Genomic DNA, 112282 nt, shown 5'->3' with positions numbered 1-112282 from the left:
CGACGGCAAGCACATCAAGGTCGTCGCCTGGTACGACAACGAGTGGGGCTTCTCGAACCGCGTGATCGACTCGCTGCAGCTGCTCGCGGCCTGACCGCGAACGACTGAGTCCGGTCGGTCCGGGGAGCCGGTCCCCGGACCGATCGGCCCCGACATCGCGTCGGCGGGGGAGTGGAGCCCTCGCCGGCGCGATCGCGTTCCGGCCGCGGACGGGCGGATCGCTATCGGGGAGCGCGCGAGTACCGGGAGCCGGGTGGCAGCTTGTCGACCGCGGCGCGGAGCGTGGGGCGCGGCATCCGCTCGGCCTCGGCGTCGAGGAACGCCACGAGGCGGTCGGGGTCGATGCCGCCGAGGTGCCGCAGCGCGATGCCGACGGGATTCGCGACGACGGGGTCGTGATCCTGCATGAGCCGGGCGGCCAGCCGGAGCAGGTCGTCGCGCGCGGCGGCGTCGCCGCGGCGGAGGAAGCCGAGCGGCGCGGTCATCGCGGTGCGGCGGCGCAGCGGGTCGGATGACTCGGCCAGGGCGAACAGCGGGTCGCGCGAGCGCGTCAGCAGGTACTCGCCGATCACGCGCGGCGCCGCGCGGTCGACCATGTCCCACGTGTCGATGCGGTCGTGGCGGCGCAGGTAGAGCTCGTACCGGTCGCGCCGAACGGCGTCGTCGCGCCCGCCGGGGCCGCGCACGGCGAAGTCCATGACGCAGAACGCGGCGAGGCGCGGCTCGTACTCGGGTTCGTCGAGCAGCCGCTCGATCTCGTCGATCGGCATGGCGGCATAGCGCTTCGTGATCTCGAACAGCACGCCCATCCGCACGCCGAGCACCGCGGCACCGCCGTGGTAGTGCTTCTGCGGGTACTCGTCGGGTCGCGCGGCGGCCCGCAGCTCGGCGAGCAGGGCCGATGCGGATGCGGAGGCGGTCGCGTCCATGCGGTCAGGCTAGCGCGGGCCCGGCGCCGCGCCGGAAGACGAGCGTGTCGAGCAGCGTCTCGAGCGAGCGCTGCATGCGCTCGTCGGTCCAGGCCTCGGGGTCCTCGATCGACTTGACCTCGGAACCGCGGCAGTACAGGTACAGGATGTCGGCGATGCGCGCCGCCTCCTCGCGATCGACGGGTGCGTCCGAGCCGTCGGTGCGCCGCACCTCGCCGGCGCCCGCGAGGAACTTCTCGTAGGTGGCATCCGTCACCGACCGCACGACCTCGTAGGCGCGGCGGTTCGCGCCGTGCACGTCGGCGATCACCTCCACCCACAGGCTGCGCAGCACCTGTTCCTCGGCCGAGGTGCCGCACATCCAGCGCGCGAGCTCGGCGAGGCGTTCGACGCCGACGAGGTCGCCGAGGTGCGCGGCGCGGTCCTCGTCCCACCGGGCCCGGGCATGCTCGAGCGCGTTGGCCATGAGATGGGCGCGGGACGGCACGAAGTTCGTGATGTAGGCGGTCGAGCGGCCGAGGCGCTCGGCGACCGCGCGGAGCGTGACGGCCTGCGTGCCGCGCTCCTGGGCCACCTCGATCGTGGCGCGAGCGATGTCGGCGAGGCGCTCGCCGCGGACGACCTCGATGGGCATGTTGACAGCCTGCCACGCGCGCGGCTACGTTTCCAACCACTGTTGTAAAACGGTGCTTTCTCTTGCGGGTCGTGTCGTGGTGAAGCCGCGCGGAGGCCTCGAGACCGACAAGGAGTCCCATGACCGCGAACGGCGGCGTCTCGTTCTGGTGGCAGCAGCTCGGCGTGCCCGACCCGCGGCCGAGTCTGCCGGGCGACCGCGACGTCGACGTCGCGATCGTCGGCGGCGGCTACACCGGCCTCTGGACGGCCTACGCGCTCAAGCGCGAGCAGCCCGACCTGCGTATCGCCGTCCTCGAGCAGCGCTTCGCCGGCTTCGGCGCGTCGGGGCGCAACGGCGGATGGCTCACCAACTCGGTCACGGGCGGGCGCGAGCAGTACGTGAAGCGCCACGGCCGCAACGCCGCGATCGCCCAACAGCGCGCGCTCAACGAGACCGTCGACGAGGTGATCGAGGTCGCCGCGCGCGAGGGCATCGACGCCGACATCCACAAGGGCGGCGAGCTCGAGGTCGCGTACGCGCCCGCGCATCTCGCCCGACTGCGGGCGTTCGCCGAGTCCGAGCGGTCGTGGCCCGTGACGGATGTCGTCGAGCTCGATGCGCGCGAGACGGCCGAGCGGATCGCCGTGGCGGGCGTGCTCGGCGGGGTGTGGCATCCGCACTGCGCCCGCGTGCACCCGGCGAAGCTCGCGCGCGGCCTCGCGGCGGCCGTGGAGCGGCTCGGCGTCGACGTGTTCGAAGGCACGACGGTCACCGAGATCCGGCCCGGCGAGGCGCGCACCGACCGCGGGACCGTGCGCGCCGAGTTCGTCATCCGCGCGACCGAGGGCTTCACGCCCGACCTGCGCGGCGAGCACCGGACCTGGCTGCCGATGAACTCGTCGATGATCGTGACCGAGCCGCTCGCGGCATCCGTCTGGGATGCGATCGGATGGCACGGCCGCGAGACCCTCGGCGACTTCGCGCACGTCTACATGTACGCGCAGCGCACCGCCGACGACCGGATCGCGTTCGGAGGACGCGGGGTGCCGTACCGCTACGGCTCCCGCGTCGACGACGACGGCGTGACGCAGGCCCGCACGATCGAGAGCCTGACCGCGCTGCTGCGCCGGTTCTTCCCCGCGGCGGCCGGCGCTGCGATCGAGCACGCGTGGGCGGGCGTGCTCGGCGTGCCGCGCGACTGGTCGGCGACGGTCGGGCTCGACCGTGCGAGCGGTCTCGGTTGGGCCGGCGGCTACGTCGGCACCGGCGTGACCGCGACGAACCTCGCCGGGCGCACGCTCGCCGACCTCGTGCTCGGCCGCGAGACCGAGCTCACGCGGCTGCCGTGGGTCGGGCACCGCGTGCGCAGGTGGGAGCCCGAACCGCTGCGCTGGCTCGCCGTGCAGGCGATCTACGGGGCGTACCACGCGGCCGACCGCGCCGAGCTGCGGGGTCGGCCGACGACCTCGCCGGTCGCGCACGTCGCCGACCTCGTCGCGGGGCGCTGATCCGGGCGCTGAGCCGGGTGCCGAGTGCGCCCGACCTGGCGGTTCCGAGTCCCGATTCGGCAGTCCGAGCCGTCGCGCCGTGTCGGAGGCACCCGCCAGACTGAGCGGGTGACTCGACGCGGACTCTTCCTCTTCGCGGCGCTCGGCATCGCCTGGGGCATCCCGTACCTGTTCATCAAGGTGGCGGTGAGCGAGCTCGAACCGGCGATGGTCGTGCTGGGCCGGTCGGCGCTGGCCGCGCTGCTGCTGATGCCGCTCGCGTTCTTCCGCCGCGAGGTGTGGCAGGTGGTGCGGCGGTGGAAGCCGATGCTCGCCTACACGGTCGTCGAGATCATCCTGCCGTGGTACTTCCTCAGCTCGGCCGAGCAGCGGCTGCCCAGTTCGACGGCGGGGCTGCTCCTGGCCACGGTGCCGCTCGTCGGCGTGGCGATCGCGTTCATCATGGGCCGGCCCGAGCGGCTCACGCGCCTGAACTGGCTCGGCATCGCGTTCGGCATGCTGGGCGTGGCCGCGCTCGTCGGGCTCGACATCGCGGGTTCCGACCTGATCGCGGTCGCCGAGATGGCGGTCGTCGTGGTCGGCTACGCGCTCGGCCCGGCGATCCTCGCGCGCTGGATGCCCGACCTGCCCGGCGTCGGCGTGGTCGCGGTATCGCTCGCCGCCACCGCGATCGTGTACGTGCCGTTCGTGCTCGTCACCGGTGCCTGGCCCTCGGCCTGGCCTTCGACCGCCGTCATCGTGTCCATCGTCGTGCTCGCCGTGATCTGCAGCGCGCTCGCGTTCCTGCTCATGGTCGCCCTCATCGGCGAGATCGGGCCGGTCAAGGCGACGGCGATCACCTATGTCAACCCGGCGGTCGCGATCCTCGCCGGCGCGCTCATCCTCGGCGAGCGGGTCACGGTGTGGACCATCGTCGGATTCGCGCTGGTCCTCCTCGGCTCCTTCCTCGTGACGCGGAAGCGGAAGGAGCTGGTCGCCGCCGAAGGCGTCGAGGAGGCCTGCGCCGAGCAGGCGGCCGAGCCGGGCGCGCCGTCGTCGGCCGGCGCCGTCGACACCGCCGTCGAACGACCACGTCGATGATTCCCGGGGGCCGTGTCGATCGCGCGGCATCCCGTTCGACGTCCAGAGTGAGGGCGGATGGACCGCCCGCACCGACCCGCACAGGAGACCGACATGCGCACCCTCATCGTCACCGAGTTCATCACCCTCGACGGCATCGTCGACTCGCCCGGCGGCGGCGACCACCCGCGCGCCGGCTGGACCTTCAAGGAGGTCCCGTTCGTCGAGGAGGCCTACGAGATCAAGGGCCGCGAGCAGCAGGAGGCCGCCGCGATGCTCATCGGCCGCGTCAGCTACGAGGAGTTCGCACCCGTCTGGCCGAGCATGGAGGAGGAGTTCGCCGAGTACAACGCGATGCCGAAGTACGTCGTCTCCTCGACGCTCACCGACCCCGAGTGGAACAACACGACCGTGCTGCGCTCGCTCGACGAGGTGGCTGAGCTGAAGCAGGGTGACGGCGGCCCGATCATCGTGCACGGGAGCGCGACGCTCGCACAGGGCCTGGCCGAGGCGGGCCTGGTCGACCGGTACCACCTGCTCGTCTTCCCCGTCACGCTCGGCGAGGGCAAGCGCCTCTTCGACGGCCGCGCGCAGGGCACGCTGAAGCTCGTCGAGCACGAGGCCTACTCGAACGGCGTAGTGAAGAACGTCTTCGACGTGGTGCGCTGAGGCGGGGCGGGGCGGAGCGGGGCGACGGCTGGGCGGATGGCGCGGCTCGCGCCATCCGCTCAGGACTGCTCGCCCGGCACGCCCGCGAGGAGCTCGGCGAACACGTCGCGCGCATCGTCGTGCACCGCGAGCCGCGCCGACTGCCCCATCCACAGCGACAGCAGGTCGCCCTTGCCGAGGCGCGCGGCCACGTTCCGGAACCCGCTCGTGAGCCAGTTCTGGATGGGGAACGGCGCGATCGCGCCATCCGCCTCGATCTCGCGGATGGCGCGATTCGGGGCGCCGCGCGCGAGGCGTCCGCTCATCGCGCGAGTGAGCACGGTGTCCTCGGCGGGCGTCGACTCGATCGCGCGCCGGTACGCGTCGATCGCCGCCGACTGCCGGGTGTGCAGGAACGCGGTGCCGACCTGCACGCCCCCGGCGCCGAGCGCGAGGGCCGCCGCGACGCCGCGCCGGTCGGCGATGCCGCCCGCAGCGATCACGGGCACGTCGACCGCGTCGACGACCTGCGGGATCAGCGAGATCGACCCGACGAGCGAGTCCTCGGGGGCGCGGAGGAACGCGACCCGGTGGCCGGCTGCCTCGAGCCCGGTCGCGACGATCGCATCCACGCCGCCCGCGGCCAGCGCGACCGCCTCGGCGACCGTGGTGGCGGTGCCGACCAGCTTCATGCCGCGTTCGCGGGCGCGCTCCACCACGTGCGCCGGCGGCACGCCGTACACGAAGCTCACGACCGCTGGCCGAACCTCGAGCACCGCGTCCCACTGCTCCTTGAACGGCGGCATGTACCGTTCGGGCGGCGCGGTCGGCACGGGCGTGTCGACCCGGTTGTAGAGGGGGCGGACGGCCTCGACGGCACGCTCGAACGCGCCCGGCGGCGGCGGGCCATCCGTCGACAGCGGCAGCCACAGGTTGAGCGCGAACGGCGCGCTCGTCGCGGCCCGGAGTTCGGCGCCCGTGCGGACGATGCGCTCGGCGTCGTACCCGTAGAGGCCGTACGAGCCGAGCCCGCCGAGTTCGCTCACGGTCGCGGTCAGCTCGACCGACGACAGCCCGCCGAACGGCCCGAGCACGATCGGATGGCGGACGCCGAGCAGTTCGACCAGGCGGGAGGTCGCGTGCGTCGCATCCGTCATGTCGTCCTCCGCTCTCGCGTCTCCGGCCGCGCGGCGGGGCCGGACGGAGCGCCCCGGTGTGGTCACTCCGAGCGACGGGTTCCGCAGCTCCAGCACGTGCCTCCCTCGACGAGTGCCCCGCACTCGTCGCAGGTCGCCGCGAGCCAGCAGACGTCGCCGCTGACTCCATCCTGCTCCCGATCGGGTCGGGGGCGAGTGCCGAATGACCCGTCGCGATCGTCCACGCCGCAATTGTGACGCGTGAGCGTGCCGTTGTGTTACTCCGGAGGACACCCTCCGCCGCTCCGGCGCGAGGATCGAGGCATGCCCAGCTTCCGCCGCACGATGCTCAAGTCGAAGATCCACCGCGCGACCGTCACCCATGCCGACCTGCACTACGTGGGCTCGCTCACGGTCGACCTCGACCTGCTCGACGCGGCCGACCTGCTGCCGGGCGAGCTCGTCTCGGTCGTGAACATCAACACCGGGGCGCGCTTCGAGACGTACGTGATCGCGGGCGAGCGCGGCTCGGGCGTGATCGGCGTGAACGGCGCCGCCGCGCGGCTCGCGGCCGCCGGCGACCTCGTGATCGTCATCTCGTGGGCCTCGGTCGAGTCGACGGATGCCGCGGCGTTCGCGCCGCGCGTCGTGCACGTCGATGCGGCGAACCGCATCGCCCTGCTGGGAACGGATGCCGCGGCCGCCGTCGTCGACGGCGTGATGGTGCCGCCGCACGTGTACGTGGGGTAGCCACCGACACGAAAAGCCCCCGAAACGCGCCGGGTGCATACTGATCCCGAGCCGCCGCCCGCGATCCGCACGCGACCCAGCCGGCGGGTGAGGAGACCCGGATGAACCGTGCCGTCCGCTTCGACGACATCCGAGCCCTCCTCGTCTCGCACATCGACAACGCGGGCATCTCGCGCGTGAAGGTGCTGCCGCACCGCCGCCTGCTATCGGCGAGCACGCACGGCGTCACGATCTCGAACAGCGCCGGCTTCCTGTTCTCGGTCGACGACCACCTCAACTCGACCCCCGAGCTCGACCCCGTCGTGGGCGACCTGCGCGGCATCGCCGACATCTCGTCGATGGCGCTGCTCGACGCCGCGTCGGGGCTCGCGTGGGCGCCCGCCGACCTGTACGCGCTCGACGGCACCGTGCACCCGGCGTGCACGCGGTCGGCGCTGCGCCGCGTGGTCGACGACGCGCACGACGCCCGCCTGACGTTCTCGGTCGGGTTCGAGCTCGAGTGCAGCGTGTTCCGCGGCACACCGCACGACCTGGTCACCGCGACATCCGGCCCCGCCTACTCGACGCGCGCCGTGCTCGAGGTCGAGGCATTCGCGCTGGCCGCGCTCGCCGCGCTCGACTTCGCGGGCGTGCCCGTCGAGCAGATGCATCCGGAGTTCGGCAACGGCCAGCTCGAGTTCGCGTTCGCGCCGCGCGACCCGCTCGCGGCGGTCGACGACCTGGCGCTCGCGCGCGTCGTGCTCACGCGCGTCGCGCAGGCGCACGGGCTGCTGGTCTCCTTCGCACCCGTGCCGATCGTGGGCGGGGCGACGAACGGATGCCACGTGCACCTGTCGGCGACGCGCGAGGGTCGCAACCTCTTCGCCGATCCGGCCGCGCCCCACGGGGTCTCGGAGGACGGCGGCCGCATGATCGCGGGCATCCTCGACCGGCTCGAGGAGGGCGTCGCGCTGCTCGGCGGCAGCGTGCTCTCGTTCGCCCGGCTGCGCCCGCACACGTGGGCCGGCGCCGACGTGTGCTGGGGCCCGGCGAACCGCGAGGCGGCGATCCGGTTCGTGCGCGGCCAGGCGGGCATGGGCGCCGAGCAGTCCAACATCGAGGTCAAGCCCGTGGATGGCGCCGCCAACCCCTACCTCGCCGTGGCCGCGATCCTCGCGGCCGCACTCGACGGGGTCGCGCGGGGCGCGCGGCTACCCGAGCCCGTGCACGTCGACCCGAGCACGCTGACCGCCGAGGAGCGTCGTGCGGCCGGCATCCGGCCCTTGCCCGCCGACCTCGGCTCGGCGCTGCACCGGCTCGAGTCGAGCCGGTTCTACCGCGGCGTGTTCGGCGACGTGCTGCTCGACGCCTACGTCGCGACGCGTCAGCACGAGTGGGAGGCGTACGGCGAGATGCGGCCCGAGGCGGTCGCCGAAGTGGTGCGCTGGCGGTACTGAGCAGGAGCGCCTCGCGGCGTTCGCGGCGGCGAGCCGCCAGGCACATCCCATGAACTGAGGGGTTGTCAGTTCCCGTCGACGCGAGTACGACTGGCCTGAGGAGCACTCGGGAGCACTCGGGAGGTCGCCATGATCACGGGAATCGAGCGGATCAGCCTCGTTCCGGACGAGATCCTGCTCATCGGCTCGGCGGTCGTGATCGAGACCGCCGAGCCCATCGACGAGGACGGGCTGGAACGCTCCGTCGGCGCGCGAGGGGTGCAGGGCCGGCTCACGCTCGGCGACGACCGCCGCCGGCTCACGTGGACGCCGTCGAAGCACGCGACACCCGGATGGTACGACTTCTCGGTCGACGAGCTGGCCAGCCGCGGGCGGCGCACCTCGGCGGGTGGGAGCATCCGCTTCGCGCTCGTCCGGTCGTCGGCGAAGGTGCCCGACGGCGTCGCGATCGAGGCCATGTCGCGGCTCCGTATCGACGCGTGGATGGTCGATCGCCTGCCGCTGTTCGAGGACCCCGGCGACGACCACTTCGTCGAGCTCATGAAGGCGACCGACCGTGAGTCGGGAGCGCCCGCGCGGCTGGCGTTCGACTCGCGCGGACGGGCGATCGACCCCGACGAGGTGGTCGCCGAGGTGCTCGCCGCCCGCATGAAGCGGTTCGGCAAGCTCGACGAGGACCTCGACCGGGTGCTGCGCAGCGCGGCCGGCGACGAGCGGATCCCGGTCGCGATCTGGGCGCGCGTCGAGGGCGACCTGCTCGATCCGGGCGACAAGTCGGCCGAGGGCTCAGGTGACCGGTCGGCCGAGGGGTCGGGGGAGGAGCCGGCGGAGGAGCCGGCGGCGGCGCGCGTCGACGAACGCCTGGCGGGCGCCATCCGCTCGGCCGTCGACCCGCTGCGGGAGGAGCTCGCGACGGTCGGCGTCGAGGCCGTACCCGACGGCCTCGCGCCCCTGGTCTACGCCGACCTCACGCCCGACGCCATCCGCCGCATCGAGGACCTGCCGCGCGTCGGCGCGATCTTCCGCTTCGACGCGCGCGGCTTCGAGGACCTCGACGACTCGATCGCGGTCGCGAACAGCGACGACGTGCACGCGCTCGGCGCGCGCGGTCGCGGCATCCGCGTGGCCGTGTGGGAGCGCGGCCCCGACTCGACCGCCGACCTCGCGATCGCGGGCACCTTCGACGCGTCGGGCGACACGTCGATCCATTCGCGGCTCGTGCACGGCGTCATCCGCAACACCGAGGCGAACCTGCCGAACGGGCACGCGCCCGACTGCCGCCTGTTCTCGGCGAACTCGTACGACCTCGCGGCGCTGCGGTGGGCCGTCGCCGACCGGCGCTGCACGGTGGTGAACCAGAGCTTCCATCGCGACGACGAGCAGACCTCGAGCGGCATGTCGTTCGACGACGTCTACAAGGACTGGCTGATCCTGCGCCCGCCCTACCCGACGATCGTGCAGGCTGCGGGCAACGGCGGCGACGACGAGTACGTCAATCACAAGGGCTTCAACTCGATCGCGGTCGCGAACCACAACGACGACGCGTCGGCGCTCTCGAGCACGTCGGTGTTCCGCAACCCGGCCTCGGCGCACGACGATCGCGAGCTGCCCGAGATCGCCGCGAACGGCACCGGGGTCTCGGCGGTGGGCACGAGCGACAGCGGCACGAGCTTCGCGTCGCCCGCGGTCGCCGGCATCGCGGCCCAGCTGCAGGCCGAGGACGGCGTGCTGCGGTCGTGGCCCGAGGGATGTCGCGCCATCCTGCTCGCCGGCGCGGGCCGTAACATCTCGGACTCGACCTGGTGGCAGGATGTCGCGTCGTCGGTCGACGGCTCGGACGGGTCGGGTGCCGCCAACGCGCTCGAGTCGCACCGCATCGTGCAGCAGCGCCGGTCACGCAACGCCGCCGCGACCCGCCGCGGCTGGGACGTCGGCGTGTTCGCCGACGCAGACGTCGACCGCAACGGCGACGCGGAGTTCGTCTACCGCGTCGTGGTGCCCGAGTGGCCGCTCGGTCCGCGTCACGTCAAGGTCGCGCTCGCGTGGGACAGCGAGGTCGTCGAGTTCTCGTTCCTCGGCATCCGCATCCCGATCAGCTCGACGCTCCGGCAGGACCTCGACCTGCGCATCTTCGATTCGAGCGGATGGCTCGTGGCCCACAGCCAGTCCTGGGACAACAGCTACGAGATCGCCGAGTTCGACGCGCGCCGCGGCGAGGAGTACACGATCCGGATCCGGCGCTGGTCGGGCACCGGATGGACGTGGTATGGCATCGCGTGGACCGTCACGGGCGGACTCCGCGACCTGCTCGACCTGACCGACCTAGCCTTCGAGCGCCCGATCGCGGGGTTCTTCGACATCTGAGCGGGGTGGATGGCGGGCGGCGTGTGCCGCCGACGCTCCTATGGATGTCAAGCGGGGTGTTCGAGGAGTCGGTAGAGGTCGCGGGCGATGTAGCGCTTGAGGCAGCGGATGATCTCGCGTCGAGTCCGGCCTTCGCGGGTGCGGCGGTCGGCGTAGGTGCGGGTTCGGTCGTCGTATCGGAGCCGTGAGAGGACGATGTTGTGCAGTGCGCGGTTCAGCTGGCGATCGCCATAACGGTTGAGGCGGTGCCGGTTCACGACTTGACTGCTGGTCGCGGGGATCGGGGCGACGCCGCCGAGCATCGCGAACGCGGCCTCGGAGTGAATACGGCCGGGGTGTGACCAGGCGCAGAGGATCACGGCGGCGTTGATGGGGCCGATGCCCTTCTGCTCGAGTAGGTCGGCGCGCATGGACCGGACGATGCGGAGGATCTCCTTCTCGTGCCCGGCGGCCTCCTCCGTCAGATCGAGGGCGCGCCGGGCGATGGTGCGCAGCACGGTGACCGTTGTCGTGGTTTCCAGATCCCACGATGAGTGCAGGCGCATCTTCGCGGCGGCTCGGAGCATGGCGGGCAGCTTCAACCCGCGCAGCTTGACCCGAATCGGTTCCGGGGCGGCGATGACAAGGCTGAACACCTGCCGTTGCGCGTCGGTGCACGCGCCGACAGCGGACCTGCGGGCAGCCAGCAACACAGACAGCGCCTGCCGGTCACCAGCGGTCCGCGGGGTACCCAACCGGCTGCGCGACAAGGCTTCTCGAGCAGCGCGGATCGCATCCAGCGAGTCGGACTTCGCGCCGTTGCGACGGTGCGCCCGCTCCGGTCGATCGAGTTCGATGACCAGCTCACCCCGCCCTTCGAGGTGGCGGGTGAGCCCTGCGCCGTGTCCTCCGGTTCCCTCGATCGCCCACGCCCGCAGGCCCGCGTGACCGTCAGCGAACTCGACCAACTCGGCGTAGCCGGCCCCGGTCGCATCGATGGTGAGCTGGGCCAGGACACCACCCGTTCCTGCATCGACCACAGCAGCGGTGTGGGTCAAGACGTGCGTGTCGACACCGATGACGACCTCGACCAGATCGGTCAAACTGTTCATGCGTTCTTCTCCTTGCCAGGACGGGACGTGGATCCCGGTCCGGGTCGGAGAATCGGCAGGACTGTGACGGGACACGACGAACGCCGCTAACGTTCGCCGGTCAAGCTCCTGATCAGGCCAGTCACTCCACTCGGGCCGGGGCCGGCAACCCCGAGTGGACAAGTCGCGGGAAAGGCACGAAGCCAGTCAGAGCAAGGGTCACACTCGAAGCCACCGACCACAGCCCACCAGCATCAGGCTGCAAACGCCATCCTCACAGTCAGCGCACCATGCTTCCCCTCGCGGCGGCGGGAGAAAGGTATACCGGGGATACTCGGCTACCGGGTGCACCGGCGGGTTGGTGCTTGGCAGCGAGGCGCGGGACCGGTATCTTCGCCTCCACCGGTTGACGACGATGTCACGATCAGTCAGTCGACGCATTGGGGGAGTACGTGATCTACGACGACCGGAATCGACTCACACGCGCCTTGCGCGAAACCACGGCGGGCGCCGAGCGCGAACTCGAGCTCGATGAGGCCGCGCGCGAGTGTGCCGAGGCGCTCCTCACGGGCGATCTCGACGGCGCGCAGTCGCACGCGGAGCGCTACTTCGAACTGAAGGGCGAGCGCCCCGAGGCCGCCTGACGCGGCGTGCCCCGCTCTTCGCCTCGCGGCCCCTGTCGGTTCACAGGAATCCCGGCGAGGTACAGACGCCGCCGATGGGTGCGGTCCTGTATGTCGTCGCTTCTCCTGTGATCACGCGGCCGCGCGATCAGAACGTGAAGGCGTCCCACAGGTCGCGGAGCCGGAATCGCGGCTTGGGCGGCCGGTTCGCGTCGAACGCGTCCTCGACGATGAACATCGCGTCGAGCCGCCAGCGCGGCGGGACCCGCCGCAGGGCGGCCTCGAGCCCGGCGACGTCCCGGACCGATGCCCAGGGGACGCGCTGCAGCTCGACCGCGGGGATGGCGCGATACCGGTAGTCGGGTTCCTCGGCCAGCCCTCCGGCGACGAGCCCGCGCGCGTAGTCTCGGAGGTTCTCGAGCTCCTCGTCCATCCAGTCGGAGAAGCGTTCGCGCGCGTCATCCGGCAGGCGCTCGACCATCGCCTGGACTGCGGCGGCGACGGGCGTCTCGCGCCAGTTCACGGGCTCCTCGTGCAGCTCGCCGGCCGCATCGGTCCACATCGCCGCTCATCCTCCTGCTTGCCGAACGTACCGGCTCGATCCTCGCAGCGGAGCGGAAGCGGACGGGAGTCCCCGAATGCGGGGTGAAACGACGCACCGCCGAAGTTGCGCCGTGCCGAGGGTCGCGTTCCGCGCGCGCGCGGCGAAGTCGTAGCATCGCTGGTGCGCGGGTCCCCAGCCCGCCGTACCCGCAACGAAGCCCGACGACCGTCCGACCCACGGCCCGCCGACACGACGGACCGGCCGCCCCCAGGAGTTCGGTTGACCCCCACCGACGACGACCCAATGCCCCCGGGCATGCGGGCGGGCGCGCACGCGCACCCCGTCGAGGTGGCCGCGGTGCCGGTTGCGCGGCATCCGCTCGCCGATCGCCGACGGTACTTCCTCAGCAGTCTTGAGCCCAGCGGCGAGTTCGACGCGGTCGTCGTGGCGGTGACGGATGGCGCGCGGCGGCGGTACTTCACGACCCGCGACGGTTCGCGCCTCGACGAGGTCGACGAGGCGTCGTTCGAGCGACGCAGCGAGGACGGCGCCCGGTCGCTGCTCGAGCTCGACGAGCGCGAGCTCGGCGAACTGGAGGCCGAGTTGCAGTTCGTGCGTCCGGTGCGCGGGCGCGATCCGATCGCCGAGGCGGAGGTCGCGGCGGACGGCGCGTACGGGCGCGAGCCCGCGGACGCAGGACCGGCCGGACTCGCCGTGCCGGCCGGACTCGCCGTGCCGGCCATGCCCGTCGAGGCGGGACCCGAGGAGGAGGTGACGCAGTTGGAGGACGAGTCCTATCCCACCGCGGAGGAGGTGGACCCGGTGACCGAGGAGTTCGAGGCGATGGTGCTCGAGTCCAGGCGCGCGACGTTCGTGCAGGCCGAGCCGGCGGCATCCGAGCCCGCGACATCCGGCCCCGCGACATCCGACCCGGCCCTCGCCGTCGAGGAGGCCGAGCCGCTATCGCAAGCCGCGCCGGAACCGCGCCCGCATCCCGCGCCCATCGCGGCGGCCGACGCCCTCGAGCAGGTCGCCCTCGCGAAGGGCATCGCGTTCATGGCGCATCGCGGCAAGCTCGACCGGAGCGGCATGCCCTACATCGACCACCCGGGACGCATCGCCGAGCGCTTCGACCCCACGGCCGAGCCCGTCGCGGCGGCCGCCGCGTGGCTGCACGACGTGCTCGAGGACACCGACGTCACCGCGCAGGAGCTCTTCGAGGCGGGGGTACTGCCCGAGGTCGTCGAGGTCGTCGAACTGCTCACGCGCACTCCGGAGGTCCCGGCCGACGAGTACTACGCACGGATCCGTCGCGACCCGACGGCGCGCCGGGTGAAGCTCGCCGACATCGACGACAACACCGCGCGCTGGCGCCTGCGCCGCCTCGACTACGACGTGCAGCTGCGTCTCATCGAGAAGTACCGCATCGCGCGCCGCGCGCTCGGCTCGCACTGAGGCGCCGCAGACGGCGCGCTCACCCGCGAAGCGACGCCGACGCCGACGCCGACGCTCACCCCGCCGCGTGCCGCTTGACCACCTCGGCGGCGTAGTCGGGCACCGAGTTCGTCCATGTCCGCGGCGGCCGTTCGTACGCCCCGGCCGGCGGTCGCGGCGGGATCTCGATCGGCTCGTACTCGACGGGCTCCCACGGCACCTTCGACAGCAGGTGCGCGATCATGTTGATCCGCGAGGTCCGCTTGTCGTCGCTCTCGACCTCGTACCAGGGCGCCTCGGCGATGTCGGTGTGGAGGATCATGTTGTCCTTCGCGCGCGAGTACTCCTCCCATTTCGTGATCGAGAGCACGTCGTTCGGGCTGAGCTTCCACCGCCGCATCGGATCGTCGGCCCGCGACCGGAACCGCTCCTCCTGCACGACATCCGACACGCTGAACCAGTACTTGAGCAGGATGATGCCGTCGTCGACGAGCATCCGCTCGAAGATCGGCGCCTGGTGCAGGAAGCGCTGGTACTCCTCGTTCGTGCAGTACCCCATGACCCGTTCGACGCCGGCCCGGTTGTACCAGGACCGGTCCATGAGCACGATCTCGCCGCCCGCGGGCAGGTGCGGCACGTACCGCTGGAAGTACCAGCGCGTCTTGTCGCGCGCGCTCGGCGTGGGCAGCGCGACGATGCGCGTGACGCGCGGGTTCATGTACTCGGTCACGCGCTTGATCGTGGAGCCCTTGCCCGCGGCATCCCGCCCCTCGAAGATCACCACGATCCGGGCGCCCGAATGCTGCACCCACGCCTGCATGTCCACGAGCTGCGCCTGCAGGTTCCGCAGTTCCCGCTCGTACAGCGCCTTCGGCATCCGTCTGGTCATCGGCACCCCTGAGATGAAGCCTAGAGCGGATGGCGCGGCGCGACGCGGCGCGACCGGCAGCAGCCGTCGAGGCGGTTCCGGTCATCGTTCGTCGAATTCCGGCTGATCTCTTGGCTGCGGCATCCGGCCGACCGTCCGATGCCGCAGTCTTGGACGCGTGACGCTCGACCCGCAGGCCCCCGCCACGCGCCCCCGCCGCATCCATCCCGCATGGATCGTCGCCGCCGTCGCGTTCCTCGCGCTCGTCGGCGCCGCCGGGTTCCGCGCCGCGCCGAGCGTGCTCATGCTGCCGCTCGAGGAGGAGTTCGGCTGGTCGCGCACCGAGCTCTCGGTCGCCGTGACCGTCAACCTGCTGCTGTTCGGCCTGACCGCGCCGTTCGCCGCGGCGCTCATGGCGAAGTTCGGCCTGCGCCGCGTGACGACGGCCGCGCTGCTGCTCGTCGCCGCGGGCGCCGGGCTCAGCGTGATCGCGACCGCGCCGTGGATGCTCGTGCTCACCTGGGGCCTGATGATCGGGCTCGGCACGGGCTCGATGGCGCTCGTGTTCGCCGCCACCGTCGCCGACCAGTGGTTCGTGCAGCGGCGCGGCCTCGTCGTCGGCGTCCTCACCGCGGGCAGCGCGACGGGGCAGCTGGCGTTCCTGCCGTTCATCGCGATCCTGGTCGAGCAGAGCGGATGGCGCGCCGCCTCGCTCCTCGTCGCGGCCGGTGCGCTCGCCGTGGTGCCGCTCGTGCTCATCTGGCTGCGCAACAGCCCGGCCGACATCGGGATGACGCCCTACGGTGCGCCATCCGGATACCGCCACGAGGCGCCGCCGCAGGGCAACCCGGTGCGCACGGCCCTGTCGACCCTGCGCCGCGCCTCGCGCGAGCGCACGTTCTGGGCGCTCGTGGCCGGCTTCGCGATCTGCGGCGCGACGACGAACGGGCTCGTCGGCACGCACTTCATCCCGAGCGCGCACGACCACGGCATGGCGGAGACGACCGCGGCGGGCCTGCTCGCGCTGGTCGGCATCTTCGACATCGTCGGCACGATCGCCTCCGGATGGCTCACCGACCGGGTGAACCCCCGGCTGCTGCTCGCCGTCTACTACGCGGGTCGCGGCCTCGGCCTGCTCGCGCTGCCGTTCCTGCTGTCGGATGCGGTGCACCCGCCGATGATCCTCTTCGTCGTGATCTACGGGCTCGACTGGGTCGCCACCGTGCCGCCCACGGTCGTGCTGTGCCGCGAGCTCTTCGGGGCCGACGGGCCCGTGGTGTTCGGCTGGGTGTTCGCCGCGCATCAGGTCGGCGCCGCGATCGCGGCGACCGCGGCCGGTGCGGTGCGCGATGTCAGCGGCGAGTACACGCTCGCGTGGTTCGGTGCGGCCGGGCTGTGCGTGGTCGCGGCGGTCGTGAGCTTCTCGATCCGGAGGGCACCGCGGCGGATGGCGCCGGAGCCGGCGCTCGACGAGGTGGGGTAGGCGCGGCATCCGCCGTCGCGTCAGTCGAACTGCACCGTGCGGATGTCGGTGTGCACGAAGCGTCCCACGCGTGCTGTACCGCCACCAGGGTGATGCCGCCCGGACGGAACCACCGTGAATCGGTCGACGGAGTCTCCCACATCCGACGAGGTGAGCGGAGTGTCGATCCCCACCCGTCCCGTTCGACGCATCAGTAGGGAGACCCGCCGCCCCGCGGCATCCGCTCTCGAAGGCCTCGATCACGGAGAAGATCATGTCGACACCCCGGGCACTCCGCCCCGTCCGCACTCCCGCCTACCGCTGGCTCGCCGCCGCGCTCGTGTCGTCGCTGGTCGGCGCCGGCATCTGGATGGTCGCGCTGGTCTGGCAGATCGTCGCGATCGGCGGCGGGGCGGCTGAGCTCTCGCTCGTCGCGGGCGCGTCGGCGGTCGGCATGCTGCTGACGACGCTGCTCGGTGGGGCGCTGGCCGATCGGATGTCGCAGCGGCGCATCCTGCTCGTCGTCGAGGTCGGGCGCGCCGCGAGTGTCGGGGTCGTCGCGCTGCTCTCGCTCGCCGGCGGGCTCGCGGTGTGGCAGCTCGCGGCGGTCGCGTTGGTCGGCGGCGTGCTGGCCGGCCTCTACTACCCGGCGTACTCGGCGCTGCTGCCGAGCGTCGTGCCCGAGGACCAGCTGCTCGCGGCGAACGGTTTCGAGGGGATGGCGCGGCCCGTGCTCATGCAGGCCGGCGGCCCGGCGCTCGCGAGCGCGCTCATCGCGGTGTCGTCGCCCGGGGCGGCGCTGGCCGTGACCGCGCTGACCGGCGTCGCGGCGGCGGCGTGCCTGTGGAGGGTGCCCGAGGCGACGGCGCGCGACGCCGAGCAGGGCGAGCCCGAACGGGTCGACCCCGAGCACCCCGAGCGGATGGCGCAGGCCGCCGCCCCGCGGCATCCGGTCCTGGCACTGCTCGCCGATGTGCGCGACGGATTCGTCTACATGGCCCGCACGCCGTGGCTGCTGGGCACGCTGGGGTTCGCGTCGCTGCTGATCCTGCTGATCATGGGCCCGTTCGAGGTGCTCGTGCCGTTCGTGATCAAGGACGTCGCCGGCGGCGGACCCGAGGAGCACGCGCTGGTGCTCGCCGCGTTCGGCATCGGCGGCGCGGTCGGGTCGGCGGTCATCGCGTCGCTCCGGATGCCGCGGCGCTACCTGACCGTGATGAACCTGCTGTGGGCGGTCGGCTGCGTGCCGCTCGCGGTGTTCGGCCTGACCGACCAGGTGTGGGTGATGGTGATCGCGGCGTTCCTCGTCGGTGCGGCGTTCAACGGCGGCGTCGTGATCTGGGGCACGCTGCTGCAGCGCCGGGTGCCGGCAGAGATGCTCGGCCGGGTTTCGAGCCTCGACTTCTTCGTCTCGCTCGCGTTCATGCCGGTGTCGATGGCGTTCGCCGGGCCGGCGGGGGAGTCGCTCGGGCTGCCGGTGGTGTTCCTGATCGCGGGCGTCGCGCCGCTGATGATCGGGGTGGTCGCGATCGTCGCGGCGCGGATGACGCGGGACGAGATCGCGAACCCGCTCGAGTCGGCCGAAGCCGAGTCCGAGGCCGGGGCGTCGGCGTCGCCCACGGCGGAACGCGCGGCGATCGCGGTGTGACGGTCGACGCGAGCGGATGGCGCGGGCGCGAGCTCGCGCCATCCGTCGTCATCGTCGTCATCGGTCCCGGCGCGCGCCGGCGTGCATCGACGCGCGACCTCAGAACCGCTCGGGGAACTGCGCGATCAGGCCGGCGCTGAGCAGGTCGGCCATCTCGGCCATGTGCGCCTGCGCCTCGTCGAACTTCGCGATGCCGGACTCGTAGTCGCCCGCGAGCACGTCGGCCGCGTAGGCGGTGGTCTGCGTGATGTGGGTCTCCATCATGCTGCGCAGGTCGCGCTTGGACCATTCCTTGTTCGCGGCGGCGAGGAAGTCGGCGATGTCGCGCGCGTTGGCGTACCAGTCGTCGAGCGCGGCGTCGAAGGCCTTGGTGTCGCCGGCCTCCGCGGCACCGAGTACCGGGACCGCCAGCGTGATGTGGGTCTGCAGCAGCTCGGTGAGCTCGGCCGCCGCCTCCTCGCCGTAGAACGGCGCGATGGCGTCGCCGATGTCGGCCTGGTTGGCGAGCAGGCGCGCGACCGTGGGGTCGAGCGCGGGCGAGTCCTCGGCGAACGCGACGACGGTGGACCACGTCCAGGCCATGTGCTGGTCCCAGAGCGTGCGCATGGCGGCGTACAGGCTCGCCTCGGCCGACGCGTCGGGAAGCTCGTGCGACATGCCGGGATGGGTCTGCGTCGTCGCGGAGGCCCGGTCGGCGACGGCGACCGCGCCGGCGCTGGGGCTGCAGGCGGTGAGCAGGCCGCCGGTGAGCGCGAACGCGGCGATCAGCGAGACGGTGGACGCACGAAGCGCGGCCGTGGATCGAGTGCGCATGATGGTTCCTTCCTGGTCGGAGCCCGTGCGCCGATCGAGCGCGTGCATCGTGATGCGCGAACGCGACGGCGCCGGTGTCTCGCAGTGTTGGTGCGGGTTCGGTGGGCGGTCTTACCGGCCGGATGGAGTCGTGCACATCTCGGTAAGATGTGGCGCGTTCGCGACACTCACTTCATATGACCAGTTCCGACGCGATCCGCGGGATGCCGCCACCGGAGCGTTCCCAGCCTCGTGGGCGCGCACTGCGGTGGCGCCGCGAGCAGCTCATCGCCGCGGGGCTCGACGAGGTCACGGCGCAGCGCCTCGCCTCGGACGAGACGGTCGACGTGCACGCGATCATCGTCGCGCGCGAGCTCGCCCGCGCCGCGGGCGCCGAGGTGGAGCCGGACGGGCGGCCACGAGGTGAGTGAGCTGGGCGACCTCGACCGTGCGATGGTCGGCACGGGACATCCGGATGCCGCGTACCGCCGCATCGAACATGGGCGAGCGGATGGCACGCCCGGCGACCCGGACTGGGTCGCCCGCCTCTCGGCGACCGGACACGTGCGCGACGCGGCGGTGGGCGACCTGCACCGGCTGATGCTGCGTGCGGCCCGGCACCAGGTCGGGCGGATGCCCGAGGCGGTCGGCCTCGGAGCGGCTCGGCGCGACGAGGTCGTGCATTCGGCGGCCGACGAGGCGACCGTGTCGGTGCTGTCGCGGCTGGCCACCTTCGAGGGGCGCAGCCGGTTCACGACGTGGGCCTTCAAGTTCGCCATCCTGCAGGCCGGTGTCGAGGTGCGGCGCGCCGCGTGGCACGACCGGGAGATCGAGCTCACCGACCTGCCCGATCGCCGCGACGCCGTCCTGCCATCGCCCGAGGCGCATGCGGAGTTGCGCGAGCTCGGCCGGGCGGTGCGCAACGGACTCGCGGTGGCGGTCACACCGCACCAGCGACGGATCATGCTCGCGGTGCTCGTCGACGGCGTGCCCATCGACGTGCTGGCCGAGCGGCTGGGCACGAATCGCGGGGCGTTGTACAAGACCCTGCATGATGGGCGGCAACGGTTGCGCGCGTTCCTCGCGGAGCGCGGGTTCCTGAGGGAGCACGGCTCGAAGGAGGTGGACCGATGACCGGAGACGGGAGGTTGAGCGCCGAGGCGATCGCGCGCCTGACGGCCGACACCGAACCGTGGCTCTCGTGCGACGACTGCTTCGACCAGGTCGATGCCGCCGTCGAGGGCCTCCTCGGTTCGACCGGGCCGCTGACCGAACCTCTGCGCGTGCACCTGCGCGGGTGCGGCGCCTGCCTCGAGGAGGCGCGATCGCTGGCCGCGCTGATCGCCGAGGAGTATCGCCTCTCGGCCGCCGAGGCGGTCACCCGGCTGGATGGCGCACTCGGCCGGTGAGCGGAGCCGTGCTGGGGTCGTGCGTGGGCCGTGCACGATCGTCGGTCGAGAACCCGGAACGGCGTCCTGGCCGGGTCGCTCGCCCGTGCGTGCCCAGCGGACCGGGTGCAGCGTGTCGGCGCGCTGCGCACGCCGGGCAGCAGGGCGGGAGTACGCTGCTCGCGCAGCGACAGGCGGCGCACCCCGGCGCAGCGCAGCGAGAGGCGGCCTCGGCCGCGGCGAGGAGGCGGAGATGGTTCCCGAGATCAACTACTGGGCGGTGCTGCTGGCGACGGCGTCGAGCATGGTGGTCGGCTCGATCTGGTACACGCCGAAGGTGTTCGGCACGCGCTGGGCGAAGCTCGCGAAGGTCGACATGGATCGTCCGGCCGCGAGCGCCGTGATGCCGATCGTGGTGACGGTGATCGTCAGCTTCATCACGGCCTGGGTGCTTGCGGGCGCCTCGACGATCTCGTGGCACTTCTACGGCGGCGGCTACCTGATGGCGGCGCTGTTCACGGCGCTGATCCTGTGGGCGGGGTTCACGGCGGCGCGGTTCATCACGCACGACGCGTTCGAGGGCCGCCCGTCGACGCTGACCATCATCAACATCGCGCACGAGCTCGTGACGCTCGTCGTCATGGGCCTGATCATCGGGGTGTGGCCGCCGGCCGGTACGGTCTGAGCTGCGGAGGCCCGGGGTCTCGCCCACGCCGACGCCCACGCCGACGTGGGGTGCTCGATCAACCGAGCATCGCGAGGAACCGTCGCATCCGCCCGGCCATCTCCTCGGGCGCCTCGGCCGCGGCGAAGTGCCCGCCCTCGTCGAGCCGGTCGAACCAGCGCAGGTCGCGGTAGAACGACCGGGCGAGCGATTCGGGATACGTGCCCTCGTGCCGCTGGATCCACACCGCCGCCGGCACCGACACGGGCGGAATCGGATCGACGGCGTCGGCGCCCTCGTAGTACGGGCGGAACGACGACTGGATCGACTGGGTGACCCAGTAGATCATCGCCTCGGTGAGGATGCGGTCGCGCGAGATGCGGCGCTCGACGGCGGCCGGATCGCCGGGCGGGGTGTCGCTCCACTCGACGAGCTTCTCGGCGAGCCAGGCGAGCAGGCCCGCGGGGGAGTCGTTCAGGGCGACTGCGAGCGTGTCGGGCCTGGTCGACTGCACGTGGCCGTAGGCGCCATCCGTTTCGTGCTTCTCGGCGAGGGCTGCGAAGAAGGCGTGCTCGTCGGGATCGGTGAGCGCCTCGCGCTCGGCGTAGGTCGGGAAGTGCGCGTGCGTCGCGACGATGCCGGCGACGTGCTCGGGGAAGCTCGCGGCGATGAGGTCGCTGACGTTCGCCGTGACATCCTCGCCGTAGGTGACGTATCCCGTGTAGCCGAGCACGTCGGTCATGAGGCGGTGCATGGTGTCAGCCATCCGGCGTTCGGTCATCGGGCCGTCGGCGTACGGCGACGAGAACCCGAACCCGGGCAGGCTGGCGACCACTACGTGCACGTCGGGCAGCAGGTCGGCGAAGTCGAGCTGCAGCGCGAAGGTGTGCGGCCACCCGTGCATCACGAGCAGCGCGGGCGCATCGGGTCGTTCGGACCGCAGGTGCACGAAGTGCGCGCGGGCGTCGTCGATCTGCACGGTGAACTGCGGATGGCGATTGAGCCAGGTCTCTCGGGCGCGCCAGTCCCAGTTCCGCCACGCGTCGACGAGCTCGCGCAGGTACACCGCACTCATGCCGGAGGGCGGCTTCCGCGGCGAGTCGTCGAGGATGCGGGTGCGATTCAACCGGGCGTGCACGTCGTTGAGGACGTCGTCGGGCACGCGGATGGTGAAGGGTTCGGGCGCCGTCATGGTCTGAACGTAGGCGGTACCGCTGACACGGACGCGGCACGGGTGACGACTACGGCGTGCCATCGTCGTCGGTGTACTCGTCGACGACCCGCCTGGTGAATTCGTCGGCCATGCGACGTGTCTGCTCGCTCTTCGCGGCCGCGTCTTCGGGCGTCGCGGTCGTCGCCCAGAGATCGGCGATGCGGTCCTCGAGGTCGCGGACCTGCGCTCGCATCGCCTCATCAGTGCGCAGGCGCGCCTGCTCGGCGGCGTCGTGCACGGCCCGGACGGCGGTGTCCACGATCCGGCGCTCGAGGAGCACCACGATCCCGACGAGCAGCAGCGTGGTGCCGACCCCGCCGAGCACGCCGGCGAGATACGTCGGCCGATCGCCGACCGGTGCGACGAGGAGTCCCACGAGGATGCTGGCGAGACCGAGCACGATGCATCCGACGAACCAGCCCCAGCGGATGCGAAGGCGCGACGGCATGCTCGGTTCGGTCATGCCGTCAGCGTAGGGGTGGGCGTCGCGCGATCCGGATGGCGCCACGCGGCACCGTCGCTGCGACGGCGACGAGCGGGGTCGGGACCTCGGGTTGCCCCCACCGCGCCCGGACGCCGACTCGGCATCGTCGCCGACGCGGTCGGGCCGCACCATGTTCACGCGTGCGGGCGCGCGTACGCGACCGCGCTCACGTCGCCGACTCGACCATGTCCGCCGTCGCCGTCGGGCCGCACCGCCTTCACGGATGGGGACGCGAGTACGCGGCCGCGCTCACGCCGCCGCCTCGGTTCGCGGCAGCGCGAAGCGCGCGCGGCCGCCGAGCCGGGGTGTCTGCGTGACATCCACATGGGGCGGTGGGATGAACCACACCTCGCTTCGGCTCGCGCGGATGCTCCATCCTTCGCGATGGATCCGGTGGTGGCAGAAGACGCAGAGCATGACGCCGTTGCTCAGGTCGGTCGGGCCGGCGTCGCGCTCCCACCACCGTATGTGGTGGGCGTCGACGTAGGCGACGTCTTGGCCGCAGGAGGCGCAACCGCCGTCGCGCTCGGCGAGCGCGAGGCGCTGCGACCGGCTGAACAGGCGAGCCGTGCGCCCGAGGTCGAGGGGAACGCTCTCGCCGCCGAGCACCGCAGGGATGAGCTGCGCGTCGGCGGACATGCGACGGGCGGTGGCCGCCGAGATCGGGTGGACGATGCCGTCGATGCGCGCATGCCCGAGCCCGTCGACGAGGCTCTCGAGCGCCATGCGCACGACGACGGTCGTCTTCGCGAGCGGCGCGAGCGTCTCGGTGCAACCCAGCGCGTGCCGCGCGATCGCGGCGAGCGCGTCGGCCTGGATCTGCGGGATCGAACGGTGGTCGTCGACGACCGGACCGGCGTCGACGTCTGTGTCGCCGGCTCGGGGGCTCCGGCGGCGCAGCACGTCGCTCACGAGTGCCTCGATTGCGGCCTTGACCGGGGCCGCACTCTCGGGGTCGAGGCGTGCGTGCAGGTGCAGCATGCCCGCACCGTCTTCGCGCAGGGTGAGCGACCTTCCGCTGCGCAGCTCCTCCTCGCGGGGCTCGATTCCGTCGCGGTCGAGCCTGGCTTCGGCCTCGCGGATGCCGCGCATCAGCAGCTCGAGCGGCACCTTCGCCGCGAGATCGACCAGCACCGCCTCGGTCGTCTCGGCCAGCCGCGGGTCGGCGCGAAGCCGCACCCGGTCGAGCATCGTGGTGATCGCGGACGCCGCGTCGACGCCGATGCGGGCGGAATCGAGTGCCGCGGCGACATGCGGATGCTTCGACGGGAGCCGCTCGCCGCCGAAGGACCGTCGCTCGGCGGTCGCGGCGCCGACGGCGATCAGCTTCGCCGCATCGCCCCGCGAGGCCCCGGTCGATGCGGCGAGCAGCCGCACGGGGTTGGCGAAGCCGTGCACCCTCGCAAGACTTGACTCGCGCGCCTCGCGGTTCGAACGCGCCGACACCTCTGCGGCGACGCGAGCCAGGAGTACCTCGGCGTCGCGCCGCACGGCGGCGAGCGCATCGGTCACGCGGACCAACCCGGCGTCGCTCATCTGCTCGACCTCGACTTGGGTCGCGCCCGCAACAGCGCCGAACGCCGGCAGCGCCTCGGCCCACGCCGCACGCAGCACCTCGACGTCTCGGTCGAGGGGGCCCAGCGGCTGGTTCATGGCTCCATCCTGCCCGAGGCCACCGACATTCGAAGGAGCAGGAAACCAACCCTGATCGGGCCAATCACCTGTGGATAAGTCCGACCGCGGCGCCCCTGTGGAGGACAAGTCGCCACCCCGACCAGCCCGGCGCCGCGATGCACGGGCGACGAAGACTCCCACTCAGCAACGCAGCCGTCGAGCACGGCGGCCCGGCGCCGCCATCCGTTCTCGCCCGCCCTCCAGCGCGCTCACAGCCCCGACCATAGGATCGACTCATGGCCGGGTTCTGGGGCAAGCGCAAGCGCGAGGAACAGCAGGAGCTCGACGCCGCCGACGCCGATCTGGCGAAGCGGGCGGGAGCGGCGCTCGTCGCGGCCGACGAGCGCATCCGCGTCACGACCGACGAGCTCGACTTCGCCGAGGCCGAGCTCGGGCGCGACGCGACCCGCGGACTGCGCGAGGCGCTCGCCGCGGTGCGCGTGCACATGGGCGAGGCGTTCCGGCTGAACCAGCTCAACTACGACCACATCCCCGACACCGCCGACGAGCTGCGCGCGCGCAACGCGCGCATCATCCAGCTGTGCGAGTGGGCCGAGGACCTGCTCGACCAGCACACGTCCGCCCTCGCCGACAAGATCGCGCGGGCAAGGCGGGCTCCCGAGATCATCGCCGGCGTGCGGGGCGACATCGAGCTGCTGCGCGCCCGCATCCCGCACGGTCGCGATACGGTCGACCGGCTCGCCGCCCGCTACGCCCCGGAGGCCCTCGCCCAGGTGCAGGCCAACCCCGCCGAGGCGGAGCAGCTGCTCGGGTTCGCCGAGCACAGCGTGGGCGTGGCCGAGCGTCGCCGCGAGGCCGGGCAGCGCGAGCAGGCGAACCTCGCACTCGAGGCGGCGACCGAGGCGGTGCGCCGCGCCGCGGCCCTGCTCGACGCGGTCGAGACGTTCGAGGTCGAGGCGCTGCGGGCCGAGTCGACGCTCGCGGCGATCGTCGAGGACTCCCGCGGCGATCTCGTCGTCGCGGCCAAGGAGCCCCCGTCGCCGGCCGTGACCCAGGCGATGGCCGAGCTCCAGTCCGCGCTCGCCGCCCTGCCGGCCGCCGGCGTCAACGCCGACCCCTTCGGCCAGCTGAACCGGCTGCGCGAGGCGAACGGCGGGCTGGATGCCGCGATCGCCGCCGCCCGTGCGCGCGCGGCGCGCCCCATCCCGCCGCTCGAGCACGTGCACCACGCCATCGACGACGCCGACCGCCAGCTCGCCGTCGCCCGCGACCTCATCGCCGGGTACCGCGGCTGGATCGGCGCCGACGCCCGCACCCGCCTCGCCGAGGCCGAGCGCATCCGCCTCGACCTCGACCAGTTCCTCGGCGGGCCCGCGGCGACGGTCACCATGATCGACGAGGACCACCGCGAGCACGCGATGGCGATGGCCCGCCGCATCGCGTACCTCGCCGCCGAGGCCCTGAACTACGCGCGTCGCGACATCGACTCGTCGCGTCCGCAGGATCCCGGGCAGTGGGGCGGCCCCGGCGGCCCGGGCTGGGGCGGCGGCGGCCGGCGCGGCGGCGGGTCCGACGTGATGGGCGGCATCCTCGGCGGGCTCGTCATCGGCAGCATCCTCGACGGCATCTTCGACTGAGGGCGGGCGAGCGGATGGCGCGGGCCGGATGTCGCGGCCTCGGCCCTCCGCGCCCGGCGGCTTCGAGCGGCGATCGCACGATCGAGCACGGGCGAGCGGATGTCGCTGCGCCGATCCTCCGCACCATGGCGTGCTCCGAGCGGCGATCGTACGATGGAGCATGGCCGGGTTCTGGGTCAGGCGCCACCGCGGCGCGCAGGAACCTGAGGTCCACGGCGCCGACCTGGCGAAGCGGGCCGGCTCGGCGCTGCTCGCCGCCGACGAGCGCATCCGCCTCGCGGTCGACGAGTTCGGGTTCGCCGAGGCGGAACTCGGCTCCGACGCGACCGCCGACGCGGCCGAGGCACTCGTCGCCGCGCGCCGGTCTCTCGGCGACGCGTTCCGGCTGAACCGTCTCGCTCGCGACGCGATGCCCGGCACCGCGGATGACGTGCGGGCCCGCTACCTGGAGGTCCTCCAGGTGTGCGAATCGATCGACGCCGCGCTCGATGCGCAGTCGTCCACGCTCGCCGACCGGATGGCACGGGCGCGTCGAGCACCCGAGATCATCGCCGGCGTGCGGGGCGACGTCGAACTGCTCCGCGCGCACGTGCCAGGTGCCCGCGGGACCGTCGAACGCCTCGCCGCGCGCTATGCGCGGGACGCGCTCGCCGAGGTCGAGGCCAACCCCGCGGAGGCCGAGCAGCTGCTCGGATTCGCCGAGCACAGCGTGGGTGTTGCCGAGCGGCGGCGCGAGGCCGGCCGGCGCGACCAGGCGAGCGTCGCGCTCGAGGCGTCCGTCGCGGCGGTGCGCCGGGCCGCGACGCTGCTCGAGGCCGTGGAGTCCTTCGAGGTCGAGGCGCTGCAGGCGGAGTCCGCGCTGGGTGCGGTGGCCGAGGAGTCCCGTCGGGATCTCGCCGCAGCCCTCGCGCTCGCGCCGCCTCGCTCCCCGGCCGTCGCGACGGCGATCGCCGAACTGCAGTCCGCGCTCGGCGCGCTCCCACGGGCCGGCGTCGACACCGATCCGGTCGGCCACCTCGCCCGAATGCGGGCGGCGCATGCGGCGCTGGATGTCGCGACCGCGGCGTCCCGCGAGCGCGCGACCCGTCCGGCCCCGCGCTCGACCCTGCCCAGGCATCCCGTCCACGATGCGCCCGACCTGCACGACGGTCACCCCGTGTACCCGTCGCGCCCGCTCCGCGCCGAACACGACCTCCACCCAGTGCGCCACGCCCTCCGTTCCGCGGACCGCCAGCTCGACGTCGCCCGCGACGCCATCGCCGCCCACCCGGGCTGGATCGGCGGCGAGGCGCTGGCGAGGCTGGCCGAGTCCGAGCGCATCCGGATCGACCTCGGCCACCTCCTCGGCGGCGCCGCGGCGACGTTCACAGTGACCGACGACGTCCACCGAGAGCGGATCGTCGTCCTGGCCCGCCGGGCCGCGTCCCTCGCGAGCGAATCCGTTCAACTCGCGCGCCGCGACATCGACGCGTTCCGTTCGCAGGCCGTCGAGCGCCAGGGCGGCCGGGCTGCGACCGCGTGAGCTCGCGCGGCTCATCCGCGCTGAGGATGTCGCGGACCGGCGACCGAGTGCGTCGGCCCTACGCGAGGTACTACGCATGGCATCCGACCTGCGCCGTCCACGAGTCCCCGGCCAGCCGCGATGGTTTCCTTCGCCTAGCCGGGAGAAAGGTATCCTCGGTCTCCCTTTCTCCCGAGTTGGCGGAGGCGTGCGTCACGAGCAGAGCGTGACGGTGCAGCGCAGGCCGGGGGCCCGCGCGAGCCGGGCGTCGCGCGTGATCAGCGTGGCAGTGGCCTGCGAGTCGCCGCGTGCTCTGGAGTCGTCGAAGCACGTTCGCGATCTCGTACGGGAGCATGCTGGGTCCCAGCAGCCGGGCGCCAGGCTCGGCAGCGATGGAATGCTCCTCCGCCTCGGGGTCGAGCAACAGCGCCAGCGATGGACGACGCCGAGGCGTCGGTGCGCGCCGAGATGCTCGACTTGCTCCGCGCACGCCATGCCTGGCTCGACCTCGGGGCCGTGGCCGACGAGATGATCCGATCGGATGACGCCTTCGACGCCGTCATCGCGGCGCTGGTCGCCCGGGCTCACGCGGTCGGCCGCACCCACGGCGTCCCCCCGGCCGAGCGCGCCCGGGCGGATCGCGAGGGGTGGATCGCGCTTCCGTCGGCCGAGCTCGACGCCCTCCTCGACTCGCCCTGACGATCGCGATCGGGACGCAGCATCCGTTCGGCGAAAAAAATCTCGACGACTGCATCCGATCCTGCCCCGCCCAGGGAAGTACAGGTATCGGGTGAATACGCACCCGCCGACAGAAGGGGAAGTCCAATGAAGCGCATTCTCGCCACCGGATTCATCGCCGCGTTCGCCACGTTCGGCGCCGTCGGCGTTGCCGGGGCCGCCAACGCTGCGCCCGCCGACGCTGCCTGCTTCGGCCAGGTGCACAAGACCATCAACACCGTCGGCGCCCTCGGATTCACGAACGTCGGCGACGTCGTCACCGCCGTCGGCGGCCAGATGAAGAACGAGATCGCCCGGGGCATCTGCGACTGAGCGGTTCTGGCGCTGCTCAGTACCGTCGTCGGCGGCTCGGAAACTGGTGTCCGAGCCGCCGACCTCGTCTCCGCGCGTCGGGCGCCCGGCCCGGCACGGTCGCCTGCACGCGCAGGCATTCGGCGATGGCGGATGTCGCGGGGCGGCGCGCATTCAAATTGTGCGCAGCGGAGTCAGTTGTCATTGCTGCGGGCGGCGTTCAAGAATGTGAACACCGCCCGCCGCGCTCAGACCTTTTGCCAATGAGTAATCGCCGCCGACGCGACCAGGTTCTTTCGCTGGATGACGATCTTGGTGACGTTTGTACCCACGTAATAGATTCGGTCGGCCTGATCCGCCGCGCTCCACAATAGTCGGCCAGCACTGTCATAGAACTTCACCGAATAGAGGGTGCTTCCCGAATTCCAGTTCGTCTTGGTCACCCAGATTCGAAGATTGAAGCTGCTGTGCGGCGTGGAGTACTGCAGCGTCGTTGAGGTTGTCAGCGAGTCCTGGCCGGAGTATGAGTTGCTGAAGGTACTAGCATGCGCCACCGAGGGGCCTGCGAACACGAGAGCGATTGCGGTCGCGGACACGATTACGAACTTTCGTAGCCAACCCCAATGGGTCGATGGTTCTCGTACCTCAGCAGGCGACTGGTGCTCGGCGATAGGATTCATTTCGACTCTCCCCCAGAGTTCTTATCTATCGTCGTCGACGCTGCGCGCCGACAGCTACCTGCTCATGTATATCGGCGGACCCAGGATGCGGCAATAGAAGCGCGCATATGAAGAGACCCACCGCTGAGCGCGCTTTGGAGATTAGGAAGTCTGGTGGCGGGAAAATGGCCGATGGACGAAGGAATCGCACGTTTTCGGTGTCCTCGCAATGCGCGAGATGGCCCTCCAAGTGGGGTGACCTCTCCAATTCGGACTTTCATCCAGGGACACACCGCGAACTTGGCGACCGTACGTTCGGACCGATGTGGAGTTCGCGCAAGACGGCAACCCAGCCGCCAGTCTTCCTCGCCTTGAGATCGCACCGTCCGCACGCGCCGCCGTCTCGCCGCGACCCTCCGGCTCGACCCGGGCATCGCCGACCGACGCGCGCAGCAGCGTGAAGCGGCGTCGTTCGTGCGACGGTCCCGACTTCACGCGGCCGACCGGTGTCCGGGCAGCGCGAAGCGGGCGCGCCCGCCGAGCCGGGGTGTCTGTGCGGGGTCGACGTGCGGCGGTGGCACGAACCACACCTCGGTTCGGGACGCACGGATGCCCCAACCCTCGCGGTGGATGCGGTGGTGGCAGAAGGTGCAGAGCATGACGCCGTTCGAGAGGTCGGTCGGGCCGGCGTCGCGTTCCCACCATCTGATGTGGTGGGCGTCGACGTAGGCGATGTTCTGGCCGCAGAGGCGCATCCGCCGTCGCGCTCGGCGAGCGCGAGTCGCTGGGCCCTGCTGAAGAGCCGTGCCGAGCGGCCCAGATCGAGCGGGACGCCTTCGCCGCCGAGGACCGCGGGGATGAGTTCGGCGTCGGCCGACATCCGCCGGGCCGTGGTTGCCGAGATCGGTTGACCGAGGCCGTCGATGCGCGCGTGTCCGAGACCTGCGACGAGGGTCTCGTGGTCGAGACGCACCACGATGGTGGCCTTCGCGAGCGGGGCGAGTGTCTGTTCGCACCCCAGGGAGTGGCGCGCGATCGCGGCGAGTGCGTCGGCCTGGATCTGCGGAATCGAGCGCGGGTCGTCGACGACCGGACCTGAGCCTGACGCCATCGGTTCGCGACGGCGCAGGGCGTCGCTCACGATCGCCTCGATCGCGGTCTTGATCGGCGCTGCGCTCTCGGGGTCGAGGCGGGCATGCACGTGCACCATGCCTGCGGCGTCTTCGCGAATGGTGAGCGACCGCTCGCCGCGGAGCTGCTCTTCACGCGGTTCGACCCCGTCGCGGTCGAGCCGGGCCTCGGCATCCCGGACGCCGCGCATGAGCAGGTCGAGCGACGCCCGACCGGCGAGATCGACCAGGGCCGCTTCGGCGATGTCGACCAGCTCGGGATCGGCCCGCAACCGCACGCGGTCGAGCATCGAGGTGATCGCGGATGCCGCGTCGACGCCGATGCGGCCGGACCCGAGCGCCGCGGCGACGTGCGGATGCCGCGACGGCAGCAGATCACCGCCGAACGTCTGCCGCTCGGCGGTCGCGGTGCCGACCGCGATGAGTTTCGCCGCGTCGCTGCGGGACGCCCCGGTCGAGGCGGCGATCAGCCGCACCGGGTTGTGGAACCCCTGCGCCCGGGCGAGGCTCGACTGGCCCCGCTCGGCGCTCGACCGCTTCGCCACCTCGGCGGCCACGCGCGCGAGGAGCGCCTCGGTGTCTCGCCGCACCTGCGCGAGCGCGTCGGTCACGCGCACCAGCCCGGCATCGCTCATCTGCGCGACCTCGACCGGGATCGCGCCCTCGACGTGCGCCGCGCCCCCGACCCGAGTCGCGCCGCTGATCGCCCCGCCCGACGGCGGCATCGCGCCGTTCCACACGGCACGCAACGCGTCGACATCGCGTTCGAGTGCCTGCAGCGGTTCCATGGCTCCATCCTGCACGGACCCACCCACATTCGGGTCGCGGCGAAATCACACCCTGGTCAGGAAAATTCCCTGTGGAAAACTTGGGCAGAGAGTCGCCTGTGGAGGACAAGTCGAATCGATCGGCCATGCCGCGGCGAACGACCGGGCGCGCCGAGTCGGCGCGCTTCACGCTCGCGCCGTTCGCTCACGTCCCGGCTCCACGATCTCGCGGCATCCATCGGGCTCGCGGCGGGCTCGGGCTCAGCAACACGACGGCGGAAGGCGCGTGGGCGGCGGAGATTCCTACCCGATGCCGGTCGCGTCGGTCGACGGGCGGCTGACCGTGGTGGCGGATGTCGCGGGAGCGAGGCTGCCCGGCCCGCTGACGGTGGCGGCGGATGTCGCGCGAGCGAGGCTGCCCGGCCCGCCCGCGGTGGTCGAACTCGCCGTCGACGACCGACGACTCAGCGAGCGGCGTGTGCGCCGTCAGCGCACGCCGAGCATCGCGCGCGAACGCGCGACCCTCGGGCGTCGGCGTCCGGTCGCGGTGGCTGAGCGTGGCGGCGGATGTCGCGGGGCAGCCGGGCGGCTTGGGCCGGATGCCGGACTCGCGGCCGATGCCTGAGCAGCACGCGCTCTGGCCGGGGCTCAAGCGTCAGCGGTGACCGCGCAGGCGCTCGACCGCAGCGGCGAGGCGCGGGATGTCGCTTCGCGCTGTCGCCATGACGATGGCGTGCGTTGTGTCGAAGTATCGGTGCGTCAGCACGTCTCGCATTCGAGCGATGTCGGCCCAGGGGATTCCGGGTTCCGTCGCGAGCGCACCCGGGTCGAGGTCCTTCACCGCTTCACCGATCTCGACCAGCCGAATGCGGATGGCATCGAACACGAGGTCCCCGTCGGTGTCGTCTCGGTCGACATAGTCGGCGATGGCTGCACAGGCCACGGCGATATCGAGCAGCCGCTCGAGCTCGCCGCGCGTCACAACGGCACCGCTTCCCGCATCACCCGATCCACGGTGTCGGGCTTGAGGCCCGAGGCAGGCACGATGTCGACCGGCCGACCGAGAGTCGCCTCGGCGGCCGACTGCATCTCCAGCACCGCGAAGAGGCCGACACCCTCGGCAAGGTCCACGAGCAGATCGATATCACTCGTCGTCGTCTCCTCTCCTCGGGCGACGCTGCCGAAGACACGGATGTCGACGGCTCCGAGTGGCGTGAGCTTGTCGCGCAGCTCGGCCGCATGGGCCCGAACCGCATCGAGGAGTCGGCCGCCTTTTGCCGGCGCGACGGTGGCCTCGAGCGTGCATCCGGCCGCCGCGACGAGCCGTCGGAGGGTGCTGAACGCGGGCTCACGCCTGCCGTTCTCGTACGCGCTGACGACGCTCTGCGTGATGCCGGCACGCTCGGCGAACTGCGCCTGGGTGAGGCCCGCAGCCGTGCGTGCTTCGCGGATCAACTCCGCGGCCGTGACCGATCTCATGGAGAGAGTATAGCGAATAGTACGTACAGCGTATTGGCGATATTTCCGGTCATGCCAGCGTGATCGCCGTCGGTCCGACACGCCCGCTTAACCCGTATCGAGTGGGCTCGCAATGGGTCATCCCCGAGCAGGCCTGAGCTGTCGCGAAACCGTCATCACGGCCGATGTCCGCCGCCAATGCCAGGAGCTTCCTGGCTGCCCTCTCCGGTTGCGAGGTCGACGTGCCCGATCCGGTCGTCCGCCGGAGGATCGTGAAGAAGGTCGGCCAGGTCCGCGCAGGCGACGTCGATGTGCAGCGAATCTGGAGCTGGGTCCGTGCGCGATCACCGCGCCTGGCCTTGAGTGCGAGCCCAGCCGATGTATCCGACCTGCTCGACGACCCTCGCCTGGTGCGATCAGGGGTTTCGGACCCGCGCGCGGGGGTGGCGGCATCCGGTGTCGCCGAGGGATATGTCTCCCCGTCTGCCATCGACGAGGTGGTTCGTGAGTACCTCCTCGTCGAGAGCGACCGCCCGAACGTCTGGCTTCATGTCGCTGACGTCGCGCGCGATGATTCGGGCCGCATCCCGATCGGCTTCGTCATCGCCGATCTCCTCGATCACGACGATCCCCGGGAGATCGGCCAGGCCGAGTCGCTGCTCGCGGAACTCAGCCGATGAGTGACGAGTCGCCGCTCGTCACCCTGCCGGCGTTCGGCGGCCCACGCCGAAGGACCGCCAGAGACTTCGATCCATGCTGGTGAAGCCCGAGGAACACCCGGAACTCGTGGCCGGCATCGAGGGCGCGTCGGACGGGCTCCGCCGAATCGCGCTCGCTGTCGGCGAGTAGGGATCCGCAGTCGCCAAGAACGTTCCTTCGACGAAGTGCATCCGAACCCCCTCTCCGAACGGAAGTACAGGTGAAGCACAGGTATCGGGTGATTCCGCACCCGCCGACAGAAGGGGAAGTCCAATGAAGCGCATTCTCGCCACCGGGTTCATCGTCGGTCTGGCCACGTTCGGCTTCGCCGGCGCCGCCCACGCCGCGCCCGCCGACGCCGCCTGCTTCGGCCAGGTGCACAAGACCATCAACACCGAAGGCGCCCTCGGCTTCACGGGTGTCGGCGAGGTCGTCAAGGCCGTCGGCGGCCAGACCAAGAACGAGGTCGCCCGCGGGATCTGCGGCGGCTGAGCCGTCCTGACGCATCTCAGCACCCGCATCGGCGGCTTGGAACCCACGTTTCCGAGCCGCCGACTCGTGCTTCGCGGCATCCGGCCCGCCCGGCGCGATGGTCAGCCGGTGGTCGCAGCGATCGCGCCGATCGCGATAGAGGACGTGGCCCACGCGCCGACCGGGAGCGCGGCGGCAGATCGTGAACGTGAAGGGCGACTGACCTGCGGTCCCAGCGGGTGACGGATGTCGCGGCTCGCGGCCGGCTTCGGCCGGCGCGGCGGTCGACGCGCGGATCCCCGGCGGAACATCCCGCCGGGGATCCGTGATGCGAAACCTGCGAGGTTACTGCTGGGTCTGCGGGTTCAACTGCGTCTTGTGCTTGCCGTCGCCCCGGGCCTCCGGGATGAAGTAGCTGTCGAAGCCCCGGTACAGGCCGTTGCTGTACACGTACCCGTTGTAGGGGTAGGCGGCCCACAGTCCGGCCTCGCCCTCGACCTGCTGCGCGGGGTCGTAGAACGCGACCTCCTCGGGCTGGGTCGGGTCGCTGAAGTCGACGACCGTCACGCCGCCGTTGTACCAGGACGAGACCAGCTTGTTGCCGCCCTGCAGCGGGTAGAACAGGTGCGCCGAGCAGTAGGCCCCGTCCTGGTCGCGTGGGATCTGGAAGCTGCTGTACTTCGCGCCCGTCATGCGGTTGTAGAACCACAGCTGACCCGAGCCGCTGCCGTCGTCACACGTCTGGTTGATCGACTCGTCGCCGAAGACCACGGTGTCCGCCTTGTTGCTGAACATGGCGGAGTGGTAGAACTCGACCTCCGGCTCGTCGACCTCCCAGATGGGATTGAGGGTGTCGGGGTTCTCCGGATCGGAGATGTCCCACAGTTGGCCGACGCTGGAGCACGCGGCACCGGCGAGGTCGTACTTCGGATACACCTGGATGTCGTGGCAGCCCTGCATCGGGTTGAACGCCGGTGGCGGCAGCAGGTCCCAGGTCGGCACGTCGATCGGCACCGTCTTGAGCAGGCTGGTGCCGGCGAGGTCGCCGAGCGGGAGCTCGACGATCGAGATGACCTTGTGGAGCGGGTCCTTGCCGGCCGGGTTGTCGGGGCCGCAGCTCGGACCGCCTCGCAGCGGGTAGGACGACACGTACAGCAGCACGCGGTCGCCGTCGGGGATGCCGGTGTGCGTGTGGGAGCCGCAGTCCGTGTAGACGTTGGACTCGGCCTCCAGCCGGGTGAAGCCGTCGGAGTCGGTCGGCTCGGCGAGCACCTTCGCGAGGCTGAAGACCCGCACGCCCTCCCAGCCGGTCGCGAACGGTGCCGGCACGGCCGTCGAGCTGCAGGTGTCGTCGCTTCGGACCGAGTCGACCGAGAGGACGATCGCGTCGCCCCACACCGAGATGTCGTTCTGTGCGCCGGGGCACCAGACATCCTTCACGAGCTCGGGGTGCGCCGGGTCGCCGATGTCGAAGATCCGGAAGCCGTTGTAGTTGCCGGCGAACGCGTAGTCGCCCTGGAACGCGAGGTCGGACTGCGTGGCCGCGCTGGAGCGCGGGGCGTTGAAGAGGTGGTTGGCGCCCTCACTGTACGTGTCGGGAGCCGGGTTCGAGATCGGGTGCTCGTGGGTCTCCTCCTCGTCACCCGGTGGATGTGCCATGGCCGGGCTCGCGATCGCCGTGGCGACCAGGAGGGCGGCGGTTCCTGCTACTGAGATCAATCGAAGGGACTTCATCGTGTGGCCTCCGCGTCGTTGCAGAATGTCGGCCGCGGGCGCGACCGAGAGCTCCGCCCAGTGCGATGTGGAGCGCGCAAGGCGCAAGCGCGCCCATCCTCTCGACGGCGGATGTCGCGCGTCAAGCCCTTCCGGAATTCCTTCGATTCCCGGTCGGGATGGCGCGACCGCGCGTCCCCCGGTCGGAGGCTTCAGGCGCGCGCGATCGGGGCGAGCGCCTCGCGGGCGCGTGCGGCGTGGGTCGCCGCAGATCGTGGATTCCGGGTCTCGACCCGATCGGGCGAATACGCTCACGTTTCGATGGAGCGGACGCTCGGCGAGCCTGACAAACCTGCCCGTCAAACCGTCGACGGATACCGCGAGCACCTGCAGCGACTCTTCGTCCTCGATCCCGTGCCGGCGGCTCACCCGAGGTCCGAAGCATCACCTCGTCGATCCCGCCCTGGCTGCCCCGCTGCGGGAGGGGTGACGGATGCCGCGGCTCGCGCCCGCTCGGCAACGAGCTGGCGCGCTTCGCGGCATCCGGTCCGGCGCGATGGTCAGCCGGCGATCGCGCTGATCGCGGCAGAATAGGCGGCCCACGCGCCGACCGGGAGCGCGGCGAGCAGGGCCCCGGCCCAGAGCATGCGGCGGCGGCTCGCTCTTCCGATGTCGCGGTGCAGCCGCTCGAACGCGGCGTGATCGACGGCGTCGGTCTCCGCCATCCGCGTCCATGCCGCCGGCTGCGCCGCGACGGCGGCGACGTGCTGCACCTGCTCGGGGGTGAGGGTGACCGGATGTCGCTGCAGCCAGCGCACCAGCTCGTGCTCGCGCAGCGCGACCACGTTGGTCGGGCGCTCGCGCAGCGTCATCCGCTTGGCCCCGACGATCGCGACGATCGGCGTGACGTCGACGGGCAGGCGTGCGGCGACCGAGAGCAGCTTCGACGTTCGCGTCGCCTCGTACGTCGCGTTGCGCAGGTGGTCGGTGGGCTGCCCGTTCACGAGGATGCGCTTCGCGCCCACCCACACGTTCTGTCCGCGGTGGTGCTTGGTGTTGATCGTGAACACCCCGCCCGGCCCGATCACGACATGGTCGAGATCGCTCGACCCGGTCCCGACCGGTACCGAGTGCAGCACGACCCACCCCGGCCCGAGCCCGTCGAGCCGCCGCCCGACCTCGAGTTCGCCGAGCGCGCCGAGGTACCAGGGCTCGGCCTCGCGCCCGAGCGGCGAGACGCCGAAGAACCGCTGCACGGCGTTGTTCGGCGGCGCGGTCGCCTGCACGCGCAGGCACTCGGCGATGACGGATGTCGCGGGGCGGCGGTTGCCCAGAGAACCGCCGACGCTTACGCCAGCAGGGTGCAGGTCAGGCGATGGCGTCATCGATGGGCTTTCGGGTCGGTGGTAGGTCGCTCGATCGTTCCAGCGCGGAGCAAACGGAGGGAATCCCCCGAAAAGGGGTGGCTGGTCAGCTCAGCGAAGGCGTTATCCGAGGCCCCGCGCCACTAGCGTCAGAGAGTGGCGGAAGACCAGGTGCGGATTCTCGGCGAATCGCCTCCCGCCGTGTCGTCCATCGCTCCTTCTCAATCGCCGGACGCGCTTCGCAGGCTCCGACGCTGGCACAGGATGAAGCCCGATCTGGTCTTCTCCGAGGAACACCTCGACCACCTCCGCGATCAGCTCGGGTTCATCGACGCGAGCTGCGACCGCTTCGATGCCGGCGTGCACGCGGAGGCGAAGCGACTCGCGATCGCGGTGCGGGTCCTCGCCTACGACACCACCGTCAGCACCGGGTTGCTCACCCGCATGGGCGCAACCCAGATCCTGCCCTGGGCGGACGGCACGATTCCGAGCGGACCACGGGTCGTGCGGTTGGCGAAGGAGCTCGGCGTCGCGCCGGTCGGCTCGCTTCTCACGGTCATCCCAAGCGAGGCGGATGGGACGTGGGCGCCGGCTTTCTCCCAAGTGCCGTTGGGTCCGCACCGAGTCGGCTTCACATACTGGTGGCAGATCCCGAGGATCTTCGACAATCAGGGCACCGAGGCGTCCCGCCGCGATGTCGTCCTGTGGCTTGCACACCACGACGGCGGCGCCCACGTCGACACTCTCCCGGACGCGTATCGGGCGATCGCCCGCGGCAGCAGCGTCGGTGACTTCTTCAGCCGACTGGGCCGGTCGGCGAAGGACGACTCGCCCGTACCGGCGGCCATGCGCCAGATCGCGGAAGAGATGCGGTTCACGCTGCGGTCGGCTCTGAACGAACTGCTGGGCTGAGCTCGATCAGAGCTCCCACAGCGCCGGCACAGGGACCGCCCAGAGGCGGTCGCCGAACGGGACCACGCGTTGAGCGGTGTTCAGCACGATGCCGGCGGTGAAGCGTTCGCCGAGACGGTCGCGCAGCCCCCTCAGGCCGGTGAAGTGCTCCGACTTCGCAGTCGCTCCGGACTTGACCTCGATCGCGATCACCCGACCGTCGTCGAGTTCGGCGACCACATCGACCTCGAGGCCGGCACGGTCGCGGAAGTGGAACAACTCGAACGGATGACTCGCCCAACGGGATTGCTTCTGGAGTTCGGCCACGACGAATCCCTCGAGCTGCCCGCCGAGATGCGGTGCGCCGGTCGGCTGGGCAAGCGCGTCCGCCGTCAGCCGTGCGAGTCGCGCCGCGAGCGCCGAGTCGGTGACGAACGCCTTCGGTCGCGCGACCTCGCGGCTGGTGAGGTTCGGTGTCCAGGGGCGCAGCAGCCCGATGAGGAACAGCGCCTGCAGGAGATCCAGGCCGACCGTTGCGGCGGTCTCCGGCATCGCCGCATCCCGCGCAAGGCGAGACTTGACGAGCTCGCCCGCCTGTCCGGCCCCGACCAGGCGGAGCAGCGCGGCGAGTCGGCCCGGATCGGATGCACGAGTGAGGTCCCGCGAGTCCCGCGTGAGAAGCCGATCAGAATAGGCATCCAGCCACGCATCACGCATCCGCGGGGACAGCGCCTGGAGTTCGGGGTACCCGCCGACGACGATCCGATCGACCACGCCACGTCGGTCGACGTCGGTTCCGAATCCCGACAGGCTGTTCGGGTCGACAGACACCCGGGAGACGAAGTCGTCGATTCGGCCGGCGATCTCACCCTGGCTGAAACCGTCGAGTCTCACGGTAACCGCGCGACCGGCGAGGCTCTCGGGCGCCCCTGGCATCCGAAGCAGGTCGCTCGATCCGGTGAGGAGGAAGCGGCCGGCGCGTCGGTCGCGATCGATCGCCGCCTTGATGGCGAGCAGCAGCCCGGGAGCTCGTTGCACCTCGTCGATCGCGAGCAGCCCAGACCCGGCCTGGGCGACGAACGTCGCGGGGTCGCCGACCGCGGCGGCGCGCACATCATCGTCATCCAAGGTGACGATCGTCGCCGGCTTCGCCCTCGCGAGTTCGCCGGCGAGCGTGCTCTTCCCAACTTGGCGCGCGCCTTCGATCACGACGGCCGGGAACGTGTCCAGCGCCTCGGCGGCGAACCCGCCGACGTGACGCTTCCGCAGTTCGACCATGGCGCGATGCTAGCCCAGGAGTCACGGATTCGCAGCGTCAAACTCACGGATTCGCATCTCAAAAGTCACGGATTCGCAGTTCTAGACTCACGGTCTCGCTGTCGCTGACGTCGCGGATGCCGTGAAGCCGTCAGATCGTGAATGCGAATGGCGAGTGTGCTGCGGTAGGCGGGCATCGCACCCGGCGCGCTGGTCAGTCAGCCGGTGATCGCGCCGATCGCGGCAGAGTAGGCGCCCCACGCGCCGACCGAAACCGCGGCGAGCAGTGCCCCGGCCCAGAGCATGCGGCGGCGGCGCGCTCGCCCGATGTCGCGGTGCAGCCGCTCGAACGCGGCGTGATCGGCGCTGTCGGTCTCCGCCATCCGCTTCCATGCTGCCGGCTGCGCCGCGACGGCGGCGACGTGCTGCACCTGCTCGGGCGTGAGGGTGACCGGATGTCGCTGCAGCCAGCGCACCAGCTCGTGCTCGCGCAGCACGACCACGTCGGTCGGGCGCTCGCGCAGCGTCATCCGCTTGGCCCCGACGATCGCGACGATGGGCGTCGCGTCGACGAGCATGCGCGCGGCGACCGAGAGCAGCTTCGACGTGCGCGTCGCCTCGTACGTCGCGTTGCGCAGGTGGTCGGTGCGCTGCCCGTTCACGAGGATGCGCTTCGCGGCCACCCACACGTTCTGCCCGCGGTGGTGCTTGGTGTTGATCGTGAACACCCCGCCCGGCCCGATCACGACATGGTCGAGATCGCTCGACCCGGTACCGATCGGTACCGAGTGCAGCACGACCCATCCCGGTCCGAGCCCGGCGAGCCGCTGCCCGACCTCGAGCTCGCCGAGCGCTCCGAGGTACCAGGGTTCGGCCTCGCGCCCGAGCGGCGAGATGCCGAAGAACCGCTGCACGGCGGTGTTCGGCGGCACGGTCGCCTGCACGCGCAGGCATTCGGCGATGACGGATGTCGCGGGGCGGCGGTGCCTGAGAGAATCAGTGGTCACGTTGCGTCGCTTGGGTCGGCGGTAGGGCCGCTCGATCACCCCGCGTCGACGGGCACGATCATCTTGGTGAGCCTCCGGGCGAACGGGCGGGAGCAATCAGCCCTGCGCAGCCCGGGACCGGTTGGTCGCCTCGCGGAGCAGGCCGGCGAGACCGATAGCATCAGCGATCTCATAGAGCTCGGCCTCATCCGGGTGCGATGGCACTACGGAATCCCATGCAGCCAGTGGTTCTGGATGCCTCAGCGAAGCTGCCCGGCGTGCGGATCCATCGAGCAAGCTTTCTCCGCGCGGCGCTGAAGCGATATTGCTCCGAAGAACAGATCGAACGTGCAGTCGCTGAGACCCCCGCCGCGGCCGGAGTCCCTTTCGAGGTGATCACCGAGATCGCGAACTCCTCCATCACATTCGAAACCAGCAAGGTGACGGGAATCTCCACACTTGCCGGCATACCAGGTGGGTTCGCAATGATCGGCACGGTGCCGGCAGACCTTGTGCAATATTTCGGCCATGTACTTCGGATCGCCCAGAAGCTCGCCTACATCTACGGCTGGCCCGACCTGTTCGCCGACGACGGCGATGAAGTCGATGAGGCAACCGAGAGCATTCTCACCCTCTTCGTGGGCGTGATGTTCGGCGTCCAGATGGCACAAGCCGGAGTGTCGAGAGTGTCGGCTATGATCGCCGGGCAAGTACTCAAGAAGCTGCCGCAGCAGGCCCTTACCAAGGGGACCATCTACCCCGTTGTCAAGAAGGTCGCGTCATACCTCGGCATCCGGCTGACAAAGCAGCTCTTTGCTGGCGGCGTCGCAAAGCTCGTTCCCGTCGTAGGAGCCGTGCTCTCCGGTGGAATCACCCTCGCGACCTTCCTGCCGATGTCGAAGCGGTTGCAGAAGCACCTGGCGAGTCTGGAGCTTACGAAGCCGGGACACCGATTGGTCGACGACGGCCTCGTGGACGCGGAAGTCGTCGAGGACGTCGCATAGGCATCGGCAGTGACCCGAGCTCCTTCCCACCGAATGTTCCGGCCCACGACTGCCGCATGGTCTACCCGGCCGCCGAGGGCACTGGCCGGAGAGGGCATGGGGCCTCGAAAATCTACTCGTCGGGCGTTTCGTCCAGTGCGGATTCCTCCCCGTCGGTGGCCGCGAGGTAAGCGGCACGGAGATCGTCGATTGTCCGCTTCTGCTGAGGATCCACCAGCCGAAACCACCAGCCGGCTTCCGACTGGGAGCCAGTGACGGCCTTGGCGGCTGCGCTCGGGGTAGAGAATGGCGTCCCGTCTACTCAGAGACTGCCGTCCTCGCTGACCTCCGCGGTGCGACCAGCCACCGCTTTGGACCGAGCCCATAGCATCGCGCCAGGTTGGATCAGTCCCGCTCGTACTAGATCGGCCATCTCGACCCGATACTGCATTCGATCGGTTGCATCCGGTGACGAGACACGATGGTCGGCATCGGCGTCCTGCTTCTGCTGGAGTCTTCATCCGGTGGATCATCGGCCGTCGACACTGCGCTCGCAGGTGCGGAGTGCAAACCGCGCGATCATGGCGACGCCGTACTGAGATCGTGAGCGGAACTCTAGCTCACTCGCTATCGTCAACACATGACCAATCCTGACCTGACCGGTGTTGGTTGGCTCGTCGCATCCAATTCCGCAACTTTCAAGGCGGACGCCGCCTTCGCTCAGCTCGGGGAGATCGACTGGAGCGAGACGAAGTCCGCGGGAATCGAGATCGGTGACCACATCTACCTGTACGGGACGGCGCCAATCAGCGCCCTGACGCATGAATGCGTCGTCGTGGACCGCGGCATCCCCTTCGGGAGCGTGATCGATGATCGTGAGTTCTGGGGTAACCCAGCGGCTTTCGAGGAACGACGGAATAGAACATGGATGCGGCTCCGGCTACACCGCGCATTCTCGGCCCTGGAACGTGAAGCGCTTTCGCTCCGCGCGCTGATGCAGCATGGACTGCGTTCAGCACCACAGGGCCGAATGCGCGTTCCCGACGACACGGCCGCATACATTGGGACAGTGCTCACTTCCGAGGGTGAGCCGAACGATGCATTGGCCGAGAACGCGCCTGTCGACGCCGACCAAGTCGTGGCGTTCAGTCGAGCGATTCGAGACGGCCAGTTCTCTGTGCCAGATCGATACATATCGGCGAAGACTCGAGGCAGTGCGCAGCGAGCTTTCGCTGAGGTCGTAAAGCGCAACTACGGCTATCGTTGCGCTATAACTGGAATCACCAGCCGTGAGTTCTTGGTGGCCTCTCATATCGTTCCTTGGTCGAGCGACGAGGAGATTCGGCTCGACCCATGCAACGGAATCTGCCTTTCAACTCTCGTGGATCGCGCCTTCGACCTGGGATTCATCGCCATCACACGGGATAGTCGAGTGCAGGTCATCCATGACCGGCTTGCCCGCGATAGCGCCCTGGCGGCGATCCTGCTGCCCCTCGATGGCAGTCGCCTTGAGCTTCCCTCGAACGATCCGCCCAAGGCGGAGTATCTCGAGCGTCGACTCAGCCTCTGAGACACGTCTGCTGCCTTGCGCCTTCGGCCAGTCAGGTCTCCGGCGCGAGTGGGATGGAGCCTTGACCTCTGCGACGTAAAGCTCGCTAGCGCACGGACTTGCCATTGACCGCACCAGACGGGAAAGGAACGCGGAGAAGCTCGCCGCACCGCTCGTCTGGTGGGCGAGCCTGATCGACGAGAATACCGTCGAGCAGGCCCGCACGTCGTCGAGGATGCCGTTCACCGACCCGCACGTCGCGCTGATGCCCGACGCGCACCTGGGCCTCGGCGCCACGGTGGGCTCGGTCATCCCGACGCGCGGCGTGATCATACCGGCCGCGGTCGGGGTCGACATCGGCCGCGGCATGATCGCCGTGAAGAGGCATTTCGCGGCATCCGACCTGCCCTCCGACCGGAAGGCGGTGCGCGAGCAGATCGAGCGGGCCATCCCGCTGTCGGTCACGCCGACCGAAAGGTCGTAGCGATCGCCGAGCCTCGCATCGCCGAGCTCGAGTCGCTCGCCGAGGCGAAGGGGTTCGATCCGGGCCGATACGCCGGAAACTGGCGGCTGCAGCTCGGGTCGCTCGGCAGCGGCAATCACTTCATCGAGATCTCGCTCGACGAGACGGATGCTCTGCACAGTGGAGCAGTGCAGGTCACTCCCTACGTGTCGGCCGCGTCGACCGGTGGCCGACACAATGGTCATGTGGACGAGTGCATGCATGGGATGGAAATGGAATGGTGCGATATCTGCACGACGCGAGCCGAGAGCGCCGCAAGCGTTCGAAACGGTGCGTATGGCTTCCACGGCGGTGAGACAAAACAGGACGTTCTGAACGACGTCTGTGACTTGCTTGGGGTGCAGCGGATGTCAGTGTCAGTCGGTTCTAGTCTTCCGAGCGAGGTGTTCATGGTGGCTGCTAGGCGCACGGGTTTGCCGGGCGGAAGCATGCCGGAGATCTGCGAGGCGCTCATTCGAAAGGCGGGGCACCGGTGGTCGCCCGCGTACGACTCGCGAGGTAGCACCTCCGGAGGCGGCTCGACCGTCACACTCGAAGGCATGCAGGCAATGAGGAAGGCACTCGCGAGTCTTCTACCTTAGTAGCCGATCAGGAGCACGCCATCGAAGGGCAGCTTGAGGCGCTGCGAGGCATAAATAGCGTCGAACAGGTCGCGACTGCTGGAGTATGCCGACTTTGTGACCTTGCCGGTTCGGTAATTCAGGGGCTGCATGAGGACCATGTGCCGCGCGTCAAGCAATAGTGAGGCTCTGATAATGTCGCGATAGTCGGCGTTGCCGAACGCACCGCGGCCCGCCTCAACTTCGACAGCGATCCCATGCTCGTCATGAAATGCGTCGATTTCGTATGTTATTGATGCAGTTCCATTCTCTCCGAAAAGCACTGGGCGCTTGATCCTCTGATCAGACTTCTTGCCTGACTCGACTGTGTACCCGAGGTCCTCGAGGCTCGATCGAAGGTGGCTCAGAACCACGTCACTTGTTAGTCGGTCTGCATCCTGGGCGAGTACCGGCTCGGTGTCGATCTGGGCGCGCATGGCAGCGACCGCTGCCGTAAGGTCGGACGCCCAAGCAGGCGGACGTTGATTCCTGGGGTAGTAAGTCCAGCGTGGATATGCCATGAGATCAGCCATCACCATGATCTCTGTGCTACCTGCACGATTGGTCGCGCTGTGTCGAGTCTCATGTGAAACTTGTCGCGTCGTGCGGCGCCGGACTGCTGGCGTCCCTGCGGAGTAGCCTTGAGTGCTCCACGGAGTATCGCCGCGTCGAGGGCCGGCGCGTTTGGAATCCAGAACGCCTCGATTACGAGCGGGGCGAACGAGGCCTTTCGCATACGGGACTTGCCGCTCAGGCTCGCCACGCTCGGCCGCCGCTTGAATCCGTCGTGCCATGTCTTGAAAGCGCCGTCTTCGTCAACGATGCCTCGGCCGCTTAGGATCAGGAAACCGAGGCCCTGCTCGTTGATACAGGCACGCACAGCCTCCGCATCATTGAGTTGCACCTCGTGATCCGGTCCTTGGCTCGTGCGTGAGATGGGCAGGTATTTCTCGGATGTGTGTGATTTCAGATCCCAGACGTGGTTAAGTGAGTAGTCGAAAACGGTGTTCCCGTACTTGACTCTTGGCGGAAACGGATTCGGGCGGAACGAACTGTTTAGAATGGCGCGGCCACGGTACTCGAAATAGAAGCCCGCCCATTCCATCTGATTCTCCTGACGAGTTCCCTGATCCCTAAGCCAGGTCGTCTTTTCACGAGCATCCCAGGCAATCTCATCTTTGCGAAGCAGCTTCTGCCTAAGCGCATCGACGAGGGCGGCCCCTTCGTCCTCGGGCGTGAGGCCTTCTGCATACGAATCTCCGAGTCGCCCCAGCCGCCGTTCCGCACCCGCGAGGATTGTATTCAGTCCGGTGAGCCGGATGGTTTCGCCCGTGGAGATGAATTCGTCGCCCCAAGGGACTCCGAGCTCGCGGGCTATGGCTTCACCGAGCTGGGTTTTACTCAGGCCCCCCTGATCAAGTTCGGGGAGCAGGTTCTTGGCGAGATTGATGAGGACGCTCTTGTGTTCCTTGCTGCCCGGGCCGAGCCACTCGGGACCGGAATTCGTGAGCGCCGAAATCCGTGTGACCGCTTCAATCTTGGATACCGCCGGTCGGAAGTCTGCCCACTCTGGACCGCGGAGACCCTCCGGCGCATTCACCGCGAGAGCCTTGAGCGAGCCTTCCTGATAGGCAATGTACGCGCCGTGAAGAAGCGCATTCACTCCGTCAAGCGTGACCATTGTCTTGTCGACGTAGTCCCGCGGTTGCCACTCTATGCCCAGGGCGTCAGCGAGCCTGGCGCCCAAGACAGCATTGGTTTCCACGGTGGGAATGTCGAGCTCGAGAGCGTCGCGCAGCGCCATCAGGGCTCGCTTCTCCCCTCTCGTTCGTTCCGGCGTTGCACCGGTCAAAGCACCAATGCGGGTGACCGCTTCCGAAAGGGTGGCCGCCGGTATGAACTCTGGTTCGAATTGCTGTTCCACTGTTTCCCTAGTCCTCTAGAAATGCGGCTGCCTCGGCGTGGGCGTTTGGAATGCATAGTTGAATTGCTCGGACAGTGCAGGAGCGCGACAACCATGCTAAGCCCGCGTGGGCGACGGGCATGCTTCGCACTGACTACCCACCGCCCCCGTGCTGGACAGCCGTCTCCGAGTCGGGTGGCACACGCGCCGGTGCGCCGTCCAAGCGCACGCCGACGAGCTCCGCTCAGACGCCGACCGACTGCGCGGAGCGTGATCACGTTGCGTATGGACGAGCACATCTGGAGCCGTCACGTCGTGAGGCCGACCGGGCCGTCATCACGGTGGTCGACCAGACCCGCGACACCGAACGGGTCCCCGCGAAGAGGCTTGACGTCCTAGTTTGTCGATCTCGCACCGCGTACGTGGGATGGCTTCGGCAGACGCCGCCCTGGATTCGCCCCGGCCACACAGCATTCCGCGGTGGATCTAGATGGGCACGGGAAAGCGACCCCGGATGGTTGCCCGACGCGGTCGCGGGTCCTAAAGGCGTTCCACGTAGTCCGGCTCGGCATGAACGTGCTCGATCGCCGGCGATGTTGCCTTTCACGTCGCATTCATTGCGACGCCGGTGCCCTACGCAGAGCAGACCCTCCGGCACTCGGGTGGACGGGAGCAAGTTCAGCGGCGGACGGCGACTGGGGCGCGCTCACGGAGAGGCCCGCCGTTCAGCCACCATGGCAAGGTGCCCTGCGACTCGCTGTAGGCGGGTCGCGCCCGCATCCACTGAAGAGGCGGCGCCGGGCGCCGTGTTCAAGAAAGTGTCGTGATGTCCGACCACGTATCGGACATCACGACACAGAAGATCCTACAGTGTGCTGGCTACAGGTCCCGCCAATGCTGGACCACCCGCTCAAACCGCGCGGCGCAACTGCGCATCCAGCGTCGCGTGAGACGGGGCTCACGCCGGCGGCGCGTGTCCGTGGTGAAGTGAGTGCTCGCCCGTCGGGTTGCATCCGTAGCCACCTCTGCGCGACGGAGAATCGTGGGAGCCCGCCGCCGTCGACCGCCGAGCTTTCGTGCGGTGGCGTGGCCCAGTCCGTGGCGCCGCTTCGGTCTGAAGAGCATGCACTTTCGAGCCACCCTGCCGACCCTTCGCTCGGCCGCTACACCCGCCAGTGACATCCGCACATCGAACTACTGGCATCCCGCGCGGCTCATAGCCGACGTCAGCGCCCGCCGGCAGAATCTTGGTGTCCACTTCCGTAGGGAGAGCAATGACCTTCGTGCCGTCAAAGACAAAGAAGGACGCCCTGAAGCGCCTTAGCCAGACGCTCGGCTTCGACTTCCCCTTGTATGTTGGGAGCTCCGTTCCCAAGGAGCTCTTTACCGCCGCCACCCAGCGAGCTGGCGTGTCGGACGATGGCCAGATGCCCGAACGCGCCGAGCGTGTGGTCCTCAAAGCCGGGCTCACCTGGGATGACAAGTGCGACTCGAGGCACACGCCATCGGGCGGCGGGGCGACAGTCACGCTCACGGGCCTGAACCGATTGCTTGAGGCGATCGAGCGCCTGTCCGGCTTCACCGTGCCACAACCGGATGCACCCGAAGAGCTCGGTGTGCCGTATGAGCCCAGGACCAGCGTCATCACCGCTGAGCCGATTGAGCTCGTCCAGAACTGGGACAAACTCGACGAATCGACTCGCGCACACCAGGGCCTGGAGGAGGCTCTGGCACGGTACGTAAGATCCCTCGGCGTTGACCCGCGTTCCCCCAAGGCCTCCGAACCCGCGTTTGACCTAGCGTGGGAGTTCAACGAGACAATTGTGGTCGTAGAAGTCAAGAGCGCAAATGAGACCAACCGCCGTCAGCAAGCCCGCCTCGGAATTGGGCAAGTGCTGGAGTATGTCGGTATTCATCGTGACAATGCACCGGATGCTGGGGACTACCGCGCTGTGCTACTGCTCGGCCTTGAACCCGACAACATCGATTATCTGCTGGCGGCGGAGTCCAGTGTTCTCATTATCGGCCCGGACCAGTTCAACGAACTTGGGCTCGAGAACCTCCTGCCCGGCGCCGAATGGTTGTAACTAGTCCGAGCTGGCCGCAAACATGTCTGAGGCATAGACGGCCTCGAAGTCATACTCCAGATGGCCTAGGAGCATGACGTTGATGCTGTGCACCAGGTCGCGCGGACGCCGGACGTTCTCGTTTTGCCGACCGGCGTTGAGTTTCGTCACGACGTGCACCTCTTCCGACTCCTCCAGCGTCTTGACCAGCGCCCTCGTTGTCTTGAGGGAGTTTGGAACCGGTGTCGAAAGCAGGGTGCGCAACGGCAATGTTATTCCACCGTCGATACAGCGCCACCACCAGTACGGCAGAGAACTGTTCAGCAAGACGTAGGCCTTCTCCATGTCCGCCTTGGTCTCGAAGTACAGGACGTGCTTGGAGCCCCGGTCCAGATCTCGCTTAGTCGCCGAGACGTAGTAGCGCGGCGTTGATGCGACGTGGAGCTGGTAGACCGTTCGTGTGCGCGTCACCAGATCCTTGAGCCGAGTTTCGCTTCCTGCCAATGTGTCCCAGACCTGCTCGGTGCCAGGCATTACTTTCGCCCACTCGCCGGCGGGGCCCCGACGGAGGGTCATCAGCATCTTGCGAGCATCTGCCCACATGCGCTTACGTGAGCGTGCCGCCCAGCGCAGGATCGGAGTCACCGACCAGCCCTCGTCGCCAGGAGCAGAAACCGTGATTGCCGCCCGGACGAAGTTGGTCTTAGAACTGTTCGTCGAGCCGTACTTGTAGCCACGGAAGCACGTGTCCGGGACGTTGTCAAAGACCAGTACGTCGCCACCCGTGAGGCCCTCGAGAATCTGGCGCAGGGATGCATACTTCGCACCACCCAAGTGCGCGGCAGGAGTGATGGCAATGAACCCCTTGGACTCGTTGGCCACACGCTCCAGAAAGTAAACATAGAGTTCGCAAGAGTCTGCGGTGTCGAATCGTGCGATGCGGGCGGTTCGTGCGTACGGAGGGTTGACGATCGCATAGTCGTGCGCGGGCAAATCTCCCGGACTGAGGAAGTCGCGGACCTGCGATCGTGACACTAGAGCGGGAAGCGCATTGATGTCCTCGTGGGCTGCGAAGTTGGCGATCAACAATGCGATCGCCGTTTTGAGCGCGACCGGATCGAGATCTACGAGCGTCAGATGCTCCGCCACAAACCGGCCCGCGTCCTCCATAGCGTTGGCGAGGTGGAAGGAGAGGTTCCCGACGCCGCAGCAGGGGTCGAGCCACGTGCCCTGCTGGAACCGGCTGGCCTGAGATGCCATGAAGGCGGCGACGTCATCGGGAGTGAAGTACTGGCCCTTCTCGCGTCTGCTCCGGTGATCCGACAGCGCCACGAGGGCCTCATAGACGACGCCGATCTCGCCGATGCTCATCCCGCTGAGCGGGCTAGTCTCGGCCGCTTCGACACCGAGATGCTCTGCGAGTTGAACCGACAAGTCAGGACGCATGTCTGAGACCAGGCGAGCCACCGCACCTAGCCAGTTGCGCTGCATCCTAGACCTGCCCGGAGCGTTGAGCGACTTGATCGCCGCAGTGACGCGTCCCGTAATCACGCCAGAACCACCGGCTGGGATACGCCCGGTCGTGGTGGTGTGCTCGGCGTCGGTGGGGCGGTCAAGCAGGGTGCTCATTGGCCTCGCTCCTTCTCGGCCCGAACACACACCTGCACCGATCCAAGTCGATTGATTCAGGTGCCGTCTGGGCTCACTCCATCGCTACGGTCCATTCTGGCCCCTCGCCGGCGCCGAGACGCCGAGGCACGCGTGCCTTGGGGGCGATGGATCGAACATATCTTCGACCTCCGACAAATGAACTCACAGTACGGTCGGCCGGCATCCGGGTCGAGCACGTCGACCGTCCTCGGTTACCCTCTTCTTCGTCGATGTCGACGATGATGCTCTACTGCGTCGTCGCAGGTATGGGAACTCAGCACCGTCCCCGGTTTCGTTCCACGCTTCAGGTCCCGAGGTGGGTGGCGTCCCCTGGGGTGGTGGGGTTTCCGGCGGGGTCGCCGGCGTCGTAGACGTGGGTGAGCCATCGTGCGATGGTCAGTGAGAACTGTCTAGGAATCTCACGAAGGACACAACGCACGATGGCTCTTGACCAGTCTGCCCTCCTCGAGCTGCTCGGGGAACTCAAGCTCACCGATGTCTCGGATCGGATCCGGGTCGCGACCGAAACGTTGTACCAGGAGTTGATCGACGCGGAAGCGGCCGCGTTCATCGGCGCCGCCCCGTACGAACGCACCGACACCCGCACCACGCAACGCAATGGCTCCCGGCCCAGGGAGTTGACCACCACCGCGGGCGAGTTGGAGCTGCGGGTGCCGAAGCTGCGGACCGGGTCGTTCTTCCCGTCGCTGTTGGAGCGACGTCGCCGGGTGGATCAGGCGTTGTTCGCGGTCGTGATGGAGGCGTACGTGCACGGCGTCAGCACCCGGAAGGTCGATGACCTGGTCAAGGCGCTCGGCGCGGACACCGGGATCAGCAAGTCCGAGGTGTCCCGGATCTGCGCCAACCTGGACGAGGACGTCGCCGCGTTCCGGGACCGGCCGCTGGCCGACACCAGCTACCCGTACGTGTTCCTCGACGCGACGTACTGCAAGGCGCGGGTCGGCCGGCGGGTGGTGTCCCAGGCGGTGGTCGTCGCAGTCGGGGTCGCCGCGGACGGGCGGCGTGAGGTGCTCGGCTTCGAGGTCGGCGACACCGAGTCGCAACCGTTCTGGACCACGTTCCTGCGATCCCTCAAGGCGCGCGGGCTGGGTGGCGTGCAGCTGGTGATCAGCGACGCGCACACCGGCCTGATCGCCGCGATCCAGACCGTGCTACAGGGCGCGGCCTGGCAGCGGTGCCGGGTGCACTTCATGCGCAACGTGCTCGCCAACGTGCCCAAGACCGCCGGTCCGATGGTGGCGTCGATCATCCGCACGATCTTCGCCCAACCCGACGCCGCCCACGTCCACCAGCAGTTCGACGAGGTCGTGCGGATGCTGACCCGATCGCACCCGAAGGTCGCCAGCATGCTCGAGGACGCCCGCGAGGACCTGCTCGCGTTCACCGGGTTCCCGCAGCAGCATTGGCGGCAGATCTGGTCCACGAACGCACTGGAGCGGGTCAACAAGGAGGTCAAGCGCCGCACCGACGTCGTCGGCACGTTCCCGAACCCCGCCGCGCTGCTGCGCCTGGCCGGGCACGTCCTGATCGAGCAGCACGACGAATGGGACGGCGCCGACCGCCGCTACTTCAGCGAACACTCCATGAAGCTCCTGAACACTACCCCGGAGGAGGTGGCCATCCCGGAACTGACCGCGGCATAATCAACCAAGCTGACCCGCACGGTGTCGAGAAACTCCACCACACAGCGGGACGCCACCCCCGAGGTGCCGCGCGGGCGGCGAGGTTCGGAGTGGGTGCGCAGCGCCATCCGGCCCGCACAGTCGAGGTGCGCAAATCGCGGCCACGCCTCGCTCCACGGCATCCGCATGTCGGTGCACACTGTGATCGGCAGGCATTGCTCCGCGTTCTCGACGTCCAGGTGGTTGTCGAGCCGTCCGCGCACATCGCACGATCCGAACAGCCACCCGACGATGCGCGGTGAGTACCCGACGAACACGGCGGCGTCCGCGCCATCCGTCGGCCGCGCACTGAACCACAGCTCGTTGCGCCCGCTGAACACCCGATCGGCGGAGGCGCCGGGCGCCGGCTCGAAGCGGTCGAGCGCGCCGGCCTCGGCGCAGTTTGCTGCGACGATTGGGCCGCCCGGCACGTTGACCGCGACATCCGCGATCTGCTGCACGTATCGGGCCAGCCGACGGTGTCGCGCGCGACCTGGTTGATCGCGGGCAGGGGAGTGACGCCGACGACGTCGACGGGCACGAGCGGCAGTGCGATCACGGCCGAGATCACGCCGTTCACCGAGACGGCCGCCCAGACGACGGCGCGCCGCGCGCGGGTGCGCATCCATTCGGCGACGGGCATGCAGCCGAGCGCGAGGAGCACCTGCATCACCCCGAGCGCATAGGTGAACTGCGAGCAGCCCACGAACGTGAACACGAGCGCGACGATGAAGGCACCGACCAGCCAAGGAGTGGGGTCAGTTGTTGCGGCTACGCGACCCGCCGACACTCCGCTAGTTGAACCCGAATTCTTCGGAGACGGCCCGAGCGTTCCGCAGCCCCGCGTGCACGAGCAGCCGCCCCACGACGTGGCCTCGCCGACGAGGTCGAAGAACGCGCCATCCAGCACCGCCCGCAGCTCACCCGTCGCGTCGATCGAAGCGGGGTACCGCAGCGCCGGCCGATCCGGCCAGTCCGGTGCCCACACCGCGAGCGACGCGACACCGCCCGTCAACGGCCCCACGGCCCCATCGCTCGACGTGTACACCCGGGCCGTCACGATCTCGCCGCCGTTCCACGCGACATCCTCGAACCACACCCGACCCCCGGCGGTGAACGACAACCCCGCACCGAAGCGCTCGTGCGGGGTCGGGCACTCGCTTTCGGCGGGCGGCTCCAGCCACGACGTGAGCGCCACCTCGGCCGGCACCTCGATGAGGGGGATCTCGGGCCGTTCGATCAGGGGGCCGAGTTCCGGGTCGCCGGCGACCGACTCGTAGGCCAGCGGGATGGCGGCCGAGCCGCCCGGGGGGAGGGCGAGCCAGGCGTGGCCGACGTAGATGCGGAACAGGTTCCGGGTCTGGCGGATGCCGAAGAAGTGCGTCGTCTCGCGCTCGAGCGTGTTGTCGAAGCCCATCACCGTGCGGATGCGGTCCGACGGGGAGCCGTTCGCGACCGACTCGGTCGTGAAGTTCGACTGGGCCCAGTTGTCGACCACGACGAGCTCGTCCTCGCCCGGGTTCAGCGGGTTGCGGAAGCGGTCGATGCGGGCGTTCACGCAGAAGTGCTCGACCTCCACGTCGTTCAGCTTCAGCGAGGCCGGCGGCGTCCACGGCAACGTCGATCGTCACCTGGCTCTTCGCCGCGATGACGGGGATCCTCGGCGGGTCGGGCAGCGGGTTCCACGCGCCCGGCGCGGTCGTGAACGGCAGCCACTGCACGTGGGTCGCGACATCCGTCGCCGCGAGGGTGCCCTTGTTGTGGATGGTGAGCCGGATGGTGTGCGGCGAGCCCTTGACGACGAACTCCTCGCCGAAGGGGTTGCGCAGCCTGATGTCGGGGCTCTTGTAGTTCGTGCCGCCGGGCGCGGGCCGCAACTGCAGCTGCGGACGGTGCGCGCTGACGAAGTGCACCGTCACGCGCGCGCGGTTCGGGTCGGCCGCGTCGATCGAGTCGAGCGAGACGCGGAAGTCCCACATGCGCATCGGATCGGTCACGTCGTTGTCCTCGAAGTCCTCGCCCGCGACATCCAGCACCGGGCCCTCGCCATCGCCGTCGACCGGCAGCAGCAGGATCGGCGGCCGCTTCGGGATCTCGGTCGAGGGCGTGACATCCGTGCCCAGCACCAGCGCCAGCCCCGGCTCGTCGGTCAGCTCGTCGAGCTCCTTGTCGCCGACCGACGTGGCCGCCTGCGGCCGGTACTCGAAGACGTAGCATCGCTGGTCGTCGATCGGCACCTCAGAAGGCGGTCAGTCGACGGCCGCGATCGACTGCGGCAGGTCGCGATCGCCCGAGGTGGCCGTGATGTGCCTCGTCACGAACACCTTTTGACGGGTCGGGTACGCTCGCCGGGTCGTTCGGGCGGAGAAGTTCCGCTCGAGATCGAAGTCCAAGGGCTTCGGAGCGGCGAGCTCGACGTCCTGGATCTCGCCCTCCAAACGCACGCGGAGCGCGTCGACGAGGGCCTCCACCGTCTCGAGCACCGCGTGAACGAGCCGCCCGAACTCATCAGTCACGTCGGGTGGCAGCCATTGGCTGATCGTCGGATCCCAGATGCGGCGACGGCCGGGTTCTTCGGGAGTGGTCACGACCAACGGCCACGTCGTCGAGAGTTCACTCTGCGAATGCGCGACGGTCGTATTCCGGTAGGCCCTGATCCGCTCGTGGATATCCACGAATGCGGTCGGGATCTCGATGTGGCGATCGAGCGTCGAACGCACCTTGGATGGCACGAACGCACGGCAGTAGGCCACGACGGCCGCATCGACCAGGAAACCCGCCATGTCGAGGTCGTCCGCGTCGCGACAACGCTCGGCGAACTCGAGCGCAGTGGCGGCGGGAGAAAGGTCACCGCCGGCGAAGTGCATCAGTTCGAGGTATCGTCGCGTGTCCGGTGTGTCGGGCAGGAGCGAGAACTGCAGGGACTGCGCCCGATCGTGTTCCTCCGCTGTGCTCACGGGACGAGCCTATGGTGACGCGGTCGTGAGGTCGCGTGTGCCGTCATGCGGGCGGCTTGCCGATCCGCGACCTGATCAGTGCGGTCAGCACGTCGGGAGGGACGCGTGCAACTTCCATCGACGGATTCCGGCGGGCCGAGTCGGCGATCCGACGCAGCGTGCGCTGAGCATCTCCGCGAGCGCCGGACGGACCGACCAATCGCCTCGCGGCGTACCAGGATCGAGTGGCCGCGGAGGCGACCCTCGAGCCGATGGTCGGGCGCGACGAGCAGGAACGGCTCGGACGGGGCCGGCGGGCCGGTTCGACGGGCATGCGGCGATCACGGTGCGGGACGAGGCATCCGAGCGGATGGCGCGGGGCCGGCGCGTCCGGGCCCTGGGGCTCCGGCCGGTGGTCGGCGGTCAGTCGCGGACGCGATCGACGAGCTCTGCGAGCTCGGCGAAGCTGCGCGATACGGTGACCCACAGCGCGTCGGCGTCGACGCGGTCGTAGTGATGGACGACGAAGTCGCGGTTGCGCGCGGCCTGCGACCAGAGCGGGTCGCTGAAGCGCGACGGATCGGCGGCGACGAGGCGCTTCGCGAGGTCGCCGACCCGATTCGACAACGCCTCGAAGGCCAAGGGGAGTGCGGGGTCGCGGTCGAAGTCGTCGCGACCGCGGGCGACGAGTGCCGAGGCGGTCTTCAGAGTCGCCGTGAGGTCGTCGAGCCAGCGTTCGATGCGGTCGGCGGGCATCACAGGTCGACGGCCTCGGTCAGCACAGCGTGATCGCGCTTCGGGTCGAGCGAACGACGCGACACGACGCCGACCGGGCGGTCGAGGAGCGACTCCAGGTCGAGTTCGAACTGGGCGAGGTCGAACAGCGACGCGTCGGGCTCGGGGTCGACGAGGAGATCGATGTCGCTCTCGGCGGTCTCGTCGCCGCGGGCGACCGAGCCGAACACCTGCACCGACCGGATGCGATTCGCGCGGGCGAGGCGTTCGATGAGTGGCTTCCGGTGATGGAGGAGGTCGAGTACGGGCGCCGCCGCGCGCTCGATGGAGGACCCGAGGCCGCTGAGCGCCGCGTACGGCATGAGTACGGCCTCAGGTTTGCGGTGCGATCCGATGACCACCGGGCGCGCATCCGCCCCGCGAGTTCGGAACTCGCGGAGCAGGCCGGAGAGACCGGCGCGCGCGTCGGCGACGGGCATGACTCGTGTGCCTGCGAGGTCGTCGAGCGCATCGAATCTCACGAGGCGATTCTACCGCGAATATGTACGGAAAGATGTACATATTTGGAATGACTGCTTCGCCTTCGGAGGCGCGAGAAGTGCTGCTCGACGTCGGCCCCGCCGGCTCGATCGACTCGCTGCACACGCACAAGCCCGCGGTCATCACGTGGACGGCCGGCTCGAGCACTCCTACACGGCGGTCGCGCTGCAGGAGGAGCCCGTCGCGGTCGGCGGGTACGCGCAGAACGAGATGCGGGGGATCGTCCGGGCGACGAACCGGGCCTGAGCGCGCTGCGCGAGCCGGCGTCACTCGACGTGCCGGTTGCGCCGGGGTGCGCGGGGGCGGGTCCGGCAGAAGCGGCAACTCGATGCGGGGGACGGGCGCGGGAGCGCCCGCTCGCCTGTGGCCTCGTCCTCGCACGCCGTGGCGACTCCATGCTGATGCGGCGGGCGCGTCAAGCCACGCGAGGTCAGGTCCGGTCCCGCCCGTACGCGGCGAGCACTGCGAGGATGATGACTCCGTAGATGAGGTTCTGCATCGTCGCGCCGAGGTTGAACACGGCGACGAGGGTCGCGACCTGTCCGAGCACGAGTGCGCCGACGAAGGTGCCGACCATCGAACCGCGACCGCCGAACATCGAGGCGCCGCCGACGATCACTGCGGCGACCGAGCCGAGGAGGTAGGGGTTGCCCATCGTGGTCTCGGCCTGCGAATAGTAGCCCACGATGACGATGCCGGCGAACGCGGCGAGCAGGCCCGAGACGGCGTAGCCCGAGATCCGGATGCGGGCGACGGGCTGGCCGGCGAGCCGGGCGGCATCCTCCCGCGAACCGACGAGAAAGAGCGAACGACCCCACCCGGTGTAGCTGAGGATCGCCTGCAGCACGAGCATGAGCACGAGCGCCAGCGGCAGCACCGCGGCGATCGACAGGCCCAGGAACTCGATCTGGTTCGCGGTGATCGCCTTCACCAGGTCGGGCACGACCGTGAGTTCGGACAGCGGGAAGTTGAGCAGCAGCAGCCCGAACAGCAGGCCGTTCATGGCGATCGTGGTCACGATCGGGGTGAGGCCGACCTTCGCGACGATCACGCCGTTGAGGATCCCGATGACCAACCCGCTTCCCAGCGCGAGGAGGAGGGCGACGACGGGCCCGAAGGCGGAGTTCCAGGTGAGGAACCCGAGCGCCGCGAAGGCGATCGTGTTCGGCACCGAGAGGTCGATGCCGCCCTGGATCACCGCGACGGTCTGGCCGTACGACGCCACGGCGAGGATCGCCGCGAAGGTCGCCGTGCTGATCAGTCCCGGCATGCTGAAGAGCGACGGTCTGAGGAGCCCGCCGATCACGAAGAGGGCGAGGAAGATCAGGATGCCCCATCCGGCCCGCGGCATCCGGGACAGGACGCGGGAGTACGCGCTCTGCCTCGTGCCGGGGGCCTCGGAGACATCCGACTGCTCATCGACGACGGTCTGCGTGTCACTCATGGTGGCCCCTTCGCAATGCGGATTGCCGGATGACGAACTGGATGATGCGGGGGATCACGACGACGGCGAGGATGATCAGGGCGCTGATCACGTACTGCCAGTACGAGTTGATTCCCGCGAAGAACAGCAGGTTGCCCACCATGCCGAGGACCGCGGCGGCGATGATCGTGCCCAGGATGCTGCCGCGCCCGCCGGCGAAGGCGGCGCCCGAGAGCGCCACGACCGCGATGGAATTGAGCAGGTACGGGTCGCCGCTGCGGGGGTCGCCCGTCATCGTGGAGCCCGAGAGCAGCACCGCGCCGAGCGACACCACGGCGCCCGACACCATGAACGTGACGAGGATCGTCAGCCGTGGCTTGAGCCCGGCCGACTGCACGGCCGCCCGGCCCGACCCGACGCCGTAGACCTGGCGCCCGAATGCCGTGCGCTGCAGGAAGAACCACAGGCCGACGGCGACGAGAGCGAGCCAGACGAGGGCGATCGGGACGTACGGCATGAGCTCGCCGCTCGTGGCGAGGTAGATGTCGGCGCTCAGCGCGCCGCCCGGGCGATCGAGGATCTGCCTGGCGAGCGCCGCGTAGATGAACGCGGTCGCGAGGGTGACCGCGATCGCCGGCAGGTTCGCGTACGCGACGAGCGCCCCGTTGACCGCTCCGCAGAGGATGCCCGTCACGATGCACAGCACCAGCGCGCCAGGCGCCGACAGGCCGGCGATCTGCGTCGCGAAGACCACGTTGCACAGGCTCGTGATGGCGCCGATCGAGATGTCGATGCCGCCGATGAGCACGATCAGCAGCTGGCCGAGCGCGATGAGCGCGAGCGGGGCGATGAGGTTGGCCGCGGACTGCAGCTGGAAGCGCGTGAGCAGGCCCGGGTTGATGACGACGTAGACGCCGAAGAACACGACGAACGCGAGTACGGGCGCGAGGGCGCCGTCGTACCGGAGCCGCCGGACCCCGGTGCCCAGGCGGCCGGGGGCGGGTGCCGCGGTGGCGATGGTGGTGGTCGTGGGGCTCATGCGGTGCCCACCGCCGCTCCGACGATCGCATCCGGCGTGATCTGGTCGCCGTCGAGCACGCGGGCGACGCGCCCCCGGTACAGCACGGCGACGCGGTGGCACAGGTGCACGAGCTCCTCCACTTCGGTCGAGAACCAGATGATCGCGACGCCCGATTCCGCGAGCTCGAGCATGGCCGCGTACAGTTCCTGCTTCGCTCGCACGTCGATGCCGCGGGTGGGATCGTGCAGCAGCAGCACGGAGCGGTTCCGGTCGATCCAGCGACCGAACACCACCTTCTGCTGGTTGCCGCCCGACAGGGCGCCGACCGCCTCGTTCGGCCCGCGCGTGCGCACGCTCAGGCTGCCGAGCACGCGGTCGACCCAGCTCCGCTCGCGACGGAGCTGCACGGGTCCGCCGGGCGCGATCGGTCGCAGCCACGGGGCGAGGAGGTTCTCTCCGACGCTCAGCGTCAGTGCGAGCCCCTCGGTCTTCCGATCCTCGGGCACGAAGCCGACGCCGCGGCGCACGGCGCGCGTGGGCGTGAGGTGCCGGGCCGGTCGGCCGCCGATCGCCCACACCTCGGCCAGTGCCGGGGTGGCGCCGAACAGGCAGCGCAGCAACTCGGTCTGCCCCTGGCCCTGGAGACCGCCGATCCCGACGATCTCGCCGCGGTGCGCGGTGAGGTCGACGCCCGCCAGGGCCTCGGAGCGGAGACCGCGCACCTCGAGCGCCAGCGGTGCATCCGCGGCGGGCGCGTCGGGCCGGTCGGGGAAGTGGCGGCGCGCGGTCCGCCCCGCCATCTGCGAGACGAGGTCATCCTCGGACCACGACCCTCTCGTGAACTCGCCCACCGAGGCGCCGTCGCGCAGGACCGTTCCGCGATCGGCGATCTCGGAGATCTCGCCGAGGCGGTGGGACACGTAGATGACGCCCACCCCCTGCGCCGTGAGCTCGCGGATCCGAGCGAACAGCCAGGCGACGCCGGTGGGGCTCAGGGCCGAGGATGCCTCGTCGAGGATCAGCAGCCTCGGATCGGCCGCGATCGCGCGGACGATCTCGATCACCTGGCGGTCGGCCAGGCGCAGGTCGCCGACGACCGACGATGGATCCAGGTGCGTCACGTCGAGACGGGCGAGGAGTTCCTCCGCCTGCTCGCGTGCCTTCCGCTGCGAGAACAGGCCACGCCCGCGTCGCTCGGGCAGCATCAGGTTCTCGGCGACGGTCCAGTCCGGCACGAGCGCGAGCTCCTGGAAGGCGCACGCGACGCCGCGTTCGCGGGCCTCGGCGATCGACGTGACGTCGAACGGCTCGCCGCCGAGCGTGATCGCGCCCGACGTCGCCGCGGTCGCTCCGGCGAGGATGCGGGACACGGTGCTCTTGCCCGCGCCGTTCTCGCCGACGAGGGCGAGCACCTCGCCGGGCATGCAGCTGAAGCTCGCCCCGTCGAGCGCGCGGACGGCGCCGTATCGCTTGGTGAGGTCGGATGCCACGAGCAGTGGCTCCGTCCGGAGCACCGCGTCGGGCGCGGTGCTCCGGAGGGTCTGGTGGTCCACAGCGTCTCCCTCGATCGTCGGGCCGCGACTACTTCTGGTAGAACGCGAGCACTTCGTCGACGGTCAGGTCCAGGCCCGGGAAGTCGTAGCCGAGCTGGAAGTTGTCGGGCTGGTCCGGGAGGCAGAAGTCCTCGGCGTTCTCGTTCGTGATCTCCAGCGGCGGGAAGAACTGCTCCTTCTCGATGTCCTCGCCGTCGAGCAGCGCGACGGCCTGCTCGAGCCCCTTCGCGTAGATCGCCGGCTGGCCGAACACCATGTTGCCGACCAGTCCCTCGTCGGCGTGCTCGACGAGCGTGCACGCCTCGCCGTTGTAGCCGGAGCCGCCCACGACGGGCACGAAGTCGATCCCCGCATCCGCGAACGCCGTCGGGATACCCTGGCCGCCGGTGAGGAAGGAGTAGACGCCGCCGACGTCGGGGTTGGACTGCAGGATCTGCGCCATCGCCTTCTGCGCGTCGGCCTCGTTCCATCCGTTCGTGCCGCGAGCGACGATCGTCGCCCCACCCTCGGTGAGCACGTCCTCGACACCGGGCATCGAGCCGTCGTTGAGCGGGACGCCGGCGAGGCCCTCGAGCACCGCGACATCCGTATTGTCGCCGAGCTGGTCGACGAGCCACTCGGCGCCGACGGTTCCGGCGCTCGCCCAGTCGGTCGACACCGTGTACACGTAGTCGTTGTCGTATGGGCCGCCGTTGGCGAACACCGGGATGCCGGCGGCCTCGGCCTGTGCGATGGCCGCGTCGGCACCGGTCGCCGAAGCCGGGTCGAACAGGATCGCGTCGACGCCCTCGGCGATGAGGTTCTGGATGGCCGCGTTCTGCTGGGCCGCGTCGTTGTCGTTCGTTCGCACGATCTTGACCTCGACGCGGTCCGCGTACTCGGGCCGCGCGGCGAGGGCCTGCAGGGACGCGAGTCCCATCTCGCGCCACGCCTGGCCGCCGAGCGGCTGCTGGAAGCCGATGACGAACTTCTCGGAGCCGTCGGCGGCGGGGGCGGCGCCCTCGGCCGGGGCCGACGTGCAGCCGGCGAGGACGGTGGTGAGGGCGACGGCCGTGGCCGCCGCTGCGGTGACGATGGCGCGCTTCTGGGTGCGTGAGGACTGCATTGCTTCTCCTTTGAACATGCATGGGGGCGGCCTCGTGGGGCCGTGTCACCGCCGAGCTCGGCGGCTCCGGAACACTCGTCGCACGCTGTGTTGACGAATGCTGCGGGGGACATTACCGTAACTTTGACAGCGCTGCCAGTAGCGCTATCAGAATCCCGAACGAGGCGTCGCAGAACGCGTCGCGCTGCCGGGATGACCGCGCCGGGACGACCGGCGAATCGCAACGACGCGAGGAGAGGAACCCCCATCACCATGACTTCACTGGAAGCGCCGACGTTCGCCCCCGACGTCGAGGTCCGCGAGTCCGGGCTGCGGATCGGCGCCATCGGCGCGGGCATGATCATGGCCGACGTGCATCTCGAGGCCTACCGGCAAGCGGGCTTCGAGGTCGTCGCGATCGCCTCGCGCACCGAGTCCAAGGCGGGCGCGCTCGCCGAGCGCTACGGCATCCCGACGGTGCATTCGACGCCGCTGGAGCTCATCGCCGATCCACGCATCGACATCGTCGACATCGCCTTTCCGCCCGACCAGCAGCCCGCCCTGATCCGCGCTGCACTCGCGCAGGAGCACGTCAAGGGCATCCTCGCCCAGAAGCCGCTCGCGCTGACCCTCGACGAGGCGGTGGCCCTTCGCGACGAGGCGGCGGCGGCCGGCAAGGTGCTCTCCGTCAACCAGAACATGCGCTTCGACCAGTCGATCCGCGTGCTCAGGCAGATCCTGGACGGCGGCGAGCTGGGCGAGGTCGTCTTCGCGACCATCACCATGCACGCGATCCCGCACTGGCAGGGCTTCCTCGAGGAGTACGACCGCCTGACCCTGGCCAACATGAGCGTGCACCACCTCGACGTGCTGCGGTTCCTCTTCGGCGACCCGGAGGAGATCTTCACGGCCACGCGCACGGATCCGCGCACGCAGTTCCCGCATGAGGACGGCATCGTCGTCTCCACCCTGCGATTCCCCTCGGGAGTGCTCGCCGTGTCGATCGAGGACGTGTGGTCGGGTCCCCGCGAGGAGGGCTACGACTCCGACGCGTCGATCACCTGGCGCGTCGAGGGGACCAAGGGCGTGGCCAAGGGAACGATCGGCTGGCCGACCGGCGAGCCGTCGACCCTCACCTACTCATCGACGCTGACGACGGGCGGCCGGTGGGTGAGCCCGGAATGGGACACGCACTGGTTCCCGCACGCCTTCATCGGCGTGATGGAGCAGCTGCAGTACGCGCTCGCGACGGGCACCGAACCCGAACTCACCGTCGCCGACAACGTCCGCACGATCGCGCTGATCGAAGCCGGATACCGATCGATTCTCGAGAACCGCCCCGTGCGGATCGACGAGATCCCGGCCTGACCGACCACGAACCGACACCCACTGCAAAGGAGCACCCACCATGATTCAAGTCGGCATCTTCTCGGGATACTTCCCGTACGACCTCGAGACCACGGCGCGCAAGATCCGCGACCTCGGGTTCAACACCGTGCAGCTCGACCTGCACTTCACCGACATCGACCTGAGCGCCGGGCAGATCACCGACGAGAAGGCCAAGCGCGTGCGCGACACCTTCCGTGCGAACGACCTGCCGATCTGCGCCATCTCGGGCTACACGAACATCGTGCACCCCGACCTGGACGAGCGGAAGCGTCGCGTCGACTATCTCAAGGAGATCATCCGCAACGCCCGCAAGTTCGGCACGCCCTACGTCATCTCCGAGTCGGGCACCTTCAACAGCGAAAGCGACTGGGTGCACGACGACAAGAACAAGACGGCCGAGGGGTACGACACCGCGCTCGAGGTGCTGCAGGACCTCGCCCAGACCGCGCACGATCACGGTGCGACGTTCCTCCTCGAGACCTACGTCAACAACGTCATCGGCTCCCTCGAGGAGACGCAGCGCGTGTTCGACGAGATCGACCGCCCGGGCATCGAGCTGCTCATGGACCCGACGAACTACTTCGAGACGCACAACATCGACAACCAGCGTGAAGTGCTCGGCGCCGTCTTCGACGACCTCGGCCACCGGGTGCGGATCGCCCACGCCAAGGACGTCAAGCGCTCGGGCGACGACAAGACCGAAAAGCACGCCGACATCGGCGATGAGAACGCCCTCGAGTCGCACACCTTCCGCGGCGTCGGCGAGATCGAGCTGCCGGCGGCAGGCCTCGGCGAGCTCGACTACGAGTTCTACGTCCAGCGACTCGCCGAGAAGAGCCCCAACGTGCCGCTCATCATCGAGCACCTCGACGAGAGCGACGTGCCTCGTGCCAAGCGGTTCGTCGACGAGGTCCTGACGAAGGTGGGTGTCTGACGATGACGGCGAACCCGTCGGCCCACCGCGGCTCCGCCCTCGTCACGGGGGCGGGGGGCGCGCTCGGTCGAGCGATCGCCCTGCGCCTGGGTGCCGACGGGTTCGCCATCGGCGTGCTCGGCCGTGAGAGCGATCTCCTCCGCGAGACCGCGAGCCTGCTGGAGGAGGAGTCCATTCCTCACCGCGTCCTGCCGGTCGACCTCAGGGATGCCGCGTCCATCGATTCCGCGCTGACCGAGGTGGAATCAGAGCTGGCGCCGCTCGCGGCCGTCGTGAACAATGCGGCCATCTACCCGGCGACCCCGGTCCTCGAGATCACGCAGGACGAGTACGAAGACGTCGTGCGGGTCAACCAGACCGCCTACTTCCTCACGGCGCAGGGCGCGGCCCGCCGCATGGTGGACCGCGGCTCTGGCGCGATCGTCAACATCGGCTCCATCACGTTCCACGGTGGTTGGGCCAACCTGGCGAGCTATGTCTCGACCAAGGGAGCGTCGGTGGGGCTCACGCGAGCCCTGGCGCGCGAACTCGGGCCCTCGGGTATCCGGGTCAACGGGGTCTCACCCGGCGCATTCCCGACCAAGGCCGAGGAGATCCACGAGAACCCCGCGGAGTACAACCGGTTCGTGATCGACCGTCAGTCGATCAAGCGTCGGGGCACCGACGCCGAGCTCGCCGCGGTCGTCTCGTTCCTCGTCGGTCCGGATTCCGCATTCCTCACCGGGCAGACGATCAACGTCGACGGCGGATGGATCATGGAGTGAAGCCGATGGCCACGAAGCACACGCCGCCCACCGCCGAACTGCGCCGTCGCACCGGCGATCTCGCCGCCTTCGCCGGCATCCAGGAGGTCGTCCTCAAGAACGGCCGAGAAGAGGGAGTGCGCGCGCTCCTGATGCGCAACGCCGTCGGGCTCGAGGTCGAGGTGCTCATCGACCGCGCGTTCGACCTCGGGTCGGCTCGATTCCGCGGCACGCCGTTCGGCTGGCGCAGCGGCAACGGGTTCCGGCACCCGGGGCTTCACGAGGCGGACGCCGAGGACGGGCTGTCCTGGTTGCGGGCGCTCGACGGGCTGCTCGTCACGGGCGGCCTCGACCACGCGCTGTTCGGGGGCGAGTACGACGCCGGCCACTACGCATACCCGCCCAAGCAGACCGTGCGCCACGGCCTGCACGGCCGACTGACCGCGATCCCCGCCCGACTCCTCCGCGTCGAGGAGGATTGGCGAGAGGAGGGCGGAGCCCTGCGGGTCGTCGGCGAAGTCATCCAGGCGACCTCGTTCGGCGAGCACCTCCGCCTCACCCGAACGATCGAGCTGGACCTGTTCGGCACGTCCGTCCGCGTCCACGACGTGGTCGACAACCTCGGATTCGAGCCGACGCCGCACATGTTCCTGTACCACCTCAACATCGGCCATCCGTACGTCGACGAGGGGACGCAGTTCGTCGCGGCGATCACCCGTCACGAATGGGCCTCGGATTCCACCTCGCAGCAGGGTGTCGCGTACGACACGCTGTCCGCCCCGATCGACGGGTTCGTCGAGCAGGTGTGGGAGCACGCGCTCGTCGCCGGGGGCGACGGGCGCCACCGCGTCGCGTTGCATGCGGCCGACGGCGCCCGTGGGGTGGAGGTGTCGTGGGATGCCGCGACCCAGCCGTTCTTCTTCGAGTGGCAGAACCTCCGGTCGGGCCAGTACGGCATCGGGCTGGAGCCGTCGAGCAACCACGTCGCCGGAGAAGCCGCGGCCCGAGACGACGGCACCCTCACCTGGCTCGCACACGGCGAGCGCCGTGAGTACGACCTGACGATCCGCATCCTCGACGGCGCCGACGAGGTACGCGACTCGCACACCGCCATCCGAGCCCTCGGCGACCAGCCCGCCGGCTCCTGACCACCCCTGCGATTCCCGAACAGAAGGCAGAAGATGACTGACACCCGCCCCGCCGACCCGGGCATCCTCAGCGGCTATCGCGTCCTGGACTGCTCCATCGCGATGGCCGGGCCGTTCGCCGGCCAGCGCCTGGGCGACCTCGGTGCCGACGTCATCAAGGTCGAGCCGACCACGGGGGAGTGGCAGCGCCACGCCGCCGCCGGTGGGGCGAAGGGCAACCGGATCAATGTCTCGTTCCTTTCGCTGAACCGCAACAAGCGATCCCTGGCCGTCGACCTGAAGGCGCCCGAGGGGCGCGACGTGCTGTACCGGCTCGTGGCCGAGTCCGACGTGTTCCTGCAGAACTACAGGCCCGGGGTCGCGGCTCGCCTCGGGGTCGATTACGCGACCCTTCGGGAGATCAACCCATCGCTCGTCTACGTGTCGATCTCGGGCTACGGCGAGGACGGTCCCTACCGGGACCGGCCCGGCCAGGATCTGTTGCTGCAGGCGCTGAGCGGCGCCATGCTCTCAGCCGGTGCCGCCGGTTCGCCACCCCAGCCCGCCGGCCAGTACCTCGTCGACGCGGTCACCGCATCGACGGCGTTCGAGGCCGTGCTGGCGGCGCTCCTGCATCGGGAGCGCACCGGCGAGGGCCAACAGGTCACGGTGAACATGCTCGACGTCATCACGACCCTCCAGATGCAGGAGATCTCCGTGTTCACGATGGGCGGCGTGCCGCAGGAGCGGAGCGCGCAACCGCACGCGCACGTGTACATCCGTTCCCCGTACGGCGCCTTCGCTACGGCCGACGGATTCCTCGCCCTCGCCATGCCGCACCTGCCGACGCTCGGCGAGCTGATCGGCGAGCCGTCGTTCGCCGACTACGACGGGGAGGTCGACGGCTGGACCCGGCGCGACGAGATCTACGAGAAGGTCGCCGATCGGCTGCGGACCCGCACGACGCAGGAATGGTTCGACCTCCTCTCGGCGGCCGGCGTCTGGGTGGCACCCGTCAACTCCTATGCCGACGTCGTCGACGACGTGCAGATCGCCCACAACGGCACGTTCGTCGAATACGACCACCCCACCGAGGGTCGCGTGAAGACGCCCGGATTCCCCTACCGGTTCTCACGGACGCCGGCGCGCATCGAGCGAGGCGCGCCGCTCGCGGGCGAGCACACCCGGGAGATCCTCACCGACCTCGGCATGACGGGCGACGACATCGACCGCCTGTTGGCCGGCGGTGTCGTCGCGAGTGACCGGACGTGAGCGGCGTGGCGCAGTACGTGGGTCTCACCTGGGACCACCCTCGGGGACGGGCGGCGCTCGAGGCCGCCGTCCCGATCGCGGCGGAGGGCGGGGTCGACCTCCGATGGGAGGTGCACCCGCTCGAGGGCTTCGAGTCGGCTCCTCTGGAACAGCTCGCCGAGCGCTACGACCTCATCGTGCTGGACCATCCGCATCTCGGTGATGCGGTCGCGAGCGGATGCCTCCAGCCGATGGAGTCCGTCATGGGCACCGCGTACGTCGCTGATCTCTCGGCGCGCGCGGTCGGGCCCTCGCTGGACGCCTACCGGCTCGGCGGGAGCACGTGGGCGCTGCCGCTCGATGCCGCGACGCAGGTGAGCGCGCGCCGCGCCGACCTCGTCGACGTCGATCCCCGTACCTGGGACGACGTCGTGGAGCTCTCCCGTCGCGCGCCCGTCGCCCTGTCGCTGTCGGGACCGCACGCCTACCTCACGTTCGCCTCGGTGTGCCGGAGCCTCGGCGCTCCCCTCGCCGATGGCGCCGCGTCGGAAGTGGTCGACCTCGTGACCGCCGAACGGGCGCTCGACCTGCTGGCCGGACTCGCCGGTCGCGCCCCGCGCGCCACCGATGCGCAGAATCCGATCGCACTCCTGGAACGCATGACCTCGGCCGACGACATCGCCTACATCCCCCTCGTCTACGGTTACGTCGGGTACGCCGACCGGCGACTCGAGCGCCCCGTGACGTTCGGCCCGAGTCCCGTGGGCCCGAGCGGGACGATCGGTTCGACGATCGGCGGCACCGGGATCGCCGTGACGCGACGCGCCGACGTGACCGACGCCCTCCGGAGCCACCTGGCGTGGCTGCTGTCCGACGAGGTGCAGGCGGACTTCATCCCCCTGCACGCCGGGCAGCCGGCGATGCGCACCGCTTGGGAGAGCGACGCCGTCAACGCCCCCGTCGGCGACTTCTACCGTCGGACTCGATCGACGATCGAGGCGGCATGGACTCGACCTCGCTTCGCCGGGTTCACGCCCGTGCAATCGGCGATGTCGCGCGTCGTCCGCGACGCGCTCCGGGAACATCGAGCGGCCGCGGAGGTCGTCGCGACGCTCACCCACCTACAGAATGCGGCCGCGGACGCCGTCGCACGAGAGGAGCTCCGCTCATGATCACCGGTCAGCTCGACGAGGTGGCGGTCGACGTCGACGGCAACGTCGTCGTGATCACGCTCAACCGTCCCGAGAAGCTCAACGCCGTCACACCCGCCATGTCGAAAGAGCTCACCAGGCTCGCCCACGCCTGCAACGACGACGACACCGTCCGCGCCGTCGTGATCACCGGCGCGGGCGAGCGGGCGTTCTGCGCCGGATCCGACATCCGTACGCTCGACGACTACGCGACGCCGTGGGAGTTCCGCAACCGCGTCGACTACTGCGACGCGCTCCGCGAACTGCGCAAGCCGATCATCGCGGCGATCAACGGCTACGCGTTCGGCGGCGGCGTCGAGACGGCGATGATCTGCGACATCCGCCTCGCCGCGGACACGGCGCAGCTCGCGGCGTCCGAGATCAAGCTCGGGTGGATCGGCGGGGGCGGGATGAGTGCGTTCCTCGCCCATTCCGCCGGTCCCAGCAACGCCGCCATGATGCTGCTCACCGGCGACCCGATCGACGCGGCGACGGCGAAGGCATGGGGTCTCGTTTCCGAGGTGCATCCGCCGGCCGCCCTGCTCGATCGCGCCCGCGAGCTCGCCGAGGTCATCGCATCGCGCCCGCCGATCGCGGCGCAGACCGCCAAAGCCAACCTGCGAGCTGCGTTCACGATGCCCTTCGACGACGCGATGCGCTATGAACGCGACCTGCAGACGATCTGCTTCGCGACCGAGGATGCGGCGGAGGGTCGCGCCGCGTTCGCCGAGAAGCGCGCCGGCCGATTCACCGGCCGCTGAGAAAGAGGGCTTCCATGAACTCGACGATGTCCTGGTTCCCGCCGCTGCGCGACAGCCTCCCGGTCGATGCGGCCGACGCACTGCTCATCGGGCGCGTCTGGCAGCCGAGGGTCTGCGGCCCGACGCCCATCCTCGTGGACGGCGAGGTGCTGCGATCACTCACCGGGGGGTACGCGACCGTGAGCGAACTCCTCGAGGAAGCCGACCCCGCCGCAGCCGCTCGCGCAGTGGCAGGCGAGGTCGTCGGCACACTCGAGGAGGTCTACGCGAACACGGCCTTCGATCAGCGTGACCTCCGTCGGCCGTGGCTGCTCGCCCCACACGACCTGCAGGCGGTCAAGGCCGCCGGAGTGACCTTCGCCGTGTCGATGATCGAGCGCGTGATCGAGGAACGGGCGCGCGGCGACCTCATGGCGGCATCCGACCTTCGCGAACTGATCGCCTCGCGGATCGGCGGCGACCTGCGCGGCGTCGTTCCGGGGTCCGAGCGAGCGGCGGAGCTCAAGCAGTTCTTCATCGATGAAGGCCTGTGGTCGCAGTACCTCGAGGTCGGGATCGGGCCCGACGCCGAGATCTTCACCAAGGCGATGCCGCTCTCGGCGCTCGGAACGGGGGAGCAGATCGGCGTGCTCTCCACGTCGACGTGGAACAACCCCGAGCCGGAGGTCGCCCTCGTGCTGTCCTCGGCGGGCTCCGTCGTCGGTGCCATGCTCGCGAACGACGTCAACCTCCGCGATATCGAGGGGCGCAGCGCACTGCTGCTGCCCAAGGCGAAGGACAACAACGCGTCATGCGCGACCGGCCCGTTCATCCGCCTGTTCGACGAGGGGTTCGGCATCGACGACGTGCGGACGATGGCCGTCAGCGTCGACGTGCGTGGGGCGGATGGGTTCGCGATGCATGCCGAATCGGACATGCGCCAGATCAGTCGGGACCCCCTCGAACTCGCGCGTCAGCTCATCGGGCGCCACCACCAGTATCCCGACGGGGCCGTCCTGATGCTCGGCACGCTCTTCGCGCCGATCGACGACCGCGACGAGCCCGGCATGGGCTTCACGCATAGGGTGGATGACGTCGTCGTGATCCGTTCGGCGCGGCTCGGCGCACTGGTGAACGTCGTCCGTCACAGCGAGGAGTGCGAGCCGTGGACATTCGGAGTCACCGCGCTCATGAGGAACCTGGCAGTGAGGAACCTCGTGTGATCGACGCCGAGGTGCAGCAGCATCCGAAGGTCACCCGCCGTGCCACCGGCACCGTGACGCTCGACGAGGTCGCCGCCCTCGCGGGCGTGTCGCCGTCGACCGTGTCGCGTGCCATCCGCAGTCCCGACCAGGTCTCCGTGGCCGCGTACGACGCGGTCATGCGAGCGGTCCGCGCCACCAACTACGTGCCCAATCGTGCGGCGAGCAACCTGGCGTCGAACCGCAGCGGCACTGTTGCGGCCGTGATGCCGGCGATGTCGTACTCGGTCTTCGCCGACACCGTGCACGGACTCGAGGCGGTGCTCTCCGCTGCCGGCATCCAGCTGTTCCTCGGCACCACCGGGTACGACGAAGGCCGCGAGGAGGAGGTGCTCCGCGCGTTCCTCGGCCGGCGACCCGACGGCATCGTGCTGGTGGGCGCCTCGCACACCGCCGGCACTCGCGAACTGCTGCAGCGTTCCAACATCCCGATCGTCGAGACCTGGGACTGGACCGACGACCCCATCGATTCGCTGGTCGGCTTCTCGAACCGCGACGCGTTCGCCGCCATGACGGAGTACGTCGTCGGCGCCGGATACCGGCACCCGACCTTCGCCGGATGGCTGACCGGTGCGGACTCGCGCGCCCATGCTCGCCGCGACGGCTTCCGCGACACGATCACGCGCCTGCTGCCCGACGAACCCGTCCGGATCCTCGACACGGGAGCCCGCGGGATCAGCGTCGAGGCCGGCGGCTGGCTGCTCGAGCAGGCCCGGGAGCAGCACCCGGAGACCGACGTGCTGGTGTGCGCGAGCGACATCTTCGCAACCGGGGCGCTGCTGGCCGCTCACCGCCGAGGGATTCACGTCCCCACGGAGATCGCCGTCACCGGCTTCGGCGACTTCGAGATGAGCAGGCACCTGCCGCCGCCGCTCACGACCATCCAGACCCCCAACGAGAGCATCGGTCGGCGAGCCGGCGAGCTCATCCTCGAGCGAATCATGGATCCGCACGCAGAGTCCGTCTCCATCGACCTCGGGTTCACGTTGATGGTGCGCGAGAGCGCCTGAACCCGCGACTCCGCAACCCCGAACTCCACCCGCGCCCTCCCCATCGCGCGGCGTCACCGCCGCCGACGACACCACAAGAACTGCGAGGACCCATGTCGACCACGCTCTCCACCACCGACCCGCGGACCGGCGTCCGCTCCGACACCGGCATCGAAGCCACGAGCGACGAGGCGGTCGACGCGATCGTCGAACAGGCGCTCGGCGCCGCCGAGCAGCTCGAGCGGCGCGACCGCGCCTGGCGTGCCGACCTGCTGGACGCGTTGGCCGATGCGATCGAGGAACGGCGCGCCGAGCTCGTCGCGACCGCCGAAGCCGAGACCGGGCTGACCCCGGTGCGGCTGAACGGCGAACTCACCCGCACCGTGTTCCAGTTCCGGCTCTTCGGCCAGGCCGTGCGCGAGGGCGGGTACCTCGAGGCCGCGATCGATCACGCCGGCGAAACGCCGATGGGGCCGCAGCCCGACGTGCGCCGGATGCTGGTGCCGATCGGTCCGGTCGCGGTCTTCGGCTCGAGCAACTTCCCGTTCGCCTTCTCGGTGCCGGGTGGCGACACCGCATCCGCGCTCGCGGCGGGCAATCCCGTCATCGCCAAGGCGCACAGCGCGCACCCGCTGACGTCGAAGGCGTCCTACGAGGCGTTGCGCGAGGGAGTCGCCCGCGCGGGTGGACCCGACGGAACCATCGGCATCGTGTTCGGGCAGGCGGCGGGGTCGCGACTCGTCGCGCACGAGGGCGTCGCCGCCGTCGGCTTCACGGGCTCGTTGGGTGCTGCCGAGCATCTTCGCGCCATCATCGAGCGTCGCCCGCGACCGATCCCGTTCTACGGCGAGTTGCAGAGCGTCAACCCGCTCATCATCACCGAGGAGGCGCTTCGCGCTCGCAGCGAGGCGATCGCCACCGGGCTCGCGGGATCCATCACGGGTTCGGCCGGGCAGCTGTGCACCAAGCCCGGCCTCGCGTTCGTGCCCGCGGGAGAGCACGCCGCTCGATTCGCGACCCAGCTCGTCTCAGCGGTCGGCGCGGCCGCGCCGGGAGTGCTGCTCAACGATCGCGTGGTCGAATCGTTCCGGGCCGCTGAGCGCGAACTCGAGCAGGCCGGTTCGGTCGAGTCGCTGCTCGGAACCGGCAGCGACGGGGCCGAGACCGCCGAGGGGTTCGCCGTGGACGCGCGAGTGCTGCGGGTGCATGCCGCCGATCTCTCTCCCGAGCACACCGTCGAGGCGTTCGGACCGCTCGTGCTCGTCGTCGAGTACGACGACACCGACCAGCTGCTGGCCGCGCTGCGAACGGTTCCGGATTCCCTCACTGCGACACTGCACCTCGAGGACGCCGATCAGTCGGCGGTCGCGGGCATGCTGCCGCAGCTCGCCGCCGCAGCCGGCCGCATCGTCTTCAACGGATATCCCACCGGCGTGAGGGTGTCGTGGGCGCAGCACCACGGTGGTCCGTGGCCGGCGACGAACTCCTTCCACACCTCGGTCGGCATCACGGCGATCCGCCGCTTCCTCCGTCCGCTCGCGTGGCAGAACGCGCCGACCGCGCTCCTGCCCACGGAGCTGCGCGACGAGTACCGGGGGATTCCGCGGCGAGTCGACGGGGTGCTGGAGACGGCATCGGCGGAGTGAGGTGACGACCGTCCCGCGGTTCACCGCCGGCCCGTGACGCGATCCCCGCTCGAGTGGCCGTCATTCGCCTCGGCGGAACCGGCGAATGAGAGCGCCCTACCGGCGCGGGTTCGGCGGGCGCCGGCGCTCCCAGGCGTCAGCGATGTGGGACCGCATGGACTGCTCGGCGCCATCGGCGTCGCCGGCCTCGATGGCGGCGAATACGCGTTCGTGTTCCTCGAGCGTCGTCTCGAGCCGGCTGTGCAGGTGGAAGCGGGCGCTCTCGCGGGCCTGTCCGAACAGGATCTTCACCAGGTTCACGGCCAGCCGGTTGGTGCTCATCTCGCCGACCGTCGTGTGGAAGACGACATCGGCTCCATTGAAGGCGGGCTCGTCGTCGATCGTGTCGCGCATGAGCTGAAGTGCCTCGCGGAGCCGTTCGAGCTGCTCCGGCGACCTGTCGATCGCCGCATCGCGCGCGATGAGGCCCTCGAGCGAAGCGCGCACACTGCTGAGGTCGTCGAGGATTCCAAGTGTGGCGTCGTTGGCCACGAGCGCCGACAGCACCGTGGCGTCCACCATGTTCCATGATTCCGCGCCGAGCACCTGCGTACCGCGGCCCTGGGCGACGGTGACGAGTCCCTTCTCCTCGAGGCGCTTGACCGATTCGCGGATCACGGTCCGGCTCACGCCGAACTGTTCGCAGAGCACCGCCTCGGGCGGGAGCGACGTGCCGGGCGCGAGATCGCCGCGCACGATGGCGTCGACGAGGTCGGCCACCACCGTCACGCCGAGCCGCGGCGTCCGCGCGCGGGCGGCGATGGTCGGGTAGGCGGCCTGCTCGACCCCGGCGGCACGTTCGATGGACATGCGGACAGCATAACCGTCAAAAGTGATCACACCTATTACCTTTCCTTGCGTGTTAGTAAGACGTATGATGTAATCGCTCTGAGCCCACTCGGGCGCCCCAGTCGTCATCGACGCCGACCAGAACAGGAATGCGCGACATGTCCCAGCACTCGTCCTTCCGACGCCGAGCCACTCGGCTGATCACCGCCGGGGCCGTCGCGGCCACCGGCCTCCTCGTCCTCAGCGGGTGCTCCACCGGCGCCGAGGGTGGGGGTGACGACACCTACGGCTTCGCCGCGCCGGAGCAGGTGGCCGACAGTCCCATCACCGTGTGGGTCGACGCCTCACGCGAGCCCGCCGTGACCGCCTTCCAGGAGGCGTACCCCGACATCGACGTGAAGCTCGAGACCTACGACGGCAACGCCGGCGGCAGCGGCTCGTTCCAGAGCAAGATCTCGCTCATGGACCAGGCCGGCGACGGCTGGCCCGACATCGTCTTCTCGACCCAGCAGAACGACGCGATCTGGGCCTCGAAGGACACTGCCCAGGGCGAGCCCGGCTTCGCCGCACCGCTCAACACGGGCCTCATCGACCAGGAGTTCCTCGACGGCTTCGCCGAGGGCTCGCTCGACTACGCCACGATCGACGGAACGGTCTACGGCCTGCGCAACGACCTGGCCCAGACCGTCTTCTACTACAACCAGAAGCTGCTCGACCAGTTCGGCTACGAGGTGCCCACCACGTGGGAGGAGTACGGGGAGCTCGGCGACGCGCTCGCCGCAGAGCATCCCGGCTACATCCTCGGCAGCATGGGCGACAGCTTCATGACCTACGTCTACTACGGCGGCTCCGAGTCGCCCGTCTTCCAGTCGCCCGAGCCGGGTGTCTTCCACTCCGACACGTCCGACGAGAACGCCGAGAAGATCTCCGAGATCATCGATGGGATGCTGGCCAACGGCACGCTCGTGCAGGACAGCTTCTTCAGCCCCGAGTTCGCCGCGAACTACGCCGACAAGCTGGTGGGCGTGCCGGGGCCGGTCTGGTACACCGGTGCCATCTTCCAGGGCGGACTCGCGACGCCCGCCGGTGAGATCGGCGTCGCGCCCCCGCTGACGTGGGAGGGCGGCGAGGTCGCAGCCGGCAACGTCGGCGGCGGCATCTGGTACGCCTCCAGCCACTCGAAGAACCTCGAGGCGGTCAAGACCTTCCTCGAGTTCGTCACCAGCGCCGACGAGTTCCAGGTCGAGGCGTCCTCGGGCTACCCGGCCTACTCGGAGGCCGCCGAGAAGTGGCTCGACAAGCAGGCCGAGGCCGGCTACTTCGTCAACGACGACTTCAAGACCGTCATGTCGGATGCCGCGGGGCAGATCTGGGACGGATGGAACGTCACGTCGTGGAGTCCCGAGACCGCGTGGGCGAAGGTCGTCATCCCCGGCATCGCCGAGGGCGACAGCATCGTCTCGCTGCTGCCCGCGTGGCAGACGGAGCTCGAGAACGAGGCCACCGTCAACGGGTACACGGTGGAGTGACGTCGTGACTGTCACCGCACCTCCGGCTCCTGCCGGCGTCGTCCCCTCGGGACGGCGCCGGCCGGAGCGCCGGCGCCCCGCCCGGGTCAACGCAGGGCAGGCGCGGTTCGGCTACGTCTTCGTCAGCGGCTACACGTTGCTGCTGATCGCGTTCGGGCTGCTCCCCACGCTCTACGCGCTCTACCTCTCGTTCACCCGCGACGGCGTCTTCGTCGGATTCGACAACTTCATCCGGGTCTTCAACGACTACCGGTTCCTGCCGGCCGTCGCGCACGTCGCGCTCTACATCGTCTTCTGGCTGATCAGCCTCCTCATCTTCGTCGTGCTCCTCGCGATCGTGGTCCACGCCATCCGGGTCCGCTGGCTCGGTGACACCGCCCGGTTCCTCTTCTACATCCCCGGGGCGATCGCCGGCGCCTCGAGCGTGCTGCTGTGGCTGTTCATGCTCGACCCGTCCGTCAGTCCGGCCTCGGCGCTCCTCCGGTCGATGGGCTTCGAGTCGCTCGTCAACGTCGTCGCCGTCGGCAACCTGCCGGTCGTGTTCACGGTCATCGCCTTCTGGGCCGGCGCCGGCGGATGGATCGTCATCATGTACGGCGCACTCAACAACATCAGCGCCGACATCATGGAGGCCGCGCGCATCGACGGCGCCGGCGCCGTGAAGGTGGCGTGGTACATCCAGCTCCCCATGCTCACGAAGTGGATCAGCTACATGGGCATCATGTCGCTGGCCGCCGGCACGCAGCTCTTCGTCGAGCCCAAGGTCCTCGCCCAGGCGACGAAGAACGTCGTACCGGAGGACTACTCCCTCAACCAGCTGGCGTACCTGTACGCGTTCCGCCAGGGGGACTTCTCGGGATCGGCCGCGATCTCGGTGGTGCTCCTCGTGGTTGCGCTGGGCCTGTCCACCGTCTTCATCTTCCGCGGAAAGCTGTTCGAACGTGACTGACCTCGCCCTGCGCCGTCGGCGGCGCCCACTCACTCCGGGGCAGTGGATCGGCCGCGCCTTCGTGGCCGTCGTGCTGCTGACCTTCGCCGCGTTCTTCATCGTGCCGATCATCTGGCTGTTGCTCGCTCCGACGAAGACCAACAACGAGCTGCTGCTCGACGGCCCGTTCAGCTTCGGCTCGTTCGAGCAGCTCGGCGCGAACTGGAACGAGCTCTTCGCGTTCGGCAGCGGCGTGTTCGCCACCTGGCTCGGCAACTCGGCCTTCTACTCGTTCGCGGCGCTTGCGATCACGCTGATCGTGAGCGTCCCCGCGGGGTACGCGCTCGCCCTCATGGAGTTCAGGGGACGACGGCTCCTGCTCGTCACGACGCTCGTCGTGATGCTGATCCCGAACACGGCGCTCGTGCTCCCGATCTTCCTCGAGTTGAGCGCGGCGCGCCTCATCGGCAGTCCGCTCGCGGTGATCCTGCCCTTCTCGTTCTTCCCGTTCGGCGTGTACCTCACGTACATCTACTTCTCGACCGCGGTCTCGCGAGACCTGTTGAACGCGGCCCGCATCGACGGCGCGGGCGAACTCCGCGTCTTCTCGCATGTCGCGATGCCGCTCGCGACCCCAGTCATCGCGCTCGTCGGCTTCTTCAGCTTCGTCGCCAACTGGAACAACTACTTCCTGCCGTTCCTCGTGGTCGGAGGCGACAAGGTCCCGGTGCAGGTCGGCCTGGCGAACCTGCTCTCCAACGTGCCGGCGTTCAACCCGACCACCGCGTCGAGCATCGTCATCCAGCTGCCGACGCTCGCGCTCGCGACCCTGCTGTCGGTCGCGCCCATCCTGCTGATCTTCCTCTTCGCGCAGCGCTTCCTCGTCGAGGGCATGACCGCCGGCGGCACCAAGGAGTGATGACCCCATGAAGATCACCGGGTATCGCACGCTCACCGCGCAGCAGCATTGGCAGCGCTCCATCGGCGACGTGAACGGCCACATCGTGGAGGCCGTCACCGAGGTGCCGGTCGTCATCGTCGAGACCGACTCCGGCGTCGAGGGCGTGGGCATCGGCTCGCACGCCGACCTCGGCCGCCTCTTCCCTGCCATCGAGGGGGAGGACCCGCGGAGCGTCGCGGCGCTGTTCGACCGCATGCTCGCGCAGGTGTTCAAGTCGGGTCATGCCGGCGCCACGTACGGCGGCGTCGCGACCTTCGACGCAGCCCTCTGGGACCTCAAGGCGAAGGCGGCCGGCGAGCCGCTCTGGCGCCTGCTCGGTGGCCGGGACCGGTTCGTGCCGGGCTACGCCTCCGGCCTCGACATCGCGCTCGACGATGAGGAGCTCGCCGCGTTCTACTCCGAGTTCGCCGACCGCGGCTTCGTCGCGGGAAAGCTCAAGGGCGGTCTCGACCTCGACGCCGACCTGCGCCGCCTCGGCATCCTCTCCGACGTGCTCGCCGCCAACACCTCGCGCCCGGGCCTGATGCTCGACGCCAACGAGTCGTGGCAGGTCAAGCAGGCGGTGCGCTACGTCAGCGCGCTCGAGGAGCACGTCGACCTGCTCTGGGTCGAGGAGCCGCTGCGACGGTGGGATGCGGTCGGCCACGCGCGCCTCAGCACCGCGGTCCGCGCCGCCGTCGCGACCGGCGAGAACCTCACCGGCGTCGACCAGTTCCGCCCCCTGTTCGACGCTGGCGCTCCCGACATCGTGCAGGCGGGCGCCATCTGGGGCGTCAGCCACATGCATCGGCTCGCCCTCGCCGCCGCAGCACGCGACCTGCCGGTGAGCACGGTCGGCTACAACGCCAATCCGGCGGTCGCGCATGTCATGACTGCGGTGCCGAACCACCTGACCACCGAGGTGCAGGCGATCGACTTCGCCGACGGGGTGCTCGTCGACCACGAGTTCACCGACGGCGGCATCGTGCTCAGCGACGAGCCGGGCTCGGGCATCCGGATCGACGAGGTCGCGATCGACGGCGCACGCAGGGGCGACGGCTGGGCGAACCCGGCCGGTCCCCACATGCGGCCCGTTCGTGCGGGGCTCCGCGTCGTGCTCGACGGCGTCGAGCGCTGACGCGGACACCGGAAGGACGGACTCCATGGAGATCAGGCCGGGTCTGCACCGCGTGCAGGCACCGCTCGGCGAGCGCTTCGTCGCGCTCTACCTGCTCGTCGGGGACGATGCCGCGATGCTCGTCGACACGGGCATCCGCGAGAGCATCACCGAGACGCTGCTGCCGTACCTCGATGAGGCCGGCATCCCGCGCGAGCACCTGCGCTGGGCGGTCAACACGCACTGCGACTACGACCACACGGGCGGCAACGGGGCGCTGAAGGCGGCGATCCCGTCGGTCCGGGTCCTCGCGCACGACCTCGATGCCGAGCTCGTCGAGGACGTCGACCGTCTCATCGACGTCCGCTACGGCGAGTTCCGCGCGACCGACGGGTTCGACGACGCCCCCGAGACCACCGCGTACCTGCGCAGCGTCTCCGACCTGGTCCCGGTCGACGAGCGACTGGCCGGCGGCGAGGAGTTCGACCTCGGTGGCCGCGCCGTTCGGGTCCTGCACGTGCCGGGCCACAGCCCGGGCCACATCGCCGTGCACGATCCCGAGCACCGCGCGCTCATGATCGGTGATGCGACGCTGGGCACCACCGTGCCCTTGGCCGACGGCCGGGCGGCCTTCCCCCCGACCTACCGCGACGTCGATCCCTACGTCGCGAGCCTCCGCGGGTTCCGGGACCTCGACGTCGAGCTGCTGCTCACGGCGCACTACCCCGTCTACGAGGGCGACGGGGTCCGGACGTTCCTCGACGAGAGCGAGGCGTACACCGAGCGCATAGACGAGGTCCTCGCGGGCATCCTCGAGGCGAGCGACGAGCCGCGCACCACGCTCGAGCTGGTCCGCACAGCCGGAGCGGCACTCGGGCCGTGGCCGGCCGACGCGCTCGACTACGCCGTCTTCCCGGTCACGGGCAACCTCGAACGGCTCGCGGCTCGCGGCGTCGTGACCGAGCAGGTGGATGCCGCGGGTCGCCGTCGCTGGAGCCCGGTCCGATGAGCGCGCCGGTCCGACTCGGCGCCGTGGGCGCCGGCTGGTGGGCGACGAGCAACCACTTCCCGATCTTCGCGGGCCGAGAGGATGTCGAGCTCGTCGGCGTCTGCGGCATCGGTCCCGAGCTCGAGGAGGTCCGCGAGCAGTTCGGCTTCGGCATGGCCACGAACCACTACGACGAGCTGCTCGCCCAGGACCTCGACGCCGTCGTGATCACGACGCCCCACGACCTGCATCACCCGCAGGCGGTCTCCGCGATCGAGCGAGGCCTGCACGTGCTGCTCGAGAAGCCGGTGACGCTCACGGCTGAGCAGGGCTGGGATCTCGCCGATCGCGTGCGCGCCGCGGGGGTGCACTTCCTGGCGCCGTACGGATGGAACTACAAGCCGTTCGCGATCGAGGCTCGTCGCCTCGTCGCGGCGGGCTGTCTCGGCGAGATCCAGCACGTGCTCTGCCACATGGCCTCGCCGACGCGGGGGCTCTTCGCGGGCGACACGAACCACATCCGCTCCCTGTGGGATTCGAAGACGAGCGGGCCCGACCCGCGCACGTGGCAGTCGCCGTCGCGCGGCGGCGGGTACGCGCACGGGCAGGTCACCCACTCGAGCGCACTGCTGTTCTGGCTGAGCGAGCTGCGCGCGGCATCCGTCATGGCCAAGGTGTCGAACGGAGGCGCAGCAGTCGACCTGTTCGACGCGGCCGTCATCACGTTCGACGGCGGCGCGCTCGGGTCGCTCTCGGGTGCGGCGACGCTGCCCGACGGCGATCCCTACCAGGTCGATCTCCGCATCTTCGGCACCGAGGGCGTGCTGCTCCTCGACACCGAGCGCGAACGCGTCACGCTGCACCGCTACGACGGGCAGCGGTGGGACCTCGACATCGAGCCCGGCGCGGGCGCATACGAGTGCATCGTGCCGCCCAACCGATTCATCGACCTCATCACCGGCGCGAGCACGGAGAACAACTCCGATGCGGAGGTCGCGGCCCGCTCCGTCGAGCTCATCGATGCGATGCTGCGAAGCGCCGCGGCCGGGGGAGCCGAGGTCGCCGTCCACCGCACGACCGAGGCCGAAGCCGACCACAGAAACGAGGAGTCCGCGTGACCCAGAACCATGGAGTGCTCGCGGGCTACCGCGTGCTCGACTGCTCCATCGCCATGGCCGGCCCGTTCGCCGCCCAGCGCCTCGGCGACCTCGGAGCCGACGTGATCAAGGTCGAACCGACGACCGGCGAGTGGCAGCGACACACCGCCGCGGGCGGCGCCGCGGGGAACGAGGTCAACGTCTCGTTCCTCTCGCTGAACCGCAACAAGCGGTCGGTCGCCCTCGACCTCAAGCGCGAAGAGGGTCGCGAGGCCCTCCGCGAGCTCGTCGCGACCGCCGACGTGTTCCTCCAGAACTACCGGCCCGGCGTGGCCGCCCGCCTCGGGGTCGACTACGAGTCGCTGCGCGCGATCAACCCGTCGATCGTGTACGTCTCGATCTCGGGCTATGGCGAGGACGGCCCCTACCGCGACCGCCCCGGCCAGGACCTCCTGCTGCAGGCGATGTCGGGCGCGATGCTCTCGGCCGGACGCCACGGCGACGAGCCGTCGCCCGCCGGTCAGTACCTCGCCGATGCGGTGACCGCCTCGACCGCGTTCGAGGGCGTGCTCGCGGCGCTCCTGCACCGCGAGCGCACGGGCGAGGGCCAGCTCGTGACCGTCAACATGCTGGACGCGCTCACCACCCTGCAGATGCAGGAGCTCTCGGTCTACACCGTCGGCGGCAAGTCCCAGCAGCGATCCGACGAGCCGCACGCGCACGTCTACATCCGTGCGCCCTACGGCGTCTTCGCGACGAGTGACGGTTTCGTGGCGCTCGCGTTCGCCGACCTGCACGAGCTGGGCCGCCTGATCGACGAGCCCGCATTCGAGGGCTGGAACAGCGAGGTCGAGGGGTGGACCCGGCGCGACGAGATCCACGCGCGCACCGCGGCGAAGCTCCGCGAGAAGCCGTCGGCGCACTGGCTCGACACGCTCGGCGCTGCCGGCATCTGGATCGGACCAGTGCTCGGCTACGACGACCTCGTGGACGACCCGCAGATCATCCACAACGGCACGTTCGTCGAGTACGACCACCCCACCGAGGGGCACGTCAAGACACCGGGCTTCCCGTACCGCTTCTCGGCGACGCCGCCCCAGGTGTACCGCGGTGCGCCGCTCGTCGGCGAGCACACGCGCGAGGTCCTCGCCGAGGCCGGGCTCGGCGAGCGGGCGATCGACGCGCTGCTCTCCTCGGGTGCGGCGCGCGCCACCGAACCGTCGCACGTCGTCGCGAGCGCGTGATGGCCGGTACCACGCTCGGGGAGCGCAACGACGTGACGCCGACCACGAGGAGCACCACCGTCATGACCTGGCCCGACGCCCGCGGAATCCTGCCCGGCGACGCCGACACGGCGACGCTCGTCGGGCGTGCCTGGACCGCCGATGGGCCGAGCGTCGTCGCCCTGCGGCCCGAGGGCGTCGTCGATCTCGCGCGCACGTTCCCCACGATGCGCGCGCTCACCGAGCACGACGACCCGTTCGCGGCCGTCACCGCCGCAGAGGGACCCGTGCTCGGTTCACTCGACGACCTCGTTGCGAACACCCCGCCTGAGACGCGCGACGCCGGCCGCCCGTGGCTGCTCTCCCCGATCGACCTGCACGTCGTCAAGGCCGCGGGCGTGACGTTCCCCGTCTCGATGCTGGAGCGCGTCATCGAGGAACGTGCTCGCGGCGACCAGGGCGCCGCGGCCGCGATCCGCGCCGAGATCCTCGCGACGATCGGCGGCTCGCTCGAGTCGTTGAAGCCGGGATCCGAAGAGGCGGGTGCGCTGAAGGCCCTGCTCATCGAACGCGGCTGGTGGAGCCAGTACCTCGAGGTCGGCATCGGGCCGGACGCCGAGGTGTTCACCAAGGCACCCGTGCTCGCGACCGTCGGGCCGTGCGTCGACGTCGGCGTGCACCCTGCCTCGCAGTGGAACAACCCCGAGCCCGAGGTTGTCCTCGTCGTGAGCTCGACGGGCCGCATCGCGGGCGCGAGCCTCGGCAACGACGTGAACCTGCGCGACGTCGAGGGCCGAAGCGCCCTGCTCCTCGGCAAGGCCAAGGACAACAACGCCTCGGCGTCGCTCGGCCCGTTCATCCGGCTCTTCGACGACGGCTACGGCATCGACGACCTGCGCGCGTCGGTCGTGCGCCTCTCGATCGACGGCGAAGACGGCTACCGCCTCGACGGCACGAGCGAACTCGCCCGCATCAGCCGCGATCCGGTCGACCTCGTCGGACAGGTCGTCGGCGCGCACCACCAGTACCCCGACGGCTTCGTGCTCTACCTCGGCACGATGTTCGCGCCTGTGGACGACCGGGACGTGCCCGGGCGCGGATTCACGCACCGCGACGGCGACCTCGTCCGCATCGCCGAGCCGCGGCTCGGCGCGCTCGTCAATCGCGTCCGTTCCACTGCCGACGCCGAACCGTGGACGTTCGGCATCGACGCGCTCTACCGATCGCTGACCGCGCGCAGGCTGCTGGGCTGATCCGACGGCGTGCTCCGGTTCGGCCGAGCGCGCGGCGGCGGCGGCGTGCGAGCGCGGCCGTCAGCGCGAGACCGGGTCGTCGCCGAACCGGCGGTCGAGCTCGCGACGGGTCGGGAATCCCTCCCAGTCGCCGGGGTGCGTACACGCCGCGGCACCCGTGCGCACGGCGAAGTCGAGCCGCCCGGCGGGCGCCTCGCTCGCGAGCAGCGCGGCGAGGTAGCCGGCGACGAACGCGTCGCCCGCGCCGACGGTGTCGACGACCACGACCGGGACGGCCGCACGGTGCTCCACCACGTGGTCGACGAGCGCGATCGCGCCCGCCTCACCGAGTTTGACGACCACCTCGGCAGCCCCGAGCGAGGCGATCGCGCGCGCCAGGTCCTCAGGAGCGGAATCCGCGAGCCCGGTCAGCAGAACCGCCTCGTCGACGCCTGCGAATACGAGGTCGGCCCGTGCGGCGAGTGAGCGGTAGACGGCGGATGCCGCGTCGGCGTCGGACCACAGCGAGCTGCGCTGGTTCACGTCGAACGAGACCCGCACGCCCGCCTCTTGGGCGCGGTTCACCGCCGTGTCGATCGTCTCGTGCGCCGACGCCGAGAGCGCGGGCGTGATGCCGGTGACGTGCAGGAGGTCGAACGCGGCGACATCCACCTGGTCGAGGTCGGCCGTCGAGACCCGGCTGCCCGCACTGCCGCCGCGGTGGTAGGTCACGAGGGTGCGGCCCGGTGCGGGGGTCTCCTTGAGGAGGAGGCCCGTTGCCGCGTCATCCACCGCAGCGACGACGGTCACGCCCTCGGCGCGGAGCTCGCGCACGACGCGCGTGCCGAGCCCGTCGTCGCCCACGCGGCCGAGCCAGGTCACCGGGATGCCGAGGCGCGCCAGCCCGATCGCGACGTTGCCCTCCGCGCCGCCGGTGCCGACGACGAGGTCGGGCTCATGGGCGAGCGAGCCGACTCCGCGGGTGCGGAGCACGCCGAGCCCCTCGCCGATCGTCAGGACGCCGCGCGTGGCTTCGGCGTCGGCGTTCACGGGGAGACCGCCGCGACGGCCTCGCGGCTCAGCCGCTCGATGGCCTCGAGGTCGCCCGTCCGGATGAGCTCACGGGTCGCCATCCAGCTGCCGCTCACCGCGAACACGTTCGGTTCGGCGAGATACGCGGCCGCGTTCGCGGCGCCGACGCCGCCGCTCGGGAGGAATCGCACGTCGGGGAACGGCCCCGCGAGCGCTCGGATCAGCCCGAGTCCGCCCAGCGGCTCCGCCGGGAAGAGCTTGAGGAGCGTGAGACCCAGGCGGATGGCGCGCTGGACCTCGGTCGCCGTCGCCACGCCTGGGACGACCTCGACGCCGCGCTCGAGGGCTCGCTCGACCACATCCTCGGCAAGGCCGGGGCTCACGACGAAGCGCGCACCGGCGTCGACCACCCGGTCGACGTCATGGGGCGTGAGCACCGTGCCGGCGCCCACCGTGAAGTCGCCCAGGTCGCGGATCGCCGCGATCGCGTCGATGCCGGCAGGGGTGCGCAGGGTGATCTCGGCGCACCGGATGCCACCCCGTTGCAGCGCCTCGGCGACGGGAACCGCCCGTACGGCGTCGTCGAGGACGACGACCGGGACGAAGCGCTCGCCGTCGAGGATCATCGTCCGAGCCATCCGCCGTCGACGGGGAGGATGACGCCCGACACATAGTCGGCCGCGGGCGACGCGAGGAACAGCGTGGCGCCCGCGATGTCGTCGGCGCGACCCCAGCGGCCCGCCGGGATCCGGTCGAGGATCGCCTTCGAACGGTCGGGATCGTCGCGCAGGGCCTGCGTGTTGTCGGTCGCGATGTAGCCGGGCGCGACGCCGTTGACGGTGACGCCGCGGGCGGTCCATTCGTTGGCGAGCGCCCGGATGAGCCCTGCGATGCCCGACTTCGCCGCCGCGTACCCGGGCACGTTGATGCCGCCCTGGAAGCTCAGCAGGCTCGCCGTGAAGATCACCCGGCCGTGGCGGCGTTCGAGCATGCCGCGCGCGATCGCCTGGGTGAGTGCGAATTGGCTGGAGAGGTTCACCTCGACGACGCGATCCCAGAGTTCGAGCGGATGCTCCGCCGCGGGCGCCCGCTCGATCGTTCCGGCGTTGTTCACGAGGATGTCGATGCGACGCTCGCCGAGCGACTCGGCGAGGGCGAGGACCGCGTCGCGGTCGGCGAAGTCGACCGCGTGCGCCTCGAAGCGTCGGCCGTGCGCCTCGACGGCCGCAGCGATCGCGCTGCCCTCGGGCTCGAGGCTCGCGCTCACGCCGATGATGTCGGCGCCGGCCCCGGCCAGGGCCTCGGCCATCGCGAAGCCGATGCCGCGCTTGGCGCCGGTGACGACCGCGGTCGTCCCGGTGAGATCGAAGCTGACGCTCATGCCGCGGCCTCCTCGTCGGTCGTGGCCTGGCCCGCCTGCACGTCGACGAGCACCTTCATCGCGCGGCCGCCTTCGAGGTCGTCGAACGCCGCCCGGGTCTCGGCGAGGGGCACGATCTTCGTGATGAGCACCTCGCTCGGGATGGTGCCGTCGGCCACGAGCTCGACGGCGGTCTCGAAGTCGTCGCGCTGGTAGACGCGGGCACCGAGGATGCGAAGCTCACGCCAGAACACGCGCTGCAGGTCGATCTCGCGCGGTGCAGGGTGGATCGCCACGACGACCAGCGTGCCGCGCACCTTGGCGAGCGAGGTCGCGCCCAGCACCGCGGCCGCGGCGCCCGAGACCTCGAAGACGACGTCCGCCCCGGCCCCGCCGGTCCACTCCTCGACCCACGAGACCTGGTCGACCTCGCGCGGGTCGATGGTCGCGAATCCGAGGTCGCCGACCTGCTTGCGGCGGTTCGAGTCGAGCTCGATCACGGAGACCTCGGCACCGAAGGCGCGCGCGACCGTCGCGATGAGCACGCCGATGGGCCCGCCGCCGATCACGACGGCCTTCTGGCCGGGCGCGATCTCGGAGCGGCGCACATCGTGCACGGCGACGGCGACGGGTTCGACCAGAGCCGCGGCATCGAGGGCGATGCCGCGGGGGAGGGCCACCAGCACCTCGGAGGGGACGTTCCAGTACGCCTGCAGGGCGCCCGGCGAGTCGATGCCGATGAAGTCGAGGTTCTGGCAGATGTGCTCGTTCCCGGCGCGGCATGCCGGGCAGGTGCCGTCCCAGGCCAGCGGCATCACGGTCACGGCGTCGCCGACGCTCCAACCCGAGACGCCCTCGCCGAGCGAGGCGATCTCACCGCTCATCTCATGCCCGAACACCAATGGGGTGTCGACCCGGGCGTCCATGCTGCCGTGGAGGACGTGCAGGTCGGTGCCGCAGAGGCCGACGAACGCGACACGGATCTGCACCTGTCCGGGTGCGGGTGGTACGCGCTCGGCCTCGGAGACGGTGATGGTCGAGTCGCCCGTGTACGCGGCGGTCAGCATTGCTCCTCCTCGCGGATGTCGGTGGGACGTCGCGAGGTGGATTGGGGAGACCTTTCGCGCCGTTGCAACCTCATTGTGGCAGAGAAATGGAGATTCTGCGGCAAGTCATCTAACCTTTACGCAGTCGCACCCGCCCAATGGAGGTCTCCTCGATGCTGAGCCGCACGCTGAGAACGGGCGCCGCCCTCACCGAACTCGGATTCGGCGCGGCGCAACTCGGCAACCTGTATCGAGAGACGACCGACGCCGAGGCGCGGGCCGCCGTCGATGCGGCCTGGGCGGCCGGCATCCGCTACTTCGACACCGCTCCCCACTACGGCCTCGGGCTCTCGGAACGGCGGCTCGGCGAGGCGCTGCGCGAGCGCCCCCGCGAGGAGTTCGCGCTCTCCACGAAGGTCGGACGACTCCTCGTCCGCAGCGGGTACCCCGATGGCACGATGGACGACGGCGGATTCGCCGTGCCCGCGACCCTTCGGCGCGAGTGGGACTTCAGCCGCGACGGCGTCCGCCGCTCCGTCGAGCAGAGCCTCGAGCGCCTCGGCCTCGACCGCATCGACATCGCGTACCTGCACGATCCCGACGACCACGGGCCGCAGGCGCACGCCGAGGGGATCCCGGCTCTCATCGAGCTGCGCGAGGAGGGGCTCGTGGGCGCGATCGGCGCGGGCATGAACCAGTCGGCGATGCCCGCGGAGTTCGTGCGTCGCCACGACGTCGACGTGATCATGCTCGCCGGGCGCTACACGCTGCTCGAGCAGGGCGCGCTCGAGGACCTGCTGCCGATCGCCGCCGAACGCGGCGTCGGCATCGTGGCCGCGGCGGTCTACAACTCCGGACTGCTCTCGAAGCCGCGCCCCGCGGCTGACGCCACGTACGACTACGGCCCGGCCCCGACCGACGTGCTCGCGCGCGCGAACGCGATCGCCGACGTCTGCGACGAGTTCGGCCTCACGCTGCCCGAGGCCGCGGTCGCCTTCCCGCTGCGGCATCCCGCCGTCGTCTCGGTCGTGGTGGGCATGCGCACCGCCGACCAGGTGGCGAGCACCGCCGCCCGGTACTCGGCCGAGATCCCCGAGGCATTCTGGCGGGCGCTCTCCGAGCGGGGACTCGTGCGCGATGTGTGAGTCGTCAGTCCCCGTCGGCGCCGGGCTGCTCGCCGACGTGCCGCTCGGTGTACTCCTGGACGCCCAGCACGTGCACGCCCATGCGGATCCGGGCGCGGTCGGGGTCGTGCGCCTCGAGCGCGTCGAGGATGGCGCGGTGCTCCCGCTGGGTGTCGTGCACCGCTCCATGCTGGTGGATGGCTCGCCACAGCCGCGCGCGCGACGTACGGCTGACGAGCGCCTCGATGATCGCCGCGAAGGCGGGATTGCCGCTCGCGGTCGCGATGACGCGGTGGAAGTCGGTGTCGACGTCGATCGTGCCTTCGAGGTCGATCTCGTCGCCGGCGGCGAGGATCGCCTCGCCCCGCTCGAGGATGCGGCGCGCCTCGGCGAGCTCGTCGTCGGAGATGCGAAGGGCTGCCTGGGCTGCGGCCTCGGGCTCGAGAACGCGCCGGACGCCCAACAGGTGCACGCTGTTCTCGGGGCTCTGCAGCTCGGCGAGCATGCCGAGCGGTTCGAGCAACTGCCCGGGCTCGAGCGAGGTCACGTAGGTGCCGTCGCCCTGCCGGGTCTCGAGCACGCCGAGCACGACCAGCGCGCGTACCCCTTCGCGCAGCGGTCCGCGCGACACGCCGAGCCGTGCGCCGAGCTCGCGCTCCACCGGCAGCCGCGAGCCTGCGACGAGCTCGCCGCTCGTGATCATCTGGCGAATTCCGTCGACGACGACGTTCGAGCGCGATCCCATGCGCACATCATAGGTGAGCGGGCCAGAATCATCAGACCTTTGGTCTCGATTCGGGAGGTGGCCGCATGAGCGGGATCATCGATGCCCACCAGCACGTCTGGGATCTCGATCGGGCCCGCTACGACTGGCTGACGCCCGAGGCCGGCGTGCTCCACCGGTCGTTCGGGTTGGACGACGTGCGGCCCGCCCTCGAGGCGACCGGCATCACGGGGACGGTGCTCGTGCAGTCCGCCGACGAGGACCACGACACCGACCTGATGTTCGAGGTGGCCACCGCCCAGCCGCTCGTGCTCGGGATCGTCGGTTACCTACCCCTGCAGGATCCCGACCGCGCCCGCGAACGCCTCGACGAATTGCGGCAGCGCCCCCGGTTCTGCGGCGTGCGAACGCTCATCCACATGCAGGCCGACCCGCACTGGCTCCGGCGAGCCGACGTGGATGCCGGCCTCGACCTCCTCGAGGCCGCCGCCGTACCGCTCGACGTCCCCGGCGTGGTGCCGGAGCACCTCGAGGCCGTGCTCGCCGTCTCGGAGCGGCATCCGGATCTGGATCTCGTGCTCGACCACCTCGGCCACCCGCCGATCGGCCTCGACGACCTCGAGCCGTGGGCCTCGCTCATCTCCCGCGTCGCCGAGAACCCGCGCGTCTTCGCCAAGGTGTCGGGCCTGTACTCGACCGTCGGCGATCCGGGCGACTGGACCGTCGAGCAGCTTCGTCCGGTGTTCGCGCACGCCCTCGCCGCGTTCGGTCCCGACCGGCTCATGTACGGCGGCGATTGGCCGGTCTCGCTCATCGCCGGCGGCTACGAGCGGGTGTTCGGCGGCATCGACGCGCTCGTCGCCGACCTCGACCCGCACGAGCGGGACCTGATCCTCGCCGGCACCGCCCGCCGGTTCTACTCACTCCCCGAAACGGAAGACACGGAAGGCCCATGATGACCGACAGCTTCACCCTCGCCCGCTTGGGCGCCCCCGGACAGGAGGTGCCCGTCGTGCGCGCCGGCGACCGCGTGCTCGACGCGCGGAGCGTCGCGCCCGACTACGACGGCGCGTTCTTCGCCGCAGGCGGCATCGCGCGCGTGCGAGACGCGCTCGACTCGCTTCCCGACTACGACGGCGGCGGCGACCGGGTCGGCGCGCCGATCGCCCGCCCAGGCAAGATCGTCTGCATCGGCCTGAACTACCGGGACCACGCCGAGGAGACCGGCGCGGCGCTGCCCGCCGAACCGGTGATCTTCATGAAGGACCCGTACACGCTCGTCGGCCCGTACGACGACGTGCTCATCCCGCGCGGCTCCGAGAAGACCGACTGGGAGGTCGAACTCGGCGTGGTCATCGGCAAAGCCGCGCGCTACCTCGACTCGCCCGCCGACGCGCTCGCGCACGTCGCCGGCTACGCCGTCTCGCACGACGTGTCGGAGCGCGAGTTCCAGCTCGAGCGAGGGGGCCAGTGGGACAAGGGCAAGAGCTGCGAGACGTTCAACCCGTTCGGGCCCGACCTCGTGCCCGCCGACCAGGTCGATGACCCCCAGCGGCTCGGTCTCCGGCTCTGGGTCAACGGCGAGCAGCGCCAGGACGGCTCGACCGAGAACATGCTCTTCTCCGTCGCACACGTCATCTGGTACCTCAGCCAGTTCATGGTGCTGCAGCCGGGCGACGTCATCAACACGGGCACGCCCGCCGGCGTCGCGCTCGGGCTGCCCGGCACCCCGTACCTCCGCCCAGGCGACACCGTCGAACTCGAGATCGACGGCCTCGGCCGTGCCAGCCAGCGGATGGTGCAGGCATGAGCGCCGCGGAGTTCGACGGCCTCGTCGCCGCGGTGACGGGCGGCGCGTCGGGCATCGGCCTGGCCGCAGCGCAGGCGCTCGCCGAGCGCGGCGCGCGCGTGGCCGTGCTCGACCGCTCCATCGACGGCCTCCCCGAGCCCCTCCTCGGCTTCACCGCGGATGTCGCGGATCGGGCCTCCGTCAGCTCGGCGGTCGCCGCGATCGCCGACCGGCTCGGCGGTATCGACATCCTCGTGAACAACGCCGGCATCAGTGCGGTCGGGACCGTCGAGGACAACGACGACGACGAGTGGGCGCGGGTCCTCGACGTCAATGTCGTCGGGATGGCACGCGTGACCGCGGCGGCGCTGCCGTGGCTGCGGCGCTCTGGCGCGGCATCCGTCGTCAACCTCTGCTCGATCGCGGCCCTCAACGGGCTTCCGCAGCGCGCCCTGTACTCGGCGTCGAAGGGAGCCGTGCTCGCCCTGACGTACGCGATGGCGACCGACCACGTCGGTGAGGGGATTCGCGTGAACTGCGTGAGCCCGGGCACGGTCGCCACCCCGTTCGTCGAGCGAATGCTCCAGGGCTTCGCCGACCCGGTCGCAGAGCGCGCTGCGCTCGACGCCCGCCAGGCCACGGGCCGCATGGTCACGCCCGAGGAGGTCGCCGGGGCGATCGCCTATCTCGCGAGCCCCCAGTCGGGCTCCACCACGGGCACCGCACTCGACGTCGACGGCGGCATCACCCACCTCCGCCCGCGCCCGCCCGGAGCCCGCGCATGAGCGAGCCGGCGCGCGGACAACGCCTCGCCTCGGTCATCGGCCTGCCCGCCGAGCACCGCGAGGAGTACGAGCGACTCCACGCCGCCGTCTGGCCGGCGGTGCTCGAGCGACTCACGCTCAGCAACATCCGCAACTACTCGATCTACCGACACGGCGAGGTGCTCTTCGCCTACATGGAATACGTCGGCGACGACCTCGAGGCCGACATGGCCGCGATCGCCGCCGACCCCGTCACGCGGGAATGGTGGTCGGTGTGCGAGCCGCTGCAGCAGCCCGTCCCCGACCGCGCCGAGGGGGAGTGGTGGAAGGAGATCCCCGAGATCTTCCACCTGGACTGAACGCGATCGTTCCGGCCGTGGAGACTGCTGGAGAGGCCGGCATCCAGGTCGGCCGCGACACCTGTTCCGGCTCCGACATCGGTCGTCCCCGGATACGATCGCAAGGATGTCGACCGACGGAACCGCAGCATCGGCGCCCACGAACTCCTCGCGACGCCGACTGACCCGGATGCCACGGCAGGGCGCCATCGTGACCGTGCTCGCGATCGCGGGGCTCGCGTCGTCGTTCATGTTCACCCTGGTCGTGCCGATCCAGTCGAAGCTGCCCGAGCTGCTCGACGCCAGCCGCGACGACACGGCGTGGGTCGTGACATCCACGCTGCTCGCCTCGGCCGTGGCGACGCCGATCTCGGGACGCCTCGGCGACATGTACGGCAAGCGCCGCATCGTGCTCGTGCTGCTGGCCCTGCTCGTGCTGGGCTCGGTGATCGCGGCGCTCTCGCCGGGCATCGTCGGGGTGATCGTCGGCCGCACGCTGCAGGGGGCGGTGACGGGCGTCGTGCCGCTCGGCATCTCGATCCTGCGCGACGTGCTGCACGAGGAGCGCGTGAACTCGGCGGTCGCGCTCATCAGCGCGACGCTCGGCGTCGGCGGGGCGCTGGGCCTGTCGATCAGCGCGTTCATCGCCGAACGCAGCGATTGGCACGCGTTGTTCTGGGTGTCGGCCGCGCTCGGTGCCGTCGTGTTCGGCCTCGTGCTGTGGGTCGTGCCCGTGAGCGCGCTGCGCACCGGCGGTCGGTTCGACTACGTCGGCACGATCGGGCTGGCGGTCGGGCTCGTCGGCATCCTGCTCGCCGTCTCACGAGGCAACGAATGGGGCTGGATGTCGCCTCCGGTGCTCGCCTGCGGACTCGGCGGCCTGCTCGTGCTGCTCGCGTGGGGCTGGTACGAGCTGCGGATCACTGATCCGCTCCTCGACCTGCGCGTCGCGGCGCGGCGGCCCGTGCTGCTCACGAACCTCGCCTCGGTCGCGTTCGGCTTCTCGCTCTTCGCGTCGAACGTCATCTACCCGCAGCTGCTCGAGCTGCCGGTCGCGACGGGCGGCTTCGGCCTGTCGCTCGTCGCCGCCAGCCTGGTCGTGATGCCGTCCGGGCTCGTGATGATGGTGCTCTCGCCGTTCTCGGGCCGGCTCGCGAGCGCCGTCGGCCCCAAGCTCCTGCTCGTGCTCGGCGCGATCGCGCTGGCCCTCACCTACGCGTTCACGCTGCTCTTCCAGAGCGAGGTGTGGCAACTCGTCGTCGCGAACATCGGCATCGGGGTCGGCATCGGTTTCGGCTACGCCGCCATGCCGATGCTCATCATGCGCTCGGTGCCGCAGTCCGAGACCGGCGCGTCGAACGGCCTCAACGCGCTGTTCCGCTCGCTCGGCACGAGCACTGCCGCCGCGGTCGTCGGCGCCGTGCTCGCCTCGTTCGCGATCGACGTCGACGGCGTCGCGGTCCCCGAACCGGTCGCGTTCCAGATCTCGTTCGTGCTCGGCGGCGCGGCCGCGGTGATCGCTCTGCTGGTGGCGCTCTTCATCCCGCGGCACCACGCCCCGCAGGAGCGGCATCCGTCGCTGCCGGAGGAGCCGGGGCGGCGCGCGGGCTGACGCCCGGACTGACGCCCGAACGACCGGGGTGACCAAGGCTCGCCGCACGACCTCAGCCGAACGCGAACTCCTGATGCATGAGAATCCGGGACATGGGCCCGAGGAGCAGCCCCTGACCCGGATTCTCATGCGTCGCGTGCCATCCGTGCCCGACCGCGCGGCGACACCGATGGGTACGATTCGAGCATGGCCGTCACGCGCAACGACGTCGCCCGGGCGGCGGGAGTCTCGCCCGCGGTCGTGTCGTACGTGCTCAACGACGGGCCGCGACCGGTGTCGGCGGCCGCGCGGGCGCGGGTGCTCGCTGCCATCGACGAACTCGGGTACAAGGTCGACGGCGTCGCGCGCTACCTGCGCACCGGCACGACGCGGTCGGTCGGGCTCGTGATCCCCGACATCGGGCTGCCGTACTTCACGGAGTTCACGAAGGCGATCTCGACGGCGGCCGACCGGATCGGCCGCCAGCTGCTCATCGCGAACACCGACTGGCAGGTCGAGCGCGAGCGCCGGCAGATCGAGCTGCTGGTCGAGCGGCGCGTCGACGCCATGGTGCTGCTGAGCGTCGATCCGTTGCAGGATTTCGCGGCGCTCGCCGACATGGGCATCCCGGTCGTCGTCATCGACCGGCCCGAGGTCGTGGTGAAGAGCGCGGCGGCGGCGACCGCCCACCTCATCGGGCACGGGCATCGGGATGTCGCGATCCTCACGAACGACGAACGGCTCGTGATCAGCCGGCGAGCCGTGCAGGGGTGGGCTGACGAGCTCGCCCGGCACGGCATCTCGCCGGTCGGACGGGCGTTCACGGCGCCGCCCACGCGCGCGGGCGGCTTCGACGCGGCGATGCGCGTGCTGGCGGAGCCGGGGCGGCCGACGGCGATGCTCGTCGCATCCGACGCGCAGGCGATCGGCGTGATCCGGGCGGCCGCCGACCTCGGCCTCCGCATCCCCGGTGACCTCGCCCTCATCAGTTCGGAGGGCACCGAGCTGGCCGAGTTCGCCGTGCCGCGGCTCACGACGATCCAGCAGCCCATCGCCCGCCTCGCGAGCGACGCACTCGACCTCGCGCTCGCCGACGGCGAACTCGGCCTGCGCAGGCTGACCGATGACGAGTTCCACCTGGTGCTCCGCGACTCGTGCGGGTGCGGCTGACGCGCAGCCGACGTACCGCGGGCGCCAGAGACGGCCGCGCCTCGGTCGCGACCCCGTCGCCCCGAGTTCGCAGGATGACACGGCTGGGACTTCGCCTACGCGGCCTCTGACGCGGCTCATCCTGCGAGCTCGTGTCGACCGGGGTGGCCTGAAGCCTCGGCACGACAGGCCGATTCCCGCCGAGTGTTTCCGTTCGCGCCGAGTGTGACCGCTGCAGCGGCAACATTGGGCGCGAACGGAAACACTCGTGCGTCGTGCTTCGTGCGTCGTGCTTCGTGCGTCGTGCGTCGTGCGTCGTGCGTCGTGCGTCGTGCGTCGTGCGTCGTGCGTCGTGCGTCGTGCGTCGTGCGTGGTGCGTGGTGCGTGGTGCGGGGCGCGGCGGGTCCGGGGGCCCGGCGAGCCAATCGTCCCGGCTTTCGGAAAAGATCTCGGTGAGCCCTTGCGCTCTCATTCAACTCGTGTAGATACTTGGTCTACTCGAGTTGTCTACACGAGTTGAATCAATGAGGAGCAACGCACATGCAACACGGTGAACCGGCGGTCGGGCGAGTGGTGGTCTTCGGGTCCGCCAACGAGGACCTCGTGCTTCCGGTCGCCGCGCTGCCCCTCGCCGGCGCGACCGTGCTCGCCGGCACGTCCACGACGGGCCCCGGCGGCAAGGGCGCGAACCAGGCCGTCGCCGCCGCCCGCGACGGCGCCGACGTCGCCTTCATCGGCGCGGTCGGCGACGACGACCGCGGCCTCCGCGTCCTCGACAACCTCGCGCGCCAGCGGGTCGACGTGGGCGGCGTCCGCCGCCTGCCCGAGCCGACCGGCCTCGCGGTCGTCGTGGTCGCGGCCGACGGCGGCAACCTCATCGTCGTGGCATCCGGCGCCAACGGATGCCTCGAGCCCGCGATGCTCGACACGGCGATCGACGAACTGGGCCGAGCGGATGTCGCGGTGATCCAGTGCGAGATCCCCGCCGAGGTCGTCGCGCACCTCGTGCGCCGCATCGCGAACCGACGCGGACGCGTCATCCTGAACCTCGCACCCTACGTCGGCCTCGACCGCGACGTGCTCGCGCTCGTCGACCTGCTCGTGGTCAACGAGGGCGAGGCGCGGAGCGTGCTCGCCGAAGCGAGCCACGACAACCACGACCTCGCCGCCGCCGACCTCGCCGCCGCCGTACGGAACGCCGTCGGCTGCGACACCATCGTGACCCTCGGCGAGCACGGCTCCGTGTTCGCCGGGCACGGCCCGACCCTGCACGTCCCGGCCGCCGTCGTCGACCACGTGGTCGACACGACGGGCGCGGGCGACGTCTACGTGGGCACGCTCGCGGCATCACTCGCCGCGGGCGCGTCCATCCACGACGCGATGGAGCGCGCGAGCCTGCGCGCCGCCGAGAGCGTCGCCACCCACGGCGCGCAAGCCCCCGACGGGGTCGATGCGTACCAGCTCAACTGAGCACCGACGGCAGAGCCCGCGCCCCGCGCCATCCGCCCCCACCACCGAAGCCAGACACCCACCACCCGCCAGAGCATCACCACAGCACCACCCGACCACTCGACGAAGAGGAGAAGGAACCATGTCGCACCCCACTCGACGCACCCGCACCCTGGGTTGGATCTCGATCGCCGCGGCCAGCGCCCTCGCGCTGTCCGGCTGCGGTGGCGGCGGAGGGGGTGGAGCATCCGCCGACGGCGAGGTCGCCGGCGAGATCAGCTACGCGTTCTGGGGCAACCCCGCGCGGGCCGAGAAGGTCGACGCGGTCATCGGGCTCTTCGAGGAGGAGTACCCGGAGGCATCCGTCGCTCCCGAGGTCGCCGACTACATGGCCTACGTCGAGCGGCTCACGGTGCGCGCGGCCGGCAACGACCTCGCCTGTGCGACCGGCACGCAGAGCACCTTCCTCGCGCAGTACGCCGAGAACGGCGCGCTGCGTCCGCTCGACGACCTCATCGAGTCGGGCCAGATCGACGTCTCCGACATCCCGGACGACGTGCTCGCGGCCGGCCAGGTCGACGGGAAGCAGTACATGCTCCCGACCGGCACCTTCGTGCGGCTGCTCGCCTACAACGCCGACCTCGTCGCCCAGACCGGCGCGCCCGAGCCCACCGACGACCTGACGTGGGAGGAGTACGGCGAGTGGCTGCGCGAGGTGCAGGACGGCCTGCCCGACGGCGTCTACGCCGCCGAGAACGAGGGCGGGCTCATGTTCACCTTCATGTCGTGGGTCGCCGGGCACGGCGGCACGTTCGTGGAGGACGGCAAGCTCGCGTTCGACCAGGAGACGCTCGCCGAGTACTTCCAGTTCTGGCTCGACCTCACCGACGACGGCGTCGCGATCCCGGCCGCGTCGATCCCCGACCAGCTCGGCGCACTCGAGCTCACGCCGATGGCCAACGGCATCGCGGCATCCGGCACCCGCGACATCCCGCACCTGTACATCACCGAGCAGGCGCTCGCCGGCGCGGGCAAGGCCGCCGCCATCGAGGCCGTCTCGAACCCGAGCGACGACCCCGACCAGTCGGCGAACATCCTCGGCTCGAACGGCATCTCGATCCCCGAGAGCTGCGACAACGTCGCGACCGCCGCCGCGTGGATCGACTTCTTCGCCAACGACACGGATGCCGCGCTGGCCTTCCAGTCCGACAACGGCATCCTCACCAACACGGCGGCGCAGGACGCGCTGCTCGACGACGCCGAGACCCCCGAGGGCGTGAAGCAGAACGTCACGATCCTGCAGGGCCTGACCGAGTCGGGCGACCTCACCACGACCACGTACCCCGCGGGGCTGCCCACGCTCACCACCGAGCTGCAGCGCCTCTACCAGCAGGTCGCCTTCGGCGAGATGAGCGTCGACGAAGCCGCCGACGCGTTCTTCACCGCCGCCGAGGACGCCCTCGACTGATCGGACCCGACATGTCCACCACCACCACCACTGGCGAGAGAACGGATGTCGCGATGAGCGCCACCACGATCGCACCGACCGCGACGGGGACGGCGGCCCAGCCCGCCGGCCCCCGCCGCGGGGCGGCCCGCCGCCGCCGGGAGAACCTGGCCGGCTACCTGTTCATGACGCCCTGGCTGATCGGGTTCGTCGCCATCATCGGCGGGCCGGTCGTCGTCTCCCTCTACCTGTCGTTCACCGACTACTCGATCCTCGGCGACGCCGAGTGGGTCGGCGTCGAGAACTACCAGCAGATGTTCACCGAGGACCAGCGGTTCTGGGCCGCGCTGCGGGTGACCTTCACGTACCTGATCGTGTCGGTGCCGCTCGTGCAGGTGTTCGCGCTGACGCTGGCGACGCTGCTCGTCCGCGGCATCCGGGGCCTGACCGCCTACCGGGCCCTGTTCTACGTGCCGTCGCTGATCGGCGGCAGCGTCGCCATCGCGATCCTGTGGCGGTTCATCTTCTCGGCCAACGGCCTGCTGAACAACTTCCTCACCGCGATCGGACTGCCCACCGACTACGCCTGGATCGGCATGCCCGAGACCGCGCTCTCGACGCTCGTGATCCTCAACGTCTGGCAGTTCGGCGCCGCGATGATCATCTACCTCGCGGGACTCAAGCAGATCCCGACCGAGCTGTACGAGGCCGCGACCGTCGACGGCGCCGGGGCCCTGCGGAAGTTCTTCTCGATCACCCTGCCGATGCTCAGCCCGGTCATCTTCTTCAACCTGCTGATGAACGTGGTCGCCGCCTTCCAGGCGTTCAACACCGCCTACATCGTCAGCAACGGCACGGGTGGCCCGGCCGACTCGACGCTCTTCTACACCCTGTACCTCTACCAGCGCGGCTTCGTCGACTTCGACATGGGCTACGCGTCCGCACTCGGCTGGGTGCTGCTGGTGATCTGCGGCGCGGTCGCCGCGGGACTGTTCGCCCTCAGCCGCCGAGTCGTGTTCTACGGAGACGAATGATGTCCACGCTCACCACCGCGCCCCCGACCCAGGAGATCGTCGTCCCGGCCGCGCGTCGCCGCCGCCGCGGCGGGCCCGACGCCCCGATCGGACGGCACCAGTTCTACCGCCACCTGCTGCTGATCGCCCTGCTGTCGCTGATGTTCTACCCCCTGGCGTGGATGCTCGGCGCCTCGTTCCGCGACGACAGCGCGATCTCCGACCCGGGCATCTGGCCGGGCGAGGACTTCACGCTCGAGGGCTACGTCACCGGATGGCAGGGCATCGCGGGCATCGAGTTCTGGCGCTTCATGGCCAACTCGTTCCTGGTGGCGACGCTCTGCGTGATCGCGAACCTCGTCGCCTGCTCGGTGACCGCGTACGCGTTCGCCCGGATCGACTTCAAGTTCAAGAAGGTCTGGTTCGCGATCATGCTCGGCACGCTCATGCTGCCGCACCACGTGATCCTGATCCCGCAGTACATCCTGTTCCGCGAGCTCGACTGGATCAACACGTACCTGCCGTTCTTCATGCCGAAGGTGCTCGCAACCGACGCGTTCTTCATCTTCCTGCTCGTGCAGTTCTTCCGGGCCATCCCGCGCGAACTCGACGAGGCGGCGCGCATCGACGGCTGCGGCCACGTGGGCATCTTCCTCCGCGTCATCCTGCCGCTGTCGAAGCCGGCGCTCGCGACCACCGCGATCTTCACGTTCATCTACAGCTGGAACGACTTCTTCACGCCGCTGATCTACCTCACAGACCCCGACCTGTACACGGTCCCGCTCGCGCTGCGCGCGTTCATCGACACCACCGCCAGTTCGGCGTTCGGCGCCCTCTTCGCGATGTCGATCGTGTCGCTGCTGCCGGTGCTCGGCATCTTCATCGCCTTCCAGAAACTCCTGGTCGACGGCATCGCGACCACCGGACTCAAGTGATCGGACCCAGCATCATGCGCATCGCCCTCTCCAACGACCACGCCGGCTACGAGCTCAAGCCCTTCGTGCTCGACCTGCTGCAGCGGCTCGGCCACGAGGTCATCGACGTCGGCACCACGGATGACACACCCGTCGACTTCCCCGTCATGACCCAGCGGGTCACGACCCTCGTCGCCTCCGGCGAGGCCGACCGCGGCCTGCTCGTCTGCGGCACGGGCGTCGGCGCCGCGATCGCGGCGAACAAGGTGCCCGGCATCCGCGCCGCCGTCATCCACGACACCCACGTCGCCCGGCAGGGCGTCGAGCACGACGACGTCAACGTCGCCTGCCTCGGCGCCTGGATCGTCGGACGCAGGATCGCCGAGGACGCGATCGTCGCCTACCTGGCTGCCGAGTTCAGCACCGACCCCGACTTCCGGCGGCGCGTCGCGCAGCTGGCCGAGATGGAACGGGCCGCGGCCGCGGCATCCGTGCCACTGGAACCGGCGGGGGGTGGTCGATAGCAGACGACCGCCCCGCACCATCCGCTCGTCGACATGGCCAGATGACGACGAGACCAGCAGTAGCAACCACCAGAAAGGTACACGAACATGGCACTCTCACTCGACCGCAAGAAGGAGATCCTCGAGACGGTCTCCCACCTCCGGGTCACCGATGTCCGTGACGGCATGGACTGGGTCGGCCGCCACCACTTCGGCACGATCTCGCCCGAGATCCGCCCGCTGTGGCGCACCAAGGCCGCGGGCTTCGCGCTCACCATGCGCCACATCCCGACCCAGCAGCAGGTGCCGACGATGACGCCGCAGGACTACACCAAGTGGGCCTACGAGTACTGGTACGGGGAGGTCTTCGCCAACGACCTCGCCGACCAGATCGACGACACCACCTTCCTCGTCATCGACACCGCCGGCACGCAGACGCCCGCCGTCGGCTCGATGGACTCGATGATCTGGGCCGCGCTCGGCGCCCGCGGGGTGCTCACCAACGGCGGCACGCGCGACTCCGACGAGACCCTCGAGCAGAAGGCGATCCCGATCTGGTCGCGCTGGATCGTGCAGCCGATGTACCAGGGCCGCGTCGAGTGGGGCGGGCACAGCATGCCCGTCGAGATCGGCGGCCAGCTCGTGCGTCGCGACGACCTCGTGGTCGCCGACGGCGACGGCGCGATCATCGTGCCCGAGGAGCTCATCGACGACGTGCTCACGTACGCCATCCAGGAGTCCGAGGGTGACAAGGTCGCGCGCGCGGCCCTGTTCGACGTGCTCGGCATCCCGCAGAGCGAGAGCACGCGGTCGGTGTTCCAGGTGCCGCCGCACCCGTACGCGCCCGACGGGGAGAAGCTCCGCGAGCTGCTGAAGAACGGGAAGGTCGCGCAGCGGCTCGAGTCCGAGTTCCAGGGCGCCGGCAAGTGACGCGGGCCGGGGCGCGGAGTGGGCGGACTCGTCCGCTCCGCGTCCCGGCGCGTTCGCGTTCGCGTTCGCGGGCGTGCGTGCGGTTCCGGTTCGCGGGGGAGGGGGCACGACCATGGCGGTGACGCGCAACGACGTGGCGCGGGCGGCAGGCGTGTCGCCCGCCGTCGTCTCGTACGTGCTGAACGACGGGCCGCGCCCCGTCTCGGCGACAACCCGAGCCCGCGTGGTCGCCGCCGTCGCCGAGCTCGGGTACCGCCCCGACGGCCTCGCACGGTCGCTCAAGGTCGGGCGCACGCACACCATCGGGCTCGTGCTGCCCGACGCCTCGAACCCGTTCTTCGCCGAACTGGCGAGGGCGATCGAGGATGCCGCCTACCGCCGTCGCCACGCCGTGCTCGTGTGCAACAGCGCCGACGACGTCGCGCGTGAGCGCGCCTACATCGCGAGCCTCGCCGAGCGCCGCATCGACGGGCTCATCCTCGTGAGCGCCAGTGAGGATCAGGATGTCTCCGACCTCACCGGGCTCTCCATCCCGGTGGTCGCGCTCGACCGCTCGCCCGACGAGGCGCCGATCTCCACCATCCGCAGCCGCAACGAAGTCGCCGCCTACGTCGGCACCCGGCACCTCGCCGAGCACGGGCACCGCCGCATCGGGCTCATCGCCGGACCGGGACGCGGCGTCTCCGACGACCGCGCCGCCGGATGGCGCCGCGCGCTCGCCGAGGCCGGGCTGCCCGAGGGGCCCATCGCGCGGGCGCCGTTCAGCTTCGCCGGCGGGCACCGCGCCGGGCTGGAGTTGCTCGACGGCTCTGGCGGCGCCGGTGCTGACGACAACGGTGCCCGCGGCGGGCCCCCCACGGCGGTGCTCGCCGCCTCCGACGTGCACGCGATCGGTGCGACGAGCGCGTTCCGCGAACGCGGGCTGGCCGTGCCATCCGACGTCGCCGTGGTCTCGATCGACGGCACGCAGGCCGCGGCCTACGCCATCCCGCCCCTCACCACCGTCGCCCAGGCGATTCGCGACATGGGCGACGCGGCGGTCGAGCACCTCATCGAGCGGCCGGCCGAGGTCATCCACTGGAACTTCGAGAACGAGCTCGTGGTCCGTGAGAGCTGCGGATGCCGCGGCAGCGCGTCATCGCCGGCCGATCTCTGAGCTCGGGGAGCTCGAGTCGAGGTCGGCACGCCCGGGCCGCTCGCTCGGCCTACCGGTGCACGTGCGATGGCTGGCCCGTGACGCTCGAGATGTCCTTCTCGGTCGCGTGCAGCAGTCGTTCGGCGAGGTTGCGCAACGCCCGGGCGACCGCGAGCTCGTCGCCGATGGCGGGCACGCTCGGGTCGAGCGGGTTGCGGTCGGCCTTGCCGACGCCGGTCACATCCTGCCCCGCGGGCGTGCGGACACTGGCGTGCGCCAGCGTGGTGTTCTCTTCCTCGTCGATCTCGACGGTGACGCTCCACTGCTTCGTCGCAGTCATGGAACTCACCACCCTCCCCGGTCTGGTTCCATCTTTCAGGGTACCCACCTGCCGCGCGTGCGGCGAGGTGCGAAGGACGCTCGCGCTCGCCGAAATCGCGGGCGTCGACGGATGGCCCGGTGCGCGGGCCGATCGTCGGCGAACCGACGCATGTGTCCGCCCGCCGACCCGGGAGAAAGGTATACCGCGGATACTTCGCCCCCGGTCGCGAGAAGGGGTCGATGGCCCGATTGGACGACCCGTCCCACCCCCCGCGATGCCGCGCGATGTCGGAGGCACCGCGTAGCGTGCAGAGCACGTACTCGCAGAACTCGTGCCGGGCTCGGAGTGGAAGATGAAGGTGCTGGTCGCGACCAGTTCGGCCCAAGGTTCGAGATCGACCGACGTCATGCGGTGCGTCGACGGTGAGCTCGTCTACATGATCGAGGCGTGCCCGTACAGCGCGCGCCATCCGTACGGTGCGTGCGATTGCGGCATCACGTTCCGCGGCATGACGAGCGACGAGGTCACCACGACCGCGATCGTGCGCGCGGTGCCGGGGCTCGATCTCGAGACCTACGTCGACTGCCTCGACGCCACGCATCGTTTCACACGCAGGCAGGGCTGCACCTGCGAGTTCGATGCGTTCGGCCAGGCGTGGAACCTCCTGGCGATCGCCGGCGTGCTGGCCGAGGGCACGATCGTCGAGCGTTTCGTCGACCGCGTGGTCGTCCGGCGCGCTTACCCTTCCGACCCGTAGTCGAAGACGAGTCGGGCGGGCACGTCGCCGTGCAGCACCTCGTCGACGGCGGAGTTCACGTCGCCGAGGTCGCGCGGAACCGCGACGACCTTGGTGCGGCCAAGGGCGTGGAGCGCGAACACCTCGGCGAGGTCCTGCCGGGTGCCCACGATCGAGCCGATAATCGAGATGCCCTTGAGCACGGTGTCGAACACCGGCACGGTCAGCGTGCCCTCGGCCGGAAGCGAGACCAGCACCATCCGGCCGCCGCGGTTCAGCGAGGCGAACGCCTGGTCGAACACCTGGGGTGCGACGGCGAGCACGATCGCGACATCCGCGCCGCCCACGCCGCCGATCGCCTCGACCGGGTCGACCTTCGATGCGTCGATCGCGTGGTCGGCGCCGAGCTCGCGGGCGAGGTCCAGCTTCTCCTGGGTGATGTCGACCGCGATCACCTCGGCGCCGACCAATCGCGCGTACTGCACCGCGAGGTGGCCGAGCCCACCGACGCCGAACACCGCGACGCGCTCGCCGGGTACGACGCGCGCGTTCTTCACGGCCGCATAGGTCGTGACGCCCGCGCAGGTGAGCGGCGCGGCATCGAGGGCCGAGATGCCCTCGGGCACCAGTGCTGCGAACTTGGCGTCGGCGACCAGGTACTCGGCGTAGCCGCCGTCGATCGAGTAGCCCGTGTTCTGCTGCTGCTCGCAGAGGTTCTCGCGACCCGACACGCAGTAGCGGCACTCGCCGCACGCGTGCCCGAGCCACGGCATCGCGACCCGCTCGCCGACCGAGCGCGACGTGACGCCCTCGCCGAGCTTCTCGACGATGCCGACGCCTTCATGGCCGGGGATGAACGGCAGTCCCGGCTTGACCGGCCAATCGCCGCGCATCGCGTGGATGTCGGTGTGGCAGAGCCCGCACGTCTCGAGGCGGACGAGCAACTGGCCAGGTCCCGGCTCCGGGATCGGGCGGTCCTCCAGTGCCACGGGCCGGTCGAACGCCGTCACGACGGCTGCGCGCATGATGATTCCTCCTGTGGTTCCGCGGGATTCGAAGCTCGCCTTCGGTGGCGACGCTCGGGTTCCAGTCTTCGCCGCGGGCTCGATGGCGCGCGGGGACTTGGTCCCTCGGCGGGCGGGCCCTCGAGTCGGCCGCCAACATCCCGGCATCGAGTGGGCGATGTTGGCGGCGCATCCGTTCCGGATGCCGCCAAGATCGCCCACTCGATGCGACGGCGTCACCGGGAGCGCGACGGTGACGTCCGATTTCCGCGATCGGCGGCGCCCCTTCGTCGCCCGCGCCGCGCGAGAATCGACGCATGCCCCGCCGCCACGCCTCGCTCCGCACGTCGCTCGGCGACCTCCTGGTCGTCGCCGACGACGGCGGACTGACCGGGCTCTACTTCCCGGGACACTGGCATCCGCCGGCCGCGGGCACGCTCGGCGTCGAGGTCGACGCGCGCGGCGACGAGCTGTTCGCTCGCCTCGGCGTCGAGCTCGACGAGTACCTCGCGGGACGACGCATCCGGTTCGACCTGCCGCTCGCGCCCGTCGGCGACGAGTTCCAGCATGCGGTGTGGGCGATGCTGAGGGAGATCCCGTTCGGCGAGACGGTCACGTACGGCCAGCTCGCCGAGCGCCTCGGCGACCGCAACCTCGCGCGGCGCGTGGGCGGCGCGGTGGGCCGCAACCCGATCAGCATCCTCGTACCCTGCCACCGCGTCGTCGGCGCCGACGGGTCGCTCACCGGCTACGCGGGCGGCCTCGACCGCAAGCGGCGACTGCTCGAACTCGAGGGGGCAGAGGTCGTCGCGCAGCGGCGGCTGTTCTGAGGCGCCGCGCCGCCTGCGGCCGCCGAGGACCGGCCCCGAACGCATGCATGAGAATCCGGATGTCGCGCCGGCGGGGAGCGCCCATGTCCGGTATCTCATGCATCCGTGCGCACGACGCCGGCCCCGGCCCCGGCCTCGGCGCCGACCGGCGCCGGCACCAGCCGCGCGCCCGTCTCCGAGTCGACGCTGTCGGCGAGGAACCACCGTCCTAGCCGCACCTGCACCCGGCGGGCCAGCGGGAGCCGCCCACGCTCGTCGGGACGCAGCACGAGCACCAGCGGCGGCTCGGGCCGCGAGATCTGCGCTCGCGCGGCCGCGCCGACCGGTGCGTGCACCTGGACGTACTCGCCGCCCGGCAGCCGCACGATCCGCCCGGTCTCGTACCCGTGCGCGAGCACATCGCGATCGCGCCGCTGCAGCCCCAGGCACACGCGCCGCGCCACCACGAACGCGAGCGCCGGCCCGAGCACGAGCGTCGCCTGCAGCACCCCGATCACGCCCTCGAAGCTCACTGAGAACTGCGTCGCGATGAGGTCGGCGCTCCCCGCGGCCCACAGTGTGCCGTAGAACACGATTCCGGCCACGCCGACGCCCGTGCGGGTCGGCGCCCACCGCGGCCGGTCGAGCAGGTGGTGCTCGCGACGGTCGCCCGTCGCCCACTCCTCGATGAACGGGTACGCCGCGACCGCGACGAGGAACGCGGTCACGACCGCGAGCGGCATCAGCACGGCGAGGGTCCACGTGCGATCGAACAGCACGATCTCCCAACCGGATGGCACGAGCCGCAGCGCGCCATCCAGGAACCCGGTGTACCAGTCGGGCTGGCTGCCGGCCCCGGCGTCACCCGGCGACGCCGGCCCGTACAGCCAGATGGGGTTGATGGTGACCGTCGCCGAGATCGCCAGCAGCACGCCGGTCACGAGCAGGAACAGCCCGCCGGCCCGCGCGGCCGCGGTCGGCACGAGCGGCACGCCCACGACGTTCGACGACGTGCGTCCGAGCCCCGGGAACTGCGGCGGCCCGGCGCGCCAGGCGGCAGCAGCCCGCAGCGCCAGCAGCACGACGAGCACCGCGGGCACGATCACCACGTGCACCGGGTACAGGTGCTCGATGATCTGCCCGGGGAAGGGTCCGCCGAAGAGCAGCGCTGCGAGCCACGTGCCCACGACCGGAATGCCGAGCGCGATGCCCTCGGTGATGCGCAGGCCCGTGCCCGACAGCAGGTCGTCGGGCAGCGCGTACCCCGACCATCCGCCCGCCAGCGCGGCGATGAAGATGAGGAACAGCAGCACCCACATGCCTCGGCGCGGCCGCCGGAACCCGCCCGTGAAGAAGGCCACGAGCAGTTGCATGATGATCGACGCGGGCAGCAGCAGCGCCGCCCAGTGGTGCGCCTGCCGCATGAGCAGGCCGCCGGGCACGTCGAACGTGATCCGCATCGTCGACGCGAATGCCTCCGACACCTCGGCGCCGTGCAGCGGCGCGTACGCGCCGTCGTACGTCGTCGGGTCGCCCGACGGCGTGTAGAAGAACATGAGCCAGAGGCCGGAGACGGTGAGCACCGCGAGGCTCGCGAGCGTCACCACGCCGAACAGGTTCGTCCAGTGCGTCGGGACGACGCGGCGGCGCAACGCCGCGCGCAGATCGCGGACGCGTCGGCCGAAGATCGTGGCCTCGGCGACGGATGTCGCGAGCCGGTCGGTCGCGGAACGGCGACGGCGACCAGTCCGCTGCCGGTCGGTGCCGGTGCCGGTGCCGGCGGCGGCGGCGCCCTGGTCGGTGATCGTGGGCATGAGCAGCCTCCTCGTGAGTGGCGTCACACATATGACCCCGCTCGACGCCGATCTGTGACATCCGCTCGCCGGACTTCGGTGCGTAACCCCGTTTCGGGTGTCGCCGCATCGGCATAGCCTGTGCCCATCGAGCGAGGAGGACGACATGCGCGACACCACGGGCCGCCGGGGCCAGGCCGGCGACGCCGACCTTCCCGACGACCGCGACTTCGCCGACAGCTCGCGCGAACAGGCCCGCCTCAAGGCCGAACACGATCGCGAGCTCGGCGTCGACCCGTCCTTCGATGGGGCGAACATCACCGAGAGCGACGGACCCGATCTCGAGGCGGGCCCCGACCTCGACACGGGCGGTGGGCATCGGACCCCGCGCGCGGACGAGCCCGCATGAGAATCCGGGTCATGGGCGCTGAGCGCGACCCATGACCCGGATTCTCATGCATCCGCGCGACCCCGCCGCCGTACAGTGGGCCCCGTGAGCGCACCGAGCCTCGACCACCTCCGCACCTTCGTGACGGTGTTCCGCGCGGGGTCGCAGACGAAGGCGGCCGAGCTGCTCGGCATCTCGCAGCCGACCGTGTCGGCGCACCTCGCCGCGCTCGAGCAGGCGCTCGGGTTCGCGGTGTTCGTGCGCACGCCCACGGGCGTGGAGGCCACCGCGAAGGGCGCCGAGCTCGCGCGCGAGGTCGCCGCCCACCTCGACGCGCTCGAGGACTCGGTGCTGCTCTCGGGGCTCGGACTCGGCCTCGACGCGAGCGCGGCGAGCTCGCGCGCGCTGCACATCGGCGGCCCGGCCGAGCTGCTGTCCGAGCTCGTGCTGCCGCGGCTCGATGAGCTCGCCGCGGCGGTGCCGGTGCCGCTGCGGTTCCGGTTCGGCCTCGCCGACGAGCTGCTCGACGACCTCGAGTCGCGTGCGCTCGACCTGGTCGTGAGCGCCGTCCGGCCGCGCGGCCGCGGCATCACGGCGGTCGCGGCGTACGACGAGGAGTTCGTGCTCGTCGCCGCCCCGCGCTGGGCGGACTCGGGCACGGAGCTCGCGGCCATCCCGCTCATCGCGTACGCCGAGCACCTGCCGATCGTGCGGCGCTATTGGCGCAGCGTGTTCGATCGCCGCCCCGAGGGGCTCGCGCTCGCCGCCGTGATCCCGGACCTGCGTGGCATCCGCTCGGCCATCGTCTCAGGGGCCGGGATGTCGGTGCTCCCGCGCTACCTCGTCGACGCCGACCTCGCGGCCGGCGCGCTGGTGCAGCTCGACGAGCCCCAGGTGCCGCCGCTCAACACGGTGTACCTTGCGACCCGCGCGCGCGAGGCAGAGCGCGACGCGCACCTCGGCGCGGCCGTGGCGCAGCTGCGGCGCGTGCTCGCCTGAGCCGAGCAGGCGGACATCCCGATACCCGGGTGCGGATCCGCCGATGGGGTTCGGCCGCCTGCCCGTCGCAGGATCGTTCCCGTCGAAAGGAACAGCATGTCGAACATCCTCATGGTCGTCACCGCGGCCGACACCCTCACGCTCGCCGACGGCACCGCGCACCCCACCGGGTTCTGGGCCGAGGAACTCGTCGTCGCCCACCGCGACCTCACCAGCGCGGGCCACACGATCACGATCGCGACACCCGGCGGGCGCGTGCCCCCGGTCGACCCCGGCTCGCTCTCGGCCGCGGTCGTCGGCGACCAGGCGAAGGTCGACGACCTCCGCGCCTATCTCGACGAGATCGAGGCCGACCTCGCCGGGCCCGTCGCACTCGATGCGGTGCGCGCCGCCGACTACGCCGCGATCGTGTTGCCCGGCGGGCACGGGCCCATGGTCGACCTCGCGTTCGATGCGACGCTCGGCGCCATCCTGATCGAGGCGGATGCCGCGGGCACCCCCATCGCACCCTTCTGCCACGGCCCCGCGGCGCTGCTGAGCGCCGTCGACGCGACGGGCGCCTTCGCCTTCGCCGGACGCCGGCTCACGGTCTTCACCGACGAGGAGGAGCGCACGGGCGGCACCGGTGCGAACACGCCGTGGTTCGTCGCGAGCACGCTGCGCGAGCGCGGCGCGCTGGTTCAGGATGGCGCAGCCTGGACCTCGCATGTCGTGCGCGACCGCAACCTCATCACGGGCCAGAATCCGCAGTCGAGCGAGGCGGTCGCCGCCGAGCTGCTGGCCGCGCTCCCCGAGCGCGCCCCCGTCTGACGCGCCGACCACCCTCACGGCCGCGAGCCCCGGGTTCGTGCGGGTGCACCCGCACGAACCCGGAACTCGGGTGAGGGTTGACGCCCGCCGCCCCGCGCGCAAGGATTGAGACGATTCACGGAAAATCGCTTTCCCGACCGTGAGGTCGACAGGCGACACCCGAGAACCGTGGCGAGCACGGCGCCGCGAACGCGAACACCACCGAAACCGATCGAAGGAGATCCAGTGGGTCCGAACGTTCGACGTGGCCGCGCGCGGCCACTCATCGCGGGGATCACCGGCGCGGCGCTCGCCGCCGGCGCCGTCCTCGCCACCGCACCGGCCGCCGCGGCAGAGGGCGAGGTCGACCTGAGCTTCGACTTCGGCGGGCCGACGACACCGGTGGCGGCCGGATGGCTCGGGGTCAACCCGGGCACCGCGTATGACGCCACCCGTGGCTACGGCTTCACGACCGCGCCCGCCTCCAACGGCTTCCGCGACCGAGGCGGCGACGACCTCCTCAGGCGCGACTTCACGATCGCGAACAACCAGGCCTTCGCGGTCGACGTGCCGAACGGCACGTACGAGGTCACGACCTGGGCGGGCGACCTCATCGCCGGCAACACCACCAGCCTCGACGTCGAGGGCACGGCCTTCGCGGGCCCCCGCACCAGCACGGGCGTCGTCCACGAGCAGTACTTCCCGGCGATCCCGGTCGCCGACGGGCAGCTCAACGTGCGCGTCACCGGCGGCGACGGCCGCATCAACGGCATCCGCGTCCAGACCCCGCTGGCCGCGCCATCCGGTCTCGCGGCGACCGACATCGACGCCGACGGCGACCTCTCCGTGACGCTCGGCTGGCAGGCGGTGCCGGATGCCACGGCCTACGCCGTGTACCGGGCGACCCCGGGCGGCGAGCTCGCCGAGATCGCCCGAGTGTCCGACGGCTCCGCCATCGCGTTCACCGACACGACCGTCGCGCTCGGCGAGACGTACGAGTACGCCGTCGCCACCGTGAAGGGCGAGCGCCTCTCGCGGCCCGGCGAGCGGATCGAGGCATCCGTCATCGACCCGGAGGTCGCGAAGCCCGCCACGCCGACCGGTATCCGGACGACCGCGATCAGTCGCGACGCCATCACCCTCGCCTGGGACGACCCTGGCGACACCGTGCTCTGGAAGGTCTTCCGCAGCACGCGCGAGGACATCCCCTTCGAGGAGATCGGCACCACGACCGAGCCGGCGTTCACCGACGCCGACGTGCTCACGACGCGCCCCTACCTCTACCGGCTGGTCGCGCTGAACGCGGGCGGCACGTCCGAGACCTCGGCGACCCACGCGACCGAGGTCGCGACGACCCTCGTGCGCCAGGCCGAGTACCTCGACCGCGCGCCGGTCGCGGTGGCGAACGCCGATGGCGGCGTGTACCTCGGATGGCGTCAGCTCGGCCTCGACGCGCGCGACCTCGGCTTCAACGTGTACCGCGACGGCGAGCGGGTCAACGACGAGCCGATCGTCGAGACGACGAACTTCGTCGACGCGGATGGCACGGCCGAATCGACCTACCTCGTCACCGCGATCCAGGGCGAGGGCGAGGCGGCCCGTGAGGTCACCGTCGCCGACGAGTTCGGCGTGTGGAGCGACCAGTTCCTCGACATCCCGCTCGAGAAGCCGGCCGACGCGACCCTCCCCGACGGCAAGACCGTCACCTACTGGCCGGGCGACGGCACGGTCGGCGACGTCGACGGCGACGGCGAGTACGAGCTCGTGTTCCTGTGGAACCCGTCGATCTCGAAGGACAACTCGCAGTCGGGCTACACCGGCTCGGTCTACGCCGAGGCCGTGGAGTTCGACGGCACGAGCCTGTGGCGCATCGACCTCGGCGTGAACATCCGCGCCGGCGCGCACTACACGCAGCTCGAGGTCTTCGACTTCGACGGCGACGGCCGCGCCGAGGTGGCCTTCAAGACGGCGGATGGCACCGTCGACGGCGTCGGGCAGGTCATCGGCGACGCGAGCGCCGACTACCGCAACTCGAGCGGCTACATCCTGAGCGGGCCCGAGTACCTGACCGTCTTCGACGGGCAGACCGGCGCGGCGATCGACACGGTCGACTACACGCCGGGTCGCGGCAACGTCGGCTCGTGGGGCGACACGTACGGCAACCGGGTCGACCGGTTCCTCGCGGGCGTCGCCTACCTCGACGGCGAGCACCCGTCGCTCGTCACGAGCCGCGGCTACTACACGCGCACCGTGATCGTGGCGTGGGACCTCGTCGATGGCGAGCTCGTCGAGCGCTGGACGTTCGACTCGAACGAGGTCGGCTCGACCTACGAGGGCCAGGGCAACCACCAGTTCGTCCCGGCCGACGTCGACCGCGACGGCCTCGACGAGATCGTGTTCGGCGCGATGACCATCGACGACGACGGCACGCCGCTCTACAACACGCGCCTCCACCATGGCGACGCGCTGCACGTCAGCGACTTCCTCACCGACCGCCCCGGCCTCGAGGTGTACGGCGTGCACGAGTCGCCGACCGGCAACGGCGGCATCATCGCCGCGATGCGCGATGCCGAGACCGGCGAGATCGTCTGGTCGAACCCCGGCAACCGCGACACCGGCCGCGGTGCCGCCGCCGACATCGACCCGAACCATCCGGGTGCGGAGGCCTGGAACATCGGCGGCGACTACGCCTGGAACTCGCCGACGGGCACGCTCAACGCGGCATCCGGCGAGGTGCTCTCCACCGACATCCCCGCGGCGAACTTCGTCACCTGGTGGGACGGCGACCTCACCCGCGAGATCACCGACCACGACTACTCGACGGAGACCTCGTCGGGCGTGCCGACGATCTCGAAGTGGGACCCGGCCGCCACCGAGGAGCTCGAGCTGCTGCGCCTCGACGGCACGCGCACCAACAACACCACCAAGGGCAACCCGGTGCTCCAGGCCGACCTGTTCGGCGACTGGCGCGAGGAGCTCGCGGTGCGCCTCGAGGACGGCAGCGGCATCCGCATCTTCACGACGACGGATGTCTCCGACACGCGCATCCCGACCCTGATGCACGATTCGCAGTACCGGGTCGCGGTCGCGGGGCAGAACTCCGCGTACAACCAGCCGCCGCACCCGTCGTACTTCATCGGCGCGGGGATGGCGGAGCCGCCCGTGCCGTCGATCGCGTACCTCGGTGCGCCGTCGGCCGACGAGACGGCACCGGTGGTGTCGGGGCTGCCGTCGGGCACGGTCGCCGACAGCGAGCCGCTGCAGCTCGCGGTCTCCGCGGAAGATGCCGAGAGCGGCATCCGCTCGGTCTCGGTCACCATCGGCGGGATCGCGGTCGAGCCGGATGCCGCGGTCGACCTCGCCGCGCTCGGGCTCGCGGGTGACGTGGCCGCCGAGGTGACCGCGACGAACCACGCCGGGCTGGTCGCGTCGGCCTCGTCGATGCTGCTCGTCGTGCCCGACACGGGTGCGACCTCCGCCCCCGGCCAGGGCGCGCTGTCGAACACCAGCGGGTGGGAGTACGGGCTGCACGACGGCAACTACGACGTGGTCATGAACCTGTGGCACGGCACGCCGGGGAGCATCTTCCGCCTGTACGAGAACGGCGCGCTGGTCGCGACGAAGGTGCTCGGCGACACCGGCGGGCTCTCGCAGACCACCGGGGTGACGTTCGCGGGCAAGCCGAACGGCACGTACGTGTACACGGGCGAGCTGATCAACGCGGTCGGCACGACGGCGACCACGTCGACCACCGTGAAGGTCACCGATGCCGCACCCGGCGTGCCCGTCGTGTCGCACGACAACGCCAACGGGAAGAAGTCGTCGTTCACCGCGACCGCGAACCTGTGGTGGGGCACGAACGCGACCTCGTACCGGTTCGAGCTCGACGGCGTGGTCGTCGGCTCGGGCACGCTCGTCGCGGCGACGCCGGGTGCGCAGTCGGCGTCGGTGCAGTTGACGGATGTCGTGCCGGGCGAGCACACGCTGGTCGCGGTGTTCGCCAATGCGAACGGCGAGACGGCGTCCAAGCCGGTCAAGGTGACCGTGCGCGGGTAGCCCGGGCTGCGCCCGAACGCAGGAGAATCCGGGTCATGGCCGCCCCACGCGGCTCATGACCCGGATTCTCCTGCATCTGTGCGGCCGCGTCGGCGGCCGCGCGTCAGCTCACTCCTCGACGCCCGGTTCGCCGCCCTCGAGGCCGCCGTCGGTCGAGTCGGTCATGGGGTCGTCGTTGCCGGGTGCGCCCGGCACGTCCCCGCCGGATCGCTGGGCGCCGGCGTCCGGCGCGTCCTGGGTGTCGTGCGTCTCGAGGTCGGCGTCGTCGGGCCCGGGCGCTGCTCCACCGGGCATGCTCGCGTCGGTCATGGGTCGCTCCTTCGTGTCACAGTGTCGAGCGGGCGGGCGCCCGCGGCGCCATCCGCTCTGCTCGATCGCCCGCCCGCTCAGGGGACGGAGATCTGCTCGACCGTCTCGGCGGTCTGGTTCGCCGAGAGCTCTCGGGCGACATCGGCCTGGGCGATGATGCCGACGAGGTCGTGGCCGTCGATCACCGGCAGCCGACGGACCTGGTGCTCCTGCATCATCCGCAGGGCCTCGCGGATGTCGTCGTCCGCACCGATCGTCACGGGCTTGCCCTCGGCGAGTTCTCCCGCCGTCACGGTGTTCGGGTCGCCGCCGGCGGCGATGCACTTCACGACGATGTCGCGGTCGGTCAGCATGCCCTTGAGGCGGTCGTCGTCGCCGCAGATCGGCATCGAGCCGACGTCGAGGTCGCGCAGCATCCGTGCCGCCTCGGTGAGGGTCTGGCCCTCCTTCACGCACGTGGGGTCGGGGGTCATGAGGTCGCGTGCGACAGTCATGGGTACCGTCCTTTCTCGCGATCGCCGGTTGCGATCACGCTGGCAGGCTACGCGGGGCGCGCCGGCTTCGCGCGGGGGTTGACGCGGGGTCATCGAGGGGTCGGATGGTTCGCGCCGCCGCTTCGCGCGGAGGGCATCCGGCTGCAGCCGGTCGTGTCAGTCGAGGTGCGCGAACCGCGGCCACGCCTCGCTCCACGGCATCCGCATGCCGGTGCAGACGGTGATCGGCTGCCCCTGCTCCTCGTTGTCGACGCCCAGCCCGTTGTCGAGTTCGTCTGCCACGTCGCACGCGTCGAACATCGGCGCGAGGAACCGCGGGCCGTAGCCGACGAAGACGGCGGCGTCGGCGCCATCCGCTGGGCGATCGCGGTGCCAGAGCTCGTTGTGTCCGCTGAAGACGTCGGCCTCGTCGAGGCGGAGCGCCGGACCGAAGCGATGGATGGCGCCGGCCTCGCCGTAGTTGGCGGTGATGATGGGCGCCCCGGGCACCGCGACCGCGACCTCCGCGATCTGCTGCACGTACGCCGGCCAGCCGATCGTGTCGCGCGCGACCTGGTTGATCGCGGGCAGGGGAGTGGCGCCGACGACCTCGACGGGTACCAGCGGCAGCGCGATGACGGCCGAGATCGCGCCGTTCACGGCGACCGCGGTCCACACCAGCGCGCGCCGGGCACGGGTGCGCATCCACTCGGCGGTCGGCACGCAGCCGATCGCGAGCAGCACCTGCACCACCCCGAGCGGGTAGTAGAACTGCGAACCGCCGACGAGCGTGAACACGAGTACGACGGCGAATGCGCCGATGAGTAGGCGGATGTCGCGCCACCCCGGCCGCCGGAACAGGCTCACGAGGCCCGCCACCCAGACCGGCACGAGCTGGGGCCCGACGAGCAGCAGCAGCATCGGCCACATCAGCCAGCGCACCTCGCCGCCGTTGTTCTCGGAGAGGGCGGCACCCATCGCGAGCTGCGGCCAGCCGTTGGTCGACTGGTACACGATGCCCGGCAGCGCGAGCACCAGGGCGATCAGGATGCCGCCCCACAGC

General features: G+C 70.3%; 107 protein-coding genes and 2 pseudogenes (2 of these 109 running past the window's edge). 67 read left to right on the top strand and 42 right to left on the bottom strand.

The features are described 5' to 3' along the window. A protein-coding gene (gene gap, locus AC3RKB_RS02740; protein ID WP_491434443.1) for a type I glyceraldehyde-3-phosphate dehydrogenase crosses the window boundary here: on the top strand, nucleotides 1–94 show its 3' end. It extends 902 nt beyond the left edge of the window; only the last 94 of its 996 coding nucleotides appear in the window; the start codon falls outside the window, past its left edge; it ends in the stop codon at nucleotides 92–94. A gap of 127 nt (nucleotides 95–221) precedes the next feature. Here the strand turns inward: gap and AC3RKB_RS02735 are convergent, their stop codons facing one another. After that, on the bottom strand, nucleotides 222–929 hold the full coding sequence (locus AC3RKB_RS02735) for a DNA alkylation repair protein (protein WP_491434442.1): 708 nt from the start codon (nucleotides 927–929) through the stop codon (nucleotides 222–224). A 4-nt stretch (nucleotides 930–933) separates the two neighbouring features. Continuing rightward, a complete protein-coding gene (locus tag AC3RKB_RS02730; protein WP_491434441.1) occupies nucleotides 934–1563 on the bottom strand; it encodes a TetR/AcrR family transcriptional regulator in 630 nt (209 codons plus the stop codon). A gap of 119 nt (nucleotides 1564–1682) precedes the next feature. Here AC3RKB_RS02730 and AC3RKB_RS02725 point away from each other — a divergent pair, with 119 nt between their 5' ends. The 3 genes from AC3RKB_RS02725 to AC3RKB_RS02715 all read left to right on the top strand — a co-directional run bounded on the left by AC3RKB_RS02725 (nucleotide 1683) and on the right by AC3RKB_RS02715 (nucleotide 4781). Beyond that, nucleotides 1683–3053 (top strand): NAD(P)/FAD-dependent oxidoreductase, encoded by a 1371-nt coding sequence (locus tag AC3RKB_RS02725; protein ID WP_491434440.1) that lies wholly within the window; start codon nucleotides 1683–1685, stop codon nucleotides 3051–3053. 108 nt (nucleotides 3054–3161) lie between these two features. Further along, on the top strand, nucleotides 3162–4133 hold the full coding sequence (locus AC3RKB_RS02720) for a DMT family transporter (RefSeq protein WP_491434439.1): 972 nt from the start codon (nucleotides 3162–3164) through the stop codon (nucleotides 4131–4133). 93 nt (nucleotides 4134–4226) lie between these two features. Next, nucleotides 4227–4781, top strand: coding sequence for a dihydrofolate reductase family protein (locus AC3RKB_RS02715; RefSeq protein ID WP_491434438.1), 555 nt, complete (start codon nucleotides 4227–4229; stop codon nucleotides 4779–4781). 59 nt (nucleotides 4782–4840) lie between these two features. On the opposite strand, the gene AC3RKB_RS02710 is transcribed toward AC3RKB_RS02715, so the two are convergent. Beyond that, nucleotides 4841–5917 (bottom strand): NAD(P)H-dependent flavin oxidoreductase, encoded by a 1077-nt coding sequence (locus AC3RKB_RS02710; RefSeq protein ID WP_491434437.1) that lies wholly within the window; start codon nucleotides 5915–5917, stop codon nucleotides 4841–4843. A 303-nt stretch (nucleotides 5918–6220) separates the two neighbouring features. Between AC3RKB_RS02710 and panD the strand changes: the two genes are divergently transcribed. The 3 genes from panD to AC3RKB_RS02695 all read left to right on the top strand — a co-directional run bounded on the left by panD (nucleotide 6221) and on the right by AC3RKB_RS02695 (nucleotide 10446). Beyond that, entirely contained in the window at nucleotides 6221–6646 is a 426-nt protein-coding gene (gene panD, locus AC3RKB_RS02705) for an aspartate 1-decarboxylase (RefSeq protein WP_491434436.1), read from the top strand. Between the two features lie 101 nt (nucleotides 6647–6747). Then, a complete protein-coding gene (locus AC3RKB_RS02700) occupies nucleotides 6748–8082 on the top strand; it encodes a type I glutamate--ammonia ligase (RefSeq protein ID WP_491434435.1) in 1335 nt (444 codons plus the stop codon). A 129-nt stretch (nucleotides 8083–8211) separates the two neighbouring features. Continuing rightward, nucleotides 8212–10446 (top strand): S8/S53 family peptidase, encoded by a 2235-nt coding sequence (locus tag AC3RKB_RS02695; RefSeq protein ID WP_491434434.1) that lies wholly within the window; start codon nucleotides 8212–8214, stop codon nucleotides 10444–10446. Nucleotides 10447–10493: 47 nt separating this feature from the next. Here the strand turns inward: AC3RKB_RS02695 and AC3RKB_RS02690 are convergent, their stop codons facing one another. Next, a complete protein-coding gene (locus tag AC3RKB_RS02690) occupies nucleotides 10494–11537 on the bottom strand; it encodes an IS110 family RNA-guided transposase (RefSeq protein WP_491434433.1) in 1044 nt (347 codons plus the stop codon). A gap of 431 nt (nucleotides 11538–11968) precedes the next feature. Between AC3RKB_RS02690 and AC3RKB_RS02685 the strand changes: the two genes are divergently transcribed. Then, entirely contained in the window at nucleotides 11969–12160 is a 192-nt protein-coding gene (locus tag AC3RKB_RS02685) for a hypothetical protein (protein WP_491434432.1), read from the top strand. A 127-nt stretch (nucleotides 12161–12287) separates the two neighbouring features. Here AC3RKB_RS02685 and AC3RKB_RS02680 read toward each other — a convergent pair whose 3' ends face one another. Next, a complete protein-coding gene (locus tag AC3RKB_RS02680) occupies nucleotides 12288–12701 on the bottom strand; it encodes a hypothetical protein (protein WP_491434431.1) in 414 nt (137 codons plus the stop codon). A 261-nt stretch (nucleotides 12702–12962) separates the two neighbouring features. Between AC3RKB_RS02680 and AC3RKB_RS02675 the strand changes: the two genes are divergently transcribed. Continuing rightward, nucleotides 12963–14138, top strand: a complete 1176-nt coding sequence (locus AC3RKB_RS02675) for a hypothetical protein (RefSeq protein WP_491434430.1) — start codon at nucleotides 12963–12965, stop codon at nucleotides 14136–14138. Nucleotides 14139–14193: 55 nt separating this feature from the next. Here AC3RKB_RS02675 and ppk2 read toward each other — a convergent pair whose 3' ends face one another. After that, on the bottom strand, nucleotides 14194–15006 hold the full coding sequence (ppk2, locus tag AC3RKB_RS02670; protein ID WP_491434429.1) for a polyphosphate kinase 2: 813 nt from the start codon (nucleotides 15004–15006) through the stop codon (nucleotides 14194–14196). A 157-nt stretch (nucleotides 15007–15163) separates the two neighbouring features. On the opposite strand from ppk2, the gene AC3RKB_RS02665 reads away from it, so the two are divergent. Then, nucleotides 15164–16468 (top strand): MFS transporter, encoded by a 1305-nt coding sequence (locus AC3RKB_RS02665; RefSeq protein ID WP_491434428.1) that lies wholly within the window; start codon nucleotides 15164–15166, stop codon nucleotides 16466–16468. Nucleotides 16469–16721: 253 nt separating this feature from the next. After that, nucleotides 16722–18095, top strand: coding sequence for an MFS transporter (locus AC3RKB_RS02660; RefSeq protein ID WP_491434427.1), 1374 nt, complete (start codon nucleotides 16722–16724; stop codon nucleotides 18093–18095). Between the two features lie 99 nt (nucleotides 18096–18194). Here AC3RKB_RS02660 and AC3RKB_RS02655 read toward each other — a convergent pair whose 3' ends face one another. Continuing rightward, the gene (locus tag AC3RKB_RS02655; protein ID WP_491434426.1) at nucleotides 18195–18908 is read right to left on the bottom strand and encodes a hypothetical protein; all 714 of its coding nucleotides are present in this window, start codon (nucleotides 18906–18908) and stop codon (nucleotides 18195–18197) included. Nucleotides 18909–19084: 176 nt separating this feature from the next. On the opposite strand from AC3RKB_RS02655, the gene AC3RKB_RS02650 reads away from it, so the two are divergent. The 4 genes from AC3RKB_RS02650 (at nucleotide 19085) to AC3RKB_RS02635 (ending at nucleotide 20960) form a co-directional block, all read left to right on the top strand. Beyond that, nucleotides 19085–19318, top strand: a complete 234-nt coding sequence (locus AC3RKB_RS02650; RefSeq protein WP_491434425.1) for a hypothetical protein — start codon at nucleotides 19085–19087, stop codon at nucleotides 19316–19318. Then, nucleotides 19311–20021, top strand: a complete 711-nt coding sequence (locus AC3RKB_RS02645) for an RNA polymerase sigma factor (RefSeq protein WP_491434424.1) — start codon at nucleotides 19311–19313, stop codon at nucleotides 20019–20021. Before AC3RKB_RS02650 ends, AC3RKB_RS02645 begins: the two co-directional genes overlap by 8 nt. Beyond that, nucleotides 20018–20296 (top strand): hypothetical protein, encoded by a 279-nt coding sequence (locus tag AC3RKB_RS02640; protein ID WP_491434423.1) that lies wholly within the window; start codon nucleotides 20018–20020, stop codon nucleotides 20294–20296. Before AC3RKB_RS02645 ends, AC3RKB_RS02640 begins: the two co-directional genes overlap by 4 nt. A gap of 232 nt (nucleotides 20297–20528) precedes the next feature. Next, nucleotides 20529–20960, top strand: a complete 432-nt coding sequence (locus AC3RKB_RS02635; RefSeq protein WP_491434422.1) for a DUF1761 domain-containing protein — start codon at nucleotides 20529–20531, stop codon at nucleotides 20958–20960. 58 nt (nucleotides 20961–21018) lie between these two features. On the opposite strand, the gene AC3RKB_RS02630 is transcribed toward AC3RKB_RS02635, so the two are convergent. The 3 genes from AC3RKB_RS02630 to AC3RKB_RS02620 form a co-directional block, all read right to left on the bottom strand. Beyond that, complete coding sequence (locus AC3RKB_RS02630) at nucleotides 21019–22131, bottom strand: epoxide hydrolase family protein (RefSeq protein WP_491434421.1); 1113 nt, start codon at nucleotides 22129–22131, stop codon at nucleotides 21019–21021. A 49-nt stretch (nucleotides 22132–22180) separates the two neighbouring features. Further along, nucleotides 22181–22615 (bottom strand): hypothetical protein, encoded by a 435-nt coding sequence (locus AC3RKB_RS02625; protein WP_491434420.1) that lies wholly within the window; start codon nucleotides 22613–22615, stop codon nucleotides 22181–22183. 270 nt (nucleotides 22616–22885) lie between these two features. After that, nucleotides 22886–24289 carry an HNH endonuclease signature motif containing protein gene (locus AC3RKB_RS02620; RefSeq protein WP_491434419.1) on the bottom strand — a complete coding sequence of 468 codons (1404 nt, stop codon included), beginning with the start codon at nucleotides 24287–24289 and terminating at the stop codon, nucleotides 22886–22888. Nucleotides 24290–24546: 257 nt separating this feature from the next. On the opposite strand from AC3RKB_RS02620, the gene AC3RKB_RS02615 reads away from it, so the two are divergent. The 4 genes from AC3RKB_RS02615 to AC3RKB_RS02600 all read left to right on the top strand — a co-directional run bounded on the left by AC3RKB_RS02615 (nucleotide 24547) and on the right by AC3RKB_RS02600 (nucleotide 28459). Continuing rightward, nucleotides 24547–25908, top strand: a complete 1362-nt coding sequence (locus AC3RKB_RS02615; RefSeq protein WP_491434418.1) for a hypothetical protein — start codon at nucleotides 24547–24549, stop codon at nucleotides 25906–25908. 160 nt (nucleotides 25909–26068) lie between these two features. After that, nucleotides 26069–27430 (top strand): hypothetical protein, encoded by a 1362-nt coding sequence (locus AC3RKB_RS02610; protein ID WP_491434417.1) that lies wholly within the window; start codon nucleotides 26069–26071, stop codon nucleotides 27428–27430. 414 nt (nucleotides 27431–27844) lie between these two features. Further along, nucleotides 27845–28108: a DUF429 domain-containing protein gene (locus AC3RKB_RS02605; protein WP_491434416.1), complete on the top strand. Its 264-nt coding sequence runs from the start codon at nucleotides 27845–27847 to the stop codon at nucleotides 28106–28108. A 126-nt stretch (nucleotides 28109–28234) separates the two neighbouring features. Next, a complete protein-coding gene (locus tag AC3RKB_RS02600; RefSeq protein ID WP_491434415.1) occupies nucleotides 28235–28459 on the top strand; it encodes a hypothetical protein in 225 nt (74 codons plus the stop codon). A gap of 227 nt (nucleotides 28460–28686) precedes the next feature. Here AC3RKB_RS02600 and AC3RKB_RS02595 read toward each other — a convergent pair whose 3' ends face one another. The 3 genes and pseudogenes from AC3RKB_RS02595 to AC3RKB_RS02585 all read right to left on the bottom strand — a co-directional run. Next, entirely contained in the window at nucleotides 28687–29034 is a 348-nt protein-coding gene (locus AC3RKB_RS02595) for a hypothetical protein (protein WP_491434414.1), read from the bottom strand. A 554-nt stretch (nucleotides 29035–29588) separates the two neighbouring features. Continuing rightward, nucleotides 29589–29852, bottom strand: a complete 264-nt coding sequence (locus AC3RKB_RS02590) for an HNH endonuclease (protein WP_491436736.1) — start codon at nucleotides 29850–29852, stop codon at nucleotides 29589–29591. Nucleotides 29853–29869: 17 nt separating this feature from the next. Continuing rightward, nucleotides 29870–30862, bottom strand: a pseudogene (locus AC3RKB_RS02585) (DUF222 domain-containing protein); the annotation flags it as partial. Between the two features lie 442 nt (nucleotides 30863–31304). Between AC3RKB_RS02585 and AC3RKB_RS02580 the strand changes: the two are divergent. Next, on the top strand, nucleotides 31305–31619 hold the full coding sequence (locus AC3RKB_RS02580; protein WP_491434413.1) for a hypothetical protein: 315 nt from the start codon (nucleotides 31305–31307) through the stop codon (nucleotides 31617–31619). A 30-nt stretch (nucleotides 31620–31649) separates the two neighbouring features. Here the strand turns inward: AC3RKB_RS02580 and AC3RKB_RS02575 are convergent, their stop codons facing one another. Both AC3RKB_RS02575 and AC3RKB_RS02570 read right to left on the bottom strand, forming a co-directional pair. Continuing rightward, a complete protein-coding gene (locus AC3RKB_RS02575) occupies nucleotides 31650–31976 on the bottom strand; it encodes a HepT-like ribonuclease domain-containing protein (RefSeq protein ID WP_491434412.1) in 327 nt (108 codons plus the stop codon). After that, nucleotides 31973–32473, bottom strand: coding sequence for a helix-turn-helix domain-containing protein (locus tag AC3RKB_RS02570; RefSeq protein WP_491434411.1), 501 nt, complete (start codon nucleotides 32471–32473; stop codon nucleotides 31973–31975). Before AC3RKB_RS02570 ends, AC3RKB_RS02575 begins: the two co-directional genes overlap by 4 nt. 164 nt (nucleotides 32474–32637) lie before the next feature. On the opposite strand from AC3RKB_RS02570, the gene AC3RKB_RS02565 reads away from it, so the two are divergent. Further along, on the top strand, nucleotides 32638–33132 hold the full coding sequence (locus tag AC3RKB_RS02565; protein WP_491434410.1) for a hypothetical protein: 495 nt from the start codon (nucleotides 32638–32640) through the stop codon (nucleotides 33130–33132). Nucleotides 33133–33424: 292 nt separating this feature from the next. Continuing rightward, on the top strand, nucleotides 33425–33643 hold the full coding sequence (locus AC3RKB_RS02560; RefSeq protein WP_491434409.1) for a hypothetical protein: 219 nt from the start codon (nucleotides 33425–33427) through the stop codon (nucleotides 33641–33643). Between the two features lie 324 nt (nucleotides 33644–33967). Here the strand turns inward: AC3RKB_RS02560 and AC3RKB_RS02555 are convergent, their stop codons facing one another. Both AC3RKB_RS02555 and AC3RKB_RS02550 read right to left on the bottom strand, forming a co-directional pair. Next, nucleotides 33968–35281: an LVIVD repeat-containing protein gene (locus tag AC3RKB_RS02555; RefSeq protein ID WP_491434408.1), complete on the bottom strand. Its 1314-nt coding sequence runs from the start codon at nucleotides 35279–35281 to the stop codon at nucleotides 33968–33970. Between the two features lie 614 nt (nucleotides 35282–35895). Continuing rightward, complete coding sequence (locus AC3RKB_RS02550) at nucleotides 35896–36720, bottom strand: nuclease-related domain-containing protein (protein WP_491434407.1); 825 nt, start codon at nucleotides 36718–36720, stop codon at nucleotides 35896–35898. A 135-nt stretch (nucleotides 36721–36855) separates the two neighbouring features. Between AC3RKB_RS02550 and AC3RKB_RS02545 the strand changes: the two genes are divergently transcribed. Continuing rightward, nucleotides 36856–37611 (top strand): hypothetical protein, encoded by a 756-nt coding sequence (locus AC3RKB_RS02545; RefSeq protein ID WP_491434406.1) that lies wholly within the window; start codon nucleotides 36856–36858, stop codon nucleotides 37609–37611. Between the two features lie 6 nt (nucleotides 37612–37617). Here the strand turns inward: AC3RKB_RS02545 and AC3RKB_RS02540 are convergent, their stop codons facing one another. Both AC3RKB_RS02540 and AC3RKB_RS02535 read right to left on the bottom strand, forming a co-directional pair. Then, the gene (locus AC3RKB_RS02540; protein WP_491434405.1) at nucleotides 37618–38868 is read right to left on the bottom strand and encodes an ATP-binding protein; all 1251 of its coding nucleotides are present in this window, start codon (nucleotides 38866–38868) and stop codon (nucleotides 37618–37620) included. 197 nt (nucleotides 38869–39065) lie between these two features. Further along, nucleotides 39066–39854, bottom strand: a complete 789-nt coding sequence (locus AC3RKB_RS02535) for a nuclease-related domain-containing protein (protein ID WP_491434404.1) — start codon at nucleotides 39852–39854, stop codon at nucleotides 39066–39068. Nucleotides 39855–40078: 224 nt separating this feature from the next. Between AC3RKB_RS02535 and AC3RKB_RS02530 the strand changes: the two genes are divergently transcribed. The 3 genes and pseudogenes from AC3RKB_RS02530 to AC3RKB_RS02520 form a co-directional block, all read left to right on the top strand. Further along, nucleotides 40079–40837 carry a hypothetical protein gene (locus tag AC3RKB_RS02530; RefSeq protein WP_491434403.1) on the top strand — a complete coding sequence of 253 codons (759 nt, stop codon included), beginning with the start codon at nucleotides 40079–40081 and terminating at the stop codon, nucleotides 40835–40837. A gap of 619 nt (nucleotides 40838–41456) precedes the next feature. After that, nucleotides 41457–42386, top strand: a complete 930-nt coding sequence (locus tag AC3RKB_RS02525) for an HNH endonuclease (protein ID WP_491434402.1) — start codon at nucleotides 41457–41459, stop codon at nucleotides 42384–42386. A 103-nt stretch (nucleotides 42387–42489) separates the two neighbouring features. Continuing rightward, nucleotides 42490–43016, top strand: a pseudogene (locus tag AC3RKB_RS02520) (RtcB family protein); the annotation flags it as partial. 449 nt (nucleotides 43017–43465) lie between these two features. On the opposite strand, the gene AC3RKB_RS02515 reads toward AC3RKB_RS02520, so the two are convergent. After that, nucleotides 43466–44026 carry a hypothetical protein gene (locus tag AC3RKB_RS02515; protein ID WP_491434401.1) on the bottom strand — a complete coding sequence of 187 codons (561 nt, stop codon included), beginning with the start codon at nucleotides 44024–44026 and terminating at the stop codon, nucleotides 43466–43468. After that, nucleotides 44020–45411: a hypothetical protein gene (locus AC3RKB_RS02510; RefSeq protein WP_491434400.1), complete on the bottom strand. Its 1392-nt coding sequence runs from the start codon at nucleotides 45409–45411 to the stop codon at nucleotides 44020–44022. The genes AC3RKB_RS02515 and AC3RKB_RS02510 overlap by 7 nt, the downstream gene beginning before the upstream one ends. A gap of 1253 nt (nucleotides 45412–46664) precedes the next feature. Between AC3RKB_RS02510 and AC3RKB_RS02505 the strand changes: the two genes are divergently transcribed. Then, on the top strand, nucleotides 46665–47477 hold the full coding sequence (locus AC3RKB_RS02505) for a hypothetical protein (protein ID WP_491434399.1): 813 nt from the start codon (nucleotides 46665–46667) through the stop codon (nucleotides 47475–47477). Here AC3RKB_RS02505 and AC3RKB_RS02500 read toward each other — a convergent pair whose 3' ends face one another. After that, nucleotides 47478–49085 carry an N-6 DNA methylase gene (locus AC3RKB_RS02500; RefSeq protein ID WP_491434398.1) on the bottom strand — a complete coding sequence of 536 codons (1608 nt, stop codon included), beginning with the start codon at nucleotides 49083–49085 and terminating at the stop codon, nucleotides 47478–47480. 461 nt (nucleotides 49086–49546) lie between these two features. On the opposite strand from AC3RKB_RS02500, the gene AC3RKB_RS02495 reads away from it, so the two are divergent. Beyond that, nucleotides 49547–50770 carry an IS256 family transposase gene (locus tag AC3RKB_RS02495; RefSeq protein ID WP_491436735.1) on the top strand — a complete coding sequence of 408 codons (1224 nt, stop codon included), beginning with the start codon at nucleotides 49547–49549 and terminating at the stop codon, nucleotides 50768–50770. Here AC3RKB_RS02495 and AC3RKB_RS02490 read toward each other — a convergent pair. Beyond that, on the bottom strand, nucleotides 50727–52406 hold the full coding sequence (locus AC3RKB_RS02490; protein WP_491434397.1) for a hypothetical protein: 1680 nt from the start codon (nucleotides 52404–52406) through the stop codon (nucleotides 50727–50729). The genes AC3RKB_RS02495 and AC3RKB_RS02490 overlap by 44 nt on opposite strands. Before the next feature lie 29 nt (nucleotides 52407–52435). Between AC3RKB_RS02490 and AC3RKB_RS02485 the strand changes: the two genes are divergently transcribed. Then, nucleotides 52436–52639 carry a hypothetical protein gene (locus AC3RKB_RS02485; RefSeq protein WP_491434396.1) on the top strand — a complete coding sequence of 68 codons (204 nt, stop codon included), beginning with the start codon at nucleotides 52436–52438 and terminating at the stop codon, nucleotides 52637–52639. Between the two features lie 398 nt (nucleotides 52640–53037). On the opposite strand, the gene AC3RKB_RS02480 is transcribed toward AC3RKB_RS02485, so the two are convergent. The 7 genes from AC3RKB_RS02480 to AC3RKB_RS02450 all read right to left on the bottom strand — a co-directional run bounded on the left by AC3RKB_RS02480 (nucleotide 53038) and on the right by AC3RKB_RS02450 (nucleotide 60101). Then, on the bottom strand, nucleotides 53038–53655 hold the full coding sequence (locus AC3RKB_RS02480; RefSeq protein ID WP_491434395.1) for a hypothetical protein: 618 nt from the start codon (nucleotides 53653–53655) through the stop codon (nucleotides 53038–53040). Nucleotides 53656–54147: 492 nt separating this feature from the next. After that, complete coding sequence (locus AC3RKB_RS02475) at nucleotides 54148–54480, bottom strand: HepT-like ribonuclease domain-containing protein (protein WP_491434394.1); 333 nt, start codon at nucleotides 54478–54480, stop codon at nucleotides 54148–54150. Next, entirely contained in the window at nucleotides 54480–54980 is a 501-nt protein-coding gene (locus AC3RKB_RS02470) for a nucleotidyltransferase domain-containing protein (protein ID WP_491434393.1), read from the bottom strand. The genes AC3RKB_RS02475 and AC3RKB_RS02470 overlap by 1 nt, the downstream gene beginning before the upstream one ends. A 449-nt stretch (nucleotides 54981–55429) precedes the next feature. Further along, on the bottom strand, nucleotides 55430–56443 hold the full coding sequence (locus AC3RKB_RS02465; RefSeq protein WP_491434392.1) for an ABC transporter permease: 1014 nt from the start codon (nucleotides 56441–56443) through the stop codon (nucleotides 55430–55432). Beyond that, nucleotides 56436–57461: an ABC transporter permease gene (locus tag AC3RKB_RS02460; protein WP_491434391.1), complete on the bottom strand. Its 1026-nt coding sequence runs from the start codon at nucleotides 57459–57461 to the stop codon at nucleotides 56436–56438. The genes AC3RKB_RS02465 and AC3RKB_RS02460 overlap by 8 nt, the downstream gene beginning before the upstream one ends. After that, a complete protein-coding gene (locus AC3RKB_RS02455; protein ID WP_491434390.1) occupies nucleotides 57458–58996 on the bottom strand; it encodes a sugar ABC transporter ATP-binding protein in 1539 nt (512 codons plus the stop codon). The genes AC3RKB_RS02460 and AC3RKB_RS02455 overlap by 4 nt, the downstream gene beginning before the upstream one ends. A gap of 28 nt (nucleotides 58997–59024) precedes the next feature. Further along, nucleotides 59025–60101: a substrate-binding domain-containing protein gene (locus tag AC3RKB_RS02450; RefSeq protein WP_491434389.1), complete on the bottom strand. Its 1077-nt coding sequence runs from the start codon at nucleotides 60099–60101 to the stop codon at nucleotides 59025–59027. A 252-nt stretch (nucleotides 60102–60353) separates the two neighbouring features. Here AC3RKB_RS02450 and AC3RKB_RS02445 point away from each other — a divergent pair, with 252 nt between their 5' ends. The 10 genes from AC3RKB_RS02445 to AC3RKB_RS02400 all read left to right on the top strand — a co-directional run bounded on the left by AC3RKB_RS02445 (nucleotide 60354) and on the right by AC3RKB_RS02400 (nucleotide 71351). Further along, the gene (locus AC3RKB_RS02445) at nucleotides 60354–61448 is read left to right on the top strand and encodes a Gfo/Idh/MocA family protein (RefSeq protein WP_491434388.1); all 1095 of its coding nucleotides are present in this window, start codon (nucleotides 60354–60356) and stop codon (nucleotides 61446–61448) included. 40 nt (nucleotides 61449–61488) lie between these two features. Continuing rightward, nucleotides 61489–62403, top strand: a complete 915-nt coding sequence (locus AC3RKB_RS02440) for a sugar phosphate isomerase/epimerase family protein (RefSeq protein ID WP_491434387.1) — start codon at nucleotides 61489–61491, stop codon at nucleotides 62401–62403. Between the two features lie 2 nt (nucleotides 62404–62405). Next, nucleotides 62406–63167, top strand: a complete 762-nt coding sequence (locus AC3RKB_RS02435) for an SDR family NAD(P)-dependent oxidoreductase (RefSeq protein ID WP_491434386.1) — start codon at nucleotides 62406–62408, stop codon at nucleotides 63165–63167. A gap of 5 nt (nucleotides 63168–63172) precedes the next feature. Then, nucleotides 63173–64294, top strand: a complete 1122-nt coding sequence (locus AC3RKB_RS02430; RefSeq protein WP_491434385.1) for an aldose 1-epimerase family protein — start codon at nucleotides 63173–63175, stop codon at nucleotides 64292–64294. A 33-nt stretch (nucleotides 64295–64327) separates the two neighbouring features. Beyond that, nucleotides 64328–65545, top strand: coding sequence for a CaiB/BaiF CoA transferase family protein (locus AC3RKB_RS02425; RefSeq protein WP_491434384.1), 1218 nt, complete (start codon nucleotides 64328–64330; stop codon nucleotides 65543–65545). A gap of 5 nt (nucleotides 65546–65550) precedes the next feature. Further along, a complete protein-coding gene (locus AC3RKB_RS02420) occupies nucleotides 65551–66696 on the top strand; it encodes an extracellular solute-binding protein (RefSeq protein WP_491434383.1) in 1146 nt (381 codons plus the stop codon). Further along, on the top strand, nucleotides 66693–67475 hold the full coding sequence (locus tag AC3RKB_RS02415) for an enoyl-CoA hydratase/isomerase family protein (protein WP_491434382.1): 783 nt from the start codon (nucleotides 66693–66695) through the stop codon (nucleotides 67473–67475). Before AC3RKB_RS02420 ends, AC3RKB_RS02415 begins: the two co-directional genes overlap by 4 nt. Nucleotides 67476–67489: 14 nt before the next feature. After that, nucleotides 67490–68677 carry a fumarylacetoacetate hydrolase family protein gene (locus AC3RKB_RS02410; RefSeq protein ID WP_491434381.1) on the top strand — a complete coding sequence of 396 codons (1188 nt, stop codon included), beginning with the start codon at nucleotides 67490–67492 and terminating at the stop codon, nucleotides 68675–68677. Continuing rightward, nucleotides 68674–69726 (top strand): LacI family DNA-binding transcriptional regulator, encoded by a 1053-nt coding sequence (locus AC3RKB_RS02405; RefSeq protein WP_491434380.1) that lies wholly within the window; start codon nucleotides 68674–68676, stop codon nucleotides 69724–69726. The genes AC3RKB_RS02410 and AC3RKB_RS02405 overlap by 4 nt, the downstream gene beginning before the upstream one ends. A 92-nt stretch (nucleotides 69727–69818) precedes the next feature. Beyond that, nucleotides 69819–71351 carry an aldehyde dehydrogenase (NADP(+)) gene (locus tag AC3RKB_RS02400; RefSeq protein ID WP_491434379.1) on the top strand — a complete coding sequence of 511 codons (1533 nt, stop codon included), beginning with the start codon at nucleotides 69819–69821 and terminating at the stop codon, nucleotides 71349–71351. A 96-nt stretch (nucleotides 71352–71447) separates the two neighbouring features. Here AC3RKB_RS02400 and AC3RKB_RS02395 read toward each other — a convergent pair whose 3' ends face one another. Further along, entirely contained in the window at nucleotides 71448–72200 is a 753-nt protein-coding gene (locus AC3RKB_RS02395; protein WP_491434378.1) for a FadR/GntR family transcriptional regulator, read from the bottom strand. Between the two features lie 137 nt (nucleotides 72201–72337). Here AC3RKB_RS02395 and AC3RKB_RS02390 point away from each other — a divergent pair, with 137 nt between their 5' ends. Genes AC3RKB_RS02390 through AC3RKB_RS02355 form a run of 8 tightly spaced genes read left to right on the top strand, consistent with a single transcriptional unit; the run spans nucleotide 72338 to nucleotide 81254 of the window. Continuing rightward, complete coding sequence (locus AC3RKB_RS02390) at nucleotides 72338–73708, top strand: ABC transporter substrate-binding protein (RefSeq protein ID WP_491434377.1); 1371 nt, start codon at nucleotides 72338–72340, stop codon at nucleotides 73706–73708. Nucleotides 73709–73712: 4 nt separating this feature from the next. Then, on the top strand, nucleotides 73713–74657 hold the full coding sequence (locus AC3RKB_RS02385; protein WP_491434376.1) for a carbohydrate ABC transporter permease: 945 nt from the start codon (nucleotides 73713–73715) through the stop codon (nucleotides 74655–74657). After that, on the top strand, nucleotides 74650–75555 hold the full coding sequence (locus tag AC3RKB_RS02380) for a carbohydrate ABC transporter permease (RefSeq protein ID WP_491434375.1): 906 nt from the start codon (nucleotides 74650–74652) through the stop codon (nucleotides 75553–75555). Before AC3RKB_RS02385 ends, AC3RKB_RS02380 begins: the two co-directional genes overlap by 8 nt. Nucleotides 75556–75562: 7 nt before the next feature. After that, the gene (locus AC3RKB_RS02375; protein WP_491434374.1) at nucleotides 75563–76714 is read left to right on the top strand and encodes a mandelate racemase/muconate lactonizing enzyme family protein; all 1152 of its coding nucleotides are present in this window, start codon (nucleotides 75563–75565) and stop codon (nucleotides 76712–76714) included. 25 nt (nucleotides 76715–76739) lie between these two features. Then, on the top strand, nucleotides 76740–77702 hold the full coding sequence (locus AC3RKB_RS02370; protein ID WP_491434373.1) for an MBL fold metallo-hydrolase: 963 nt from the start codon (nucleotides 76740–76742) through the stop codon (nucleotides 77700–77702). After that, a complete protein-coding gene (locus AC3RKB_RS02365; RefSeq protein WP_491434372.1) occupies nucleotides 77699–78799 on the top strand; it encodes a Gfo/Idh/MocA family protein in 1101 nt (366 codons plus the stop codon). Before AC3RKB_RS02370 ends, AC3RKB_RS02365 begins: the two co-directional genes overlap by 4 nt. Continuing rightward, complete coding sequence (locus AC3RKB_RS02360) at nucleotides 78796–80022, top strand: CaiB/BaiF CoA transferase family protein (protein WP_491434371.1); 1227 nt, start codon at nucleotides 78796–78798, stop codon at nucleotides 80020–80022. The genes AC3RKB_RS02365 and AC3RKB_RS02360 overlap by 4 nt, the downstream gene beginning before the upstream one ends. Further along, entirely contained in the window at nucleotides 80022–81254 is a 1233-nt protein-coding gene (locus AC3RKB_RS02355; protein WP_491434370.1) for a fumarylacetoacetate hydrolase family protein, read from the top strand. The genes AC3RKB_RS02360 and AC3RKB_RS02355 overlap by 1 nt, the downstream gene beginning before the upstream one ends. A 60-nt stretch (nucleotides 81255–81314) precedes the next feature. Here AC3RKB_RS02355 and AC3RKB_RS02350 read toward each other — a convergent pair whose 3' ends face one another. Genes AC3RKB_RS02350 through AC3RKB_RS02335 form a run of 4 tightly spaced genes read right to left on the bottom strand, consistent with a single transcriptional unit; the run spans nucleotide 81315 to nucleotide 84692 of the window. Beyond that, nucleotides 81315–82283, bottom strand: coding sequence for a sugar kinase (locus tag AC3RKB_RS02350; RefSeq protein ID WP_491434369.1), 969 nt, complete (start codon nucleotides 82281–82283; stop codon nucleotides 81315–81317). Beyond that, nucleotides 82280–82891: a bifunctional 4-hydroxy-2-oxoglutarate aldolase/2-dehydro-3-deoxy-phosphogluconate aldolase gene (eda, locus tag AC3RKB_RS02345; RefSeq protein WP_491434368.1), complete on the bottom strand. Its 612-nt coding sequence runs from the start codon at nucleotides 82889–82891 to the stop codon at nucleotides 82280–82282. Before eda ends, AC3RKB_RS02350 begins: the two co-directional genes overlap by 4 nt. Continuing rightward, entirely contained in the window at nucleotides 82888–83646 is a 759-nt protein-coding gene (locus AC3RKB_RS02340; RefSeq protein ID WP_491434367.1) for an SDR family oxidoreductase, read from the bottom strand. Before AC3RKB_RS02340 ends, eda begins: the two co-directional genes overlap by 4 nt. After that, nucleotides 83643–84692 (bottom strand): zinc-dependent alcohol dehydrogenase, encoded by a 1050-nt coding sequence (locus tag AC3RKB_RS02335; RefSeq protein WP_491434366.1) that lies wholly within the window; start codon nucleotides 84690–84692, stop codon nucleotides 83643–83645. The genes AC3RKB_RS02340 and AC3RKB_RS02335 overlap by 4 nt, the downstream gene beginning before the upstream one ends. A 152-nt stretch (nucleotides 84693–84844) precedes the next feature. On the opposite strand from AC3RKB_RS02335, the gene AC3RKB_RS02330 reads away from it, so the two are divergent. Further along, nucleotides 84845–85816: an aldo/keto reductase gene (locus AC3RKB_RS02330; RefSeq protein ID WP_491434365.1), complete on the top strand. Its 972-nt coding sequence runs from the start codon at nucleotides 84845–84847 to the stop codon at nucleotides 85814–85816. Nucleotides 85817–85820: 4 nt separating this feature from the next. Here the strand turns inward: AC3RKB_RS02330 and AC3RKB_RS02325 are convergent, their stop codons facing one another. Then, the gene (locus AC3RKB_RS02325) at nucleotides 85821–86540 is read right to left on the bottom strand and encodes a FadR/GntR family transcriptional regulator (RefSeq protein ID WP_491434364.1); all 720 of its coding nucleotides are present in this window, start codon (nucleotides 86538–86540) and stop codon (nucleotides 85821–85823) included. A gap of 65 nt (nucleotides 86541–86605) precedes the next feature. Here AC3RKB_RS02325 and AC3RKB_RS02320 point away from each other — a divergent pair, with 65 nt between their 5' ends. From AC3RKB_RS02320 to AC3RKB_RS02260, 13 genes are all read left to right on the top strand, one after another. Then, nucleotides 86606–87475, top strand: a complete 870-nt coding sequence (locus AC3RKB_RS02320) for an amidohydrolase family protein (RefSeq protein WP_491434363.1) — start codon at nucleotides 86606–86608, stop codon at nucleotides 87473–87475. Beyond that, complete coding sequence (locus AC3RKB_RS02315) at nucleotides 87472–88329, top strand: fumarylacetoacetate hydrolase family protein (protein WP_491434362.1); 858 nt, start codon at nucleotides 87472–87474, stop codon at nucleotides 88327–88329. The genes AC3RKB_RS02320 and AC3RKB_RS02315 overlap by 4 nt, the downstream gene beginning before the upstream one ends. Then, a complete protein-coding gene (locus AC3RKB_RS02310) occupies nucleotides 88326–89093 on the top strand; it encodes an SDR family NAD(P)-dependent oxidoreductase (RefSeq protein WP_491434361.1) in 768 nt (255 codons plus the stop codon). The genes AC3RKB_RS02315 and AC3RKB_RS02310 overlap by 4 nt, the downstream gene beginning before the upstream one ends. Further along, entirely contained in the window at nucleotides 89090–89431 is a 342-nt protein-coding gene (locus tag AC3RKB_RS02305) for an L-rhamnose mutarotase (RefSeq protein WP_491434360.1), read from the top strand. The genes AC3RKB_RS02310 and AC3RKB_RS02305 overlap by 4 nt, the downstream gene beginning before the upstream one ends. Before the next feature lie 169 nt (nucleotides 89432–89600). Next, nucleotides 89601–91022 (top strand): MFS transporter, encoded by a 1422-nt coding sequence (locus AC3RKB_RS02300; protein WP_491436734.1) that lies wholly within the window; start codon nucleotides 89601–89603, stop codon nucleotides 91020–91022. Between the two features lie 186 nt (nucleotides 91023–91208). Next, a complete protein-coding gene (locus tag AC3RKB_RS02295) occupies nucleotides 91209–92171 on the top strand; it encodes a LacI family DNA-binding transcriptional regulator (protein WP_491434359.1) in 963 nt (320 codons plus the stop codon). 519 nt (nucleotides 92172–92690) lie between these two features. Continuing rightward, nucleotides 92691–93620, top strand: a complete 930-nt coding sequence (locus AC3RKB_RS02290; RefSeq protein ID WP_491434358.1) for a ribokinase — start codon at nucleotides 92691–92693, stop codon at nucleotides 93618–93620. Between the two features lie 121 nt (nucleotides 93621–93741). After that, the gene (locus tag AC3RKB_RS02285; protein WP_491434357.1) at nucleotides 93742–95067 is read left to right on the top strand and encodes an ABC transporter substrate-binding protein; all 1326 of its coding nucleotides are present in this window, start codon (nucleotides 93742–93744) and stop codon (nucleotides 95065–95067) included. A 53-nt stretch (nucleotides 95068–95120) separates the two neighbouring features. After that, nucleotides 95121–96080, top strand: a complete 960-nt coding sequence (locus AC3RKB_RS02280; protein ID WP_491434356.1) for a carbohydrate ABC transporter permease — start codon at nucleotides 95121–95123, stop codon at nucleotides 96078–96080. Continuing rightward, nucleotides 96080–96994 carry a carbohydrate ABC transporter permease gene (locus tag AC3RKB_RS02275; RefSeq protein WP_491434355.1) on the top strand — a complete coding sequence of 305 codons (915 nt, stop codon included), beginning with the start codon at nucleotides 96080–96082 and terminating at the stop codon, nucleotides 96992–96994. Before AC3RKB_RS02280 ends, AC3RKB_RS02275 begins: the two co-directional genes overlap by 1 nt. A gap of 14 nt (nucleotides 96995–97008) precedes the next feature. Continuing rightward, nucleotides 97009–97497, top strand: coding sequence for an RpiB/LacA/LacB family sugar-phosphate isomerase (locus tag AC3RKB_RS02270; RefSeq protein WP_491434354.1), 489 nt, complete (start codon nucleotides 97009–97011; stop codon nucleotides 97495–97497). A gap of 87 nt (nucleotides 97498–97584) precedes the next feature. Beyond that, on the top strand, nucleotides 97585–98406 hold the full coding sequence (locus tag AC3RKB_RS02265; RefSeq protein ID WP_491434353.1) for an RraA family protein: 822 nt from the start codon (nucleotides 97585–97587) through the stop codon (nucleotides 98404–98406). A gap of 112 nt (nucleotides 98407–98518) precedes the next feature. Beyond that, nucleotides 98519–99562, top strand: coding sequence for a LacI family DNA-binding transcriptional regulator (locus AC3RKB_RS02260; protein ID WP_491434352.1), 1044 nt, complete (start codon nucleotides 98519–98521; stop codon nucleotides 99560–99562). 49 nt (nucleotides 99563–99611) lie between these two features. On the opposite strand, the gene AC3RKB_RS02255 is transcribed toward AC3RKB_RS02260, so the two are convergent. Next, nucleotides 99612–99881, bottom strand: coding sequence for a DUF1876 domain-containing protein (locus AC3RKB_RS02255; protein WP_491434351.1), 270 nt, complete (start codon nucleotides 99879–99881; stop codon nucleotides 99612–99614). Nucleotides 99882–100215: 334 nt separating this feature from the next. Between AC3RKB_RS02255 and AC3RKB_RS02250 the strand changes: the two genes are divergently transcribed. After that, nucleotides 100216–100620, top strand: coding sequence for a DUF7715 family protein (locus AC3RKB_RS02250; RefSeq protein WP_491434350.1), 405 nt, complete (start codon nucleotides 100216–100218; stop codon nucleotides 100618–100620). Here the strand turns inward: AC3RKB_RS02250 and AC3RKB_RS02245 are convergent. Next, nucleotides 100602–101624, bottom strand: coding sequence for a zinc-dependent alcohol dehydrogenase (locus AC3RKB_RS02245; protein WP_491434349.1), 1023 nt, complete (start codon nucleotides 101622–101624; stop codon nucleotides 100602–100604). The genes AC3RKB_RS02250 and AC3RKB_RS02245 overlap by 19 nt on opposite strands. A 296-nt stretch (nucleotides 101625–101920) precedes the next feature. Here AC3RKB_RS02245 and AC3RKB_RS02240 point away from each other — a divergent pair, with 296 nt between their 5' ends. Further along, nucleotides 101921–102433 (top strand): methylated-DNA--[protein]-cysteine S-methyltransferase, encoded by a 513-nt coding sequence (locus AC3RKB_RS02240; protein ID WP_491434348.1) that lies wholly within the window; start codon nucleotides 101921–101923, stop codon nucleotides 102431–102433. A 95-nt stretch (nucleotides 102434–102528) separates the two neighbouring features. Here AC3RKB_RS02240 and qcrB read toward each other — a convergent pair whose 3' ends face one another. After that, the gene (gene qcrB / locus AC3RKB_RS02235; RefSeq protein ID WP_491434347.1) at nucleotides 102529–104226 is read right to left on the bottom strand and encodes a cytochrome bc1 complex cytochrome b subunit; all 1698 of its coding nucleotides are present in this window, start codon (nucleotides 104224–104226) and stop codon (nucleotides 102529–102531) included. 145 nt (nucleotides 104227–104371) lie between these two features. On the opposite strand from qcrB, the gene AC3RKB_RS02230 reads away from it, so the two are divergent. The 4 genes from AC3RKB_RS02230 (at nucleotide 104372) to AC3RKB_RS02215 (ending at nucleotide 110437) form a co-directional block, all read left to right on the top strand. Further along, complete coding sequence (locus AC3RKB_RS02230) at nucleotides 104372–104614, top strand: hypothetical protein (RefSeq protein ID WP_491434346.1); 243 nt, start codon at nucleotides 104372–104374, stop codon at nucleotides 104612–104614. An 84-nt stretch (nucleotides 104615–104698) separates the two neighbouring features. Next, nucleotides 104699–105592: a LysR family transcriptional regulator gene (locus AC3RKB_RS02225; RefSeq protein ID WP_491434345.1), complete on the top strand. Its 894-nt coding sequence runs from the start codon at nucleotides 104699–104701 to the stop codon at nucleotides 105590–105592. Nucleotides 105593–105688: 96 nt separating this feature from the next. Beyond that, nucleotides 105689–106402, top strand: coding sequence for a type 1 glutamine amidotransferase domain-containing protein (locus AC3RKB_RS02220; protein WP_491434344.1), 714 nt, complete (start codon nucleotides 105689–105691; stop codon nucleotides 106400–106402). A gap of 225 nt (nucleotides 106403–106627) precedes the next feature. Beyond that, nucleotides 106628–110437: a rhamnogalacturonan lyase family protein gene (locus AC3RKB_RS02215; RefSeq protein ID WP_491434343.1), complete on the top strand. Its 3810-nt coding sequence runs from the start codon at nucleotides 106628–106630 to the stop codon at nucleotides 110435–110437. A 108-nt stretch (nucleotides 110438–110545) separates the two neighbouring features. Here the strand turns inward: AC3RKB_RS02215 and AC3RKB_RS02210 are convergent, their stop codons facing one another. The 3 genes from AC3RKB_RS02210 to AC3RKB_RS02200 form a co-directional block, all read right to left on the bottom strand. Beyond that, nucleotides 110546–110746 (bottom strand): hypothetical protein, encoded by a 201-nt coding sequence (locus AC3RKB_RS02210; protein ID WP_491434342.1) that lies wholly within the window; start codon nucleotides 110744–110746, stop codon nucleotides 110546–110548. A gap of 77 nt (nucleotides 110747–110823) precedes the next feature. Further along, nucleotides 110824–111240, bottom strand: a complete 417-nt coding sequence (locus tag AC3RKB_RS02205; RefSeq protein ID WP_491434341.1) for a CBS domain-containing protein — start codon at nucleotides 111238–111240, stop codon at nucleotides 110824–110826. A 156-nt stretch (nucleotides 111241–111396) separates the two neighbouring features. Next, nucleotides 111397–112282 carry the 3' portion of a glycosyltransferase family 39 protein gene (locus tag AC3RKB_RS02200; RefSeq protein ID WP_491434340.1) on the bottom strand. 605 nt of this gene lie beyond the right edge of the window, so the window shows 886 of its 1491 coding nt (coding positions 606–1491); its start codon lies off the right edge, out of view; it ends in the stop codon at nucleotides 111397–111399.

The sequence above is a fragment of the Agromyces capsici genome (assembly GCF_058349965.1).
Note: the sequence above shows the minus strand (reverse complement) of the source record. Positions and strands in the feature narration are given on the sequence as shown.

Bases quoted from the DNA above. Each gene is read 5' to 3' on its own strand.
- AC3RKB_RS02735 (WP_491434442.1), bottom strand. From the start codon at position 929: ATGGACGCGACCGCCTCCGCATCCGCATCGGCCCTGCTCGCCGAGCTG.
- AC3RKB_RS02730 (WP_491434441.1), bottom strand. From the start codon at position 1,563: ATGCCCATCGAGGTCGTCCGCGGCGAGCGCCTCGCCGACATCGCTCGC.
- AC3RKB_RS02725 (WP_491434440.1), top strand. From the start codon at position 1,683: ATGACCGCGAACGGCGGCGTCTCGTTCTGGTGGCAGCAGCTCGGCGTG.
- AC3RKB_RS02715 (WP_491434438.1), top strand. From the start codon at position 4,227: ATGCGCACCCTCATCGTCACCGAGTTCATCACCCTCGACGGCATCGTC.
- AC3RKB_RS02710 (WP_491434437.1), bottom strand. From the start codon at position 5,917: ATGACGGATGCGACGCACGCGACCTCCCGCCTGGTCGAACTGCTCGGC.
- panD (WP_491434436.1), top strand. From the start codon at position 6,221: ATGCCCAGCTTCCGCCGCACGATGCTCAAGTCGAAGATCCACCGCGCG.
- AC3RKB_RS02700 (WP_491434435.1), top strand. From the start codon at position 6,748: ATGAACCGTGCCGTCCGCTTCGACGACATCCGAGCCCTCCTCGTCTCG.
- AC3RKB_RS02695 (WP_491434434.1), top strand. From the start codon at position 8,212: ATGATCACGGGAATCGAGCGGATCAGCCTCGTTCCGGACGAGATCCTG.
- AC3RKB_RS02690 (WP_491434433.1), bottom strand. From the start codon at position 11,537: ATGAACAGTTTGACCGATCTGGTCGAGGTCGTCATCGGTGTCGACACG.
- AC3RKB_RS02680 (WP_491434431.1), bottom strand. From the start codon at position 12,701: ATGTGGACCGATGCGGCCGGCGAGCTGCACGAGGAGCCCGTGAACTGG.
- ppk2 (WP_491434429.1), bottom strand. From the start codon at position 15,006: ATGACCAGACGGATGCCGAAGGCGCTGTACGAGCGGGAACTGCGGAAC.
- AC3RKB_RS02660 (WP_491434427.1), top strand. From the start codon at position 16,722: ATGTCGACACCCCGGGCACTCCGCCCCGTCCGCACTCCCGCCTACCGC.
- AC3RKB_RS02655 (WP_491434426.1), bottom strand. From the start codon at position 18,908: ATGCGCACTCGATCCACGGCCGCGCTTCGTGCGTCCACCGTCTCGCTG.
- AC3RKB_RS02650 (WP_491434425.1), top strand. From the start codon at position 19,085: ATGACCAGTTCCGACGCGATCCGCGGGATGCCGCCACCGGAGCGTTCC.
- AC3RKB_RS02640 (WP_491434423.1), top strand. From the start codon at position 20,018: ATGACCGGAGACGGGAGGTTGAGCGCCGAGGCGATCGCGCGCCTGACG.
- AC3RKB_RS02635 (WP_491434422.1), top strand. From the start codon at position 20,529: ATGGTTCCCGAGATCAACTACTGGGCGGTGCTGCTGGCGACGGCGTCG.
- AC3RKB_RS02630 (WP_491434421.1), bottom strand. From the start codon at position 22,131: ATGACGGCGCCCGAACCCTTCACCATCCGCGTGCCCGACGACGTCCTC.
- AC3RKB_RS02625 (WP_491434420.1), bottom strand. From the start codon at position 22,615: ATGACCGAACCGAGCATGCCGTCGCGCCTTCGCATCCGCTGGGGCTGG.
- AC3RKB_RS02620 (WP_491434419.1), bottom strand. From the start codon at position 24,289: ATGAACCAGCCGCTGGGCCCCCTCGACCGAGACGTCGAGGTGCTGCGT.
- AC3RKB_RS02615 (WP_491434418.1), top strand. From the start codon at position 24,547: ATGGCCGGGTTCTGGGGCAAGCGCAAGCGCGAGGAACAGCAGGAGCTC.
- AC3RKB_RS02610 (WP_491434417.1), top strand. From the start codon at position 26,069: ATGGCCGGGTTCTGGGTCAGGCGCCACCGCGGCGCGCAGGAACCTGAG.
- AC3RKB_RS02605 (WP_491434416.1), top strand. From the start codon at position 27,845: ATGGACGACGCCGAGGCGTCGGTGCGCGCCGAGATGCTCGACTTGCTC.
- AC3RKB_RS02600 (WP_491434415.1), top strand. From the start codon at position 28,235: ATGAAGCGCATTCTCGCCACCGGATTCATCGCCGCGTTCGCCACGTTC.
- AC3RKB_RS02590 (WP_491436736.1), bottom strand. From the start codon at position 29,852: ATGCGCCTCTGCGGCCAGAACATCGCCTACGTCGACGCCCACCACATC.
- AC3RKB_RS02580 (WP_491434413.1), top strand. From the start codon at position 31,305: ATGCCGGTCGCGTCGGTCGACGGGCGGCTGACCGTGGTGGCGGATGTC.
- AC3RKB_RS02570 (WP_491434411.1), bottom strand. From the start codon at position 32,473: ATGAGATCGGTCACGGCCGCGGAGTTGATCCGCGAAGCACGCACGGCT.
- AC3RKB_RS02565 (WP_491434410.1), top strand. From the start codon at position 32,638: ATGTCCGCCGCCAATGCCAGGAGCTTCCTGGCTGCCCTCTCCGGTTGC.
- AC3RKB_RS02560 (WP_491434409.1), top strand. From the start codon at position 33,425: ATGAAGCGCATTCTCGCCACCGGGTTCATCGTCGGTCTGGCCACGTTC.
- AC3RKB_RS02555 (WP_491434408.1), bottom strand. From the start codon at position 35,281: ATGGCACATCCACCGGGTGACGAGGAGGAGACCCACGAGCACCCGATC.
- AC3RKB_RS02550 (WP_491434407.1), bottom strand. From the start codon at position 36,720: ATGACGCCATCGCCTGACCTGCACCCTGCTGGCGTAAGCGTCGGCGGT.
- AC3RKB_RS02540 (WP_491434405.1), bottom strand. From the start codon at position 38,868: ATGGTCGAACTGCGGAAGCGTCACGTCGGCGGGTTCGCCGCCGAGGCG.
- AC3RKB_RS02525 (WP_491434402.1), top strand. From the start codon at position 41,457: ATGACCAATCCTGACCTGACCGGTGTTGGTTGGCTCGTCGCATCCAAT.
- AC3RKB_RS02515 (WP_491434401.1), bottom strand. From the start codon at position 44,026: ATGGTGATGGCTGATCTCATGGCATATCCACGCTGGACTTACTACCCC.
- AC3RKB_RS02505 (WP_491434399.1), top strand. From the start codon at position 46,665: ATGACCTTCGTGCCGTCAAAGACAAAGAAGGACGCCCTGAAGCGCCTT.
- AC3RKB_RS02500 (WP_491434398.1), bottom strand. From the start codon at position 49,085: ATGAGCACCCTGCTTGACCGCCCCACCGACGCCGAGCACACCACCACG.
- AC3RKB_RS02495 (WP_491436735.1), top strand. From the start codon at position 49,547: ATGGCTCTTGACCAGTCTGCCCTCCTCGAGCTGCTCGGGGAACTCAAG.
- AC3RKB_RS02485 (WP_491434396.1), top strand. From the start codon at position 52,436: ATGACGGGGATCCTCGGCGGGTCGGGCAGCGGGTTCCACGCGCCCGGC.
- AC3RKB_RS02480 (WP_491434395.1), bottom strand. From the start codon at position 53,655: ATGCACTTCGCCGGCGGTGACCTTTCTCCCGCCGCCACTGCGCTCGAG.
- AC3RKB_RS02475 (WP_491434394.1), bottom strand. From the start codon at position 54,480: ATGCCCGCCGACCGCATCGAACGCTGGCTCGACGACCTCACGGCGACT.
- AC3RKB_RS02465 (WP_491434392.1), bottom strand. From the start codon at position 56,443: ATGAGTGACACGCAGACCGTCGTCGATGAGCAGTCGGATGTCTCCGAG.
- AC3RKB_RS02460 (WP_491434391.1), bottom strand. From the start codon at position 57,461: ATGAGCCCCACGACCACCACCATCGCCACCGCGGCACCCGCCCCCGGC.
- AC3RKB_RS02450 (WP_491434389.1), bottom strand. From the start codon at position 60,101: ATGCAGTCCTCACGCACCCAGAAGCGCGCCATCGTCACCGCAGCGGCG.
- AC3RKB_RS02445 (WP_491434388.1), top strand. From the start codon at position 60,354: ATGACTTCACTGGAAGCGCCGACGTTCGCCCCCGACGTCGAGGTCCGC.
- AC3RKB_RS02440 (WP_491434387.1), top strand. From the start codon at position 61,489: ATGATTCAAGTCGGCATCTTCTCGGGATACTTCCCGTACGACCTCGAG.
- AC3RKB_RS02435 (WP_491434386.1), top strand. From the start codon at position 62,406: ATGACGGCGAACCCGTCGGCCCACCGCGGCTCCGCCCTCGTCACGGGG.
- AC3RKB_RS02430 (WP_491434385.1), top strand. From the start codon at position 63,173: ATGGCCACGAAGCACACGCCGCCCACCGCCGAACTGCGCCGTCGCACC.
- AC3RKB_RS02425 (WP_491434384.1), top strand. From the start codon at position 64,328: ATGACTGACACCCGCCCCGCCGACCCGGGCATCCTCAGCGGCTATCGC.
- AC3RKB_RS02415 (WP_491434382.1), top strand. From the start codon at position 66,693: ATGATCACCGGTCAGCTCGACGAGGTGGCGGTCGACGTCGACGGCAAC.
- AC3RKB_RS02410 (WP_491434381.1), top strand. From the start codon at position 67,490: ATGAACTCGACGATGTCCTGGTTCCCGCCGCTGCGCGACAGCCTCCCG.
- AC3RKB_RS02400 (WP_491434379.1), top strand. From the start codon at position 69,819: ATGTCGACCACGCTCTCCACCACCGACCCGCGGACCGGCGTCCGCTCC.
- AC3RKB_RS02395 (WP_491434378.1), bottom strand. From the start codon at position 72,200: ATGTCCATCGAACGTGCCGCCGGGGTCGAGCAGGCCGCCTACCCGACC.
- AC3RKB_RS02390 (WP_491434377.1), top strand. From the start codon at position 72,338: ATGTCCCAGCACTCGTCCTTCCGACGCCGAGCCACTCGGCTGATCACC.
- AC3RKB_RS02375 (WP_491434374.1), top strand. From the start codon at position 75,563: ATGAAGATCACCGGGTATCGCACGCTCACCGCGCAGCAGCATTGGCAG.
- AC3RKB_RS02370 (WP_491434373.1), top strand. From the start codon at position 76,740: ATGGAGATCAGGCCGGGTCTGCACCGCGTGCAGGCACCGCTCGGCGAG.
- AC3RKB_RS02365 (WP_491434372.1), top strand. From the start codon at position 77,699: ATGAGCGCGCCGGTCCGACTCGGCGCCGTGGGCGCCGGCTGGTGGGCG.
- AC3RKB_RS02355 (WP_491434370.1), top strand. From the start codon at position 80,022: ATGGCCGGTACCACGCTCGGGGAGCGCAACGACGTGACGCCGACCACG.
- eda (WP_491434368.1), bottom strand. From the start codon at position 82,891: ATGATCCTCGACGGCGAGCGCTTCGTCCCGGTCGTCGTCCTCGACGAC.
- AC3RKB_RS02340 (WP_491434367.1), bottom strand. From the start codon at position 83,646: ATGAGCGTCAGCTTCGATCTCACCGGGACGACCGCGGTCGTCACCGGC.
- AC3RKB_RS02335 (WP_491434366.1), bottom strand. From the start codon at position 84,692: ATGCTGACCGCCGCGTACACGGGCGACTCGACCATCACCGTCTCCGAG.
- AC3RKB_RS02330 (WP_491434365.1), top strand. From the start codon at position 84,845: ATGCTGAGCCGCACGCTGAGAACGGGCGCCGCCCTCACCGAACTCGGA.
- AC3RKB_RS02325 (WP_491434364.1), bottom strand. From the start codon at position 86,540: ATGGGATCGCGCTCGAACGTCGTCGTCGACGGAATTCGCCAGATGATC.
- AC3RKB_RS02320 (WP_491434363.1), top strand. From the start codon at position 86,606: ATGAGCGGGATCATCGATGCCCACCAGCACGTCTGGGATCTCGATCGG.
- AC3RKB_RS02315 (WP_491434362.1), top strand. From the start codon at position 87,472: ATGATGACCGACAGCTTCACCCTCGCCCGCTTGGGCGCCCCCGGACAG.
- AC3RKB_RS02310 (WP_491434361.1), top strand. From the start codon at position 88,326: ATGAGCGCCGCGGAGTTCGACGGCCTCGTCGCCGCGGTGACGGGCGGC.
- AC3RKB_RS02305 (WP_491434360.1), top strand. From the start codon at position 89,090: ATGAGCGAGCCGGCGCGCGGACAACGCCTCGCCTCGGTCATCGGCCTG.
- AC3RKB_RS02300 (WP_491436734.1), top strand. From the start codon at position 89,601: ATGCCACGGCAGGGCGCCATCGTGACCGTGCTCGCGATCGCGGGGCTC.
- AC3RKB_RS02295 (WP_491434359.1), top strand. From the start codon at position 91,209: ATGGCCGTCACGCGCAACGACGTCGCCCGGGCGGCGGGAGTCTCGCCC.
- AC3RKB_RS02290 (WP_491434358.1), top strand. From the start codon at position 92,691: ATGCAACACGGTGAACCGGCGGTCGGGCGAGTGGTGGTCTTCGGGTCC.
- AC3RKB_RS02285 (WP_491434357.1), top strand. From the start codon at position 93,742: ATGTCGCACCCCACTCGACGCACCCGCACCCTGGGTTGGATCTCGATC.
- AC3RKB_RS02280 (WP_491434356.1), top strand. From the start codon at position 95,121: ATGAGCGCCACCACGATCGCACCGACCGCGACGGGGACGGCGGCCCAG.
- AC3RKB_RS02275 (WP_491434355.1), top strand. From the start codon at position 96,080: ATGTCCACGCTCACCACCGCGCCCCCGACCCAGGAGATCGTCGTCCCG.
- AC3RKB_RS02270 (WP_491434354.1), top strand. From the start codon at position 97,009: ATGCGCATCGCCCTCTCCAACGACCACGCCGGCTACGAGCTCAAGCCC.
- AC3RKB_RS02265 (WP_491434353.1), top strand. From the start codon at position 97,585: ATGGCACTCTCACTCGACCGCAAGAAGGAGATCCTCGAGACGGTCTCC.
- AC3RKB_RS02260 (WP_491434352.1), top strand. From the start codon at position 98,519: ATGGCGGTGACGCGCAACGACGTGGCGCGGGCGGCAGGCGTGTCGCCC.
- AC3RKB_RS02255 (WP_491434351.1), bottom strand. From the start codon at position 99,881: ATGACTGCGACGAAGCAGTGGAGCGTCACCGTCGAGATCGACGAGGAA.
- AC3RKB_RS02250 (WP_491434350.1), top strand. From the start codon at position 100,216: ATGAAGGTGCTGGTCGCGACCAGTTCGGCCCAAGGTTCGAGATCGACC.
- AC3RKB_RS02245 (WP_491434349.1), bottom strand. From the start codon at position 101,624: ATGCGCGCAGCCGTCGTGACGGCGTTCGACCGGCCCGTGGCACTGGAG.
- AC3RKB_RS02240 (WP_491434348.1), top strand. From the start codon at position 101,921: ATGCCCCGCCGCCACGCCTCGCTCCGCACGTCGCTCGGCGACCTCCTG.
- qcrB (WP_491434347.1), bottom strand. From the start codon at position 104,226: ATGCCCACGATCACCGACCAGGGCGCCGCCGCCGCCGGCACCGGCACC.
- AC3RKB_RS02230 (WP_491434346.1), top strand. From the start codon at position 104,372: ATGCGCGACACCACGGGCCGCCGGGGCCAGGCCGGCGACGCCGACCTT.
- AC3RKB_RS02220 (WP_491434344.1), top strand. From the start codon at position 105,689: ATGTCGAACATCCTCATGGTCGTCACCGCGGCCGACACCCTCACGCTC.
- AC3RKB_RS02210 (WP_491434342.1), bottom strand. From the start codon at position 110,746: ATGACCGACGCGAGCATGCCCGGTGGAGCAGCGCCCGGGCCCGACGAC.
- AC3RKB_RS02205 (WP_491434341.1), bottom strand. From the start codon at position 111,240: ATGACTGTCGCACGCGACCTCATGACCCCCGACCCCACGTGCGTGAAG.